90 protein-coding genes, 7 tRNA genes, 6 rRNA genes and 1 pseudogene (2 of these 104 cut by a window edge) are annotated in these 115,343 nt (G+C 60.7%); 51 read left to right on the top strand and 53 right to left on the bottom strand.

The annotated features are described in order from the left end of the window. From LPB04_RS02505 to LPB04_RS02540, 8 genes are all read right to left on the bottom strand, one after another. Positions 1–293: the beginning of an alpha/beta hydrolase family protein gene (locus tag LPB04_RS02505; protein WP_193687232.1), read on the bottom strand. The gene continues 1,627 nt to the left of window position 1, outside the view; only the first 293 of its 1,920 coding nucleotides appear in the window; the start codon lies at positions 291–293; its stop codon lies beyond the left edge, outside the window. A gap of 249 nt (positions 294–542) precedes the next feature. After that, a 5S ribosomal RNA gene (gene rrf, locus LPB04_RS02510) occupies positions 543–655 on the bottom strand. Positions 656–778: 123 nt separating this feature from the next. Next, positions 779–3,653: ribosomal RNA gene (locus LPB04_RS02515) — 23S ribosomal RNA — on the bottom strand. A gap of 212 nt (positions 3,654–3,865) precedes the next feature. Beyond that, positions 3,866–3,941: transfer RNA gene (locus tag LPB04_RS02520), tRNA-Ala, on the bottom strand. A 9-nt stretch (positions 3,942–3,950) separates the two neighbouring features. Next, a tRNA-Ile gene (locus LPB04_RS02525) sits at positions 3,951–4,027 on the bottom strand. Positions 4,028–4,113: 86 nt separating this feature from the next. After that, positions 4,114–5,648 (bottom strand): 16S ribosomal RNA (locus LPB04_RS02530). The 16S, 23S and 5S rRNA genes sit together here with 2 tRNA genes alongside, the layout of an rRNA operon. Before the next feature lie 398 nt (positions 5,649–6,046). Next, positions 6,047–7,078, bottom strand: a complete 1,032-nt coding sequence (gene rtcA, locus LPB04_RS02535) for an RNA 3'-terminal phosphate cyclase (RefSeq protein WP_193687233.1) — start codon at positions 7,076–7,078, stop codon at positions 6,047–6,049. A 38-nt stretch (positions 7,079–7,116) separates the two neighbouring features. Beyond that, positions 7,117–8,352, bottom strand: a complete 1,236-nt coding sequence (locus tag LPB04_RS02540) for an RtcB family protein (RefSeq protein ID WP_227496594.1) — start codon at positions 8,350–8,352, stop codon at positions 7,117–7,119. Positions 8,353–8,575: 223 nt separating this feature from the next. Here LPB04_RS02540 and rtcR point away from each other — a divergent pair, with 223 nt between their 5' ends. Then, positions 8,576–10,183, top strand: coding sequence for an RNA repair transcriptional activator RtcR (gene rtcR, locus LPB04_RS02545; RefSeq protein ID WP_193687234.1), 1,608 nt, complete (start codon positions 8,576–8,578; stop codon positions 10,181–10,183). Between the two features lie 305 nt (positions 10,184–10,488). Here the strand turns inward: rtcR and rrf (LPB04_RS02550) are convergent. From rrf (LPB04_RS02550) to LPB04_RS02580, 7 genes are all read right to left on the bottom strand, one after another. Next, positions 10,489–10,601 (bottom strand): 5S ribosomal RNA (rrf, locus tag LPB04_RS02550). 123 nt (positions 10,602–10,724) lie between these two features. Then, positions 10,725–13,616, bottom strand: a 23S ribosomal RNA gene (locus LPB04_RS02555). 222 nt (positions 13,617–13,838) lie between these two features. Then, positions 13,839–13,914, bottom strand: a tRNA-Ala gene (locus LPB04_RS02560). A gap of 21 nt (positions 13,915–13,935) precedes the next feature. Continuing rightward, positions 13,936–14,012: transfer RNA gene (locus LPB04_RS02565), tRNA-Ile, on the bottom strand. Between the two features lie 76 nt (positions 14,013–14,088). Then, positions 14,089–15,623, bottom strand: a 16S ribosomal RNA gene (locus LPB04_RS02570). Positions 15,624–16,043: 420 nt separating this feature from the next. Beyond that, complete coding sequence (locus LPB04_RS02575; RefSeq protein WP_193687235.1) at positions 16,044–17,606, bottom strand: phospholipase D family protein; 1,563 nt, start codon at positions 17,604–17,606, stop codon at positions 16,044–16,046. Positions 17,607–17,609: 3 nt separating this feature from the next. Further along, positions 17,610–18,386, bottom strand: a complete 777-nt coding sequence (locus LPB04_RS02580) for an enoyl-CoA hydratase (RefSeq protein WP_193687236.1) — start codon at positions 18,384–18,386, stop codon at positions 17,610–17,612. 73 nt (positions 18,387–18,459) lie between these two features. On the opposite strand from LPB04_RS02580, the gene LPB04_RS02585 reads away from it, so the two are divergent. Beyond that, positions 18,460–19,758: an MFS transporter gene (locus tag LPB04_RS02585; protein ID WP_227496595.1), complete on the top strand. Its 1,299-nt coding sequence runs from the start codon at positions 18,460–18,462 to the stop codon at positions 19,756–19,758. 16 nt (positions 19,759–19,774) lie between these two features. On the opposite strand, the gene mltA is transcribed toward LPB04_RS02585, so the two are convergent. Continuing rightward, positions 19,775–21,022, bottom strand: a complete 1,248-nt coding sequence (gene mltA / locus LPB04_RS02590; RefSeq protein WP_193687237.1) for a murein transglycosylase A — start codon at positions 21,020–21,022, stop codon at positions 19,775–19,777. An 11-nt stretch (positions 21,023–21,033) separates the two neighbouring features. On the opposite strand from mltA, the gene LPB04_RS02595 reads away from it, so the two are divergent. Next, positions 21,034–21,171: a hypothetical protein gene (locus LPB04_RS02595; protein WP_193687238.1), complete on the top strand. Its 138-nt coding sequence runs from the start codon at positions 21,034–21,036 to the stop codon at positions 21,169–21,171. An 11-nt stretch (positions 21,172–21,182) separates the two neighbouring features. On the opposite strand, the gene apaG is transcribed toward LPB04_RS02595, so the two are convergent. Then, positions 21,183–21,557 (bottom strand): Co2+/Mg2+ efflux protein ApaG, encoded by a 375-nt coding sequence (apaG, locus tag LPB04_RS02600; protein WP_193687239.1) that lies wholly within the window; start codon positions 21,555–21,557, stop codon positions 21,183–21,185. Between the two features lie 161 nt (positions 21,558–21,718). Here apaG and rpe point away from each other — a divergent pair, with 161 nt between their 5' ends. From rpe to LPB04_RS02620, 4 genes are all read left to right on the top strand, one after another. Beyond that, positions 21,719–22,390 (top strand): ribulose-phosphate 3-epimerase, encoded by a 672-nt coding sequence (gene rpe / locus LPB04_RS02605; RefSeq protein WP_192051504.1) that lies wholly within the window; start codon positions 21,719–21,721, stop codon positions 22,388–22,390. Positions 22,391–22,392: 2 nt separating this feature from the next. Further along, the gene (locus LPB04_RS02610; RefSeq protein ID WP_193687240.1) at positions 22,393–23,091 is read left to right on the top strand and encodes a phosphoglycolate phosphatase; all 699 of its coding nucleotides are present in this window, start codon (positions 22,393–22,395) and stop codon (positions 23,089–23,091) included. Between the two features lie 196 nt (positions 23,092–23,287). After that, entirely contained in the window at positions 23,288–24,784 is a 1,497-nt protein-coding gene (gene trpE / locus LPB04_RS02615) for an anthranilate synthase component I (RefSeq protein ID WP_193687241.1), read from the top strand. Between the two features lie 173 nt (positions 24,785–24,957). Beyond that, a complete protein-coding gene (locus LPB04_RS02620) occupies positions 24,958–26,220 on the top strand; it encodes a tyrosine-type recombinase/integrase (protein WP_193687242.1) in 1,263 nt (420 codons plus the stop codon). Between the two features lie 619 nt (positions 26,221–26,839). Here the strand turns inward: LPB04_RS02620 and LPB04_RS02625 are convergent. Beyond that, entirely contained in the window at positions 26,840–27,610 is a 771-nt protein-coding gene (locus LPB04_RS02625; protein WP_193687243.1) for a hypothetical protein, read from the bottom strand. Between the two features lie 235 nt (positions 27,611–27,845). Here LPB04_RS02625 and LPB04_RS02630 point away from each other — a divergent pair, with 235 nt between their 5' ends. The 12 genes from LPB04_RS02630 to LPB04_RS02685 all read left to right on the top strand — a co-directional run bounded on the left by LPB04_RS02630 (position 27,846) and on the right by LPB04_RS02685 (position 47,901). Further along, positions 27,846–28,505: a hypothetical protein gene (locus LPB04_RS02630; RefSeq protein ID WP_193687244.1), complete on the top strand. Its 660-nt coding sequence runs from the start codon at positions 27,846–27,848 to the stop codon at positions 28,503–28,505. 323 nt (positions 28,506–28,828) lie between these two features. Next, a complete protein-coding gene (locus tag LPB04_RS02635) occupies positions 28,829–29,305 on the top strand; it encodes a hypothetical protein (RefSeq protein ID WP_193687245.1) in 477 nt (158 codons plus the stop codon). A gap of 565 nt (positions 29,306–29,870) precedes the next feature. Next, positions 29,871–30,890, top strand: coding sequence for a J domain-containing protein (locus LPB04_RS02640; RefSeq protein WP_193687246.1), 1,020 nt, complete (start codon positions 29,871–29,873; stop codon positions 30,888–30,890). A gap of 974 nt (positions 30,891–31,864) precedes the next feature. Then, positions 31,865–32,155, top strand: coding sequence for a hypothetical protein (locus LPB04_RS02645; RefSeq protein WP_193687247.1), 291 nt, complete (start codon positions 31,865–31,867; stop codon positions 32,153–32,155). A 42-nt stretch (positions 32,156–32,197) separates the two neighbouring features. Beyond that, the gene (locus LPB04_RS02650; protein ID WP_193687248.1) at positions 32,198–33,091 is read left to right on the top strand and encodes a replication initiation factor domain-containing protein; all 894 of its coding nucleotides are present in this window, start codon (positions 32,198–32,200) and stop codon (positions 33,089–33,091) included. 294 nt (positions 33,092–33,385) lie between these two features. Continuing rightward, on the top strand, positions 33,386–33,544 hold the full coding sequence (locus LPB04_RS02655; protein ID WP_193687249.1) for a hypothetical protein: 159 nt from the start codon (positions 33,386–33,388) through the stop codon (positions 33,542–33,544). Positions 33,545–33,782: 238 nt separating this feature from the next. Then, a complete protein-coding gene (locus LPB04_RS02660; RefSeq protein WP_193687250.1) occupies positions 33,783–34,037 on the top strand; it encodes a hypothetical protein in 255 nt (84 codons plus the stop codon). Between the two features lie 198 nt (positions 34,038–34,235). After that, positions 34,236–35,147: an ADP-ribosylglycohydrolase family protein gene (locus tag LPB04_RS02665; RefSeq protein ID WP_193687251.1), complete on the top strand. Its 912-nt coding sequence runs from the start codon at positions 34,236–34,238 to the stop codon at positions 35,145–35,147. Positions 35,148–35,226: 79 nt separating this feature from the next. Further along, on the top strand, positions 35,227–35,616 hold the full coding sequence (locus LPB04_RS02670) for a hypothetical protein (protein ID WP_193687252.1): 390 nt from the start codon (positions 35,227–35,229) through the stop codon (positions 35,614–35,616). Between the two features lie 2,109 nt (positions 35,617–37,725). Beyond that, complete coding sequence (locus LPB04_RS02675; RefSeq protein ID WP_193687253.1) at positions 37,726–39,924, top strand: hypothetical protein; 2,199 nt, start codon at positions 37,726–37,728, stop codon at positions 39,922–39,924. A 61-nt stretch (positions 39,925–39,985) separates the two neighbouring features. After that, positions 39,986–46,225, top strand: a complete 6,240-nt coding sequence (locus tag LPB04_RS02680; RefSeq protein ID WP_193687254.1) for a DEAD/DEAH box helicase — start codon at positions 39,986–39,988, stop codon at positions 46,223–46,225. Next, complete coding sequence (locus LPB04_RS02685) at positions 46,225–47,901, top strand: nuclease-related domain-containing DEAD/DEAH box helicase (protein WP_193687255.1); 1,677 nt, start codon at positions 46,225–46,227, stop codon at positions 47,899–47,901. The genes LPB04_RS02680 and LPB04_RS02685 overlap by 1 nt, the downstream gene beginning before the upstream one ends. An 815-nt stretch (positions 47,902–48,716) precedes the next feature. Here the strand turns inward: LPB04_RS02685 and LPB04_RS02690 are convergent. The 4 genes from LPB04_RS02690 to LPB04_RS02705 all read right to left on the bottom strand — a co-directional run bounded on the left by LPB04_RS02690 (position 48,717) and on the right by LPB04_RS02705 (position 53,746). Further along, positions 48,717–49,301: a hypothetical protein gene (locus LPB04_RS02690; RefSeq protein WP_193687256.1), complete on the bottom strand. Its 585-nt coding sequence runs from the start codon at positions 49,299–49,301 to the stop codon at positions 48,717–48,719. A 59-nt stretch (positions 49,302–49,360) separates the two neighbouring features. Next, entirely contained in the window at positions 49,361–50,545 is a 1,185-nt protein-coding gene (locus tag LPB04_RS02695) for an MvaI/BcnI family restriction endonuclease (protein ID WP_193687257.1), read from the bottom strand. A gap of 490 nt (positions 50,546–51,035) precedes the next feature. Next, the gene (locus tag LPB04_RS02700) at positions 51,036–52,715 is read right to left on the bottom strand and encodes a DNA cytosine methyltransferase (protein WP_193687258.1); all 1,680 of its coding nucleotides are present in this window, start codon (positions 52,713–52,715) and stop codon (positions 51,036–51,038) included. Positions 52,716–53,305: 590 nt separating this feature from the next. Then, positions 53,306–53,746, bottom strand: coding sequence for a very short patch repair endonuclease (locus LPB04_RS02705; protein WP_193687259.1), 441 nt, complete (start codon positions 53,744–53,746; stop codon positions 53,306–53,308). A 455-nt stretch (positions 53,747–54,201) separates the two neighbouring features. Here LPB04_RS02705 and LPB04_RS02710 point away from each other — a divergent pair, with 455 nt between their 5' ends. From LPB04_RS02710 to LPB04_RS02730, 5 genes are all read left to right on the top strand, one after another. Beyond that, entirely contained in the window at positions 54,202–54,768 is a 567-nt protein-coding gene (locus LPB04_RS02710) for an anthranilate synthase component II (protein WP_193687260.1), read from the top strand. A 79-nt stretch (positions 54,769–54,847) separates the two neighbouring features. Next, positions 54,848–55,885, top strand: coding sequence for an anthranilate phosphoribosyltransferase (trpD, locus tag LPB04_RS02715; protein WP_193687261.1), 1,038 nt, complete (start codon positions 54,848–54,850; stop codon positions 55,883–55,885). A 14-nt stretch (positions 55,886–55,899) separates the two neighbouring features. Further along, positions 55,900–56,535 (top strand): LysE family translocator, encoded by a 636-nt coding sequence (locus LPB04_RS02720; RefSeq protein WP_193687262.1) that lies wholly within the window; start codon positions 55,900–55,902, stop codon positions 56,533–56,535. A 12-nt stretch (positions 56,536–56,547) separates the two neighbouring features. Continuing rightward, a complete protein-coding gene (trpC, locus tag LPB04_RS02725; RefSeq protein ID WP_193687263.1) occupies positions 56,548–57,348 on the top strand; it encodes an indole-3-glycerol phosphate synthase TrpC in 801 nt (266 codons plus the stop codon). A gap of 2 nt (positions 57,349–57,350) precedes the next feature. Next, positions 57,351–57,842, top strand: a complete 492-nt coding sequence (locus LPB04_RS02730; protein ID WP_193687264.1) for an energy transducer TonB — start codon at positions 57,351–57,353, stop codon at positions 57,840–57,842. A 144-nt stretch (positions 57,843–57,986) separates the two neighbouring features. Here LPB04_RS02730 and LPB04_RS02735 read toward each other — a convergent pair whose 3' ends face one another. The 6 genes from LPB04_RS02735 to LPB04_RS02760 form a co-directional block, all read right to left on the bottom strand. Then, positions 57,987–59,309 (bottom strand): amidohydrolase, encoded by a 1,323-nt coding sequence (locus LPB04_RS02735; RefSeq protein WP_193687265.1) that lies wholly within the window; start codon positions 59,307–59,309, stop codon positions 57,987–57,989. Positions 59,310–59,316: 7 nt separating this feature from the next. Next, entirely contained in the window at positions 59,317–61,137 is a 1,821-nt protein-coding gene (locus LPB04_RS02740; RefSeq protein ID WP_193687266.1) for a M61 family metallopeptidase, read from the bottom strand. Between the two features lie 74 nt (positions 61,138–61,211). Further along, complete coding sequence (locus LPB04_RS02745) at positions 61,212–61,784, bottom strand: nucleotidyltransferase family protein (RefSeq protein ID WP_193687267.1); 573 nt, start codon at positions 61,782–61,784, stop codon at positions 61,212–61,214. A gap of 12 nt (positions 61,785–61,796) precedes the next feature. After that, on the bottom strand, positions 61,797–62,255 hold the full coding sequence (locus LPB04_RS02750) for a (2Fe-2S)-binding protein (protein ID WP_193687268.1): 459 nt from the start codon (positions 62,253–62,255) through the stop codon (positions 61,797–61,799). Next, positions 62,256–62,975, bottom strand: a complete 720-nt coding sequence (locus tag LPB04_RS02755) for a DsbC family protein (RefSeq protein WP_193687269.1) — start codon at positions 62,973–62,975, stop codon at positions 62,256–62,258. Positions 62,976–62,997: 22 nt separating this feature from the next. After that, complete coding sequence (locus LPB04_RS02760) at positions 62,998–64,218, bottom strand: FAD-dependent monooxygenase (protein ID WP_193687270.1); 1,221 nt, start codon at positions 64,216–64,218, stop codon at positions 62,998–63,000. A 133-nt stretch (positions 64,219–64,351) separates the two neighbouring features. Here LPB04_RS02760 and LPB04_RS02765 point away from each other — a divergent pair. Together LPB04_RS02765 and LPB04_RS02770 are read left to right on the top strand one after the other, a co-directional pair. Next, positions 64,352–64,427 (top strand) — tRNA-Phe (locus LPB04_RS02765). A gap of 119 nt (positions 64,428–64,546) precedes the next feature. Beyond that, positions 64,547–65,428 (top strand): alpha/beta fold hydrolase, encoded by an 882-nt coding sequence (locus LPB04_RS02770; RefSeq protein WP_193687271.1) that lies wholly within the window; start codon positions 64,547–64,549, stop codon positions 65,426–65,428. 40 nt (positions 65,429–65,468) lie between these two features. Here the strand turns inward: LPB04_RS02770 and LPB04_RS02775 are convergent, their stop codons facing one another. After that, positions 65,469–65,870, bottom strand: coding sequence for an FxsA family protein (locus LPB04_RS02775; RefSeq protein WP_193687272.1), 402 nt, complete (start codon positions 65,868–65,870; stop codon positions 65,469–65,471). A 403-nt stretch (positions 65,871–66,273) separates the two neighbouring features. Between LPB04_RS02775 and LPB04_RS02780 the strand changes: the two genes are divergently transcribed. Further along, a complete protein-coding gene (locus LPB04_RS02780) occupies positions 66,274–67,077 on the top strand; it encodes a PEP-CTERM sorting domain-containing protein (protein WP_193687273.1) in 804 nt (267 codons plus the stop codon). Between the two features lie 44 nt (positions 67,078–67,121). On the opposite strand, the gene LPB04_RS02785 is transcribed toward LPB04_RS02780, so the two are convergent. From LPB04_RS02785 to LPB04_RS02805, 5 genes are all read right to left on the bottom strand, one after another. Further along, a complete protein-coding gene (locus LPB04_RS02785; RefSeq protein WP_193687274.1) occupies positions 67,122–67,991 on the bottom strand; it encodes a hypothetical protein in 870 nt (289 codons plus the stop codon). A 22-nt stretch (positions 67,992–68,013) separates the two neighbouring features. Next, entirely contained in the window at positions 68,014–68,601 is a 588-nt protein-coding gene (locus LPB04_RS02790) for a TerD family protein (RefSeq protein ID WP_193687275.1), read from the bottom strand. Positions 68,602–68,659: 58 nt separating this feature from the next. Continuing rightward, positions 68,660–69,802, bottom strand: coding sequence for a toxic anion resistance protein (locus LPB04_RS02795; RefSeq protein ID WP_193687276.1), 1,143 nt, complete (start codon positions 69,800–69,802; stop codon positions 68,660–68,662). Between the two features lie 159 nt (positions 69,803–69,961). Next, positions 69,962–70,537, bottom strand: coding sequence for a cytochrome C (locus LPB04_RS02800; RefSeq protein WP_193687277.1), 576 nt, complete (start codon positions 70,535–70,537; stop codon positions 69,962–69,964). A gap of 149 nt (positions 70,538–70,686) precedes the next feature. Then, on the bottom strand, positions 70,687–70,896 hold the full coding sequence (locus LPB04_RS02805) for a hypervirulence associated TUDOR domain-containing protein (protein WP_193687278.1): 210 nt from the start codon (positions 70,894–70,896) through the stop codon (positions 70,687–70,689). 153 nt (positions 70,897–71,049) lie between these two features. Here LPB04_RS02805 and LPB04_RS02810 point away from each other — a divergent pair, with 153 nt between their 5' ends. Then, positions 71,050–71,493 (top strand): nuclear transport factor 2 family protein, encoded by a 444-nt coding sequence (locus LPB04_RS02810; RefSeq protein WP_193687279.1) that lies wholly within the window; start codon positions 71,050–71,052, stop codon positions 71,491–71,493. 82 nt (positions 71,494–71,575) lie between these two features. Here the strand turns inward: LPB04_RS02810 and LPB04_RS02815 are convergent, their stop codons facing one another. After that, positions 71,576–72,112, bottom strand: a complete 537-nt coding sequence (locus LPB04_RS02815) for a DUF2058 domain-containing protein (RefSeq protein WP_193687280.1) — start codon at positions 72,110–72,112, stop codon at positions 71,576–71,578. 82 nt (positions 72,113–72,194) lie between these two features. After that, positions 72,195–73,157 carry a MerR family transcriptional regulator gene (locus LPB04_RS02820; protein WP_193687281.1) on the bottom strand — a complete coding sequence of 321 codons (963 nt, stop codon included), beginning with the start codon at positions 73,155–73,157 and terminating at the stop codon, positions 72,195–72,197. Between the two features lie 133 nt (positions 73,158–73,290). Here LPB04_RS02820 and LPB04_RS02825 point away from each other — a divergent pair, with 133 nt between their 5' ends. From LPB04_RS02825 to LPB04_RS02845, 5 genes are all read left to right on the top strand, one after another. After that, positions 73,291–73,746: a fasciclin domain-containing protein gene (locus LPB04_RS02825; RefSeq protein WP_193687282.1), complete on the top strand. Its 456-nt coding sequence runs from the start codon at positions 73,291–73,293 to the stop codon at positions 73,744–73,746. A gap of 167 nt (positions 73,747–73,913) precedes the next feature. Next, on the top strand, positions 73,914–74,795 hold the full coding sequence (gene uvsE / locus LPB04_RS02830; RefSeq protein ID WP_193687283.1) for a UV DNA damage repair endonuclease UvsE: 882 nt from the start codon (positions 73,914–73,916) through the stop codon (positions 74,793–74,795). A gap of 276 nt (positions 74,796–75,071) precedes the next feature. Then, the gene (locus tag LPB04_RS02835; RefSeq protein ID WP_193687284.1) at positions 75,072–75,710 is read left to right on the top strand and encodes a choice-of-anchor J family PEP-CTERM protein; all 639 of its coding nucleotides are present in this window, start codon (positions 75,072–75,074) and stop codon (positions 75,708–75,710) included. A gap of 65 nt (positions 75,711–75,775) precedes the next feature. Further along, positions 75,776–76,201, top strand: coding sequence for a post-PEP-CTERM-1 domain-containing protein (locus LPB04_RS02840; protein ID WP_193687285.1), 426 nt, complete (start codon positions 75,776–75,778; stop codon positions 76,199–76,201). Between the two features lie 2 nt (positions 76,202–76,203). Next, entirely contained in the window at positions 76,204–77,688 is a 1,485-nt protein-coding gene (locus LPB04_RS02845) for a PA domain-containing protein (protein ID WP_193687286.1), read from the top strand. Between the two features lie 82 nt (positions 77,689–77,770). On the opposite strand, the gene LPB04_RS02850 is transcribed toward LPB04_RS02845, so the two are convergent. Next, positions 77,771–78,634 carry a class I SAM-dependent methyltransferase gene (locus LPB04_RS02850; RefSeq protein ID WP_193687287.1) on the bottom strand — a complete coding sequence of 288 codons (864 nt, stop codon included), beginning with the start codon at positions 78,632–78,634 and terminating at the stop codon, positions 77,771–77,773. A 125-nt stretch (positions 78,635–78,759) separates the two neighbouring features. Between LPB04_RS02850 and LPB04_RS02855 the strand changes: the two genes are divergently transcribed. The 5 genes and pseudogenes from LPB04_RS02855 to LPB04_RS02875 all read left to right on the top strand — a co-directional run bounded on the left by LPB04_RS02855 (position 78,760) and on the right by LPB04_RS02875 (position 81,615). Beyond that, complete coding sequence (locus tag LPB04_RS02855; RefSeq protein ID WP_193687288.1) at positions 78,760–79,755, top strand: AraC family transcriptional regulator; 996 nt, start codon at positions 78,760–78,762, stop codon at positions 79,753–79,755. Positions 79,756–79,817: 62 nt separating this feature from the next. After that, positions 79,818–79,893, top strand: a tRNA-Phe gene (locus LPB04_RS02860). Between the two features lie 188 nt (positions 79,894–80,081). Further along, on the top strand, positions 80,082–80,957 hold the full coding sequence (locus LPB04_RS02865) for an alpha/beta fold hydrolase (RefSeq protein WP_193687289.1): 876 nt from the start codon (positions 80,082–80,084) through the stop codon (positions 80,955–80,957). A gap of 90 nt (positions 80,958–81,047) precedes the next feature. Beyond that, a pseudogene (gene msrA / locus LPB04_RS02870) lies at positions 81,048–81,548 on the top strand (peptide-methionine (S)-S-oxide reductase MsrA); the annotation flags it as partial. Continuing rightward, positions 81,523–81,615 (top strand) — tRNA-Phe (locus LPB04_RS02875). The pseudogene msrA and the gene LPB04_RS02875, both read left to right, overlap by 26 nt. Positions 81,616–81,633: 18 nt before the next feature. Here LPB04_RS02875 and LPB04_RS02880 read toward each other — a convergent pair. Then, positions 81,634–82,488 carry a helix-turn-helix domain-containing protein gene (locus LPB04_RS02880; RefSeq protein WP_193687290.1) on the bottom strand — a complete coding sequence of 285 codons (855 nt, stop codon included), beginning with the start codon at positions 82,486–82,488 and terminating at the stop codon, positions 81,634–81,636. A gap of 231 nt (positions 82,489–82,719) precedes the next feature. On the opposite strand from LPB04_RS02880, the gene LPB04_RS02885 reads away from it, so the two are divergent. The 4 genes from LPB04_RS02885 to LPB04_RS02900 all read left to right on the top strand — a co-directional run bounded on the left by LPB04_RS02885 (position 82,720) and on the right by LPB04_RS02900 (position 86,646). Beyond that, positions 82,720–83,592 (top strand): fumarylacetoacetate hydrolase family protein, encoded by an 873-nt coding sequence (locus LPB04_RS02885; protein ID WP_193687291.1) that lies wholly within the window; start codon positions 82,720–82,722, stop codon positions 83,590–83,592. Between the two features lie 13 nt (positions 83,593–83,605). Then, positions 83,606–84,391, top strand: coding sequence for an alpha/beta fold hydrolase (locus tag LPB04_RS02890; RefSeq protein ID WP_193687292.1), 786 nt, complete (start codon positions 83,606–83,608; stop codon positions 84,389–84,391). Between the two features lie 29 nt (positions 84,392–84,420). Next, entirely contained in the window at positions 84,421–85,755 is a 1,335-nt protein-coding gene (locus LPB04_RS02895) for a metal-dependent hydrolase family protein (protein WP_193687293.1), read from the top strand. A 120-nt stretch (positions 85,756–85,875) separates the two neighbouring features. After that, a complete protein-coding gene (locus tag LPB04_RS02900; protein ID WP_193687294.1) occupies positions 85,876–86,646 on the top strand; it encodes a hypothetical protein in 771 nt (256 codons plus the stop codon). Positions 86,647–86,687: 41 nt separating this feature from the next. Here the strand turns inward: LPB04_RS02900 and LPB04_RS02905 are convergent, their stop codons facing one another. Both LPB04_RS02905 and LPB04_RS02910 read right to left on the bottom strand, forming a co-directional pair. Then, positions 86,688–87,521: an aldo/keto reductase gene (locus LPB04_RS02905; RefSeq protein WP_193687295.1), complete on the bottom strand. Its 834-nt coding sequence runs from the start codon at positions 87,519–87,521 to the stop codon at positions 86,688–86,690. A gap of 11 nt (positions 87,522–87,532) precedes the next feature. Then, a complete protein-coding gene (locus LPB04_RS02910; RefSeq protein WP_193687296.1) occupies positions 87,533–88,693 on the bottom strand; it encodes a low temperature requirement protein A in 1,161 nt (386 codons plus the stop codon). 281 nt (positions 88,694–88,974) lie between these two features. Between LPB04_RS02910 and LPB04_RS02915 the strand changes: the two genes are divergently transcribed. Next, positions 88,975–91,431, top strand: coding sequence for a sensor domain-containing protein (locus tag LPB04_RS02915; protein WP_193687297.1), 2,457 nt, complete (start codon positions 88,975–88,977; stop codon positions 91,429–91,431). A gap of 66 nt (positions 91,432–91,497) precedes the next feature. On the opposite strand, the gene LPB04_RS02920 is transcribed toward LPB04_RS02915, so the two are convergent. Both LPB04_RS02920 and LPB04_RS02925 read right to left on the bottom strand, forming a co-directional pair. Further along, entirely contained in the window at positions 91,498–91,845 is a 348-nt protein-coding gene (locus LPB04_RS02920) for a DUF5335 domain-containing protein (RefSeq protein ID WP_193687298.1), read from the bottom strand. Between the two features lie 161 nt (positions 91,846–92,006). Continuing rightward, on the bottom strand, positions 92,007–92,927 hold the full coding sequence (locus tag LPB04_RS02925) for an LLM class oxidoreductase (RefSeq protein WP_229515005.1): 921 nt from the start codon (positions 92,925–92,927) through the stop codon (positions 92,007–92,009). Between the two features lie 231 nt (positions 92,928–93,158). Here LPB04_RS02925 and acuI point away from each other — a divergent pair, with 231 nt between their 5' ends. Continuing rightward, the gene (gene acuI, locus LPB04_RS02930; RefSeq protein ID WP_193687299.1) at positions 93,159–94,148 is read left to right on the top strand and encodes an acrylyl-CoA reductase (NADPH); all 990 of its coding nucleotides are present in this window, start codon (positions 93,159–93,161) and stop codon (positions 94,146–94,148) included. Positions 94,149–94,216: 68 nt separating this feature from the next. On the opposite strand, the gene LPB04_RS02935 is transcribed toward acuI, so the two are convergent. The 3 genes from LPB04_RS02935 to LPB04_RS02945 are packed head-to-tail and all read right to left on the bottom strand — an operon-like array spanning position 94,217 to position 95,722. Continuing rightward, complete coding sequence (locus LPB04_RS02935) at positions 94,217–94,663, bottom strand: PRC-barrel domain-containing protein (RefSeq protein WP_227496596.1); 447 nt, start codon at positions 94,661–94,663, stop codon at positions 94,217–94,219. Positions 94,664–94,676: 13 nt separating this feature from the next. Beyond that, positions 94,677–95,252: a DsbA family protein gene (locus tag LPB04_RS02940; RefSeq protein ID WP_193687300.1), complete on the bottom strand. Its 576-nt coding sequence runs from the start codon at positions 95,250–95,252 to the stop codon at positions 94,677–94,679. Next, positions 95,249–95,722 carry a redoxin domain-containing protein gene (locus tag LPB04_RS02945; RefSeq protein ID WP_193687301.1) on the bottom strand — a complete coding sequence of 158 codons (474 nt, stop codon included), beginning with the start codon at positions 95,720–95,722 and terminating at the stop codon, positions 95,249–95,251. Before LPB04_RS02945 ends, LPB04_RS02940 begins: the two co-directional genes overlap by 4 nt. Before the next feature lie 281 nt (positions 95,723–96,003). On the opposite strand from LPB04_RS02945, the gene LPB04_RS02950 reads away from it, so the two are divergent. After that, entirely contained in the window at positions 96,004–97,152 is a 1,149-nt protein-coding gene (locus LPB04_RS02950) for a glutathione-independent formaldehyde dehydrogenase (RefSeq protein ID WP_193687302.1), read from the top strand. 126 nt (positions 97,153–97,278) lie between these two features. On the opposite strand, the gene lhpI is transcribed toward LPB04_RS02950, so the two are convergent. Together lhpI and LPB04_RS02960 are read right to left on the bottom strand one after the other, a co-directional pair. Continuing rightward, positions 97,279–98,202: a bifunctional Delta(1)-pyrroline-2-carboxylate/Delta(1)-piperideine-2-carboxylate reductase gene (gene lhpI / locus LPB04_RS02955; protein ID WP_193687303.1), complete on the bottom strand. Its 924-nt coding sequence runs from the start codon at positions 98,200–98,202 to the stop codon at positions 97,279–97,281. Between the two features lie 69 nt (positions 98,203–98,271). Continuing rightward, positions 98,272–101,202: a bifunctional diguanylate cyclase/phosphodiesterase gene (locus LPB04_RS02960; protein ID WP_193687304.1), complete on the bottom strand. Its 2,931-nt coding sequence runs from the start codon at positions 101,200–101,202 to the stop codon at positions 98,272–98,274. 277 nt (positions 101,203–101,479) lie between these two features. Here LPB04_RS02960 and LPB04_RS02965 point away from each other — a divergent pair, with 277 nt between their 5' ends. Both LPB04_RS02965 and LPB04_RS02970 read left to right on the top strand, forming a co-directional pair. Then, on the top strand, positions 101,480–103,771 hold the full coding sequence (locus tag LPB04_RS02965; protein ID WP_227496597.1) for a putative bifunctional diguanylate cyclase/phosphodiesterase: 2,292 nt from the start codon (positions 101,480–101,482) through the stop codon (positions 103,769–103,771). A 63-nt stretch (positions 103,772–103,834) separates the two neighbouring features. After that, entirely contained in the window at positions 103,835–104,206 is a 372-nt protein-coding gene (locus LPB04_RS02970; protein WP_193687305.1) for a VOC family protein, read from the top strand. 119 nt (positions 104,207–104,325) lie between these two features. On the opposite strand, the gene LPB04_RS02975 is transcribed toward LPB04_RS02970, so the two are convergent. Further along, positions 104,326–105,477 (bottom strand): branched-chain amino acid ABC transporter substrate-binding protein, encoded by a 1,152-nt coding sequence (locus LPB04_RS02975; RefSeq protein WP_193687306.1) that lies wholly within the window; start codon positions 105,475–105,477, stop codon positions 104,326–104,328. Positions 105,478–105,768: 291 nt separating this feature from the next. Here LPB04_RS02975 and LPB04_RS02980 point away from each other — a divergent pair, with 291 nt between their 5' ends. Then, positions 105,769–106,746, top strand: coding sequence for a S41 family peptidase (locus LPB04_RS02980; protein WP_193687307.1), 978 nt, complete (start codon positions 105,769–105,771; stop codon positions 106,744–106,746). A 102-nt stretch (positions 106,747–106,848) separates the two neighbouring features. Here the strand turns inward: LPB04_RS02980 and LPB04_RS02985 are convergent, their stop codons facing one another. Together LPB04_RS02985 and LPB04_RS02990 are read right to left on the bottom strand one after the other, a co-directional pair. Then, positions 106,849–107,247 carry a VOC family protein gene (locus LPB04_RS02985; protein ID WP_193687308.1) on the bottom strand — a complete coding sequence of 133 codons (399 nt, stop codon included), beginning with the start codon at positions 107,245–107,247 and terminating at the stop codon, positions 106,849–106,851. A 138-nt stretch (positions 107,248–107,385) separates the two neighbouring features. Continuing rightward, entirely contained in the window at positions 107,386–108,477 is a 1,092-nt protein-coding gene (locus tag LPB04_RS02990) for an alkene reductase (protein WP_193687309.1), read from the bottom strand. A gap of 166 nt (positions 108,478–108,643) precedes the next feature. Here LPB04_RS02990 and LPB04_RS02995 point away from each other — a divergent pair, with 166 nt between their 5' ends. The 3 genes from LPB04_RS02995 (at position 108,644) to LPB04_RS03005 (ending at position 111,065) form a co-directional block, all read left to right on the top strand. After that, complete coding sequence (locus LPB04_RS02995; protein ID WP_193687310.1) at positions 108,644–109,615, top strand: LysR family transcriptional regulator; 972 nt, start codon at positions 108,644–108,646, stop codon at positions 109,613–109,615. 171 nt (positions 109,616–109,786) lie between these two features. Then, the gene (locus tag LPB04_RS03000; protein WP_193687311.1) at positions 109,787–110,191 is read left to right on the top strand and encodes a hypothetical protein; all 405 of its coding nucleotides are present in this window, start codon (positions 109,787–109,789) and stop codon (positions 110,189–110,191) included. Positions 110,192–110,213: 22 nt separating this feature from the next. Continuing rightward, positions 110,214–111,065: a CAP domain-containing protein gene (locus LPB04_RS03005; protein WP_193687312.1), complete on the top strand. Its 852-nt coding sequence runs from the start codon at positions 110,214–110,216 to the stop codon at positions 111,063–111,065. Positions 111,066–111,072: 7 nt separating this feature from the next. Here the strand turns inward: LPB04_RS03005 and LPB04_RS03010 are convergent, their stop codons facing one another. The 3 genes from LPB04_RS03010 to LPB04_RS03020 all read right to left on the bottom strand — a co-directional run. After that, on the bottom strand, positions 111,073–112,167 hold the full coding sequence (locus LPB04_RS03010; RefSeq protein ID WP_193687313.1) for an alpha/beta hydrolase family protein: 1,095 nt from the start codon (positions 112,165–112,167) through the stop codon (positions 111,073–111,075). Positions 112,168–112,306: 139 nt separating this feature from the next. After that, a complete protein-coding gene (locus LPB04_RS03015) occupies positions 112,307–114,391 on the bottom strand; it encodes a M13 family metallopeptidase (protein WP_193687314.1) in 2,085 nt (694 codons plus the stop codon). Positions 114,392–114,588: 197 nt separating this feature from the next. Then, positions 114,589–115,343, bottom strand: the 3' portion of a protein-coding gene (locus LPB04_RS03020; protein ID WP_193687315.1) for an outer membrane protein assembly factor BamB family protein. The gene runs 1,183 nt beyond the window's last position; 755 of the gene's 1,938 nt are visible here — the last part of the coding sequence; its start codon lies beyond the right edge, outside the window — the gene reads right to left on this strand; its stop codon occupies positions 114,589–114,591.

Raw genomic sequence — 115,343 nt, forward strand, 5'->3', positions numbered from 1 at the left:
TCGTTGTCCGCCCAGGTGAGGTCGCGCGGCGCCTTGTTATAGCTCCAATAGCCCTTTGAAAAGCGCTTGCCTTGAATAAGCTTTTTTACTGCCAGGGTATCGGTGTCGATCAGGATCAGGCCGTGGTTGAGACCGTTGAAGATAATCGCGGCGATATGCCGACCGTCGGGCGACAGGCTTGCCCTGAGCATTCCGGCCGGATCGGTCAGCTCCTCCGGCGTGAGCACTTGCGACGATGCAGTTGTCGAGAAAAAAGCCGCGCAAAGAAAAGCGATTGTGGTCAGAAGGTTCATGTTCTAGTCCAAAACAGTTTCTGAACTATAACAATTTTTACTTATCAATAACCAACCACTAAATGAAGTTTTTTGAAAGCATCGGGTCGAGCGCGTAATTGCGTTGGCGAAGCGAAGCCGCGCGCAGATCGACGTTTTATATCCGGCCAAATATGGAAGAGAGACGAAGAAGGAACTGGCGCCCGGCTGAAACACGCAGACGAAAAAAAACCCGCTCAGATCACTGAGCGGGTTTTTTCTTTATAACTAGCCTGACGATAACCTACTTTCACACTGGTTGCAGCACTATCATCGGCGCAAAGTCGTTTCACGGTCCTGTTCGGGATGGGAAGGGGTGGGACCGACTTGCTATGGTCATCAGGCATGACTTGTACGAGGCGCAGTTCTCATGAACTGCGACCCGGAATCTGGAGGAAGTAAAGTTGGGGTAGTGTGATCAACAAACAGCACACTGTATTCGATTGAACTATACCTGCTAAGGTTATAGGGACAAGCCGTACGGGCAATTAGTACTGGTTAGCTTAATGCATTACTGCACTTCCACACCCAGCCTATCAACGTCCTGGTCTCGAACGACCCTTCAAGGAGCTCAAGGCTCCGGGAAATCTCATCTCAAGGCAAGTTTCCCGCTTAGATGCTTTCAGCGGTTATCTCTTCCGAACTTAGCTACCCGGCAATGCCACTGGCGTGACAACCGGTACACCAGAGGTTCGTCCACTCCGGTCCTCTCGTACTAGGAGCAGCCCCCTTCAAATTTCCAACGCCCACGGCAGATAGGGACCAAACTGTCTCACGACGTTTTAAACCCAGCTCACGTACCACTTTAAATGGCGAACAGCCATACCCTTGGGACCGGCTACAGCCCCAGGATGTGATGAGCCGACATCGAGGTGCCAAACTCCCCCGTCGATATGAACTCTTGGGAGGAATCAGCCTGTTATCCCCAGAGTACCTTTTATCCGTTGAGCGATGGCCCTTCCATACAGAACCACCGGATCACTATGTCCTACTTTCGTACCTGCTCGACTTGTCGGTCTCGCAGTTAAGCACGCTTATGCCATTGCACTATTAGCACGATGTCCGACCGTACCTAGCGTACCTTCGAACTCCTCCGTTACACTTTAGGAGGAGACCGCCCCAGTCAAACTGCCTACCATGCACTGTCCCCGATCCGGATAACGGACCAAGGTTAGAACCTCAAACAAACCAGGGTGGTATTTCAAGGATGGCTCCACGAGAACTGGCGTCCCCGCTTCAAAGCCTCCCACCTATCCTACACAGATTGGTTCAAAGTCCAATGCAAAGCTACAGTAAAGGTTCATGGGGTCTTTCCGTCTAGCCGCGGGTAGATTGCATCATCACAAACATTTCAACTTCGCTGAGTCTCGGGAGGAGACAGTGTGGCCATCGTTACGCCATTCGTGCAGGTCGGAACTTACCCGACAAGGAATTTCGCTACCTTAGGACCGTTATAGTTACGGCCGCCGTTTACTGGGACTTCAATCAAGAGCTTGCACCCCATCATTTAATCTTCCAGCACCGGGCAGGCGTCACACCCTATACGTCCACTTTCGTGTTTGCAGAGTGCTGTGTTTTTATTAAACAGTCGCAGCCACCAGTTTATTGCAACCCTTTCGCCCTTCCACAGTAAAGTGGTCAAGCTACCGGGGCGTACCTTTTCCCGAAGTTACGGTACCAATTTGCCGAGTTCCTTCTCCCGAGTTCTCTCAAGCGCCTTAGAATACTCATCTCGCCCACCTGTGTCGGTTTGCGGTACGGTCTCGTATGACTGAAGCTTAGAGGCTTTTCTTGGAACCACTTCCGATTGCTTCGCAGCATAAAGCCGCTCGTCCCACCCCCTTGAATTCCGCGCCCGGATTTGCCTAAGCGCCTTCTATGAGGCAGAAACTGACTATTCCAACAGTCAGACAACCTTCCGCGATCCGTCCCCCCATCGCATCATACGACGGTGCAGGAATATTAACCTGCTTCCCATCAGCTACGCATCTCTGCCTCGCCTTAGGGGCCGACTCACCCTGCTCCGATGAACGTTGAACAGGAAACCTTGGGCTTACGGCGTGGAGGCTTTTCACCCCCATTATCGCTACTCATGTCAGCATTCGCACTTCTGATACCTCCAGCATCCTTCACAAGACACCTTCGCAGGCTTACAGAACGCTCTCCTACCATATGCTTACGCATATCCGCAGCTTCGGTGACTGGCTTAGCCCCGTTACATCTTCCGCGCAGGACGACTCGATCAGTGAGCTATTACGCTTTCTTTAAATGGTGGCTGCTTCTAAGCCAACATCCTGACTGTTTTAGCCTTCCCACTTCGTTTTCCACTTAGCCAATCTTTGGGACCTTAGCTGGCGGTCTGGGTTGTTTCCCTCTTGACGCCGGACGTTAGCACCCGACGTCTGTCTCCCAAGCTCGCACTCATCGGTATTCGGAGTTTGCAATGGTTTGGTAAGTCGCAATGACCCCCTAGCCATAACAGTGCTCTACCCCCGATGGTGATACTTGAGGCACTACCTAAATAGTTTTCGGAGAGAACCAGCTATTTCCAAGTTTGTTTAGCCTTTCACCCCTACCCACAGCTCATCCCCTAATTTTTCAACATTAGTGGGTTCGGACCTCCAGGGCGTGTTACCGCACCTTCATCCTGGCCATGGGTAGATCACTTGGTTTCGGGTCTACACCCAGCGACTGTCGCCCTGTTCGGACTCGATTTCTCTACGGCTCCCCTATTCGGTTAACCTCGCCACTGAATGTAAGTCGCTGACCCATTATACAAAAGGTACGCCGTCACGGAACAAGTCCGCTCCGACTGTTTGTATGCACACGGTTTCAGGATCTATTTCACTCCCCTCCCGGGGTTCTTTTCGCCTTTCCCTCACGGTACTGGTTCACTATCGGTCGATTACGAGTATTTAGCCTTGGAGGATGGTCCCCCCATGTTCAGACAGGATTTCTCGTGTCCCGCCCTACTTGTCGTACGCTTAGTACCACCGTCTGAATTTCGTGTAAGGGGCTATCACCCTCTATGGCCGGAGTTTCCAATCCGTTCCACTATCCAGTCGACTATCACGTACAGGCTCTTCCCATTTCGCTCGCCACTACTTTGGGAATCTCGGTTGATTTCTTTTCCTGCAGCTACTTAGATGTTTCAGTTCGCCGCGTTCGCTTTGCATGCCTATGTATTCAGCATGCAATGACCTGTAAAGGCCGGGTTTCCCCATTCGGAAATCTGCGGATCAAAGTGTGTTTGCTCACTCCCCGCAGCTTATCGCAAGCTACTACGTCCTTCATCGCCTGTAATCGCCAAGGCATCCACCATGTGCACTTATTCGCTTGTCCCTATAACGTTAGCCCCTGGTTACTCACCAGGGAGCGTTACAGTTCAAGGAGTACAGCTTGTTGCATGTTTGTTGATTCTTACTACTACCCTAAGTGTGCACTCTTACGTGCACGCTTAAAAAAACTTTACTTCTTCCAGATTGTTAAAGAACAGAACAACAGTGATCTCGAAAAGATCAAACCTAAAACTTGGCGTCTTACGTTTGAGCTTTTGGTGGAGGATGACGGGATCGAACCGACGACCCCCTGCTTGCAAAGCAGGTGCTCTCCCAGCTGAGCTAATCCCCCGATAAAACGTGGTAGGGCTGGTTGGACTCGAACCAACGACCCCCGCGTTATCAACACGGTGCTCTAACCAGCTGAGCTACAGCCCCGAAACTGTGTTCTTTGTTCAACAGTCGATAAGCGTGGACGCTTGATGATGAGTTCAGTTTTGAGGCTGACTCCGGTGCTACTCTAGAAAGGAGGTGATCCAGCCGCACCTTCCGATACGGCTACCTTGTTACGACTTCACCCCAGTCACGAATCCTACCGTGGTAAGCGCCCTCCTTGCGGTTAAGCTACCTACTTCTGGTAAAACCCGCTCCCATGGTGTGACGGGCGGTGTGTACAAGACCCGGGAACGTATTCACCGCGACATGCTGATCCGCGATTACTAGCGATTCCAACTTCACGCAGTCGAGTTGCAGACTGCGATCCGGACTACGATACACTTTCTGGGATTAGCTCCCCCTCGCGGGTTGGCGGCCCTCTGTATGTACCATTGTATGACGTGTGAAGCCCTACCCATAAGGGCCATGAGGACTTGACGTCATCCCCACCTTCCTCCGGTTTGTCACCGGCAGTCTCATTAGAGTGCTCAACTGAATGTAGCAACTAATGACAAGGGTTGCGCTCGTTGCGGGACTTAACCCAACATCTCACGACACGAGCTGACGACAGCCATGCAGCACCTGTGTTCAGGTTCCCTTTCGGGCACACTCAGATCTCTCCAAGCTTCCTGACATGTCAAGGGTAGGTAAGGTTTTTCGCGTTGCATCGAATTAATCCACATCATCCACCGCTTGTGCGGGTCCCCGTCAATTCCTTTGAGTTTTAATCTTGCGACCGTACTCCCCAGGCGGTCTACTTCACGCGTTAGCTGCGTTACCAAGTTAATTAAAACCCGACAACTAGTAGACATCGTTTAGGGCGTGGACTACCAGGGTATCTAATCCTGTTTGCTCCCCACGCTTTCGTGCATGAGCGTCAATCTTGACCCAGGGGGCTGCCTTCGCCATCGGTGTTCCTCCACATCTCTACGCATTTCACTGCTACACGTGGAATTCTACCCCCCTCTGCCAGATTCAAGCCTTGCAGTCTCCATCGCAATTCCCAGGTTGAGCCCGGGGCTTTCACGACAGACTTACAAAACCGCCTGCGCACGCTTTACGCCCAGTAATTCCGATTAACGCTTGCACCCTACGTATTACCGCGGCTGCTGGCACGTAGTTAGCCGGTGCTTATTCTTCAGGTACCGTCATTAGCAGAGGATATTAGCCCCTACCGTTTCTTCCCTGACAAAAGAGCTTTACAACCCGAAGGCCTTCTTCACTCACGCGGCATTGCTGGATCAGGCTTGCGCCCATTGTCCAAAATTCCCCACTGCTGCCTCCCGTAGGAGTCTGGACCGTGTCTCAGTTCCAGTGTGGCTGGTCGTCCTCTCAGACCAGCTACTGATCGTGGCCTTGGTGAGCCTTTACCTCACCAACTAGCTAATCAGATATCGGCCGCTCCAGGAGCATGAGGTCTTGCGATCCCCCACTTTCATCCTTAGATCGTATGCGGTATTAGCGTAACTTTCGCTACGTTATCCCCCACTCTTGGGTACGTTCCGATATATTACTCACCCGTTCGCCACTCGCCGCCAGGGTTGCCCCCGCGCTGCCGTTCGACTTGCATGTGTAAAGCATGCCGCCAGCGTTCAATCTGAGCCAGGATCAAACTCTTCAGTTCAATCTCTGTTTGTTGACACTTTCGTGTCACCCTGATTTCTCAGGGGTCGCTCACTCAAAATACTGACCGTCATCTCATTGCTGAGACAACGTATTTCTTTTTTGTGAACATTTGATAATTTAAGTAATCAAGAACCGAAGCTCTTGGCACCTTCATCAAACGCCCACACTTATCGACTGTTAATTGTTAAAGAACTTGTTCGGTACTGCTTGCTACTTGTCGACAAATCGTTTTGTTTGTCAGCAGCAGAGAAGCGAGAGTATGCAGTGTTTCGTTTGCGTCGTCAACTTCTTTTTTTCCACCTCGTTGCCGCTTGCAAAGAAATTACGCATCTAACACCTTGATTACGTTAACGTTTTGCAGACAGCGCCGAAGCGGACGCGAATTATAGCGAACCACTAGCGTGGCTGGCAAGCGCTTTTCACCACACAGATATTGCGCCCTTCTGCGCGCTCGAAATAGATACTTACCGGCAAAAATTTCGCAATGAGCTCGGCATTCGTTTCCGCATGCGATGAAACCGTTGAGGCAGTAAAACGCCCACCTCCGGCAATTGCCATTGGCAGCATGAGCTGATCCGCCAGGTGCTCGCCTGCCGCGGCATCGGACGCCATGTATGCCTGCGCCTGCATGGTCGCCTCCTGGGCTACCGCTTCCGCCCGGACTGCCTTGGCGCCGAAACCGGCGCACACTTCCGTCACATGTTCGTACTCGAGCGTGATCAGGACTGCATTACCAGGCCCCTGCTCGGCAGGAAGCCGGTGCAAATGCAGTTGCTCGCTGCCCCATTGCATTGCGTGGCCAATGCAACTCAGTTCGCGCATGCCGACGCTCTGGGGAAGTCCGGCCACGAAGGCGTCGGCACGTGCGGCGACATAACTGCCGCGCTCCATCAGGGACAGCTGCCGCAGCTGGGCGCATGGGCGAACGATGGCGACGACTTCCCCACCGCCGGCCGGGTAAAAGCCGTAGCGCCTCAGCGCGATGTCGACCTCCGCGCCCATGCGCGCCAGCAGCGGCAGATACGCACGCTCCAGGAACTGCACCGGGGGCGCCATCGCGTTATGGGTGCCGCCGGTAATGCGGACGGACGAAGGCTGCTGCGCATGGAGCAGTGCCAGCACGACCGTCTGCAATACCAGCGTACAACTGCCGGCACTGCCGATCGCGAAATGGTAGTCGCCGCCCTGGATCGGACCGGGCGTAAAACTCAGCTCGGACGAGCCCAGCTCCGCGCCCGTCACGCGTGCGCCGCTGACCTGGGCGGCCGCCTGCACCGCCACCAGGTGCTGCCGCATCATGCCGGGCCTGGTGCGGTTGGCCCGGATCGCGCGGATCCGGAACGGCGTCCCGGTGATCATGGACAGCGCGAGCGCGCTGCGCAAAATCTGGCCGCCGCCTTCGCCGGCCGCGCCGTCGAGCTCAATCATGGTTGCCCCTTTTTTAATTGTTCTGCCCTGCGGAAGGCTTATCCCTTGACGCACACCACCTGCTTGAGCGTGTGAACGACTTCGACCAGATCGCGCTGGGCGTGCATCACGGCGTCGATGTCCTTGTAGGCCATCGGGATCTCGTCGATCACGTTGGCGTCCTTGCGGCACTCCACGCCCTCGGTCGCCCGCACCTGGTCGGCCAGCGTGAAGCGGCGCTTGGCCTCGGTGCGGCTCATCGTCCGTCCCGCGCCATGGCTGCAGCTGTTGAAACTGTCCGGATTGCCCTTGCCGCGCACGATAAAACTTTTCGCACCCATCGAGCCCGGAATGATCCCCAGCTCGCCGGCGCGTGCCGATACCGCCCCCTTGCGCGTTACCAGCACATCCTTGCCGAAGTGGTGCTCCTTCTGGACGTAGTTGTGATGGCAGTTCACCGCTTCCACGTGGGTCTGGAACGGCTTCGTGATCACCATGCGGACCGCTGTGATCAGGTTCTGCATCATGACTTCGCGGTTCATCCGCGCGAATTTCTGTGCCCAGCTGACCGCCTCGACATAATCGTCGTAATGCTCGGTTCCCTCGGACAGGTAGGCCAGATCGTTGTCCGGCAGGTTGACGAAGTGACGCCGCATATCCTTCTTCGCCAGCTCGATGAAATAGGTGCCGATTGCATTGCCGACGCCGCGCGAACCCGAGTGCAGCATGAACCACACGAAGCCGGCTTCATCCAGGCAGACCTCGACGAAGTGGTTGCCGCTGCCCAGCGTGCCGAGATGACGGTAATTGTTCGTATTCTTCAGCGACGGCGTTTTCAGGCAGATTGCATCGAATTCGCCTTTCAGCTGCGCCCATGCGGCATCGACCGGCGCCGGCGGCGTTTGCCAGGAACCCTCGTCGCGCCCCCGGTGCCCGCGGATCTTCGGCGACATCCCATGCGGAATCGCACGCTCGATCGCACTGCGCAGCTTCGACAGGCTCTCGGGCAGATCGTTGGCCGTGAGCGTGGTTTTCGCCGCCATCATGCCGCAGCCGATATCGACGCCGACTGCGGCGGGAATCACCGCGCCGAGCGTGGGCACGACGGTACCGATGGTCGAGCCTTTACCGAGGTGGACGTCGGGCATGACGGCAATGTGCTTGTACACGAAGGGCATCTTCGCCGTATTCGACAGCTGCTGCCTGGCCGCCTCTTCGACAGGCACACCTTGCGTCCACATCTTGACCTGGCTGCCGCCGGGAATATCCATGACATCGAAAGTAGTGGTGTTCATCGTTTTCGTTTTTCTCAACATAGTTGTGCCGTTCGACTTCGTCGTCGCTCGTTCTGCACCTTCTGCATTGCAAGCGCCGTGCCAGGCAGTCGCCCCGACCGGTTTCTGTCGCCAAGTGCTTGATCCAGCGTGTATTTGTCCCGCCTGCCTGTTCGGGCCGATCGCTGGACCATACGACAGCTTTCCTGATAAATTATCCTGAGAGATAATCTTTTATACGAATATGAAAAAGAAGAAAACCGTCGTCATCGGCTTCGTCGGCACAAAGCTCGACAACTACCGGGGCCGGTCGCGCTGGGACAAGTGGCGGCCGAGCATCGCGCTGACCCAGCACCAGGACCTCGGCATCGCCCGCTTCGAGTTGCTGTACAGCGGCCCTTTTGAAAGCCTGGTGGAACAGGTTGCGGCGGATATCGGTTCGGTGTCGCCCGATACGCAGGTGGTTCCCCATGCGCTCGCGCTGCGCGACGCCTGGGATTTCGAAGAGGTCTACGGCGCGTTGTTCGATTTCGCGAAGCGCTACCCCTTCGACCCGGACAATGAGGATTACTGGATCCATATCACGACCGGGACCCACGTCGTCCAGATCTGCATGTTCCTGATGACCGAAGCGCGGTTTTTCCCCGGCCGCCTGGTGCAAACTTCGCCGCCACGCTCGCCCGGGTCGGGCACGACCGGCAGCTACGCGCTGATCGACCTCGACCTGTCGCGCTACGACCAGATCGCCCAGCGTTTTTCGCGCGAGCAGATGGAGGGCGTCGCCTTCCTGAAATCGGGCATCGCGACCCGCAATGCGGACTTCAACACGATGATCGACGAAATCGAGCGCGTCGCGATCCGCTCACGCTCGCCGATGCTGCTGATGGGTCCCACCGGCGCGGGGAAATCCTTCCTTGCGCGGCGGGTCTACGAGCTGAAAAAAGCGCGCCACCAGGTGCAAGGCCGCTTCGTCGAACTCAATTGCGCGACGCTGCACGGCGACGGCGCGGCGTCGACGCTGTTCGGCCACATCAAGGGCGCCTTCACCGGCGCCGCCTCGGACCGCCCAGGTTTGCTCAGGAGCGCGCACAAGGGCCTGCTCTTCCTGGACGAAATCGGAGAACTCGGTCCGGACGAACAGGCGATGCTGCTGAAGGCGATCGAAGACAAACGCTTCCTGCCAGTCGGCAGCGACAACGAGGTGCAAAGCGATTTCCAGCTCATCGCCGGCACCAACCGCGACCTTTCGGCGGACGTGGTGGCCGGACGTTTTCGCGAAGACCTGTACGCGCGCATCAATCTCTGGACCTATGCCCTGCCCAGCCTGCGCGACCGTGCCGAGGATATCGAACCGAATCTCGATTACCTGCTCGCCCAGTTCGGCGAGGAACAGGGGCACATGGTCCGCTTCAACCGCGAAGCACGCGTGCGCTACATGCGCTTCGCACGTTCGCCGGAAGCGCTGTGGACGGGGAACTTCCGCGATCTGTGGGCGTCGGTGACGCGCATGGCCACGCTGGCACAGTCGGGCCGCATCAACGAAGCGATCGTGGGCGACGAAGTGGCGCGCCTGCAGCGCCTGTGGCGTCCTTATGCCGGACGCGGCAGTCCGGAGACCGCCGGGCTGGAAGCACTGATGGGCCACGAGGCGGCAAGCAGGCTGGATCTGTTCGACGCGGTGCAGCTCGAGGCGGTGGTCAAGGTGTGCCGGCAGTCGAAGAGTCTGTCCGATGCCGGGCGCACCTTGTTTGGCGTGTCGCGCGAGGCCAAAAATAAGCCCAACGATGCGGACCGGCTCAAAAAATACCTGGCGCGCTTTAAGCTGGACTGGGAACAAGTGTCCGCGATTTGACAGTCGGCGCAGCTCAAGCGTGCGGGGCGAGTGCCGCTTTGGGGGCCAGGCTTGGCGTCTCCCGCGGAACTGCCGCGTGTTCCGGCTGTCGTATGGTAGTCAGCCGTACGCGGCTGGCACGAACATCCGAACTGGGCGGCACTCGTTCACCCGAGGTTTCGTTAATCGGGAGGAACGAGAAGGTGGCGAGTGCGCGCCCAGCCCGACAGGGCCGTGACCGCACATGGTGATCGTACATTCACGCTGAATGAACAGGCGAAAAAAAACCCGCTCAGATCACTGAGCGGGTTTTCTTTTTATAACTAGCCTGACGATAACCTACTTTCACACTGGTTGCAGCACTATCATCGGCGCAAAGTCGTTTCACGGTCCTGTTCGGGATGGGAAGGGGTGGGACCGACTTGCTATGGTCATCAGGCATGACTTGTACGAGGCGCAGTTCTCATGAACTGCGACCCGGAATCTGGAGGAAGTAAAGTTGGGTAGTGTGTATCAACAAACAGCACACTGTATTCGATTGAACTATACCTGCTAAGGTTATAGGGACAAGCCGTACGGGCAATTAGTACTGGTTAGCTTAATGCATTACTGCACTTCCACACCCAGCCTATCAACGTCCTGGTCTCGAACGACCCTTCAAGGAGCTCAAGGCTCCGGGAAATCTCATCTCAAGGCAAGTTTCCCGCTTAGATGCTTTCAGCGGTTATCTCTTCCGAACTTAGCTACCCGGCAATGCCACTGGCGTGACAACCGGTACACCAGAGGTTCGTCCACTCCGGTCCTCTCGTACTAGGAGCAGCCCCCTTCAAATTTCCAACGCCCACGGCAGATAGGGACCAAACTGTCTCACGACGTTTTAAACCCAGCTCACGTACCACTTTAAATGGCGAACAGCCATACCCTTGGGACCGGCTACAGCCCCAGGATGTGATGAGCCGACATCGAGGTGCCAAACTCCCCCGTCGATATGAACTCTTGGGAGGAATCAGCCTGTTATCCCCAGAGTACCTTTTATCCGTTGAGCGATGGCCCTTCCATACAGAACCACCGGATCACTATGTCCTACTTTCGTACCTGCTCGACTTGTCGGTCTCGCAGTTAAGCACGCTTATGCCATTGCACTATTAGCACGATGTCCGACCGTACCTAGCGTACCTTCGAACTCCTCCGTTACACTTTAGGAGGAGACCGCCCCAGTCAAACTGCCTACCATGCACTGTCCCCGATCCGGATAACGGACCAAGGTTAGAACCTCAAACAAACCAGGGTGGTATTTCAAGGATGGCTCCACGAGAACTGGCGTCCCCGCTTCAAAGCCTCCCACCTATCCTACACAGATTGGTTCAAAGTCCAATGCAAAGCTACAGTAAAGGTTCATGGGGTCTTTCCGTCTAGCCGCGGGTAGATTGCATCATCACAAACATTTCAACTTCGCTGAGTCTCGGGAGGAGACAGTGTGGCCATCGTTACGCCATTCGTGCAGGTCGGAACTTACCCGACAAGGAATTTCGCTACCTTAGGACCGTTATAGTTACGGCCGCCGTTTACTGGGACTTCAATCAAGAGCTTGCACCCCATCATTTAATCTTCCAGCACCGGGCAGGCGTCACACCCTATACGTCCACTTTCGTGTTTGCAGAGTGCTGTGTTTTTATTAAACAGTCGCAGCCACCAGTTTATTGCAACCCTTTCACCCTTCCACAGTAAAGTGGTCAAGCTACCGGGGCGTACCTTTTCCCGAAGTTACGGTACCAATTTGCCGAGTTCCTTCTCCCGAGTTCTCTCAAGCGCCTTAGAATACTCATCTCGCCCACCTGTGTCGGTTTGCGGTACGGTCTCGTATGACTGAAGCTTAGAGGCTTTTCTTGGAACCACTTCCGATTGCTTCGCAGCACAAGGCCGCTCGTCCCACCCCCTTGAATTCCGCGCCCGGATTTGCCTAAGCGCCTTCTATGAGGCAGAAACTGACTATTCCAACAGTCAGACAACCTTCCGCGATCCGTCCCCCCATCGCATCATACGACGGTGCAGGAATATTAACCTGCTTCCCATCAGCTACGCATCTCTGCCTCGCCTTAGGGGCCGACTCACCCTGCTCCGATGAACGTTGAACAGGAAACCTTGGGCTTACGGCGTGGAGGCTTTTCACCCCCATTATCGCTACTCATGTCAGCATTCGCACTTCTGATACCTCCAGCATCCTTCACAAGACACCTTCACAGGCTTACAGAACGCTCTCCTACCATATCGATCAAAGTATAAATACTTCGAAAAATATCCGCAGCTTCGGTGACTGGCTTAGCCCCGTTACATCTTCCGCGCAGGACGACTCGATCAGTGAGCTATTACGCTTTCTTTAAATGGTGGCTGCTTCTAAGCCAACATCCTGACTGTTTTAGCCTTCCCACTTCGTTTTCCACTTAGCCAATCTTTGGGACCTTAGCTGGCGGTCTGGGTTGTTTCCCTCTTGACGCCGGACGTTAGCACCCGACGTCTGTCTCCCAAGCTCGCACTCATCGGTATTCGGAGTTTGCAATGGTTTGGTAAGTCGCAATGACCCCCTAGCCATAACAGTGCTCTACCCCCGATGGTGATACTTGAGGCACTACCTAAATAGTTTTCGGAGAGAACCAGCTATTTCCAAGTTTGTTTAGCCTTTCACCCCTACCCACAGCTCATCCCCTAATTTTTCAACATTAGTGGGTTCGGACCTCCAGGGCGTGTTACCGCACCTTCATCCTGGCCATGGGTAGATCACTTGGTTTCGGGTCTACACCCAGCGACTGTCGCCCTGTTCGGACTCGATTTCTCTACGGCTCCCCTATCCGGTTAACCTCGCCACTGAATGTAAGTCGCTGACCCATTATACAAAAGGTACGCCGTCACGGAACAAGTCCGCTCCGACTGTTTGTATGCACACGGTTTCAGGATCTATTTCACTCCCCTCCCGGGGTTCTTTTCGCCTTTCCCTCACGGTACTGGTTCACTATCGGTCGATTACGAGTATTTAGCCTTGGAGGATGGTCCCCCCATGTTCAGACAGGATTTCTCGTGTCCCGCCCTACTTGTCGTACGCTTAGTACCACCGGTCTGATTTCGTGTACGGGGCTATCACCCGCTATGGCGCCTATTTCCAGAAGCTTCCACTATCAGTCCGACTATCACGTACAGGCTCTTCCCATTTCGCTCGCCACTACTTTGGGAATCTCGGTTGATTTCTTTTCCTGCAGCTACTTAGATGTTTCAGTTCGCCGCGTTCGCTTTGCATACCTATGTATTCAGCATGCAATGACCTAAAAGGCCGGGTTTCCCCATTCGGAAATCTGCGGATCAAAGTGTGTTTGCTCACTCCCCGCAGCTTATCGCAAGCTACTACGTCCTTCATCGCCTGTAATCGCCAAGGCATCCACCATGTGCACTTATTCGCTTGTCCCTATAACGTTAGCCCCTGGTTACTCACCAGGGAGCGCTATAGTTCAAGGAGTACAGCTTGTTGCATGTTTGTTGATTCTTACTACTACCCTAAGTGTGCACTTTTACATGCACGCTTAAAAAAACTTTACTTCTTCCAGATTGTTAAAGAACAGAACAACAGTGATCTCGAAAAGATCAAACCTAAATCGCACCAGGAACTGGATGACTTACGTTTGAACTTTGGTGGAGGATGACGGGATCGAACCGACGACCCCCTGCTTGCAAAGCAGGTGCTCTCCCAGCTGAGCTAATCCCCCTTATTGGGTTTGCCAATAACTTGGTAGGGCTGGTTGGACTCGAACCAACGACCCCCGCGTTATCAACACGGTGCTCTAACCAGCTGAGCTACAGCCCCGAAACTGTGTTCTTTGTTCAACAGTCGATAAGTGTGAGCGTTTGGTGACTGGGTTCAAGACCCGGCGCTACTCTAGAAAGGAGGTGATCCAGCCGCACCTTCCGATACGGCTACCTTGTTACGACTTCACCCCAGTCACGAATCCTACCGTGGTAAGCGCCCTCCTTGCGGTTAAGCTACCTACTTCTGGTAAAACCCGCTCCCATGGTGTGACGGGCGGTGTGTACAAGACCCGGGAACGTATTCACCGCGACATGCTGATCCGCGATTACTAGCGATTCCAACTTCACGCAGTCGAGTTGCAGACTGCGATCCGGACTACGATACACTTTCTGGGATTAGCTCCCCCTCGCGGGTTGGCGGCCCTCTGTATGTACCATTGTATGACGTGTGAAGCCCTACCCATAAGGGCCATGAGGACTTGACGTCATCCCCACCTTCCTCCGGTTTGTCACCGGCAGTCTCATTAGAGTGCTCAACTGAATGTAGCAACTAATGACAAGGGTTGCGCTCGTTGCGGGACTTAACCCAACATCTCACGACACGAGCTGACGACAGCCATGCAGCACCTGTGTTCAGGTTCCCTTTCGGGCACTCCTAGATCTCTCCAGGATTCCTGACATGTCAAGGGTAGGTAAGGTTTTTCGCGTTGCATCGAATTAATCCACATCATCCACCGCTTGTGCGGGTCCCCGTCAATTCCTTTGAGTTTTAATCTTGCGACCGTACTCCCCAGGCGGTCTACTTCACGCGTTAGCTGCGTTACCAAGTTAATTAAAACCCGACAACTAGTAGACATCGTTTAGGGCGTGGACTACCAGGGTATCTAATCCTGTTTGCTCCCCACGCTTTCGTGCATGAGCGTCAATCTTGACCCAGGGGGCTGCCTTCGCCATCGGTGTTCCTCCACATCTCTACGCATTTCACTGCTACACGTGGAATTCTACCCCCCTCTGCCAGATTCAAGCCTTGCAGTCTCCATCGCAATTCCCAGGTTGAGCCCGGGGCTTTCACGACAGACTTACAAAACCGCCTGCGCACGCTTTACGCCCAGTAATTCCGATTAACGCTTGCACCCTACGTATTACCGCGGCTGCTGGCACGTAGTTAGCCGGTGCTTATTCTTCAGGTACCGTCATTAGCAAAGGATATTAGCCCCTACCGTTTCTTCCCTGACAAAAGAGCTTTACAACCCGAAGGCCTTCTTCACTCACGCGGCATTGCTGGATCAGGCTTGCGCCCATTGTCCAAAATTCCCCACTGCTGCCTCCCGTAGGAGTCTGGACCGTGTCTCAGTTCCAGTGTGGCTGGTCGTCCTCTCAGACCAGCTACTGATCGTGGCCTTGGTGAGCCTTTACCTCACCAACTAGCTAATCAGATATCGGCCGCTCCAGGAGCATGAGGTCTTGCGATCCCCCACTTTCATCCTTAGATCGTATGCGGTATTAGCGTAACTTTCGCTACGTTATCCCCCACTCTTGGGTACGTTCCGATATATTACTCACCCGTTCGCCACTCGCCGCCAGGGTTGCCCCCGCGCTGCCGTTCGACTTGCATGTGTAAAGCATGCCGCCAGCGTTCAATCTGAGCCAGGATCAAACTCTTCAGTTCAATCTCTGTTTGTTGACACTTTCGTGTCACCCTGATTTCTCAGGGGTCGCTCACTCAAAATACTGACCGTCATCTCATTGCTGAGACAACGTATTTCTTTTTTGTGAACATTTGATAATTTAAGTAATCAAGAACCGAAGCTCTTGGCACCTTCATCAAACGCCCACACTTATCGACTGTTAATTGTTAAAGAACTTGTTCGGTGTTGCCTTGCTGTGTTCTGCGAATCGTTTTGTTCGTCAGCAGCAGAGGAAGAAGAGTATGAAGCAATTTCTGTTTCTCGTCAACTTCTTTTTTGCTACACCGCAGTACTTCGCGGCACCTGTTGTCAACACAACTACTTGATTTCGTTGTCGTTTTCAGCAGGAGGCGAATTATAGCGAAGCGACACCGAAGTGCGCAAGGCCCGTTCGTGACTTTCTACAACAGCCAGTCGATGGGCAGGAGCGAGAGGATGCGGACAGCCATTTGTCGCCAGATGCTGATGCCAGGTTCGCGGGTATGCCGGACCGCTTTTCCCTCGGAGCGCTCAATCCAGACCAGCTCGCCCTCCCCGTCGAGACGCACCTCGTATGCCCGCTCCGGCATCCGCTGTTCCAGTGCCCCGTGTAATCGTTGAGCCATGGCCGGGTTGTCGATTACAAAGCCCATTTCGGTGTTCAGGTCGATCGAACGCCGGTCCATATTGAAAGAACCGACGAACACGCTGCGGCCATCGACGCTGAATGTTTTCGCATGCAGGCTCGATGTGGAACTGCCGAGCGGTCCGCGACGGACGTCCGGCCGGTCGGCATCCCCGCTGCGGCGCAGTTCGAAGAGCTGGACACCCGCACGCAGCAGCTCGTGGCGCCGTTTGGCATAGCCGGCGTGCACTGCCGCCACGTCGGTCGCCTCCAGGGAATTGGTCAGCACACGCACCGTCACCCCGCGCCGGGCGATCGCGGCCAGGGCCGTGGCGCCTTCGCTCCCTGGTACGAAATACGGAGAGACGAGATCGAGTCGGCGCTCCGGCTGCCCCCACAGGCGCTGGAGCTGGACGACGACCCGGTCGTCCGGATCGGCCGTTCCCATGACTTTGGCCGGATCATCGCTGACGAGGCGGACAAGGCTCCATTCCAGTGGCAAGCTGCGCTGCATGAGTTGCTCGACAAATGGCGAGACCCGGATCGCCTCGAGATAGCGTTGCGCCTCGTTCCGGCCGCGTAACAGCTTCGCGCGATCGGCCAGTGCTAGCGCAGCCTGGGGGGCGATCGTGCCGGACTGGACGAGCATCGAAAAGGGATAAGCCGAGGCATTGTTCCAGTAACGGTCGAAGTCCTGCGACACGTCCCGGACGATCGGGCCGACGGCGAGCACATCGAGGTCCACGAACAGCATGTCGCCCGCCGCACCGAAGTACTCGTTGCCGATATTGCGTCCCCCAACGATTGTCGCCTGATTGTCGATCGTGAAGGACTTGTTGTGCATGCGCCGGTTCAGGCGGCCGAAATCGAGCATGTAGCCCAGGCCGCGCCAGGCGCGCATGCGAAAGGGGTTAAACAGGCGCACCTCGATATTCGGGTCCGCATCCAGGAGGGCCAGGACCGGATCGAGTCCGTCGGTATTGTTATCGTCCAGAAGCAGGCGGACCCGCACTCCCCGCGCGGCTGCCTCGCGCAGTGCATCGAACATCAGCACGCCGGTGAGATCGTTATGCCAGAGATAGTATTGAACATCGAGACTGCGCTCCGCACTGCGCGCCAGCAGCACACGGGCGGCAAAGGCGTCGCGGCCATCGGGCAAGGCGATGACGCCGGAGTGCCCCGGATGGGCGGCAGCGAGGGGGCCGATTGCCTGGCCCAGCTTGGTCGCGCCGGTGTCGAATGGCGCCACCGTCGTGATGCGGGCGCCCGGGGGCGGAAGCGGCAGCGAACGACAGCCAACTGCCGCCGCGGCGACGATCGCGAGCGCCGCGGCCCCTTTCAACAAGGCCGGCGCCCGCATCGCTTACATCCCCTCGAAATTTGCCTTGCGCTTGGCGAGGAAGGCCGACATCCCCTCCTTCTGCGCCGGCGTACCGAAAGCCGCATGGAAGAAGCGGCGCTCGTAGCGCACGCCTTCGGTCAGCGTCGTCTCGAAGGCGCGATTGACCGAATCCTTGATCGCCATCGCCACCGATACCGGCATCTCGGCAATGGTATTGGCCACCGCCAGCGCTTCTTCCATCAGCTTATCCGCCGGGAAGATGCGCGACACCAGCCCGGTACGCTCGGCCTCGGCCGCGTCGATCATGCGCGAGGTCAGCAGCATGTCCATCGCCTTCGCCTTGCCGATGGTGCGCGGCAAACGCTGGGTACCGCCCGCACCCGGGGTCACGCCGACCTTGATTTCCGGCTGGCCGAATTTCGCGCTGTCGGCGGCGATCAGGAAGTCGCACATCATCGCCAGTTCGCAGCCGCCGCCCAGGGCGTAGCCGGCGACGACGCCGATCACCGGTTTGCGCACGTTCAGGATGTGTTCCCAGTTGCGGCCAATATAGTTACCTGGATAGGTATCGGCATACGTGTAATTGGCCATGGCCGCGATGTCGGCACCCGCCGCGAACACTTTTTCACTGCCGGTCAGGACGATGACATTCACCGACGGGTCGGCGTCGAACTTGTACAGAGCGTCGCCCAGCTCGTTCATCATGTTGTCGTTCAGCGCATTCATCGCCTTCGGGCGGTTCAGGCGAATCACGGCGACTTTGCCGTGGTTTTCGATCAGCAGGTCAGCGTATTCCATGGGACACCTCTATATAAGGGATTGATCAGTGCCGCGATTGTAGCGCCTCCACGGCCGGGAAAGGCAGGTATCATTGCGATTTAAGCAAGCCTGGAACGAGCCGATCATCGCAACGATACGCCATACCCTCTCCCGTCTCGGCGCGGACGGCCTGCTGCAGAGCGCCGACTTCCGCCGCCTCTGGCTGAGCAGTGCGCTGACCCAGTTCGGCTCCCAGATCACCCTGCTCGCCCTGCCGATCTGCGCGGTGCTCATGCTGCATGCGACGCCGAGCCAGATGGGCACCCTGGCGGCGCTCGAATCGCTGCCCTTCCTGCTGTTCGGATTGCCGTCCGGCGTCCTGCTCGACCGCCGCCGGCGTCTGCCGATCATGATGTGCAGCGACGTGATGGTCGCGACCGCGCTGGCGAGCGTGCCGCTGGCCTGGTGGCTCGATGCGCTGACGATCGGTTGGCTGTATGCGGTCGGCTTCGTGCTCGGCACCGGGCTGACCGTCGGCGGCAGTGCCGAGCAGGTCTTCCTCACCTTCGTCGTCGGGCGCGAGCGCCTGGTCGACGCCCACGCCCGCTTCGCCGGCACCGAATCGGCCGCGCGCCTGATCGGACCCGGCATGGCGGGCGCACTGGTGCAACTGCTGGGCGCGCCGATCGCCATCCTGTGCAATGTCGCCGGTTTTGTCATTTCGCTGGCCAACCTGCGCCGCATCGGGGCGCGCGAACCGGAGCCTGCACCATCGACTGCCCATCCCCTGCACGACATCCGGGAAGGCCTGGCCTTCGTGTGGCGCCATCCGGTTTTGCGTACCCTCGCCTGCACGGCGGGCGCCTGGCATTTCCTGTTCTATGGCTATCTGGCCCTGCACGTGCTGTTCGCCACCCGCGTACTGGGCATGGCGCCGGGTGTGATGGGGACGGCGCAGATGCTCGGCGGCGCCGGCATCCTGGCCGGCTCGATCCTCGTGAAACCCTTGTCGGCACGGTTCGGCACCGGGCGCGCAATCCTCGCCGGTTTATGTGTGTGCGCGCTGGGCTTCGTGCTGATGCCGGCGATTCCCACCGCCCTGCTGGGCAGCGCGGCAGCGACCGCCTTCGCCTACGGCAGCGTCGTGTTCCTGCTCGACTGCGGCGCGACCCTGTTCTTCGTACCCTACATCGCACTGCGCCAGCGCGTGACGCCGGATGCGGTACTCGGCCGGATGGTGGCGACCATGCGCTCGCTGACCGTGGCCAGCGCTCCACTGGGCGCGCTGGCGGCCGGGGCACTGGCCGAGCGTTTCAGCGTGCGTACCGGCCTGGCCTGCGTGGCTGCGGGTGCGCTCGTGCTGACGGTGGCGGCGCTGGCCGGCACCAGGCTACGCGATGTGAACGACTGAGGTGAACGACTGATCCTTACTTCGGCAACAGCACCCACACATTCCCGCGCTGCTTCATCCGCCCCGCATATTCGGCCGCATTGCCACCGAAGCCGAAGAAGAAATCGGCCCGCACCGCCCCGCGGATGGCGCCGCCGGTATCCTGCGCCATCATCAGGCGCTGGATCGGTGCGCCATCCACAGGATGCGTGGTGGAGAGGAACAGCGGCGCGCCCAGCGGCACCTGGCCCGGGTCGACCGCCACCGAACGCTCCGGCGTCAGCGGCACGCCGAGCGCGCCTTTCGGGCCGACGCTCGGGTCGGGCAGGCGCTCCTCGCGGAAGAAGATATAGCTCGGATTGACGTTCAGGAGTTCCTGGCGCCGCGCCGGGTGAGAAGCAATCCACTCTTTGATGCTCTGCGCCGAGACGCCGTCGGCCGGCAATTCTCCCTGTTCCACCAGCCAGCGCCCGATCACTTTATAGGGATGGCCGTTCTGGTCGGCGAAGGCGATGCGCACCGTTTCTCCGGTGTCGTCGAGGCGGACCCGGCCCGAACCTTGCACCTCGAGGAAGAAGGCCTCGACCGGGTCGTCGACCCAGACCAGTTCCTTGCCGTTCAAGGGCGCGCGCTCGATCTCGGCACGGGTGCTGTACGGGATCACGGTTTTACCCACCAGGCGGCCGCGCAGGCGCATGTTCTTCAGGCTCGGATAAGCGGACGCCAGGTCGACCGTGATCAGGTCGTCCGGCACACGGTACAGCGGGGTCTGGAAGGCGCCGCCGCGCTTGCGCGCGCCGCGCAGCATCGGCTCGTAATAGCCGGTGATCAGGCCGGTGTCGGCGCCGTCGGGCATGCGCATCTGGTTCGGCACGAAATACGTCTCGAAATAGCGGCGGATGGCGGCGTTATCGCGCGCATCGACGCCAGGCGCCGCCGTGCATGGCGCGCTCCACTGCGGCTTCTTCGCCAGCACGCGGCAGGAGGCGATGAACGCCGGCCAGGCCTGGCGCAGGTCGTCGCCCTGCCAGCCGGGCAGCGATTCGAAGGAGACCGGGGTCATCGGCGGCACGGGCGGCGGGGTCGGGGCCGGGACCGGAATCGCGACCGGGCCGACCGGCGGCGGCATCACGATGTCGGGCTGCTTCGATGGCGGCGGTGGGACCGGTTGCTGTTTCACCGGCGGCGGCGCAGTCGGCGGCGTGCCGCAGGCGGCCAAAAGAAGGGCGACGAGGGCGAGCGAAGTGGATAAACTGCGTGGTACTCTGCGGCGTATCGATTGCATAAGGACAGTCTATGTGGATCTTGATGTTGGAAGCGGGCGTGGCGTTCTTCCTGCTCGTGTTGATCGTCTGGTGGACGATGTTCCACGGCCGCCCCGAAACCCGCAAGCGGCCGCTACGCCAGGAGGACGAGCCGCCGCGCGCGCCGTAGAGCCTGGGCGCTTAATGCAGCATGCTCGGCAGCGTCAGCACGAATTCCGGAATCCTGACTTCGAAGCGGTGGCCGTCCTCGGCCACGCAGAAGTACTCGCCGTGCATCGAGCCCTGCGGCGTGCCCAAGGGCGTGCCGCTCGAGTATTCGAACTCTTCGCCCGGTTTCAGCAGCGGCTGGTGCCCGACCACGCCCAGACCCGACACTTCCTGGACCCGGTTGTTGGCATCGGTGATGACCCAGTGGCGCGAGATCAGCTGGGCCGGTACCTCGCCCGTATTGCGGATCGTGATCGTGTAGGAAAACAGATATTCGTCCTGATCCGGCTTGCTTTGCTCGGCCAGGTACTTGGTACGAACGGTAACGGTGAAATCGTAGGTAGCCACGGCTTCCTTCTTTCTTATTGGTGGAGACGCGGGTGCGCAAAAGCCCATGATACCCCGCCAGGCAAAACGGGGCAGCGCAGGTGGGTATAACAGCGCGGAATCGGCTCGGCGTAAAATAGCGGCTTCAACCAACCGCACTGCCACGCAGTGCCACCTTACTTATGACCACCTACCGCATCGCTCCCAGCATCCTGTCCGCCGATTTCGCCCGCCTGGGCGAGGAAGTCCGCAATGTCGTCGAGGCAGGCGCCGACATCATCCACTTCGACGTGATGGACAACCATTACGTGCCGAATCTCACCATCGGCCCGCTGGTCTGCCAGGCGATCCGCCCGCACGTGCAGGTGCCGATCGACGTCCACCTGATGGTGAAGCCGGTCGACCGCATCATCCCCGACTTCGCGAAAGCCGGCGCCAACATCATCACCTTCCACCCGGAAGCGTCCGAGCACATCGACCGCACGCTGCAGCTGATCCGCGACCACGGCTGCAAGGCCGGCCTGGTGTTCAACCCGGGCACGCCGATGCACTACCTCGAGCACGTGATGGACAAGATCGACATGATCCTGATCATGTCGGTCAACCCGGGCTTCGGCGGCCAGTCCTTCATCCCGGAAGCGCTGAAGAAGATCGCGATCGCGCGCCGCCTGATCGACGAATCGGGCCGCGACATCATGCTGGAAGTCGATGGCGGCATCAAGGCCGAGAACATCGCCGCGGCCGCCGCCGCCGGTGCCGACACGTTTGTTGCCGGCTCGGCCATCTTCGGCAAGCCCGACTACAAGGCCGTGATCGACGCCATGCGCGCCGAACTGGCAACAGTCGGGAAGTAAGCGTGCGTCCGGGCGCCGCGGCCATCCGGGCCGCCATCATCGATCTCGACGGCACGATGCTCGACACCGTGCCCGACTTTGAACTGGCCCTGAACGGCATGCGCGCCGAATTCAAGCTCGCGCCGATCGGGCAGGACATCATCAAGCCCATGGTCGGCAAGGGTTCCGAGAAGCTGATCCGCGACGTGCTGGCGCTCGACTACGATGCCGCCCGCATCGATGCTGTTTTTGACGAGGCGATGGCGTCTTACCAGCGCCATTACCTCGCGATCAACGGCGAGAGAAGCGTGCTCTACGAGGGCGTGCTCGAGGGCCTGGCGGCGCTGCGCGATCTCGGCCTGCGCCTGGCCTGCGTGACCAACAAGCCGATCGCGTTCGCCACGCCGCTGCTGGCGCAAAAGGGGCTCGCGCCCTTTTTCGAGCTGGTCTACGGCGGCGACTCGCTGCCGCGCAAAAAGCCCGATCCCCTGCCCCTGCTGCAGGTGTGCGCTGACTTCGACCTGGCGCCGTCAGCCGTGGTCGCGATCGGCGACTCCTCGAACGATGCCGAAGCGGCGCGCGCGGCACGTTGCTATGTGCTCACAGTGCCATATGGTTATAACCACGGAAGGCCTGTGCAAGACATCGATTCCGATGGTATAGTTAATTCGCTACTGGATGCCGCCGAGCTCGTTCGTGCGCACAACAGCACCGAAAACTAACTCATCTATACATGTTCTCCATTAAAAAACTCACCGTCAACCAGACCGGCGCCCTTGAGGCCTGGGTCTGGCGACGCTGGCAATCCTGGGCTAACTGAACCCGTCTTGATTGCTGCCGGCTGCACGTACGCCGGCAGGTTTTTTACCACCACCGCCGCCCATCCTCCCCTTCAAACGTGGCGGCCCGGAGAAGAACATGACCGAACTCGAATTCAAATCGCTGGCCAACCAGGGCTATAACCGCATTCCGCTGATCGCCGAAGCCTTCGCCGATCTGGAAACGCCGCTGACCCTGTACCTGAAACTGGCGCAGTCGCAGAACACCGGCAAGAACACCTTCCTGCTCGAATCGGTCGTCGGCGGCGAGCGCTTCGGCCGCTATTCCTTCATCGGCCTGCCGGCCAAGACCCTGTTGCGCAGCAGCGGCAATCTCACCGAGATCGTCACCAACGGCAGCGTCGTCGAAACCCACGAGGGCAACCCGCTCGACTTCATCGAAACCTATCAGTCGCGTTTCAAGGTCGCGCTGCGTCCGGGCATGCCGCGTTTCTGCGGCGGCCTGGCCGGCTACTTCGGCTACGACACGGTGCGCCACATCGAGCGCAAGCTGGCCGGCAAGGCCCCGGCCGACCCGCTCGGCCTGCCCGACATCCAGCTGATGGTGACCGAAGAGCTGGCCGTGATCGACAACCTGTCCGGCAAGCTGTATTTGATCGTCTACGCCGATACGGCGCAGGCGGAAGCCTTTGCCAAGGCGCGCCAGCGCCTGAAAGACCTGCGCGTGATGCTGCGCCGGAGCGTCGAGGCGCCCGTCACGACCGCTTCGGTGCGGACCGAAGCGGTGCGTGAATTCAGCAAGGAAGATTACTTGAAAGCGGTGGCGACGGCGCACGAATACGTGATGGCCGGCGACCTGATGCAGGTTCAAATTGGCCAGCGCATCCGCAAGCCGTATGTCGATTCGCCCTTGTCCCTGTACCGCTCGCTGCGTTCGCTGAACCCGAGCCCGTACATGTATTACTACAATTTCGGCGACATGCAGATTGTCGGCGCCTCGCCCGAGATTTTGGTGCGCAATGAAACCTCGGCCGCCGGCGAGCGCAAGGTCACGCTGCGCCCGATCGCCGGCACCCGTCCGCGCGGCGCGACGCCGGAACGCGATGCCGAACTGGCGGCCGAGCTGCTGGCCGACCCGAAGGAAATCGCCGAACACGTGATGCTGATCGACCTGGCGCGCAACGACATCGGCCGCATCGCCGACACCGGTACCGTGAAAGTCACGGACCGGATGGTCATCGAAAAATACTCGCACGTGCAGCACATCGTCTCGAACGTCGAAGGCGCCTTGAAGGAAGGCATGTCGAACCTGGACGTGCTGCGCGCGACCTTCCCCGCCGGTACGCTGACGGGCGCGCCGAAGGTGCGGGCGATGGAGATCATCGACGAACTCGAGCCGACCAAGCGCGGCATCTACGGCGGCGCGTGCGGTTATCTCTCCTTCGGCGGCGAGATGGACGTGGCGATCGCGATCCGCACCGGCGTGATCAAGGACGGCAATCTGTACGTGCAGGCCGCGGCCGGCATCGTCGCCGACTCGATCCCCGAAATGGAGTGGCAGGAAACCGAAGCGAAGGCGCGCGCCGTGCTGCGCGCGGCCGAACAAGTGCAAGACGGACTGGATGGGGAGATCTGACATGCTGCTCATGATCGATGAGCATCATCCCCATCCAAAGCAATCCACTACGGCCCATTCTCCTTTTTGATTCAATAGCTTAGCGCCAAAACATACCCTAGCATAGCCACCACTATCCATTGATTTGGTGGTAAATTGGTGGTAACTCTGGTTACCACTGATGGGGTGATGAAATGCCTAAGCAGCTGACTCATTCCGAAATTCTTGCGGCCAAACCTAAGGCCAAGCCATACAAACTCGCAGATACTGACCGCCTCTATGTCCTGATTGCCGTAACTGGTAAAAAGTACTGGAAGTGGAACTATCGTCTTGACGGCAAGGATTGCACCTACTCAATCGGCACCTTCCCCGACATCAAGCCGGCTGAAGCCCGCGAGCTCCGTACCGCGGCAGCAAAGCTAGTCGCCCAAGGCATACATCCTGCTGCCCACGAAGCGGACAAGATCGAGCAAGCCAAGGCTGAGAAGGCAACGACCTTCTGGGCTGTCACACAAGAATGGATCGAGACGAAGAGGACAGAGGTTCAGCCTTATTCCTTCAAACAAATCCAGTCGGGCATGCAACGTTATATTAGAGATACGCCGGTTGGCGCAAAGCCTATCAAAGCTATTTCGACGTCTGACATGTACAAGCTGATCCGTGGCATCGCCAACCGAACAGAACGTACAGGGCTCGAGCGAAAATCGACTGGTGCACACACGGTGGCGACGAACATCCGAGGTTGGTGCAACGCTGTTTTCCGATTCGCCATCCACTCCGGACGTGCTGACCGCAATCCCGTGACAGACTTTAAAGCCGGTGACGTCATCAAAAAACCCAAGGTCAAGAATAACTTAGCACTGACCGAGGCTCAACTTACCGAACTCGTAGCAGCGGTGCACAGCTTCACAGGCCAGCGCAAGACCGCGATAGCTATAGAGCTGCTCCTGCTTACGTTTGTCCGCACGGGCGAGCTACGCTGCGCCACTTGGGACGAATTCGATCTCGAAAAAGCACTTTGGACTGTGCCGAGCGAGCGGATGAAGATCAAGGACGTCGGCGACCATCTTGTACCGCTTGCACCGAGAGCCGTCCGACTTCTGCAAAAGCTGAAGACCATTACTGACACCTCAAGCAAAGCGCCTCGTTGGCTGTTCCCCAATGATCGCCGCGATACCGAGCCTATGTCTGCAACAACTATCAACCGAGCTTTAGAACGGATGAAGTTCAACGGCAAAGGAACTATCGGCTTCTCGGCCCATGGCTTTCGTGGAACCGCGTCTACGCTCTTGCATGAACAGGGCTACGCGCCGGAGATCATTGAGCTGCAGCTGGCTCATCAAGAACGCAACACAGTCAAAGCAGCCTATAACAAAGCTCAGCACATTCCTGAGCGCAAAAAAATGATGAGCGATTGGGCGAACTACATCGAAAGTTTGAGGAAGCAGGCGAGCTAATAGCGTGTGTTAAAGCAATCCTGAGTCATCCAAGTAACCAACGCAATCAATTGCACTGCAATGCCTGACTCCCCATTTCCCCCTCGCTGATCCTCAGAGACGAATAGAACCGATCAGCATGGTGGCGGCATCGGCGAGTGGTCCGGTGCATACAACAACCTCGGCGCGACCGGCCACAGGTTTCGGTGCCGAATAGGACGGTGCTTCAGTAGGTGGGGACAGTCACCCGGCGGCACCGTGAAAGGCAACATGACGTCCTGCCGACGGCTGACAGAAGCTAGCCATCTCAAGCTAATAGCGTCGCAGCAATGTTCTCGCCATCGTCCCATCAATCACGATTCATTTGAACATGTAAGGTTTCGAGGCAAGGATGCTGATTGTCGCTTATGCGAATTCCTGCTGGAATACAGCTGCAAGCATTTTTTGCCCGGGTGGCTGCGGGTCTTCTGTGGCGTCCGCTTCCGGCCAAGAGCGGACAGTCGACAGCCACCCAAGGGAGGGCAATTGTAGAATGGTCGCTACGCGCTTCATGAACAACTGCAAGCACATAGAGCGCTTGAGGCAGGGCATGGCATTGGACGTAGCGAACCCGGATCTGAAAATAGAGCCTGTAAGAAAACTATCTTGACGCAACGTTTAGCCCTTCGGCTGGACCGTCCTGTTTTGACCATATCGACACCGAACCCGCGTCTTCGGCAGTTGGGTTCAGGTTAGTCGCGACCACCGAATAACTATACTCACCGATGTCAACCCAAAAACGCATACGAGAATATCCAGGGAAATATTCGACCCCCAACTCATCGCGCGACACAAAATCTCCTACGTCACCGTAGCGCAGGTTAGGGAAGTCTATTTCTCGACTACTCGACTGCGCAGCCTGAAGAATCATTTGCTTGATGTCCTTGTCGTCTGTCGCTCTTGCATGGCTGACGGGATTTCCCATCGGTGCCGATATACCCAAGCCCGAAGCCAGTGAGGCAATGTCGTCAACACTTAGTACGCTTAGATCCCGGCCGGGAGCTGCCTTGATAAATACCGTGTTTCGCGTCCCGTCCCGAGGTGTGTATACAAACCGAACCGAAAACTCCCGACCGCCATGAATCATTGGATGCTGAAGTACCGACCAATAGAACGTAGTGCCTCCGTCAGTGTTCACGATCTGGCGCGGCTCAACGGCGAAGCGGTTGAAAACCTTTTCGATTGCCGCACGATTAATGTGGTAGCGCTCCTCGCTGACCTCATTTCGCATCGCCATCACTGCAGCACCCAAAAGCGAACTCATTGCTCGGTTGTCGAACCAGTTCTTTACAAAGAAAAAAACGATGAGCGAACAACCCCACGTTGGTATCGCGAGCAGCACCGCTGCTAGCAATGAAACAAGGTAGAACATAGTAGCTTTCACCAGAAAGGAGGGAGGTTTTATTCTAACAACAATTCTTGACTGCTCACAGCGTTTATAATTAAGCAGGCCGGCAAGGGCAACGGCAAGACACTGTCTCCGGGGAGGGTCGCTGTGGCAAACAAGCCGACTGTGTCTATTTTTGTAACTTGCTTGCAAATTGATTAGCTGTCAATATTTGTGCTGAACACTTGATTTTTCAATCTCCGACCGCCACTCGCCCGCCGTGAACAAATACTTAATCGTCCTTGCACTCTCTTTTACCTGCGCGCTCCATGCCGGAGCTGTCGAGGAGCAGGGCGCCGTATGGAAACGCACAGCTAAGTTTCGCTCGTTGAGCTCGGCAGAACAGTCAACTCTAATCAAACTGTACAACGTAAAAATCGAGGAAGTTGCCGACGACTACCGCGCCAAGCTACCAGCGCCCATGAGCATTGAACGCGACCGAGCCGTGACTGGCATTTCACGTTGTGTAGTCGACTCGGGGTTGCTCCAACAAATGCAGAAGGACCCGGAAAGCGCAGCAGCGGAAGCAGCCGCGAAACGCTACCTCGATAGCTGCGGAGCAGCCCAGGGGGATCGCTTTATTGCTGCGGAGTGGCGAGGCGCACGCAAGGTCAGCGCGCTGGCGTACCTGCTCGACTATAAGGAGCTACTGGGCACAACGGTTGCCGTTAAGGGATCGCTGCTGCACCGTGGCCAGTTGACGCTGTTGCATCCGCCCGGCAGGCCAGACGCCTATATCGTCGTAGATATCGACGAGCTCTCGCGAGACGAGCGCGAGCGCATTTTGCTAGATTGCGCAAGCGGATGTCAGATGGAAGTCTATGGCAAGGTAGGTAACATCGTCGGGCAAAAAGGACTGGCTGCAATTAGAATCCGTTAGCGTGTGCTGCTGCCAGCTTGGCATCCTTACTTTTTTTCAAACTAAGTACCCCTAACAAAACCCTTTCCGTGCTGGGATGTCAACGACCTCGTGCACTGAACCATTCCGAACCTCTGCAACCGGCCAGGAGCGGACCTTTCGCCCCATGGTTAGAAACCAGCAGATACGCCTACACTTCAAACAGAAAGTCTTACCAACTCTTCAACTTAAAGGTCCTTCTAATGCAAAAAATACTTTTGGAACCTGAGTCACGCTAGCAGATTTTGGCAGACCTCTCGGAACATAGAAAAACGTGGGATGCCTTGGGGATCGATGAAAAATTCATGACAGACCTCATCGCGCAGAAAGGTGATACGCATTTTATTGTTGGGTTGGCGGTCGTTGTCGAGGGCGCCGCAGCTATCGTGTTGCAGAAGAACCTAAATGCCAACGAAGACTTCGTGGAGTGGGTCATGAAGAAGACTAAACACAGCGAACGGCTTCACCTTCTGAAAATTCTAAAAAAGATTGATTCGACTTCCTACGACATGCTCTTGAAGTTGGCGGAGATACGGAACGCATTCGCGCACCAGCCAGCAAACCTGAAGAAGTCGCTCGAACAGTTTTATACTGATCAAAAGCCTCAATGGAAGTACGAGCTGCAAAATGCTCTAGCACAGCAGCTGGTCACGGATAAGTCATTTCTCAAAAACCTCAAGTCAGGAGATATTGATGACGCTTGCTTGCTTGCTAAATTCAGAGACACACTGCTCAGTGGCCTGATGGTGCCCCTCTATGAGCTTGTGAGTGGCCTAAGCTAGTGTGGCAATGTTGGGCTAATTTATGGCCGCCCCTCCTTTAGCGCTATAAAAGCAAAATCCTTCCATGTTCAGCCAATCGGAACGTCTGTAATCGGCCAAAAGCGGACTTAGTCTACTTTATTGAAACCCTATGAATAAGAAAATATCGGTAGAAGTTGTGAAACACGAGACCATTTTTGTTAGACGGGTGCACCTTGATCGGCAAGGATGAGATTGCCAGCGCACTCGGATCGGCTCTGGGAAATGATTCAAACTTTATTCTTGTGATCCGGTTCACGCCGTTCAAGAACTACAGAGGCATAGGGACAATCATGTATGCTAGCCAACGCGCTGGCATGCCGGCATGCCGGACGACAACTTACGCTGGGTGACGGACGACGGACAACGGCGACGTTGTGAAGTTCGACGAGTCGACGTCGCCTTATCGCTGGAACGCGCTGATGCTCTGGTTTGCCATGCCATATCGACAAAATTATTGCCAAGTCAAAATATCAGCTAAAATTGATGTTCCAAATGTTATTACGCACAGACGTGTCGTCCGACACGCGGGCTTTAAGTTTAACCGATGAAAAATTACTATTCAGTGCTCGGTGTGTTACCAACGGCCGAACTTGCCGTTATACGTGCGGCGTACCGCGCACTATGCCAGATATACCACCCAGATAAATACAGTGGTAACAAAGATTATGCTGAGGCCCTGACGAAAGAACTTAACGAGGCTTGGTCGGTGCTTTCGGATGCTGAGAAGCGCCGGCAGTATGACAAGGCTATCGGGAGCCAGCAGCAGTTTGCCGACACATCCGGCTCAGAGCGTGTTGAACAGCCCTTCCGGGAAACCCTCATCCAGAGCTTTCCTGAACTGCAGACTATTGCAGAATATTACTTCGATATTTGGGACTTGATCGAACGCCTGCAGAAGGTTTCCCGGCAGTTGGCAACCGGGTTCGTCGCAACTCTCCTGCAAACAAAAGCATATAAAGGACGGGCAGAGCTTGCGAAGCAGCTGGAGCAACGCTTTTTCATTTCGTATTTCGGAAAAGACAAAAGAATTCAGGAGTTCGCAAGAGGCCTGATCGCTGCGGGAAATAGAGAGGCAGCGCTGGAGCTTAATAAGGCAGTAACGATTTTTGGCTCTGGTATCGAAGCGGATTTGATCATAAACAAAATATCGGTGAAGTATGACCTTGGCGGGAATGATCCTCAGCCGGGCTTCGCGACAAGCGCGCAGAAGGACCGAAATAGAAACCCCGAGCGCTCCGCACGCCAAAACGAAACGCAGCACGACGCGAGCTCCTCTGACCAGAGCATCATCTCGCATTCCATAAAAAGGCTGGAAAAAATGCGCTCTGCGGCTTATCTACCCTCGCCCAACGATTGGCTGAGTGCAACTAAAACGCTGAGGTCCGCTCTCGAAATATCATTAACATTCAAAAGCTCCCGGAAGAGCATGTTCTCCTCTGAGGAGATAGCGGTTTTTCATCTTGGAAAAAAAACCTGGGACGTGCCCTTGAAGTCACAGGAATTGAGGGTATGGGTTACCCAAGAACTGATTCCGATGGCGGAAAGAAAACTGCAACGTGAATGAAGCTGATTGGCCACCGAAAACCCTGAGTCTCCGATAACTCAGCTGGAAACTGGACGGTATGCTTTTCAAAATGCTGAGGCGCACGATTGGTGCAATAGCGAATACTAGGGCAAAGAGCTTACGCCGTGTACGCGCCTGGTAAGCATGCGTACTCATCGCGGTACAATGCACGGGACGCCATCCTTATGGATCTGCATCACCCTTTACTCGGAAAACAAAAGGTTTACCGTGACCAGCATTGGTTATCGGACTGCGACGCTCGACCAACCTAGGGACGCGTTGCGGCTTGCACAATTGATCTGACGAACCTGAGCACGATTACTCGCCAGCTTGCACTCGTATCGAGCCTAGACGCGCCTAACCCGCCTTTTTGTAGCCAAGGTTAAAGTTACTCATCGCCCGTAAGATTAGGGCTGCCCATCCACTATAAGGTCTGCTATGGGCGAGTGTTATTGGGATGAGCTCGGCTGTGGCGCTTCTATGATGCGGAAGAGTCGTTATCGCAGATTAGCTAGGCAGGCTTAACGAACTAATCCAGAGTCATCCAACTCAACCTTGCAATCAATTGCGCATAACAAAGCCTGGCTTACCGTTTGAAGATTTGACAGTACTACCGATCGAGGTAAATTAGTTTCACTGACATCATTTACGGCTTCGCCGAATCTAAAAATTAAATCTCGTTCAGGAAAACATTTTAGAAGTCTAAGAGATGGATGGTAGTCGCAATAACGTTACACAGATTTGACAAACTTAAGGATTGCATGAATACCACTTGACCTTTGGTCAGGGCGGGATAACAATAGCTATTCTTCACCTCGTTCGCAAGGAGTGCGCGAGTACAGATTCAAGATCTGGCTCAACGAGGTAGCGCGCAATACGCTACTCAGCACTCCGACGCAACAGTTCCTAATAGAGCTTCGTCGGATAATTTAACCTGCCGGACTAGTCACGTCGGCGCAGTTAGGAATCTAACGATGACCCTCACAATCAAATCTCGCAATCTTCTTTCCCTGTCGTTTCAGAACAGTGCAGGGGCTCCCGCTCGTCCAACAAAGAATGGCCATAGCAAAGCACTTCCAGTAGGAAGCATCGATCTTCAACAACCTGGTCGACTAAGAGCTGGTCATCTGATGACACTCTTCAGCGTCGGCCACTCCACGTTATATAACCACATCCGGGCGGGCCTGATTCCTCAACCTGATGGAGCAGACGGTGCGCGGCCATACTGGAAAACGGAAACCGTTCGCTTAGCACTTCAAAAGTAAGCGGTGTACTAGTAAGCAGGTTCAAAGCTCAGTAAGGAGTACATGAGCATGTCGCTATGGAAAACGCTACTGATCGATCGCATTCATATGAATATATCGATCACGACAGACTATCTGTATAAATGTGCGTGCGGGCAACTATGGGGTATGCATGACATACAAAAAGATCTGCTCCCGCAGGGAAGAATCACCGTAAGCAAGGGCAAATACTCGACTCGCATCGGATTTTATCCGGACAAAAAGAGGAAGATTGCCGATATCGAGGTAGGACAAGCACATAAGAATCGTTACTTGAAGCTAAGTCTATACCCGCCAAAATTCGTTGGCGATGAGTTTTCCAGGTTTAAGGAAATCTTGGACAGTCTGCTCCCAGACTTTAGCTACGCTAAATTCTTCTTCGAGTCTCATGTTTCCTATATCGAGATTGCATGCGATTCGCTTACGCATCTGGCCCACACCTTCATTCCTTTTCGACAAAAGACAAATCATTCTCGCATTTTTTGCGACAAACACGGCGTGAAAGGAGCCACCTATTTAGGGAGTCGAGCTAGCAATTTGCTTTTTTGCATTTATAACAAGACAAAACATCTGATAGAAACCAAAAAGTTACCGGCTCATAAACTTCACACTCGTATAGAAGCAAGATCGCGGAAACTGAAACTAGCACCTGCTGAGTTGTTACTCAAAATGCCGAATCCATTCCATCGCCTTTGGATCGCAGACATTAACAAGGCCAGCACTCTCTCTGAAGATCCTGAGTGGCTACTTTTCTTGGGTGCATGCGCGACTATAGGATCCGCAGCAGCTTTGGCAAACTTGAAAAAAAAAGATAGGAAGGTTTTTATGGATAGACTGTTCGCTGCTCGCGCAACTTGGTGGACACCAGCGTTCCGCTGGACTGGTCTAGCAGCCGCACTAGAACAGATCGCTCCTTAATCCATCAACGCGACGGTTGCAATCAATTGCAGATAACATCGACTAACATGTGCACCGCGGCCATGCGCTGTCCTCATTAACGGTTCCGATCTCTACAAGAGCAGACATGTGCTTTTCCTCAATAAATCATCCCGATCTATCCACATATCGCTTGCAATCAATTGCAAATAACAGAAAGTAACACTGCCATAACAATGCGGAGCTGTCTAAGTCGGCAACACAACACTAGACGGACTTTCTGCACTGAGCGTACACTCTCACGTACTGCGCTCATCTTTTCCCCTTGAGTTCGAAATGGAACAGAAACCGAAATTAAATTTACTGAAACCTGACAAGGCTTCGAAAATTCTTTCGCTCAAGACACTGTTCACTAAGCTAACCGGGCGAGAGCCAACGGAAGAGGAACTGGCGGAAGCCAAGCGAATGTTGAAAAGCAAGAATCCACGCAATTGATTGCACGGAATGGAACCCAGTTCCTGCCCTTCGAACTGGTGAATTTACCCCGGTGGATCTTGAGAATCGTCCGTTTGACCAGGGGTGGAGAAGGAAAAATGAATACGACTCCAATGACCAGACGCCGAAAGCGCCTCCGTTACCCACTACGGAAAATCCGCAAGACTGAACAACTCAGACCGCGACTGTGATAGTCGACTAAGCTTCGAGGTTTGCCAACGTCCATAAGGAGGACAATATGAGTAATAAAGAAACGTATAGCCAAGCACTGGAGCGTATCTATAGCGAAGACCATCAGCGGGTAGGCAACAAGGACTTCCTACTTCAGATGGTACAAGACGGAAACTTCTCAGGGGTGAAGTACGAAGATAAACCTCAGTACTGGCAAGCCTCGGGTGTCAGCAAGGATGAGTTCGATGCTGCCCAAGCCCGTGGTGCGGAAAAGAAGCGTGCCCGAGCGAGCTATCAAACGCTGACCGGCGGCAAGCCGTGACCAAACCACAAAGAACAAGTCACCGAGAGAATGCCACGACTATCGGCAGTAGCAGATGTAGTCAGACGATCTAACGCACCGCTACAGTGTAGATCCGTTTCGAGCAGGTAGGATACAGGTCTTGGGAACGCAGGGTAATGCTCCTCGATCACTGATCTCGAGCATGAGCAGGCAATCCATCAGTTACAAGGAGACGACATGAATACGCTTGACCGCTTTCGTGGATGTCTAATCGGCCTGGCTTGTGGCGACGCTATCGGCACGACCGTTGAGTTTCGCCCACGCGGCAGTTTTAATCCGGTGACCGACATGGTCGGAGGTGGACCGTTTGCTTTGCAACCTGGACAGTGGACCGATGACACCTCAATGGCGCTGTGCTTAGCCACCAGCCTACTCGAGTGCAACGCATTCGATGCCACCGACCAGATGCAACGCTACTGTTGGTGGATGGACGAGGGTTACCTGAGCAGTACTGGGGACTGCTTTGACATCGGCATGACGGTCGTTGCGGCGCTGCGTAGGTTTCGACGCACTGGAGAACCGTTCAGCGGCAGCACTGACCCACGCTCGGCGGGCAATGGCTGTTTAATGCGTCTGGCTCCAATCCCGATGTTTTACTTCGGCGACCGCGAGATAGCGATTGCGCAATCGGGTAATAGTGCCAGAACGACGCACGGTGCCCTGGAATGTGTGGATGCCTGCCGGTTGTTCGGCGCCATGCTCTGGCTGGCGCTATCGGGTGCCACCAAAGAGATAATCCTCTTTGGCCACGGCATAAACGATATGCAGCCGGAACGGCTGACATCGATAGCACGCGGAGATTACCGTGACCGAGATGTATCCACGATCCGCGGTAATGGGTACGTAGTTGACAGCCTAGAAGCCGCGCTCTCGTGCTTCGCCCGTACCGATAATTTCGAACAGGCGATCCTCCTTGCTACCAACTTGGGCGAAGATGCTGATACGACTGCCGCAATCTGCGGTCAGTTAGCAGGTGCGTTTTATGGCGTGAATGGGATTCCTACCCGGTGGAGGTCGCTTGTGACTATGGCGGACGTAATCGAGGGTTTGACAGACAAACTATTTGAACGGGCATCAAACGACAGTTGATGTGAGGAAATTAAATTATTTTTAACATATAACTTTTCGTCGATTTTCGACTTCTTTATGCTGAGGAGCGGGAAACCTTATGACATATTGCAGCACTTATATTGGTGATTTGCACGATCCGAAATTTGATATTAACAATTTTGAAATCGGAAATCTTCCTCGGAATCTCTGCCCGTCATTCCCTCCGGTAGGAGAGCATTATAATCGTCCGTTTCACGATTGGGTCGGACTCCGGGAGGTGCCAATCAAAGAAACTGACTATACCGCCTATGTTGCTACGTTGTCCAAGAGTCAGATTGAGGATTATATAAGATTTGCTTATGATTCTGACCCTAGCTACAACGACCCGAAAGCTATGCTGACGTGGGAAGGCAAGGCATATCTGGTTGAAAAGCTCAACGAAATAAAAGACTTTGTTGCAACACTAGACCCGTGCAAGGAATATGCACTCGTAGCTGAGTGCGATTAAAGTTAGAAAATTAACGCAGGGCGCGAAGCACGTCTTATCACTAAACGCGCCCAAAGACGAGCCAACGTAGAAATTAACAGCACAACATGCCTCGCCTAACGAAAACATAGCGTCTGTATCCCCAAGCCATGCTGCAGCGCGGAGGTCGCTGATCGGTAGATTTTCAGCGTCATCGGAGTTTTCTTCGTCCATAGCACGGCTCCTCATCTTAGACGTAGTAATGAGACGCCCCTGTGCTTTCGTACACTTTACACGGTTACGAACTTGTCGTTATCAAGCGTTTGCTCGCCATCCCATCGGTAAGCGACAAGAGGCTTATCGGTTTTGCTGTAAGAATCCACACACGCCACCTTAGTAGAGCGGGACGATCCGGCAAGCTATAGTGTCCAATGAAGACGGGTTTAGAGTCGTCATAGTCAATAGCGCTATTCGCGGGAAGCAGTGAATCTAGTATGCCAATGCATGCCGACTCCTCAAGCAGCGTTATTTTTCAGTATGTCGTTGCATCACTGTCCCACCAGCGCATACGGACATTAAGTTCGTCAGCACGGAAAATCCGGCGCAATCAATTGCGCGGCTTGCTTTATCAGCTTAATGTCGAGCTTTACTTGCAAGCTATCCACCTAATCTTTCACCAAGCTATGGATTCAGGGCCTCATTTGCAATAGTTCCGGTTGCGGCAATCTAACTCCAGATCAATATTTTCGGAGGCGTTCGCTAGTATTTCAGGATCTAAGCTAACCGCTGAATGGAGGAAATTTAATCTACTTTAAAACAGGACAAATGTCCTACAGTAGACGCCCCAACCCGCCAGCTATCTTTAGCACTGTCGGCTATGTGTACATGGAACGGCAAAACCGAACTGGAGCGGCATTGCGTTGGAGACCGGAGATTTTGGCCACCTTGCTAGTCAATGAAGGCCATCTCTTAACTGCGGCGCGAAGCCGGATATTGATGCCTGTTTTGTGTACCAGAGCAACCCGCACCGGCAGCCAAGTGCCGCTAGATCACGGACTAGTCTAGTTAATTAAGGGGCTAATTCAAGGACATCTTTCCGTCACCAACTCACCAAGCAAATCCATGACCGGATAAATAACGGCCTATAAACCGATTTCTTAGCAAATCTATCGAAATATCACGTCTTGCTAGACTTGCCGAATTTACAAAAAAAATGTTGACCGGATAAATTTCAGCGGGTAAATTTTAGTATCTTTAAGACATTTTCATTTAAACAGTTCGTCGACCTTTGGCGAACGCAAGAGTGAGCGACCGATGCCTCCGTTAGATGTCCGTGGAAACGCCCCTCCCCCTGACCCTTTCAGCCTTTGGAATGCCAGACTGCTCGAAACTTTCTTTTCAAAAGCCTGCCAAGGTGACGAGGTGTGGCTTCAGATTGACAGCGACGAACTAGACCTCATCGGGCCAGATCTCGGGGGTGACGAAGGTTTCCTAAAGGCCGTCCAGATAGGTCCCGCATGGCCGACTTTTGTTAAGTATGGAAGGTTTGCCCGAGGAGACGCTTTTGACCTCGTGCTTCGCGTACAAGGGCTTGTGAAACAAAGGCTTTACCCAGCTAGCAAGCCGGCAGGTTATGTCGACCCAAGCCTCCTGAGTCCGGTATATCGTGCATGTAAGGCTCCAACCTACCTTCCTTTCCTAGCTGCACTTGTGCGGTCTTCCGCGCTTTCGTCCCACGACGGTTTTTACAAGCATCTGCGCCGGGCATTGCGCTTGCCGGACAGTTGGAACAGCTCGCATCTTGCACAGATCGAGTGCGCGTGGGACGACCTCAAATCGTGGACAGTGGAAACTAAGGGGCAGTTCGGCCGGTTCGTGCCTCGAAGGCTGGGCGGATACGCACATATCGGCGTCCCGCGCGCGCAATGCATCATGTCCAGGCGCGATTGCGAGGAAAGCGGTCGTTTATTCGTGATGGCAGGACTGAGACCCGGGCAAGAATGGTCCACCAAAGTAGCGAAGGATGTTATCTCTTGTGCCCCTGGCGTATTGTCGGCTAGTTTCAAGGACGCGCTTGGCTACCCAGAGCTGCTCGAACCAATCGAAGATAGCTTGCGATCCCTGTTCGAAGAGTGGGACGAGAGTGGCCCGATGCATTCCAACCAAGGCGGATGCAATGTCTCGAACGATGCCTCCGCATCCGAGGAGGTCGAGCTCGCGCTAGGTTGGCACGATGCGGACCAGCAATGGCAAGTTCACTGGCGCGTCCCCCCCTTCCGCGAGGGGACCGAAGTCGTCCTCGAAAGGGACGGGGCCAGCTGGAAGGTTCCCGTATGGGGGACCGAGCGGTGCAGTACCGTTCTTGATACCACTTCCGGCAACGTCGCAGCGGCCCGGACCGCACTCGAGGAGTCAGCAACGCGGAACGTGCACTTCAAGGCACGGCTTGAAGAGGATGGAACTGCGCCGGCCAGCCTAGGCATGTTCGCACTCCCAAAGGCCGAACTGCGTGTCCTTGCGTGGGGCACGGACTACGCCAGCCAGCACGAAGAACTCCAAGAACAGCCGCTGCCGCGGCATGGTTGTGCGTACTTGCTGGCGGCACCGCGGGTCGCACGCCAGCTCCTGTGGTGGCTTGAACATGAACATGTCAAGCACCAAATGGTCGACTCCGCGGGCCTTCCGCCGGACTGGGTGCTCGCATGCCTGACGGACTGCGGTTTGCTCACCGAGGCGCAAGTTGGCAAGCTGCCGGGAAGCGTCGCTACGAATGGTATCCATCGCTTGCTCGCCATCGTCGGGGGCCGCTCCATTAGCAGGGCAAGCAAGCGGCAATATCTTTCCTATGATCTCCCTTCCATCGAGCTCGACGCCCCCCCCGGCACGACCTTGCAAACCGATCAAGCACTTACTGCCGAGGAGATTAGCTCGTCAGTCCCTGGCCGGAAGACCGGCGTGCGGCGATTCAGGTTGTTGCTACGTGATACGGCGCAGAAGTTATTCCGTATCACTGCAGTCCTCGGCAACCGGGAGCTAGGCAGTGCCACCTTGCGGATTGCCCCGGACAGCGGCGAGCAAATCACTCTGGGCAGGGATTTCAGCCTAGACCCACAAGGGCGCCCCCAGCCAGCCTTGTCCGGCCTTCGGGGAACCCTTGCCGACGCTTCTCCCCAAGCCGCACCTGTCCAGACCGACCCGCGCCTCCTCACCGTCGATTCGCTGGGCCATCCGTCCAGTGCGCTAACCATTTCCAAGCACGTTTCCAGTCCAGCGGCCCTCTTCCTGGACAGCCTGGCACGGCAAGGTTCGATGGCGTATGGGACGGCAAAGGACCAACTCGCAAGACTGCTTGCCCGGAACGACGAAGAAGTCCGGGCGGACAAAGTGTTGCTGGACCTCCGCTGCCGTGGGCACGTGGAAATTGAGACTAGTACAAAAGGGCATTTCACTCGAGTCCATGCCGTTCCGCCAACTTTGTACCGGCTGCCCCTAGTCGCTGGAGGCCAGCCAGTCTGCGGGATCCTTGGCACGCTGCTTCAGCAACAGTGGCGGACCCTCTTCGAACAGGCCGGGGCCGATGTCATCCATTGCGATCCCCCAACGGCTGGTTTGTTGCCAGCGTTGAGGATATTAGTCCGCGACGAAGCCTCCGCCGCCCGTATCGCCATGGCTGCCGGCATGGCAAGCCTTCCACCCCAGTCGGTACAAATTGCGTCGTGGGCCGCGACATGCGAAGACGTAATCATCCAAATCGAGAACGGTGCCGTGGAAAGCATCGGGGCACTGGAACACCATCCACAGCGGCTCCATGCAGGAAGCGGTTGCTTCAAGGATGCAAGCTCCCTGGCCCCCCAGTCTGGTTGCGACTTGTTCCGGATGGACGACCGGGACATCATTGGCGGACGCGTATACGTCCTAGCGACGCGGAAGGAAAACATTACGCGCTATGGCTTCGTGCGCGACTCCCGCTGGGGAGTATGGATTGCCCTGCGTGCTTTCGCGCGCTTCATGGAAAAAAATTACTCTATCGACGACGCGTGCCCGTGGCCCATTCCCTATTCCGATAAAGACCGTACATTGTTCGTTCCCGCGCGCATCAGCCTCCCAGTAGTCCTCGAGCGCGCGCTAGTCCTGTGTAGTGGCCAAGCCCCGGATATCGCCGAGGCGGATGGACACAGTGTGGCTGGAAAGCTCGTGATAGCAAGGCGATCGGATGGAAAGTGGTTGGTAGCTACTAGCCACGTCTACTCCGACATGGCGAACGGCCGGTGGCTCTTGTACAGGTCTGTCCCGAGGGACGTCGCGGTAATAGTGGCAGGCAAGCTCGGGGCCGCCTTGGCCATTTCGTAGTTGACATCTTGGGGGACAGACTTTCCGGCCCAGTTGGCTCCCCCACATTAGCGAGTAAAGCGTGAAAGATCCCATAGCGTCATTCGAGCACATTCAAGCCAGCATTAAGAGGTACATAACGTCGGCTTTCGGCACCAACTCTCCTACGTTCGAGCGCGACCGGAAGGCACTCCTCGACAAGGATGCGGTCTTGTTCCAGGAGCCTTTCGTGGAACCAATCCCTTCCTACGAGTCCGGCAAGACGCTGGCGGCGCTAGCCGGAGCGGACCTGCCGGGCATGACAACGGAAGCCAAGGAAGCATTCTGCTCTATTGCTAGCGCGGGGCTCTTCAAGGACGGCCATCCCCTATACGTGCACCAGCAACGCATGTTGCAGCAAGCCCTCGAGGGAAAGCATTGCGTCGTGGTTACCGGAACCGGTTCAGGTAAGACCGAGGCATTCCTGCTGCCAGTGCTAGCCAACCTAGCCAAGGAAGCGTTAGCGCCCAAGACAAGGTGGAGCAAGGCCAACCCGACCAGTGCTACCTGGACGAAGGCAAAGCCGCCAGCATGGGACGAGACCCATCGCAGGGTACGCGGTGAGGTCCGGCCGGCAGCCATTCGCACCTTGATCCTCTACCCGATGAACGCCTTGGTCGAGGACCAGCTATCCCGGCTGCGCACTGCCTTGGATACGGACGAGGCCCACCACGCACAGGACAGCGTCTTGGGCGGGAATCGCATCCGCTTTGGCCGCTACAACGGGTCGACGCCTGTTTCGGGCCATCCATTCAAGGCCGATGGATCACCGAACAAGAAGGTCCGCGAGCGGCTAGCGACGGCGCTCAGCGATGGAATCGGCGAATCAACAAGGATGAACGAGCGGATTCAATTGCTTCGCGAAGCGGCCAAAACGGCCGAGCTCTCGGGTGATAAAGACAATGTGAGGAAGGCCAGGAAGGAACTAGACGACGCGCTCGAGCAGGCGAGCTTCATCCCCCGCGTCGAACCCGCCGCCGGGGAGGTCTTCCACCGCTGGGAAATGCAGGCTGCGCCCCCGGACCTGTTGATCACGAACGTCAGCATGCTCTCGATCATGCTGATGCGCCATGCCCATCCTGGCATCATTCAAGACCGTGCCGACTCGCAGATGCTAGACATCACGCGGGAATGGCTTGCAGAGGATTCGTCACGTGTCTTCCAGCTCGTCATCGACGAGCTCCACCTCTACCGTGGTGCCTCCGGCACCGAGGTCGGCTACCTCGTCCGGTTGTTGCTAAACCGGCTCGGCCTGCAGCCCGACAGTGCCCAGCTCCAGATTCTTGCGTCGAGTGCGTCGCTCGACGGCGAAAAAGATAGCACATACGAGTTCCTTGGGGGATTCTTCGGACTCACGCTCGGGCAGGCACGAGAACGCTTCTATGTCGAGGCCGGCACCCTGCTCCACCACGCCGCGACCGCGTCGCCAGCGATGGACGACAAGCTCACAGAAGCCTGCCTACACCTTGGGCAAGGGCTTGCCGAAGCAAGCATGGTCCCGGGCCCATGCGCCGTGGCCGCCCTGCTGGAATCACGCCCCGCCATCGGTGACACGGTCGTGGCCGGCTTCCGTTCCGACCGCTTGCGAGCGACCGCCCTGTCCGAGCTTGCGAAGCGCTGGTTCCCTCAGCTAAAGTCCCGCGCCGAAGCGCACCTGGCTACCAGGGGCCTGTTCTATGCGATGGGCTCGATGCAGTCGCGGAACGCCGGTTTGCCGCGGCTCCGCTTCCACTGGATGGCAAAAAACGTCGATGGACTCTGGGCCACGCCGGTACTGGACCCATCGGACAACCGGCGTCGGGTCGGCCCCCTGTCCCCCGAGCCGGCGCTTTCTGCCAACGGCCATCGCCTGCTCGAGGTCCTCTATTGCGAGTGTTGCGGGACTCAACTGCTGTGCGGAAACAAGATTGTCCTCAACACGTCCCAGCTGGACCAGCCTCAAGGTGGTATGCCAGGGCGACCCTCGGGGCCGCCTTCATACGAGCTGACTGCGTTGCCAACTCAGATAGACGGGCTACCCGAGTCGAGCACGGGAACCCGTACGGACGCCCGGCAATACAAGGATCTGGGTGTTATCTGGCTGGTCCCGCGGGACTGGAAGATAAGCGACCCGCGGGAATATAGTTGGGAGCAGGGTACCGAGGAGCGTAGCGACAATGGCAAGCCAGTAGGAAGGCGTAAATCCGAATGGAAGCGGGCCGGCATCAATCGCCGCACCGGGATCGTCAGCCTCGGCAGCCGCGCTGAGTCCAGCGACGAGGAAGCTTGCCTCTGGTTTGCATTGGGTGATGGCGACGATGAGCACGCGTTCCCGGCGATGCCGCAAAAGTGCCCTGCCTGCTTGATCGACTACTCCGAGAGGATCGGGCGGAGTTCCCCCGTTCGTTCCTTCGTGACCGGCCTTGGGGTGATGTCCCACCTGCTAGCGAAACACCTGATGGGGATACTACCCGAGGGGAAATCGCGACGCCTCGTCGCTTTCTCGGACAGCCGCGAAGCCGCGGCCAGTCTGGCCGTCGGTGTCGAGGACCAGCAATGGAGCCACTTGTTACGTGTGTTCCTCTACAGGGAACTACGGGACGGCGCGTCGCGCGATACTGGCACTGCCAAGCAACGCGTACTGGCTGCGCTCGAGGCCGGCGACACCGCCGCTGCCCTTGAGGTCCTCCGCGATCGCAAGCAGCATCTGGACCCTCGATCGTACGAGGAGGTGCGGCGCTTCCATGTCGATGCCTCGTCTGCAATAGAATACCCCGAGCTGGGTTCCGTCGAGGTCGAGCAGGCAATCGAGAAAGTCCGCGGGCACCAACCGGGGTTCGTCCGGGTCGACGACATACTACGGGTTCCCGATCCCCGCGCCGGCGCAGGATTACCCCCCTTGTGGCGGGACCTCGTCGGCGCTGGGGTGAACCCGGGGGGAGCGTCCGTGGAGCAACGCACGGTCCGGCCGGGAAAGGACCGGCGCGATTGGACAGCCGTTCTGGAACGCGGCAGCGGCGTGGTAGAGCCACGCGTCACCGACGTATCGGAAGCCAACCTGCAGGACATAGCGGTGCTTGGCCAAAGCCTACGAAAGGTAGCCTGGCGTGCGCTGTCGGGCCGGCTCCTATACGACCTCGAAGCCCAGGGCCTGGGGTACCTTTGCATTGAGCCCACTACGAGCACGGCACCGATCCCTAGGATGGGAAAAGCCTTCCGCGAAGCCTGCGATTCCATCATCCGCATCCTTGCGGAGGAACGGCAAACCGATCCTTCGCAGCGCCCTTACCCAGTCGACGCCTGGGCCGACGACCAACCTAACAGCTCATCCCGGAACATTGCAAAGAAGCGCGTACTTCGCTACCTCGAGGCCGTGGGCAGGAAAAACGCCGTGGACGCCGAGGTACTACGGGGCGGAGTCCGCGATGCATTGAAGGCAGCAGGGCACCAATCCGGCGGCGAATGGGGACTGGTTCGGATGGAGCACTTGTGGGTCCGGGTCGTCGGCGATAGTGCGAGCCCGTGGATTTGCCCAAACTGCAACCAAACCCATTGGCATGCATCGGCGGGGATATGCACTCGCTGCTACAAAACGCTTCCCAGCGGTCCTGACCTGTCCAGGCAAGCCCATACGATCACTGAGAGACACTACTATGCCCGCGAGGCCGACGACCCACGCGCGACATTCCGCATCCACGCGGAGGAGCTCACTGGCCAGACGATTGACCAAGCACAAAGGCAACGGCACTTCCGCGACATCTTCTTCGAGGACGACGAGATCCACGATATCGTAACGCGGAAGGCATATCCGAACGTAGATGCGATCGACCTGTTGTCGGTTACAACGACAATGGAGGTGGGCGTCGACATCGGTTCCCTGCAGTCGATCATGCAGGCCAACATGCCTCCCGAGCGGTTCAATTACCAGCAGCGGGCCGGCCGCGCAGGGCGGAAAGGACAGCCATTTTCGGCGGCGTTGACATTCTGCCGCGGACAGTCGCACGACCGGATCCACTTCGAGCACCCTGAAGAGATGACAGGGGGCATTCCCCCACAGCCCACCGTGGCCGTAGGGGATGAACAAAGGATCCTGGCGGAACGGCTGCTAGCGAAGGAAATCCTACGAAGGGCATTCCGGGATGCAGGACTGAGCTGGGCGGATACCAATGGCAAGCACGACGTTCATGGTGAATTCGGGATGGTCGACGACACGACACCGCGCCTAGCAATCTTGCAAGATTGGTTGTCTGCCCGCCGGCTCGAAGTCGAGGAAGTGGCAAGTGCGATCGCGGCCGGCACCCGGATCGATCTGGGTGCACTCGTAGCTGCAGCGAACGAGCTTCCACAACGTATCAAGGAGGCGATATCGAGCCAAGTCTTCGTCGAACCGACCCTTGCCTTCCGCCTTGCCGAGGCGGGTGTCTTGCCGATGTATGGCATGCCAACCACGGTTCGCAACTTGTATTTCTCATTCCCCGACACGAACGAGCCAAGATCGCTGGACCGTCCATTCGATCAGGCAGTCTCCGAATTCGTGCCAGGATCGAGCCGTACTTGGGACAAGCGTCAAATCTTGCCAAAAGGCCTCTGTGGCGAACCCCAATACAATCCGGGGTCGAAGCGATGGGAGGCAGCTGGCCCCGCAGTAGGAGCGGCCTATGCCCAGCTGTTCTGCCCCGACTGCAGACAACTGCAGGTACAAGTTGTCCAGTCTGGCTCGCTGGAGCCAACGCAAGCGACCGAATGGTGGAAGGCGGACTACTTAAAGAAACCTGCGCTTGTCGGCTGCCCATGTTGTGGCTCTGCGAATGCGCAGCCATTCATGGCCGTTGCGCCCCGCGCCTTTGTTTCCGACCTCGACACGAACAAGGGTGCCGGGCGGTGGGAAGATGCTCGTAAACGCCCCGGATTCCCGGTAGTGATGTCACCTGAACTCGGGGGCGCTGCTACCTACGTCAATAAGTTAAACGGCACGGTCGCACTGGGCAGGCAGGTCAGGGTCTTCAGGACGAATACGAACGGCAACAGGTTGTTCGGGTTCTCTAACGCAGACTGGATCGGACCTAAGGCGACGGGATACCCGCTAGCGGGCGCGCTCTGGTATGACGACCAAGACACCCCGCAACGGCGCGTAGCTCTTACCTCCCCGAAGACGACCGATGTCCTCGGGATAAGGATGACAGACGGCATGGGTATCGGCTTCTTCGACGATAGCCGCGCCCTTGCACGGCGCCGTGCAGCCTGGTATTCCGCTGCGACCATCCTGCAAAGGGCCATTGCACTCGAACTCGACATTGACTCGCTCGACATCGAGATTGCTTCGGTGCACAGGTTTGCAAGTAACCTCGATCTAGGAGCGGAGCTCTATCTTGCCGATGCCCATCCAAACGGGGCTGGGCTGGTCGATTGGGCACATGACAACTGGGAAGACTTGCTGGAGGGGTGCGTCCTCGGCAGGGGACCCGCGTCAAGGATGGGGGCGAGCTTGCGCAAAGCATGGGAGCGCTGTGCCTCGGAGCCTTGGCGAGGACCGGAAACGCTACTCCGGGGCTACCGCAACCGTCCATTGCATGGCCTCCTCGACTGGCAACTTGGCATTGAGATGCTTGCAACCATGTTCAGCAAGGAGTACCGGCCAGGGCTGGATACGGCAATTTCCGGGCGCGACGGGCATCCTGTCGCCATGCCCCGGTGGCTGGAACTTGCGGAAGGCGTCGCCCGGCGGTACCGCGAAGCGTTCCCTACAGCCAGCGCCCCGCTTCCCGCCATGGCACCACTTCCTGGCTGGAGAGAACCGGGAAGCGCCAACATCGTTTCCCTCGTCGTCCACCCCCTATGCGATGAGCAACCCGGGGGAAAGAACCTGCTCGCTTCCTGCAAGGAATGGGCTGCGGCAAACGGGATCGAGTGGATCCGTCTGATCGACTCCTTTAACCTGTCGCGGCGGATGGCATGGGTTCGCGCGAACCTTGGTGAATTCCGCACCATCGATACCTCAGGCATGCCACTAGCACCGTTCGGGGCCGGTCACGCTAGTCCGCCCCCGGCCGCGCCAGGTGAGACGTTCGAGCACGCGGGCCGGAGGTACGAGCACGTTGGTGCAACACCCTTCACGCATGCTAGTCCCGGCGATTGGCTGGCGAGGGCCAAGGATGGGAAGTTTCACCAAATCATCGTGCGCCGGGCGCCGGGTGCGGCGGCACCCATGGTTTTCGTTGCAGGGGGTAAGAGGCTCCTAGAGGCAGATGCAGCCGGGCTGGAGGTTTTTGCACGATACATGAACCCGAACGAAGGAAGCAGGTGATGGCGCGCATACTTGGTCCACTCCCGGCAGACGCGTCCGAGCGGAAGCTTTTGCGACAATTGCAAAAGCAGCTTCCGCAGCCATGGGTTGTACTTTCGAACGTGACTTGGGCGACCAAAGACGAGTCAGGCATCGTCTCGGACGGGCAATCCGACTTCGTAGTGCTAGTTCCGGGCTCGGGCATGGTCATTGTCGAGGTAAAGGGTTCTAGGGAAATTTGGATCGATCAAGACGGGATGTGGTACCGCCGTGGCCACGATGGCGAAGCAATACTGGTATCACCTTCCCCCCCAGAACAGGCCATGAAGAACATGTACAAGCTCGCAAGGATCGTCGAGCAAAAGGGCCTCTGGCCAAAGTTCCCCGGACGCTATTCATGGGTCGTTGCCTATCCCAACGGCATCGCAAGTAACATGCCGTCCATGTTTGATTCGTCGACAATGGTTACTAGCCTCAACCTCCACCAACTTGAGGCGCGCATCCGGCATGCGCTCACGCAGCGGGGCTCTGACGGGAAATCCGAGTCATTTACGATAGGCGTTGCGGAGAAGGTCGCGGCAATCCTAACGAGCCAGCCCTTCGCGGTGACTAAGGCCGATACCGCAGCCAACGTTCAGGATGACTTGGAGCTGATCGAGACGCTAACGCGGCAGCAATTCTCGGCCCTTAGGGGAATATTCGAATTCCCGCATGTCGCGGTAACGGGGCCGGCGGGATCAGGCAAGACGCTGCTGGCTATTTGGCGGCTGCAGGCATTGGTCGAAGCCGGGAAGAAGGCGCTGTATGTCTGCTTCAACAAGAAGCTTGCTGAGTCGCTCCGGAACCGGAACCCCGACCTTGCTTCAAACATCACAAGCGTTGACAAGTTCTTCATGGAGTTCTGCCAGCATCCGGCCATCTCGGGTGAGCCAAGCCATTTCTTTAAAGAGGCACTACCCGAACAAGCGTTCGGGCAAGCGGCAATGTGCGACGACGACGACAAGTACGACGCAATCATCGTAGACGAAGGACAGGATTTCGGCGACCTTCGGCTGTATGCGCTGCTCGAGCTCCTCCGGCCGGGCGACTCGGGGTGGGTAATCTTTACGGACCGCCGTCAGGATTTGTTCAAGGTCGGTGGAGGAGACGCCTTCGGTGCCGATGTCATCTTCAAGCTATACCACAACTGCCGAAATACCGTCCGGGTGAACAGCGCGACCAATGCGTTTATCGGTCTTGACGAGATAGCCTCGATGCCGGGAATGCCAGCGGGCGAGGTACCTGAGATCACGGCATGCGCCGACAATAGGTCGATGGCCAGCAAGGCATGGGAGCTGGCGCACCGATGGAGCACAGACCGGGGAGTCGTGATCCTCTCCCCGTATTCGCTCAAGAACTCATGCATGGCTGACTATCCCAAAGGGCATGGGATGTCCTTGACAGAGGACCTATCGAGCATGGGCCTGCCAGGTCAGGTTTGCTTCTCGACAATCCGCAGCTTCAAGGGTATCGAGGCGCCAGCCGTGATCCTCGTTGACGCGGGAATTCCTGTGAACGGCCCTGGCAGCACCTTCTACATGGAAGACTTGTATGTCGCTTGCACGCGCCCGACCGCACGCCTAGCAATTCTCTCCAAGACCAACGAAGCAAGTGAGTGGTTCAAGGACCGGATCGTCCGGAATGGCAAAGCTTGTTAGACGGTTGCAGCGCGGTAAGATGAAGTGCTAGTAGGGAGAGAATGCAGTTGCTGCCACGTGGTGCCACACAACGTCGCGGACCTTCCTAGCTTTGGCGAAACCATTACGCAATCAATTGCGCACGTACCCTACAGCGGATTTACACGTCGTACTCTGCGGCGTAGTTACATAACCAACCTACACGTGCGACAAGGCCAAGGCTGCGAGTAGGTCCGCGAACGTTCTAACGATATGCCCTGCCGGCCGGGGAGCCTACAGCTCTCAGGCCAATGTTTCGCTTGTGGTCGGCACGACAGTTCGTGATGCCGGATACGTAGGTCGTCAGGGAATCCGCGGCCTTTAGCCTTCGTCGAGCACACCGGTCGGGTCTAGCATGGGATGCCGGGAACTCGCCAACGTGCCGCGAGATTGATCGGATTTCACTTACTTCCGGATAATGGCGTAAGACGCGCTCGACCTGTGTACGCCAGCCTTCTGGCAAATTGTTGCTTCTCTGCATTTCTAACATCAGTTACCGTACCCACACTAGGGCCCGAGTCCTCCCTTTTGGCATTGCCAATGCGCTGTACTCCTTTTGTTCGCAATTTGTCATATGCTACTTCCGGCAGACCGGGATTGACAAGGAATTGTCCTTGCAGCACCCCTCCGGTCCTTCTCACACTCTAGCCGCTTACCCTTGCCGCTCTCAGGTATGAGACATGGAAACGCTTCACTGGGGCGAGGAGGAAAGCCAAGGCAAGCGGCGAGCTGCCATGGATGCAAAGACGGTGGAAGTGGGAGATACGGACTAGCCAGAAATGGCTCCAGCTCTTGTCTTAGCCGGGCGCCCCTGCCGTGCGTTGCGGTGATAACCAGCGTGCAGCCACGTGCTTTAACGGCTCAAGTTGGTTGATCCGCACATTTATACAGCTGGTCCAAAAGCGCGTCCCGTTTGCCGGGTCGACCTCGCCAGCGCGCCAAACCTTCCCGTTGCTCTCGAGGTTCGCAAGAGTTATAGCACCCAGAACGTGCGCATATTTATAACGACGAATGTCGAGCGATTTGCCAAAGGTCTTGTCGCGTTGCAGCGATACGAACAAATAATAATCCGGCAACTGGTGCTGGTGGTTATATTCGGGGACGGAACAATCGTAAGCGGGGCGTGGAGGGACGGTACGATCCTTGGTCTTGACGTCGATCGTGATCCCGCACGGCAGCCGATAATCATGCGTAGTTAAGTATGTTTCGTTTTTGAACAGTATGTCGTTCCGGCACATCCAATGTTCTGCCGCGACTTCTCCCAAGCATCCAAGTTGGTTTGCCGCGCGCCCCCTACGCGAGTTCGCATAAACAGGGTTTCTGATCGCACGCGCGTCTGCCTCTGTCCACATCTCTTCGTTGCACTCTATAGTGAAAAACATGTGTTCCCTCATCCACGATAAGCGGTCATAAAATAGTTTAAATTGTACTATCAGCAGGCTTAGAGATTATATTTCTTCCAGATTGGGAATAGCATAGGTAGGTCCCCCGGCCAGATCTTGAAGAGGTACCCATGGTCCCTGATACGCGAACCGCTCAGTGACATAGTCAGGTCCAGCGTGACCGTGCCATTCGCGATTGCCGGGCTAAGGTTGGCTGCGAGGGGTTTGATTGTGTGGACAATTGAGTGATAATGAAAACATTCGACACCGTCAACCAGTCCCGCGTCCGCCTTCACCCAGAAACTTTCAGGGTGTTTCTGCTGTAGTCTCGCGCGCAGCTCCGCAAGTTGCCAAGAAAAAACGTTGCTGGAAGTAATACTGCCATGGTGAAGCAGCTTCAGTTGGCCCGCATCCGCGTCAATATGGAGCATTAAACCTTGTGAGTTGGGTTTAATGGCGTCTACCGTGCAATACAGTTGTCGGCGACCTTCCGCGGGATAACCATATTCCATTAACACTTCACGCGCAGGCTTGCTGTCGGGATGATTCCACTGTGGAACCTGCGAGAACAAGTTAACCCTGTTTTTTGCTACCGCCCGTTTCCTGTTATGCCTGCTGGCCTTAATCTCGATACCATGATAGTCAGGCGTTTTTTTACTATTTGAAGCGATTCCGAGGAGGTATTCCAATGTCGCCCCGACGCCTGTGTCCCCGCTGCGGACCGTTCTAACGGGACCTTGACTCGAGATGGCTTTGATTTTCCCGAGGAGCTCTATCGCCGTGGAAGAAAGGAAGTTATTTGCTGCGGCAACGACGCTTCCCAAAGGAGTGCTAGGATCCCCGAGCGACCCGAGCAAAATAGGATCGCTAACATTTACGATATAAAGGCGATTACTAACGTGCACTAAAGCCAGAACATCATCCGCACGTGCGTAGGCTTTTAAATTATAGAAACAAGTGCGCGGGTCACCCTTTTTGGTGACGGGACGGTAGAGCGATATGGTGGTGGGAACGAAACCATTTTCTGTAACATACTCAGCAGCGAGCGTCCGTTTCTCGCCTTGCGGCTGTGAAGCGAAATCGTGAATTCCCTCGGCTGCAAGGAAGTCGCGGAACGGCTCGGTAGCATCGATGATGCTCTTCGTTAGTGCCGTTGCAGTCGGGGAGACCAGCGCTGTAGGAATGCCGTGCTCGCCAAATAGGCGGAGAACATTCTTCGAAAAGTTGGGCGGGACAAACTGCATAGCGATTCTCGATGGAAATAATCGCCATCATAACCGCAATTGCCCTTAATCAATATGATTATTTCAACTTTTTCACCGTTTCCGGCGTCATCCCGGAAGTCAAAGCAAGACATATCCGTGTCTCATAATTACCGGTAACTCAGCCGTCACTTCGAAGGCAACAGGCCCACTCCGTCCTATGCTGAGCGTGCGTACTGAGAAACCGAAGCTGCCTCGTTTCCTGAGCAAGTCCACCGGGGTTACAGAAAGACTCGTGATGTCTCTAGGATGTAAGCTCTAAAACATCAGCCATACCGGCTTGAGCTCTTGCAAGAGTCGCTAGTCAAGCTGGACAAGCCGTCTCCGACAGCGGCACGAGTTGTTTACACAAAGGAATCGGTGAACGTTCGCATACACCCGCGATGAGGTAAGCCGCAGCGCACCACAAGTATCCAGAAGTAATGGCCGCAGCGAAGCGGGGCGAAACACGGTTTGCCCCCGCTAGCTAAGCCTATGCAGCCTCTGCTACCTGAGCGTCCAGCGCGCACACATCCTTGACATGCTGCACCTCGGCCTTCCCAAGCCGGCCTAGCAAGTCGGCAAAGACGCGGCCGATAGCCCGGCCGAGCAACGGTGGGACGGCATTGCCGACTTGGGTATACTGTGGAACTTCAAACTTGCGCATTTGCCCCCCAGTCGTGACTTTCGAGCGGAAAGCGAAATTATCAGGGAAGGATTGTATACGAGCCATTTCCCGCACGGTGAGCGTACGCAGTTCTTCGTAATGGCATGCATCGTCCGGGATCGACAATGCTGCAGGTGCTGGAGACGTAGGATCAAGTGCCTTTTGTGTTTGCTTCTTTGTGTCGTGCCGGGCGAGATATGCAACCAATGCATCCTTGTCGTGAGTGTTGAAGCGAACTTCCTCCCCATCTTCCCCGACGAACGGGTGGGCGCATAAGTCCTGTGCGCATTCGTCCGAGATGGTACTTGCAACCTGTGCCAATACTGCTTGCACCTCTTTTTGCGTACGCCGCTTCCCGATCTGTTGAAGGATCTGGTAAATCCTGAACCGCCGTTGGACGCGATCGCGGTTGTACCTATAGTCATGGTTTTCCATAGGGCGCTCGGCAATATGGGGTGCTAGAGATGCTTCGAGTTCCATCCAGTAGCCGGACTTGGAGTCAGGTTCATTTTTCAGGTCACCGATAGCCTCCGTGACGGTATAAGGCTTTTTCTTCCCTGCTACCTTTTCGCCGGCGTGCGCGACCAACGGCGCAAGGAAGCTGTTGCAAAACAACGGCAGGTGGCGTTCGTTGGCAACGTCGAAACACGTTAGGCACTCTGGCGAATATTGTAAGGACGGGTTACTTTTGGCTAACTTAAAAAACTCCCCGGACGACGCAAGCAAGTCATGCTCTTGCTCGGACTTCACCGACGCAAGCACCTGTTTGTAGACATCCTTCTGCCGGAAAAGCATCATTAGGAACCGGGGGCGATTCTGGGCGACGCCCGCATACTTAGCGTTGACATGCAGGCATAAAGGCACATAACCTTGCTCGACGAAGGCCTTGGCAACCTCGAACCATGCGTGCTTCTTCTCGCCGTCAACGGAAAACGGGCGCAAGATACCAGTTACGTTCTCGAGCAACGCCATTCTAGGATTTACCAACCCGACGAACTTCGCGAATTCCATCGGCAGCACATTCCTCGAATTGCTGTACTCGCGCATGCCAGCCATGCTGAAGCTTTGGCATGGCGGCCCCCCTGAGACAAGGTCGACCTCGCCTGCCCCGAATCCCGACTTCAACGCTGACACGATTTCCGGTTTGTTTTCAAGGAAACGGTTGAGTTCGACGATGCTCCCAACCACGAGGCTCCCCTTCAAGCTTTCTGGCCCTGAGATATCCGACCAACCAAGCTCATCCATCTTTGGATAAGCCCGAGGGTCTTCGCGCAGGCGCTGCGCAAGTTGCGTACGCTCGTATCGGCTGCGCAACCACTTCGCATTAGGTTGGCTAGGACTGAATGACTGAGCGTCCTTTCCAGACAAGTCCTTGCCAAAAAAGTTGTATGCAAAGGTTTCGCTTGCCATTGGTGACAACTCGTTCGCCATGAGTAGCTCGAACCCGGCGGATTCCAAACCAAGCGAGAGCCCCCCGCAACCTGCAAACAACTCAATGTGATTCATTTTTTCTCCTAAATACTCGCATTAGCAACCCAGCACACTGTATAGCCATACAGCCTTTGCAGCAAGTGGCAGCTGGGCTGGGTGACACCGGTCCTACGGCATCGATTGACAGGCAAGTAGGACATTGTAGGGTAACTCCCACTGGAAGGCCAGGAGTTTATTGCCGGGCGGCGCTCCTGTCTTCGGGCAACGCGACACGCTTTGACCGAGACGTGCGTGCCACTAGAAGCGTGGACGATTGGATGCCACAACTACGGACACCTAGCATAGGGCTTGGGCACTTAAGACCATGCCGCGTAACCAGTGGGGCGCAGAACGGCACGTGGAGTGCTTGCGTTCATGCGGGTATGATGGATGTGGCCTTTGAGCAACAAGCCCATCGACCACTTGGTGTTCTGAGCACGGCTACACCAGCCCCTCAGCAGTTCGCGCTTATCTAGATAGCACGGTGCGGTTGGGCAGTATGATTCCTTGCTGACACAACTATTGCCTGAAATCTCCCTAAACGGGCTTGTAGGCAATCTAGTTCTGTGACCATTTCTTGCAAGCAGGGCGCTCTTACGTTGAAAACTCCTTATCCGTGGATCTCCTTAGTATTTAGGCGATGGCCATCCACGGGTGACAATACGCCCTGCAACACTCGCCGCAGTAGCCCCTATCGCCAACCGATTGCGCAAACCGCATTCCCAAACCACGATTACTTTCCAACCGGCGGCGCGTAGCGCGCGAATATTACGGGCGTCACGCTTGCGGTTGGTCTCCACCTTGTTTTTCCAGAAAGCCGAATTGGATTTTGGAATGTGTCCGGTTGGGCATTTGTGACCGTGCCAGAAACAGCCGTTCACGAAAACGACGACGCGGCGCCGTGTGAAAACGATGTCGGGCTTGCCCGGCAGCCCTCTGAAATGGATACGATAGCGGAGTCCCTTTGCATGTAGGGCGCGTCGCAGGGCCAGCTCGGGCCCGGTGTTCCGTGAGCGTATCAAAGACATGCGGTGGCTGCGCTCGGCCGCAGTCAAGGTGTCGACCATTCGTTATCCTATAAGCCATCCAAGGTTCAAGCATAGCGAACGGTAGCGCAAGGGCGCGCCAGCTTGCATAGGCAGCAGCAGCAACAGCGACAATCGACTTTTGCTTATTGGATGTCACGCCCCCTTCCACGCGTTGTTCAACAGGCTCTCGCAATCAATTGCACAGCCACAAACAATTCCATGCATCTGAAGAGCTTCACTTCCCTTTCGAGGACGCCTTTGCTTCGTCGTCGACCATCGATATTGGTGTAAGATTGTCGTATGTCCCTATCCTCTACATTTTGCTGGTCGACCGTCCCTTACTGGCGTTGGCGCCACGTCATCTAAGCACACTCTATAGCCCAGTTAATTCTGCGGGTAGCAAACCAAAATGGTGGCAAAACGGTGGTAAATTCCCACCCGACGACCGGCCATATCTGAAATCTGCATTTAAAATCAAGAGGTTAGATCAAGTCATGCTGCTAATGATCGACAACTACGATTCCTTCACCTACAACATCGTCCAGTATTTCGGCGAGCTGGGTGAAGAAGTGCGCACCGTGCGCAACGACGAAGTCACGATCGGCGAGATCGCGGCCATGAAGCCGGACCGCATCTGCATCTCGCCCGGCCCGAAAGCGCCGGTTGACGCGGGCGTCTCGGTCGACGTCATCAAGGAATTCCAGGGCAAGCTGCCGATCCTCGGCGTCTGCCTCGGACACCAGGCGATCGGCGAAGCCTTCGGCGGCAAGATCGTGCGCGCCAAGCAGGTCATGCACGGCAAGACCTCGATGATCGCGCACACCGGCGTCGGCGTGTTCCATGGCATACCGAGTCCCTTCACCGTGATCCGCTACCACTCGCTGGCGATCGAGCGCGCTTCTTTACCTGCCTGCCTCGAGGTGACCGCCTGGACCGACGACGGCGAAATCATGGGCGTGCGCCACAAGGAATTCGACATCCAGGGCGTGCAGTTCCACCCCGAGTCGATCCTGTCGGAATACGGCCACGCGCTGTTCAAGAACTTCCTCGAGGGCCGCTGAGCCCTGCCGCGCCTAAGCAGCGCGCCCCCGGCGCTACGCTCAGGTCCGGTTCTTAACTTCTACTGTTACTGGAACGTCCATGCCGATCACCCCACAAGAGGCGCTGCTGCGCTGTATCGAACACCGCGAGATCTTCCACGACGAGATGCTGCACCTGTTCCGCCAGATCATGTCGGGCGAGATGTCGCCGACCATGGTTGCGGCACTGACCATGGGCCTGCGCGTCAAAAAGGAAACCATCGGAGAGATCACGGCCGCCGCGCAAGTCATGCGCGAATTCTCGACCAAGGTGCCGATGGCCGACACGACCCACCTGCTCGACATCGTCGGCACCGGCGGCGACGGCGCGAATACCTTCAATATCTCCAGCGCGTCGATGTTCGTGGCGGCTGCCGCCGGTGCGCGCGTGGCCAAGCATGGCGGGCGCAGCGTCTCGTCTTCCTCGGGCAGCGCCGACCTGATCGAAGCGCTCGGCGCCCAGATCGATTTAAAGCCGGAACAGATCGCGCAATCGATCGCGCAGACCGGCATCGGCTTCATGTTCGCGCCGAACCACCATGCGGCGATGAAGCACGTGGCGCCGGTGCGCCGCGAGCTGGGCGTGCGCAGCATCTTCAATATCCTTGGACCGCTGACCAATCCGGCCGGCGCGCCGAACATCCTGATGGGCGTGTTCCACCCCGACCTGGTCGGCATCCAGGTGCGCGTATTGCAGCGCCTCGGCGCCCAGCATGCGATGGTGGTCTGGGGCCGCGACAACATGGACGAAGTCTCGCTCGGCGCCGGCACCCTCGTCGGCGAACTGGTGAACGGAGAGATTCGCGAATACGAAATCCATCCGGAAGATTACGGCCTGTCGATGATCGCCAGCCGCAACCTGAAAGTGGCGAATACCGAAGAATCGAAAGTGCGCGTGATGGAAGCGCTGCGCGGCGAGCCCGGACCGGCCACCGATATCGTGGCACTGAATGCCGGCACGGCCTTGTATGCAGCCGGGGTATCCGCATCGATCGAGGACGGTTTGGCGAAAGCGCGTGCGACAATTGCATCCGGCGCGGCCTTGGCCAAGCTCGAACAATTCGTTAACGTCACGCGCCAGCTGGGCGCTCAAACATAAGAAAAGGCACGCATATGTTGGGGATTCACGATCTGCCGCTGTTTATCATTTCCGGACTTCTCCTCAACATCATGCCCGGGCCCGATTCGCTCCTGATCATGACGCGCAGCGCCACCCAAGGCTGGCGCGCGGGCTGCGCGGCGGCGCTGGGCATCGGGACCGGCACCCTGGTCCACATCTTCGCCGCGGCGCTCGGCCTGTCGGCGGTGCTGGCGACTTCCGCCACCGCGTTCACGGTCGTGAAGCTGGTCGGCGCGGCCTATGTCCTCTACATGGCGGTCGGTCTGCTGCGCAGCCGAAAGCAGGAAGGGGCTGCCGCGCCGCTTGCGCTGCCGGCCCTCCCCTATCGAAAAATCTTCGCCCAGGGTTTTCTGACCAATGTGCTGAACCCGAAGGTCGCGATCTTCTTCCTCGCCTTCGTACCGCAATTCATTACCGCCGATGCGCCGAACAAGGCACTCGCCTTCATCGTCCTCGGCTGCATTTTTAATTTCAACGGCATGCTCTGGTGCGGCGCGCTGGCGCTCACGACCGCGAAGGCGAGCGCACGCATCAAGCTCAGCCCGGCCGTCTCGCTCTGGCTCAACCGCGTCACCGGCGGCCTGTTCGTCTGGCTCGGCGTCAAGCTCGCCCTGTCCAAGTCACACTGAAAGTTTTCACGTATGTCCGATATCCTCAATAAAATCCTCGCGGTCAAAGCCGATGAAGTGGCGGCCGCCAAAAAATACCGCGATCTGGCCAGCCTGCGCCGCGAAGTGGAAGGCGACAGCGAGCTGCGTTCCGGCATCCGCGGCTTCGAAGCGAGCCTGCGCAAGAACATCGCCGCCGGCCGCGCCGGCGTGATCGCCGAAATCAAGAAAGCCTCGCCCTCGAAAGGCGTGCTGCGTCCGGACTTCCGTCCTGCGGACATCGCGGAGAGCTATGCCAATGCTGGGGCTGCTTGCTTGTCGGTGCTGACCGACGTACAGTTCTTCCAGGGCTCGGTTGATTATCTGCGCCAGGCGCGCGCGGCCGTCGAGCTGCCCGTGATCCGCAAGGATTTTATTGTAGACATGTACCAAGTGTACGAAGCGCGCGCGATGGGGGCCGATGCGATCCTCCTGATCGTCTCCGCGCTCGATCACGGCCTGATGGCGGAATTGGAAGCCTGTGCCCAGGAACTTGGCATGGATGTGCTGGTCGAAGTACATGACGGCGATGAGTTGACCGCGGCGCTGAAATTAAAAACGCCGCTGGTCGGCATCAACAACCGCAACCTGCGCACCTTCGAGGTCTCGCTCGACACGACCATCGGCCTGCTGCCGCGTATCGGCAGCGAGCGGCTGGTGGTGACCGAGTCGGGCATCATGGTGCCGGGCGATGTAGAGCGCATGCGCGCGGCGAACGTGCACGCGTTCCTGGTGGGCGAAGCCTTCATGCGTGCTTCCGACCCTGGCGCCGAACTTCGACGGTTATTCGACTGATTATGTTCACTTCCATCCGCACCCGGGCCGCTCTCCTCCTTCTACTGGCAGCCCTGGGCGGATGCAGCACGGTCCAGCCCGTCGCTTCCACTGCCAGGCGCATCGTCGCCGCCATCCTCCCCACGCCCAAGACCGAGGCGCCCGTACCGCCGCCCTCGCATACGCTCGACGCCTACAAGGCCGAGGTGGCGCATCACGTCATGCGCGCCAACAGCGGCCAGACCTTCAGCGGCCGCCTGCCGCCGATGCTGCCGGCGATCGTCGTCGTCAACATCACGGTGGGGGAAGACGGGGAGTTGCAGGATGTCGTCGTGCAGCGTTCGCGCGACCCGAGCGCCTCGGAAGTGGCGCTGGCATCGATGCGGCGCAGCGGGCGCTTGCCGCCGCCGTCCAGGCTGCTGACCGCGAACATGCGGGCGCTGACGTATTCGGAGACCTTCTTGTTCGACGACCAGTATCGGTTTCAGTTGCGGTCCCTGGCCGGGCCGCAATGAATCGATATGGCCGGCGTAACGTAGGGTGGGCATTCATGCCCACGCGGACGTGCGCACGGTGTTGGTTCGTGAACGCGGCGATAACGCGTTCACACCCGACGCGTTATCGCGGATTTTCCGGATACGTTTTCGATGCGCGAACCCTTACCGCCCCATCACATTCAACACCGCCATGCTCATCGCCTGCGCCGCCGTCTTGATCGACGGCTCCGGCACCGGCGCATAAAACGGCGAGTGATTGAACGCAATCGGCTTGCCGCCTTCACGTGACGCCTCTTCCACCGTCTTCGGGTCGTACACGCCGGTGAAGAAGAACATCGAGGGCACGCCCTGGTTCACGTACTGCGAAAAATCCTCGCTCGCCGTCATGGCCGGCATGCGCTGGGCCTTGGCGTCGCCAAAGGCGTCCTTGAACACGGCTTCGGTCCTGGTCACCAGCGCTTCGCTGTTGACGATCGCCGCGCCGCCGCTGATCAGCTGCACGTCGGGCGCCGGGGCGCCGGCCATCGCGGCCGAGGCGTTGGCGACGCGGCGCACGCCCTCTAACAGCTTGGCGCGCACCGCCGGGCTGTAGGAGCGGATCGTGCCGCGCACCTGCACGCTGTCGGGAATGATGTTGCCGACCGTGCCGCCCTGGATCGCGCCGATCGTCACCACGCCGAATTCCTTCGGGTCCTTCTCGCGGCTCACCACCGTCTGCACATCGACCACGAAACGCGCCGCAATCGTGATCGGATCGAGCGATTTATCCGGCGCCGAGCCATGGCCGCCGCGGCCCTTGAAGACGATCTCGATCGCATCGGAATTCGAGGACACGGCGCCGGCGTTGTAACCCACCGTGCCGTAGGCCAGCGGCCAGGAGTGCAGCGCGAACGCGTAGTCCGGTTTCGGGAAGCGCTTAAACAGGCCATCGTCCAGCATCGCCTTGGCGCCCGATACGGTTTCCTCGGCCGGCTGGCCGATGAAGACCAGGGTGCCCTTCCACTGCGATTTCAGCTCCACCAGCGTACGTGCGGCGCCGAGCCAGCTGGCCATGTGGATGTCGTGGCCGCAGCTGTGGGTGACGAAGCTCTCGCCGCCGTTGCTCTGCGCCTTCGCGCGGCTGGCATAAGGCAGGCCGGTCTTCTCTTCCATCGGCAGGCCATCGAGCTCGGTGCGCACCAGCACCGTCGGCCCGGCCCCGTTTTTATACACCGCGACGATGCCGGTCTTGCCGACTTTTTCGGTCACCTCGAAGCCGAGCTTGCGCATCTCGGCGGCCAGCTTGCCCGCCGTGCGCACTTCCTGGAAGGCGATCTCCGGATGGGCATGCAGGTCCTTGTAGACGGTGTCCAGCCACGGGTACATGCTGTCGACGCGCGTTCTGACGTCGGTCTTCAACGGTGCGGGAAGCTGGGCCAGCGCGGGAAGTGCAGCGAGGGCCAGGACTGCGGCGGCGATGGGCTTTATCAAGGTGAACCTCTCCATGGAAGGATCAGAATGCGCTTGGGCGCGGAAGAGCAACCGACTTCTTGCCCGCGACGGCCGGCGACAGGGTAATCCCCGGCACGCGCTCGCCCTGAAGGGTGACGTCAAAACTCATCAGCTCGTCGCGGCGGAAGGCGTGCACGGCGAGCTTGTCGCCCACGCGGTAGCGCGACAGCAGCGCGTCGACATTCGACGGATTGCCGTTCACGCGCAAGCCGTCGATCGCAATGAGGACGTCCAGCGCCGACAGGCCGGCCTGGTGCGCCGCCCCGCCCTCGTGCACCTGGGTCAGCTTGGCGCCGAGGGCATCGCGGCCGATGCCCGCGTCGAGTGAGGGCTTGCCGCTCTTGCGCTCGTCGAGCAGCTTGATGCCGAAGGGCGCGAACAGTTTCACCAGCGGCAGGTCGTCCGTGCCGCGCACGAATTTGTCGAACAGGTTGCGCAGTTTCAGGCCGCTGACCTCATCGAACAGCGCCTCGACTTCGCTCTCCGTCACGCCGCGCCCGACGCCCGCATAGAAATCGCGGCCAAAGCGTTCCCACAGCGCGCGCATGACGTCGTCCAGCGTTTTCGCGCCGGCCGTTTTGGCGCGGATGGTCAGGTCGAACGCGAGCGCGATCAGCGATCCCTTGCTGTAATAACTGATGATCGCGTTCGGCGAATTCTCGTCCTGGCGGTAGTACTTGCTCCAGGCGTCGAAACTCGAATCGGCCACACTTTGCTTGGTGCGCCCGCTGCCGCGCAGCACACTGCCGATGGTTTTCCCGAGCAGCTTCAGATAGGTCGCTTCCTTGATGATCCCGGCGCGTACCAGCATCAGGTCGTCGTAGTAACTGGTGAATCCCTCGAAGAGCCACAGCAGCGGCGTGTAGTTCTCGACCTGCAGGTCGTAGGGCGCGAACACGGCCGGCTTGATGCGCTTGACGTTCCAGGTGTGGAAGTACTCGTGGCTGCACAGGCCGAGGAATTTCAGGTAGCCCTCGTTCGGCTCGCCCGTCTGCGGCGATGCGGTGCTCGGCAAATCGGCGCGGGCGCAGATCAGGGCGGTCGAGGCGCGGTGTTCGAGGCCCCCGTAACCGTCGCCGACGGCCATCGTCATGAAGACATAGCGGTCGACCGGCGCCTTTTTCGTGCCTGGCTCGAACAGGGCGATCTGCGCTTCGCAAATCGCCTTCAGGTCGGCCTGCAGGCGGCCCATGTCCAGGTTCGGCACGCGGCCGGTGATGACGATGTCGTGCGGGATGCCGTGCGCCTTGAAGGTGCTGAGGGCAAAGTCGCCCATCTCGACCGGATGGTCGATCAGTTCGTCGTAGTTGGCGGCGACATAGGTCCCGAAGCCGTAGCGCTTCGCGCCGAGTTCCTTCATCGCAGTGGCGACGCGCCAGGTCTTCGTGGCCGGGTCGCCCGGGCGCTGGATGTCGACTTCGTGTGCGCCCTCTTCCTGGCCGATGACGCGCAGGAAGACGCTGGTGCCGTTGAAGAAGCCGTGGGTCTGGTCGAGGTGGGCGGCGCGCACCGACAGGTCCCAGGCATAGACTTCGTAGTGCAGCGTCAGCGGACCATCGCTCGGTGCCGCCTGCCAGGCATGCTTGTCGAGCTTCGTGAGCGGCACCGTTGCACCATTCGATTCGGCGCGGATGCGCACGATGTTGCGCGCGAACTCGCGGATCATGTAGCTGCCCGGGATCCAGGCCGGCAGCGCGAATGTCTGCCCTTCGGGGCTGGGCGCCGGCACGGTGACGGTGACGTTGAACAGGTGGCCCGCCAGGTCTTTCGGGACGATGGTGTAGTGGATGGCGCTCTGTTTTTTCTGGGCTGTTTTTTTCATGATCACGTAAGGACGGGCTGATTTCCGCTAGTGTAACGGATTCGCCACCGCTTACAACGCGGAGGCAAACGCCTTCATGCCAGGTCGCCCGGGGTGTCGATGTCGCGCAGGATGCCCGGATCGTCCACCGCCACTTCCACCACGGGCGCGGATTTCAGCAAGGCGCGCGCGCCATGCTCGCCCTCCAGCGCCAGGAGGGCCGGCAAGTGACGCGCGCCGAAGGCGACCGGATTGCCACGCCGCCCTTCGAACACGGGTGCGGCGATGTCCGCGCCCTCCTCCAGCGCGGCGAGCAGGGCGCGCAGCGTCGCCGGCGCCACATACGGCATGTCGCCCAGCGCCACCAGCCAGGCGTCGGCCTGCGGCAGCGAATGCGCGATCGCGGTGACCAGCGAGGCGGCCATGCCGCTGTCGGCCTCTTCGCAGAGCACGACCTCGCAGCCAGGCGCACGCAAGGCCGCGGCCACGCCGCCGTCCTGCGGCGGCACGACGGCGATCACACGCGATAAAACAGAAAGTAGATTGCGGGCGCTGGCGACGACCATCGGCTCGCCGCCGGCGAGCGGCTGCAGCAGCTTGTTGCGCAGGCCTTCAGGATCGAAGCGGCGTCCACGTCCAGCCGCCAGCAGGATGCCGACGGGATTCATGCGGAAGCGCCCTTATGCCAGCGTGGTAGCCGCATCCTTGATCGCGGCGCGGATGCGCTGGTAGGTGCCGCAGCGGCAGATATTGCCGCTCATGGCGTTGTCGATGTCGGCATCGGTCGGCGCCTGATTGGTCCGCAGCAGCGCGGTGGCGCTCATCACCTGGCCGCTCTGGCAGTAGCCGCACTGCGGCACGTCGTGGCGGATCCAGGCCGCCTGCACGGCCTTGCCGACGGCATCGGCACTCATCGCCTCGATGGTCGTGAGCTTGTGGCCCACGGCGCTGGCGACCGGCGTGATGCAGGAGCGGATCGGCGCGCCGTCCAGGTGCACGGTGCAGGCGCCGCACAGGGCGGCGCCGCAGCCGAACTTGGTGCCGGTCAGGTTCAGGTTGTCGCGCAGCGCCCACAGGATGGGCGTGGACGGGTCGGCATCGACCTGCGTGTCGCGCCCGTTGACGTTCAGCTGGACCATTTATTTGATCGAGTTCAGCTTCGCTTCCAGCGCCGGCAGGTCGACCGCGCCCGGGATGCGGGTGCCGTCGGTGAAGAAGATCGCCGGGGTGCCCTGGATATTGAGCTTGTGGCCCAGTTCGACGATTTTCTCGTTCGGGGTCTCGCAGCTGGAAGGCGCCGCCGGCGGCAGCTTGCCGTTGACCATCCAGTCGTCCCAGGCCTTGACCCGGTTCGGCGCGCACCAGATGTTCTTCGACTTCACGAACGAATCCTCGGACAGGATGTTGTACATGAAGGTGTAGATGGTGACGTTGTCGAGTTCCTTGAGCGTGGTCTGGCGCAGGCGCTTGCAGTAGCCGCAGTTCGGGTCTTCGAACACGGCGATCGTGCGCTTGCCGTCGCCCTTCACCTGCTTCAGCGCGGAGGCGAAGGGCAGGTCGGAGAACTTGATCTTGGTGAGGTCGTCGACCCTGGCCTTGGTCAGGTTCTTCGAGCTTTTCGCCTCGTACACCTGGCCGATGAACAGGAATTCGCCCTTCTTGTCCGCGTACAGGATGTCGGAACCGATGCGCAGTTCGTACAGGCCGCTGTAGGGCGTTTCCGTGATCGAGTCGATCTTGGCGCCGCCCAGGCGCGGCTCGATGTTCTTGCGGATGTTCGCTTCCGTCGTATTCTCGGCACCCACGCACGACGCCATCAGGCCCGTCGCCGCCAGCACGGCGATCTTGGTTTTCAACATCACTATCTTGTTCCTTAAGGTTTTACTGTCCGATGGCGTGCGCCATCAGGCGACGCTTTATGAAGGGCAACTTGTCGAGCAAGTTTAATCCCAAATTGCGTGCAATGCGCAAGGGTTCCAGGTTGGCGCCGAATAAACGCTCCAGTCCGTCGGTCGCCAGTTGCATGAGCAACACATCTTCCTTGCGCGCCCGCGCATAACGCGCCAGCACGCGCTCGTCGCCGATCGCCCGGTGTTCCTCGCGCTCGCCGATCACGCGCAGCAGGTCGACAATGTCGCCGAAGCCCAGGTTCATGCCATGTCCGGCCAGCGGATGCACCGCATGCGCAGCGTCGCCGATCAGGGCGACGTGCGGTGCCGTCAGGGCATGGGGACGCACCAGCGCCAGCGGCACCGCCTTGAACGATTCCGGCTGCAGCGGGCGCAAAGCACCGAGCGGCGCGTCCGCATATTCGCACAGGCGCACGGCCAGTTCGCCCATCGACTCGTCCATCAGGGTGGCGGCCAGGGTTTCCGGCGCCGACCAGACGAGCGAGACCCGGTTGCCCGGCAGCGGCAGCAGCGCGATGATGCCGTCGCTGCAGGTAAACCACTGGTGGGCGACGCCGTGATGCGGCTTTTCGCAGGAAAAATTGGTGACGATCGCCTTCTGGTGATAAGAGCGGTAGTCGATGCCGATGTCGCACTGCCCGCGCACCCAGGAATCGCGGCCGTCGGCGCCGATTACCAGTTTCGCATCGATGCGGCGCCCGTCTTCCAGCTCCACGGCTGCTCCCTCGGGACCGCAGCTCAGGCGCGTGCCGCAGCCTTTGACGATCTCGACCTTGTGCGCGAATTTCAGGGCGGCGTCGAGCGCGCTATTCAAATTGCTGTCCTCGACGATCCAGGCCAGCGCGCCGGTATGGGCGCCAAAGGCGTCGAATCCCAGGCTGCCGCCGTTCTTGCCGTCGCCGTTGACCGCCATCGCATCGACCGGCGCCACGCGGCCCGCATCGAGCGCATCCCACACTTTTAATGAGGCCAGCAGGTCGCGCGCCGTGTGGTTCAGCGCATAGACGCGCACGTCCCACGGGCGTTCGCCGCCGGTGACGGCTTCGTTCTGCGCGTTGGCGGCCGGAACCAGCAGCGTGACGCTGTGCCCGGCCTGGGCGAAGCCGAGTGCCGCCGTCTTGGCGATGGCGCCATTGCCGACGATGCAGACGTCGCTTCGGATGGAAACGGAGGAGGAAGTTGGGGTCGTCATGCCTGGCATTATAGCGGCATGCGCAGTGCGCACCTCAGGTGCAACCGGCGAGGCCGGCCGGCGCCCCCGCCGAAGAAAGTTGCAACGGGGACTTGCAGAGCCGCGAGCGGCTGGCTATAATCATGCCTCTCTTGGCCTGGTAGCTCAGTTGGTAGAGCAGAGGATTGAAAATCCTTGTGTCGGTGGTTCGATTCCGCCCCGGGCCACCAAGAATTCAGCATTGGCAACGATGCAAACAAAAACGCCACCTTCGGGTGGCGTTTTTGTTTTGTGCCTTGGCTTACTCACCAGCTTGCTATGATTGGCCAGGTGACTGGACGGGGCAAACATGACAAACACGATTCATTGGCGATGGCCTCTTTATGCCCTGCTTGGCGCGGGTGCCGCGCTGGCGCTGCACCGCACCCGTAGCCGACATCATCGCCAGCGCCAGATGCAGCATGGCCAGATCCGCGAATTGCAAAGCCTTCGATGGGAGGTCAACGGCCAACACATGCATGCCCGCGTTGCCACCGGCGCTGCCCGCCTGGGGACGCTACCGGCAGTCATGATCCACGGCCTGGGCGTGTCCGGCGCCTATTTCATTCCAGCGGCACAACGGCTGGCCACGGAATTCGACGTCTACGTACCCGACCTTCCAGGACATGGCCTGAGCGACACACCTGAAGTCCAGCCTGACATCCCCGGACTCGCGCAAGCATTGATCGACTGGATGGATTGCACCGGCATCGCAAAGGCCTGCCTGGTTGCGCACTCCATGGGCTGCCAGGTTGCCGTCGAGGCCGCACTTCGCCATCCCGGACGGATCGGCCGGCTGGTCCTGATCGCTCCGGTACCCGATCCGGCAGCACGCAGCACATTGCAGCAAGTTGGCCGCTTCGCCATGGGCGGAATCTTTGAACGCCCATCGCTGGTCCCGCAGGTGATCAAGGATTATCTGCGCATGGGTAGCCGGTTCGTCCCGGAGTTCCATGACATGCTGGCTTATCCCATCGAAGCGAAGCTGCCGGACATCGCGTCACCAGTCATGCTGATACGCGGCGAACACGACGCCATCGCTCCCCAATCCTGGCTCAACGAAGCCGCCAGGCTGCTTCGCGCAGCGCCCCCAGTCGTGATTCCGCGCTGGGGCCATGCCGTTCATTACAGCGGAGCAGACCAGGTCGCGGCGGCAATCCGTCCTTTTCTTGGCGGCTTGCCATCTGCCTAGCAATTCACCCAGCCGCAACGTCCACTCGTCGATTCGACCCTCAGTTTTTCTTTTCCCTGAATTCAACATCAATCACCTTGCCCTCATCGGTTCGTGATGGAGGATTCCGGCCCGCAGCAAATTTGAAGATGGACGATTTCAGGCGACCGAACATGGCCCGCCTCAGCCAGGGGTAGGAAAGCAGAAAAGCGGTAGCGAAACCGATCACCAGGGCGGACAGGTATTCGGCTTGCGACAGAAAGCTCAGCAAGCACAGTGCGAGCAGGCTCACGATGACTGGTCGACGGGCAGGTTTGGGTAATAGACCGACAGTGCGCAACTTCCCTTTGCTAAACCAGGGGATTCTTGCAAACAAAACGCCAAGCAGCAGTCCCGCCATGGCGCGACTAGTGCCGAGATGATCGGCCAACACCCCGACGACAAGAAAACCGGTGTAGGTCATGGTGCCGGCCAAGGCTGCCAGCGCCAATAGGACGGCTGTGAGCGCCAGCCTTGGCATACGCCATGCCGCTGTGACTAAGTAAGCTAGGATTTGTGTACTCCTGCGGGTGGGATCTGAAGGCGATTGCAAAGTTTAACAGCACGCTCCTGTGTCGGGCTTTTCAATTAAACCGGTGAAGCGCTGTACTACTCACGTCCGGGTAGCGTTGCTATTTCCGCATCGGCACGCTCGTATCCTGTTCGAAACGGGTGCAAGGCGCGAGCTGTCGACAGACTTGACGCTCAGCCGTTTTCCGCGTCGCTGCCCTCTTTAATAATCAAGCATTTATCCAACTGGCATGAAGGTTGCTCCCATTTTCATACCGAAGATTACTTCGGCTGTCGAAAACTACGAGGGAGCAATCATGACCACACAACGTCGTCCTGCACTTCTGTTTCGCGCCATTCCCGCCCTGACCTTGCTGGTGGCCGCAACCGCGGCCAACGCGGCCCCCATCTACTGGACCAACTGGACCGGGACCGACACCGACCCTGGTACCGGTTTCAGCGCCCAAGGCACCATCACGACCTCGACCACGACCGTCGGCGTCACCTATACCAATGCGGCGGGCGTCGGCTTCTACCAGCCAAGCGGCGGCAACGATTACTGGATTCCACGTACTCCTGTCGGGAACTCGCCATACACCAGCGCCCAGGTCGACAATCCGCCGACCGGCACCGACATCATCGCCCTCCAGTTCGCAGGCCCCCAGACGCTGACCTTCACGCAGTCGATCGTCAATCCGGTCTTCGCTTTTGTCAGCCTGAACGGCAATGGCTATGCCTTCCTGAACCAGGATTTCGACATCCTCAGTTTCGGCGGCGGCCTCGGCGCTCCCGCTCCCGGTGACAACAGCTGCGGCTACTGGGGCTGCGGCAGCGTGACCAAGCAGGTGGTCGACCTCGGCGGCGGCAACACCGAATACCGGCTGATCGGCAGCGGCGAGCCGCACGGCACCATCCGCTTCACCGGTGCATTCGACACGCTGACCTGGCGCAGCCTGACCAATGAGTATTGGAACGGCTTCACTGTCGGTGTGCAAGGCACGGTTGGGGAAGAGAATCCGCCGCCGCCCACCGACGTGCCGGTGCCGGCCACCTGGCTGCTGCTGGTCGCCGGCGGCGCGGGATTAATGGCATCCAGGCGCGGCCGCAAGACGCCGCAGTAAAGCAGAGACGCCACCTCGGGTGGCGTTTTTTTTGTTTATGCCCGCTATCCCTGCTTTCCGCCCTGCGCCTGCGCCATCTCGAGCGCGGGCAAGGTCACCGTCAGGAACGACGACACCTGCCCGATCAGGTCGGCGGCCTGCCGGCGTACCTGCTCCATCTGCAGCATCGACAGCTCCGCCTGGCGAACCGCCTGCTGAATCAGCGTCCGGCGCTGCACGAGCGCATCCAGCGTCGCCTCGGGCGCGCCGCTGGCAAGCGTCGACACCACCGCCAGCACCAGGCCGTGCAAGCCCAGGTTGCGCGCCGACTCGTCCAGCTTGCGCATGGCAAGTTCGCTGTCGGCCATGAGCTGCAGGAGTTGCGCGCGACTTGCCGTCAGAGCCGGCTTGAACTCGGCAGGCGAGGCCGGGCGGCGAAACAGTTTATCGAACATGCCCGCTGGCGCCCTGCTGCTCTCCAGCGCCGCCTCCAGCAACGCGGGCACGCCCATTTCCGCAAACTTCAGGACCAGTTCGGTGATCGGCTGGAGCAGCGCGGCCTGCTCCATCAAGGGCTCCTCTCCCCACTGCGTCACCAGCGCCAGCTTCACCGGCAGGATGCGGCGGAACAATGCGGCCAGGCGCCCCTCCGACTGCGCGAACAGTGCAGGATGGTCGGCCCTGGCGATCTCGAGGGCGTCGCGCACGGCCGGATGGTCCTCGCTCTCAAATAAGGCTTTGGCCGGGGTTTTCGCGGTGAGGCTGGACCTTGCCGGCGCCGGCGGCAGGTCGTCGAACGACAAGGCCTTGGGAGGGCCGGCGGAGGCCGGCGGCGCGGCAGCGTCTTGCGTGTCGCCGAAGTCGAACGCCCGCGGCACGGCCGGATCGGGGGCAGGCTCGGGCTCGCCGCCGAAATCGAATGCCTTGGGCGTCATCGGTCGCGCGGCATGGCCGGTCTCAGACGGTGCCGCCCAGCTTGCGGATAAACGTCGCCAGGTTCAGTTTAAAACCGGCGCCGACGGCCTGGAAGCGCCATTCGCCATCCCTGCGGTACAGCGAGCCGAACTGCAGTGCGGTCTTGTCCGAGTAGTCTTCGTCCAGGTCGTATTCCGCGATCACCTCATTCGTCTCGTCGTTGTACACCCTGACATAGGCATCGGTGACTCGGCCGAAGGTCTGCTTGCGCGCTTCGGCCTCGTGGATGGTCACCACGATCGGCATCTCCACGACCTCGGCGTCGACCCTGGCCAGGTCGACGGTGATGACTTCGTCGTCGCCATCCTTGTCGCCGGTGCGATTATCTCCGGAGTGCACGACCGCGCCATCGGGCGACGTCGTGTGGTTGTAATAGACGAAGTGGGCGTTGCTGATCATGACCGGATCGTCGCTCGCGTTTTTCCTGCACAGGAACACCGACGAGTCGAGGTCGAATGCCTGGCCTTCGGCCGCGTTGACCTTCCAGCCGAGGCCGATACGAACACGCTTCAGGCCCGGAGCGGCTTTTTCGAGGTTGATGCGATGGCCGGTTTCGAGGGTCGTCGCCATGGACTGTCCTTTATGGTGAAAATGGTATTTTCGCTGGAATGCGTACCTGGAGCAATGCTCAAGCCGATGGTGCCCCGGTGCTCGAAAAGCGGGCAATCAGCTCGCGCTCCAGCTCCTGCAGTTTCGGCAGCTCGTCCTTGCGGCGTTGCTGGCCTTCCTGCGAGATTTGCTCGAGCTTGTCGAACGCGGTCACCAGTTGCGCCTGGACGTGCTGGGCGGTCTCCAGGCTGACCAGGGAACGCTGCTTGGCGCGGGCCACCGTCTCCGTATTTTCCAGCAGCATGTCGGCCTGGGCGCGGAAAGCCGCGTCGGTGGCGTCGTAGGCGGCATTCGCGACCGCGGCGCTCTGCTTGGCTTCCAGTTGCAGCAGGTAGAGCGAGAACACGTTGCGCCAGGCCGGAATCGACACGTTGACGATATCGGTAAACGTGTCCGTCAGCGCTCTAGCATTGTCCTGCGACAGGCGGATCTGCGGCACCATCTGCGTGGCCATCAGCATGGCGCGCTTCAGGTCGTCGATGCGTTTTTCGAGACGCTCGAGACGGCGCTTGAGCTCGGTCGCCTGCTGCGCCTCGAAGGCGTTGGCCGGCGCGGCCTGCTGCGCGACCGCCTGCCGCAGCTTGTCGGCCCAGGCTTCGCCCTTTTTGACGTCGGCATCCAGGCCCTGGTAGTACATCTCCAGGCCCTTGTACATCTCGTCGAAGTCCTGGATGCGATTCCGGTGCACGTTCGCATGCCGCGTCATCTCGCCGACCAGGGTGTCCATGCGCGATTCGACCACCTGGTACTGCGACAGCATCTTTTCCTTGACCGAGCCGAACATGTTCGTGACGCGCGACAGCAGGCCGCCCGAACGCAGCTTGGCCGGGTCCAGGCCCTTGGAGGTGGCGATCAGTTCGTTCAGCTGCGTGCCGAACACATCCGCATCCGAAGCACGCACGGTGCCCAGCAGCTTGGCCGATACCTTGGCCACGCCCGCGCCGGTGGAGCCGCCCAGGGACTCGATGGCCTTGTCATCGATGCCGGAAATATCGACGCGCGGCAATGGGGCGACGCTGGCCTCCGGACGCGCGGCAGGCAGCAGGTCCGACGTGCCGGCAGGAGTCGACAAGGGCGGAAAGGCGGGCGCCGGCGCGGCAGGGACGGTTGGCGCCGTGGATGCTGCGTTCGCTTCTTCGTCGGAGGAGAACAGCGGTTTCATAAGGTTCCTTCAGGTGGAAGTGACAACATGATTAGCTTACCACCGGACAATCCTGCTGGGCGAGTATCAGCGCAGCGCCGGGAATAGCGACGCAAAAACGCCAACCTTTGCAGGTTGGCGTTCTTGTTGTTGCCGTGTGCTTCCCTGTATTCGGTTCGATCAGGGCCCTGGATGGGTATTGTCGGGCAAGGAAGGGATCGCACGCAGGTATTCATACACGGCGATCAGCTCCAGCTCGGTCTTTTTGCCAAAGACCGGCCAGGGCATGACCTGAACGATGGTGCCGGGCGGATCCTTGGGATTGTGCCCGGTGCGCATCATCTGGATGAACTCGCTTCGCGTCAGCCCCGCAGGCTTGCCTGCATTGTCCGGCGTGATGTTGGCCGACGTGATCTCGGGCCCGAACTGTCGGCCGCCGGACAAGTATTCTTCGGCATTGAGCCGTTCTGGTTCGCCTTTGAACGGGTCGCCCCCGGGCGAATAGGTCGGATGACTGTGGCAGTCGACACATCCGCTCGTGTTGACGACGTAGCTGCCCAGGCCGACCAGCTGGCGATTCTTGCCCGCCAGATTCAACACGACGCCGGCTGGGACGATGGCATAGCCACGCTTCACAGGATTCTCGCTGTCGAGGAAATCCCTCAAACCACCGGCTGCCGCGACGGACACTGCTGCCGATGCGACCAGCGCCGCTGCGAGCCATGCGCGACGGCCAGTTCTCCACGATGTATTCATGCTCCCTCCCTCCGCCAAACTGGACACGCGCCCGGCAAGCGCGATCGCACGGGCGCTCATTTAGACTAGTCTCAGTCTAGTCGCGGCGCGCCGCATCGCCGGTGCGTTGGGCGGAGGTTTGAGATTTATCAATCAGGCCAGCGAACTGTTCACACCTTGCTCAGCGCGTCCGGCTTGTGGGCCGCCTCAGCCCCGGTCTTGTCGCTGACGACCAGGTACTCGGGATTGTCTTGTGAGGCGGCGACGTGGTGCCCCTTGATCTCCGTGGGCTCAGTCAATTTCTTCTTGATGGTGCCGGTCACCGTTCCCTGCGAGGAATGCCATTGCACCTTGTCGCCGACCTTGAATGTATTCGTCATGCTTGCTCCCTGGAAGTGAAAAAAAGAAGTGCGTGCCGGGCGCCCGGCCCGGCTTGACTTCCGCGCGGCGCGCACTAGGCTCAATGTATGGCCGTCCGCGACATGAGCGGGCGCGATTGTCGCTGGACGGCCGATTCTTGATAGGAGGCTGTCATGGACGCGCAAGAAAACAAACGGCTGATCATGGAAGGCTACCAGATGTTCCAGAACGGCGACATCCCGCGACTGCTCGAGCGGTATCACGACGACGCGGTCTGGATCGAACCCGAGTCGGAGTACATCCCCTTCTCCGGCCGCCACAACGGCAAGGCGGAAATTGCCCGCTTTTTCAAATCACTCGACGATGCCGCGCAGGCCATCCGTTTCGTTCCGCAGGAATTCATCGCGGAAGGCGACAAGGTCATCGTTACCGGCGAAGCGACCTGGCTCGTCCGGCAAACCGGACGCAGCTACGATAGTCCCTGGGTGCACGTGTTCACGCTGCGCGACGGCAAGGTCGCACGCTTCCAGGATTATCACGACACCGCGGCAAGCCAACGGGCCTACCAGCCGGACCAGCCGGGACAGGCAGCAACGGGAATGCCGATGCACCATTGAGTGCGCTACAGGGACTCTGTAGCAAAACGCCACCCTTGCGGTGGCGTTTGTTTTATTTACCTACCGGGCGCAGTCGCGCCTGTCACCACATCAAATCGTCGGGAATCTTGAAGTCCGCATACGGATCGTCTTCCTCGAGCGCAGCCTCGTTCTTCTTGACCCGCACCAGCAGCGAAGCATCGCGCTCGGCGATCTTGTCGGCAATGACGCGTGGCACCAGCTCGGTGTTGTCGCCCAGGCGCACGATGACGAGGCGTCCGGCCATCAGGTGTTCCTGCACCGTATGCGAGACATAAATGCGCTCGATTTTTGTGCCGTGCGTAAAATTGTAGGCGACATCGCCATTGCCCTTGCCCTGGCGGTTCTTCTGCACCATTTGCACGATCTGCGCCATGATCGCCTTCTGCTGGGCGGCAGCGTCGCGCTGGGCGTTCAGTTCGCGCGCCCGTTCGGCGTTCTTGCGCTGCAGTTCGGCAGCGGCCAGCTTCGCCTCGTCGACACTCTCGGTGCCGGTGCGGCGTTCGATCTTTTGCTGCTTGCTCTTTTCCTGCTGAACTTGTTTTGCCTTGTTCTTGTTGACCAGCCCGGCCTTCAAGAATTGATCCTGCAACGATGCCATTGTGGGCGCTCCCTATAAATATTCCCGCCAGCATAGCAAGGAGCGCCGCCAGCTACCAGTGCCGGCCGCCTTCGGGGGTGTTTCAGTTGCGTGCCGGCGGCAGCGGCAGGCCATCGGCCAGTGCCAGCGCCGTCAAGGCTTCCTCCAGCACCACCCTCGCCTGCCCGGCCGCGCGCTCGAGCATGGAGTGCAGGCGCGCATCCTCCGGATTGCGGTTGGCGCAATTGGCGCTGTAGCGTTCGAAACTGCCGACCATCAGCAATATATCGGTGATGTGGCGCGGGCATTCGCAGCTGAGGCGGTTGCCGGCGGCCGAGATGGTGGCCAGCGCTTCCTCGTCGAAACGGGGCGGCGCGACGGTGGGACCTGGCGCCTCCGGGCTCGGCAGGCGCTGTCCGGCCAGGGCCGAGCGGCACAGCAGCGCCAGCTCGCCCAGCTCGGCCGGCATGCGTGCGACCAGGTAACCCTGGGCCCGCAAGGCGCGGATCGTGGCGCTGGCGCAAAAACGGTACAGCACGACGGTCGCCGCGACACCTGCCGCTTCGCGCGCGGCGGCCAGCAGCGGCATGGCGCTGTCGTCGAGCTCGGACACTTCGGCCACGAGCACCTGCCCGCCGTTGTGTGCACGCAGACCCGCCACCTGTTCGAGGCGGGCGCAGCTGGCGCGCACGTCCAGTCCCAGCGGCTGGCGCTCGGCCGCCACCCGCCGCGCCAGGCTCGGGCCGACCAGCAAGACTGGTACCGGGCCGCTGGCCACGCGCGCATCGGCGGCGCCGGCGGCCAGCATCGCCTGCAGCTGTTCGCGCGCCAGGCCGGCCAGCACGCCGATCGCATGGCCCTGGTCAACCAGCTGTTTTAGAAGACTAAGGCGTGCCACCTGCTCGGCCGAGTACAGGCGCTGGCCGTGCGCCGAGCGCTCGGCGTCCGACAGGCTGTAGCGGCGCTCCCAGATGCGCAGCGTCTCCACCGGCAGCCCGGCCAGCCGGGCGGCGGCGCCACTGCGGTACAAAATGCGATCAGGCTCACTTCTCTGCAGCATATTCATGGCTTTGTCTCACTGTTGTCCCTGTTATTTTGAATTATATAGCGTCAATGCTTGGACACGGGGCGCAAATTGGCATAATTTACATATGTGCAGTCCAGCCTGGACTGCGACCGTCAACGACAGGAGCCCCCCCATGAAGAAGATCTTGCTTGCACTTCCACTCGCCTTTGCAATCGGTTCTACCCAGGCCGCGGACATCGTCGACACCGCCAAGGCGGCCGGCAACTTCAATACATTGATCACCGCCGTGCAGGCCGCGGGCCTGGTCGACACGCTCAAGGGCCCAGGTCCGTTTACCGTGTTCGCCCCGACCGACGCGGCGTTCGCCAAAATTCCAAAAGCCAAGCTCGACGCACTGCTGAAAGACAAAGCGGCCTTGGCCAAGGTTCTCACCTACCACGTTGTCCCAGGCGCGGTGATGGCAGCCGACGTCAAGCCAGGCATGGTCAGGACCGTCGAAGGCAGCTCGCTCAAGGTCAGCGCCCCTGCCGGCAAGGTCATGGTCGATAAGGCCAACGTCGTCAAAACCGACATCGCAGCCGACAACGGCGTCATCCACGTGATCGATTCGGTAATCATGCCGAACTAAGCGTTTGCAGCACGGCCGTCAGCGCCACCACCTGCCAGCCGCGGGTGGTGGCGCTACGCATTGATTCCTATCTTATTTCACGGCTGGTAAATCCCCGCTTTCAACTGAATTTGGGCATCAAAGACTTCAGCCTATACTTTTTATTTTCCTTCTTACGCGAGGATCACATGCCGCATCTGGGCCTGGTCTGCATTACCGTCTCAAAAGAGGTCCGCTACCGTACCGTCACGCGCACGCGCCTGCACGCCCAATCAGCCGATACCCAGAACAAGATCCTGGAAGACATCTACCGCGACAACCTGCAGACCCTCGACACTGCCCTGCGCTATTGCACGCAGAATGGCATTTCGCTGTATCGCCTGCCTTCGTCGATCTTTCCATTTGCCGACACGCCCGAAGGCCTCGACCTCCTGCGCACCCTGGCCCCGAGCCTGGCGCGCTCGGGCAAGCGCGCGCTCGAGGCCGGCATCCGGCTGGTGATGCATCCGGACCAGTTCGTGGTGCTTAGTTCCGACTCGCCCGACGTCGTCGCCAACAGCATCAGGATATTGCAGATGCACGCCGACATCATGGATCTGCTCGAGCAGCCGCGTTCGTCCTGGGCGCTGCTGGAAATCCACGGCGGCAAAGCAAACCGGGCCGACGCACTGATCAGGTGCATTGCGACGCTGCCCGACGCGATCCGCTGCCGGCTCGGCCTGGAGAACGACGAATACGCCTACAGTGCCGAGGAGATCCACGCCATTTGCATGGCAAGCGGCGTGCCGATGGTGTTCGATGCCCACCACCACATCGTCCACGAGGACCTGCCCAGTTACGACGATCCGAGCGTCGAGGAGATGCTGCGCAAGGCGCGCGCGACCTGGGCCGACCCTGCGCAGCAGCTGGTCCACATCTCCAACGGACGCAGCGGCTTCAACGACCGCCAGCACGCCGATTTGATCGATACGATGCCGGCCTGCTATGCCCAGGCACCCTGGATCGAGATCGAGGCGAAGTCGAAAGAAGAGGCCATCGACGGACTACGCCCCTGGCTGCAATCCATCTGAAAAACTGCCTGTATTGACTAAAAGTTGTTTTAAACGCACAAATACGGTGCAAGTTGTAAGCGTCTGTGTGTTTTTTGTCGGAAATTCTTACATTTTCTCACTAAATTTTTCGCCAACGAAATTTTCCTCTGAGTAATCAAAGACATAGTCTGCTGGCACGCAATATGCATCAGCTGCCGAGTCGGCGAGGTACATTGCCGCGAACTACAAGGCGCTGTATGGCGTTCACGAAATGCCAGCACAGCACCAATGTCTAAAACTTTGGAGGCGCATCAGATGATGAAGAAAGCACTTGTTGCATTGGCATTTTCGGGCATGGCGTTGTCGGCCCAGGCCGGTGCATTGTTGGCAGAAGGTTTTGAAGATGTAGGTGGTCTCGCCGCTAAAGGCTGGGTCCTGAAGAATGGCGGCACCCCGCCCGGCTTGACTTCCGGCTGGGCCCAGGGCAGCTCGAACATCTTCCCTGCCCTGAGCGGCCCGGCAAACAGCTATGCATCCGCCAATTATCTGAACGCCGCTGCTGGCGGGGATCTCAATACCTGGCTGATCACCTCCGAGTTTTCGACCGGCATCAACGGCGCCACCGTCTCCTTCTGGCTGCGCGCTGACGCGTATCCTGGCACCAGCGACCAGATCGCCTTCGGCTTCGGCAATGCCAATGGCGAACTGAACTCCTTCGTCCTCGGCGCGCCAGTCACCGTCGGTACCGACGGCTGGGCCCGCTATGAAGTGATGACGGCCGGCGGCCAGGGCAACGCCCGCTTCGCGCTGCAATACACCGGCGCCGCCGACTTTGCCAACTACGTCGGCGTCGACAGCCTGCTGGTCAGCGAAGTCCCTGAACCGTCGACCATGCTCAGCCTGTTCGCCGGCGCAATGGGCCTGGCACTGGTGCGCCGCCGCAAGCGCGGCTGATCGCCACACGGATTTCGCAAGCCGAAGCGCAAGGCGCTTCGCAACCTCAATACCAGGAGATTCTCATGTCCCAGAAACATCAGTCCGGCCAGCGCCTGCTGTGCGCCGCCGGCATCACCCTGGCCCTGCTGGGCCTCGTCAGCCAAGCCTCCGCCCAGGAAGCGGTCCAGTCGAGCGATGCGCTGACCGTCGTGCGCGATGCAGGCACCGGCCAGCTGCGCAATGCCACCGCCGAAGAGCACGCCGCAATGCAGGCGCAGGGGGCACAAGCGAACGCCCGCGTGCGCACCCTGCGCGCTTCGCCGCAAGCCTTCCAGCAGAAATTCCACGCCAGCGGTGCCCGCGGCGTGCGCCTGACCGACGAGTTCACCAACTCCGTACGTGCGGAACGCCAGCCGGACGGCAGCATTGCGACTTACGAGTCGAGCAATGCAGACCAGTCCTCGGCTGTCGCCGGCCACGTCCACACCAACAAGGTTGAAACGGAGTAAACATGCGCACCCCTCAATTTTCGCGTTCCGCCGCGCGCTCGCTGATTGCAGCCGCCTGCGCCCTGACCTGCCTGGCCTCGGAAGCGGCCACCATCAAGATCCAGAGCCGCGACCCTGCCGGCTACGGCTTCAATGACCCGACCCCGGTCGCGCCAGTCGGCGGCAACATGGGCACCACGCTCGGCCAGCAGCGCTTCAACGTCTACCGTTATGTCGCCGACATCTGGGAAAAGAACCTCGAAAGCAACGTCGAGATCGTCGTCTCGGCCGGCTGGGAAAACCTGACCTGCACCTCGACCTCGGCCACCCTGGGCAGTGCCTCGGCATGGAACTTGTGGCACGACTTCCCGGGCGGCGCACCAGGCACCTGGTATCCGCAAGCGCTGGCCAACAAGCTGGCCAAGACCAACCTGAGCGCAGGCCAGCCTGACGACGGCACCGGCTACGGCAACGTCGACATTAAGACCCAGTTCAACGCCCGCCTCGGCCAGACCGGCTGCCTCGACGGTGCGCCGTTCTACCTGGGCCTGGACGGCAAGGCCGGCACCGCCGTCAACTTCGCTGCCACCCTGCTGCACGAACTGGGCCATGGCCTGGGCTTCTCGGTGATGAGCGTCAGCACCTCGAGCGGCAACCGCATCAACGCCGAGTACACCGCGTACACCCCGGACGGCCTGCCGAGCATCTGGGAACGCTTCATGTACGACAACACGGCCAAGAAGAGCTGGCTGGACATGACCTCGGCCGAACGCAAGGCCTCGGCAATCAATCCGCTGCAACTGGCCTGGACCGGTCCGAACGCCGTCGCCGGCGCCGCCATCCTGAAGCCGCTGCCGGTCGTGAAATCGTCGAGCCCGGCAGGTGCCGTGCCGACCGCGCCGTACAGCCCATCGGCCTTTGGCCCGGCCGTGCCGAGCACCGGCAACCTGGGTGTGCTGGCGACGATCGCCGCCCAAACTGGCGAACTGGGCCCTGGCTGCTCGCCGTTCAACGCCGCCAACGCTGCCGCCGCCAAAGGCAAGGTGCCGATCATCAGCCGCGGTGGCTGCACCTTCGCCGAAAAAGTGAAGAACGCGCAGAACGCCGGTGCGGTTGCCGTCATCCTGGCGAACAACGCCGCCGGCACCTTCACCCCGGGCGGCGCGGACGCAACCGTGACGATCCCGTCGGTCGGCATCACCCAGGCCGATGGCGAAACGCTGAAGGCAGCCGTTGCCGCCGCCGTGAAATACGGCTCGCGCAGCACCCCTGGCTCGGTGACCGCCTCGCTGGCGATCGACCCGAACCGCAAGGCCGGCGCCGACCTGGCAGGCCGTCCGCTGCTGTACACGCCGAACCCGCTGATCGGCGGCTCGTCGGTCTCGCACTGGGACGTCTCGGCTTCGCCGAACCTGCTGATGGAACCAAACATCAGCGCCGACCTGACCCTCACCGTGACGCCGCCGCTGGACCTGACGCTGCCACTGCTGAAGGACATCGGCTGGTAATCGACAGCAGACAGTAAGCTGCACATGAACCGGGCGGGTGGCGCAAGCTGCCCGCCCGGTTTTTCTTTCGACGTTTCCCCGGTCAGGCGCTGCGCTTGACGATCACCGCATCCAGGTATTCCGAGGGCACCACCAGCGAGGCGCCATCGGCCGTATTGAACCACCCGAGCAGTTCCAGGATGTCGTGTTCCAGCAAGGCCTGGCCATGGCCGTCGAGCGCCGCGAATGCCTTGTTCACCGGCCCATAAAAATCGCGGAACACCTGCAGCCAATGGCTGGCCGACGTATAGCGGAAAGCAAAATTGCGGCGCGCCGTGCGGATGTCGGCGGCGGCGTCTCCGAAGAGTTCGCCAAGATAAGCCTCCGTGCCCCACAACAGCGGCGACATCAGGCCCGCCGGCGGCGGCACTGCCTTGCCGATCACCTTGAACAGCTGGCCGACGAAACTGTCGGGCGTCCAGCTCGACAGGGCGATCCGGCCGCCCGCGCGCACCACGCGCAGCAGTTCGCCGGCACAGCGCGCATGGTCGGGCGCGAACATCACGCCGAAGGTCGACACAGCCACGTCGAAGCTGCCGTCCTGGAAGGGTAAATTCTCGGCATCGGCCACCCGGAATTCGACGTCGAGGCCCTCGGCGGCGGCGCGCGCCCTGCCCTTCTCGAGCAGGGCCGGCACGTAGTCGGTCGAGGTGACGCGGGCCAGGCGGTGCGCCGCCGCCAGCGTCGCATTGCCGTTGCCGGCCGCCACATCGATGACGGTCTCGCCGGCGCGGATGTCGGCCATCTCGGCCAGGGTCTCGCCGACGATCTGCAGGGTCACGCCGATGATGGCGAAGTCGCCGCTGGCCCAGGCGGCCTGCTGGCGCGACTTGATGGCGGCGTAGTCCGGCTGCGCGGCAGACCGAGCCGTTGCGGCGCCCGGGGCCGATTGCGTTGTCTTGTCCATGGTGTCATCCTTCCTTCTCCAAATCGCGAGATCGAAAATTTCAGTATGGTGTGCGGGGCCGGGGCCTGCTTGACCGGGCGTCGGCACGTTTTGCCCGCGCATCCTGACCGGCCGTCCTGACCACGATGGAAACCGACACCCTCTCCGATGTGCTGCGCTCGGTACGCCTGCGCGGCGCCGTCTTCTACCAGATCAGCTTTCCCGCGGTCTGGGCGGTCGAGGCGCCGCCGATGCGCGAACTCGGCCGGCTACTGTTCCCGGACGCCGAGCACGTGATGGAGTATCACGTGCTCGCCAAGGGCGCCGGCTGGGCCTGCGTGGCCGGCCTCGCGCCGGTGCGGCTGCGTCCCGGCGACGTCGTCATCCTGCCGCACGGCGACGGCCACGTGCTCTCGAACGACCCCGACCTGCAGCCGACGCGTATCGATCGCGACTGGATCGCCGCCACGCGCGACGCGCCCAAGCCGATCCCGATCGTGTTTCACTCGCAATACGAATTTTCCTGGGGCGAACACGCGACGCCGGGCGACACCGAACTGGTCTGCGGCTTTCTTTCCTGCGACCGTCACCCCTTCAATCCCCTGCTCGACGCCCTGCCGCGCCTGCTGCACCTGCCGGCATCGAACAGCGCCGCCGCCCACGCCGAACTCGCTCAACTGGCGCTGCGCGCCGACCGCGGCCAGCCGGGCGCGGCGGCCCTGCTCGAGCGCGCCAGCGAAACCATGTTCATCGACGCCCTGCGGCGCTACCTGGAGTGCCTGCCCGCCGGCAGCACCGGCTGGCTGGCCGGCCTGCGCGACCCTCAGATCGGGCGCGCACTGGCGCTGATCCACCGCGCCCCGGCCCGTCCCTGGACCATCGACGACCTGGCGCGCGCTTCAAATCTGTCGCGCTCGGTCTTCTGCGCGCGCTTCCTGCGCCTGCTCGGCCTGCCGCCGATGCAATACCTGGCGCGCTGGCGCATGGAAGCGGCTGCCGGCCTGCTGCGCGGCAGCCGGGCACCGGTGGCGTCGGTGGCGCTGGAGGTCGGCTACGAATCGGAAGCGGCCTTTGCCCGCGCCTTCAAACGCGAGACGGGAACCTCGCCGGCACGCTGGCGGCGCATGCAGCTGGCGGGTTGAGGGAGGGTGCGCGCGCAAAAATTATGGACGAGCCGGCACTTCATGCTAAAATTCGCCGCCTTGGCCTGGTAGCTCAGTTGGTAGAGCAGAGGATTGAAAATCCTTGTGTCGGTGGTTCGATTCCGCCCCGGGCCACCAAGAATTCAGTAGTACAGAAAAACGCCAACCCATGCAGGTTGGCGTTTTTGTTTGTGGATTCCACCGTCCTTGTGTCCGTCCCTCTCCGGACCGTCATCCCCCGCAAGAATGTCTAACGAACGCCGTCGTTGTGCCCGCTGCGGTAGGCTGGCGGCATACGCACGCCCGTGCGATGGGGAGAATCGATCATGCATTACATTCGTCGCGGCACCGGCAAGCCTTTGCTGTTGATTCATGGCCTCGGCGGCCATTGGCAGAGCTGGAACCCAATTCTGGCCGATCTCGCGACAAGGCGCGAAGTCATCGCGGTGGACCTGCCCGGCTTTGGCCAGACGCCGCGGCTGGCCGGCGAAACCTCGATCCGCACCCTGGCAAATGAGACCGCGGCCTTCCTCCATGCCCATGGCTTGAGCGGCATCGATGCAGTGGGTAGCTCGATGGGGGCGCGACTGGTGCTGGAGCTGGCGCGACGCGGTGGAATCGTCGGCGGCGTGGTAGCGCTCAATCCTGGCGGTTTCTGGCAGGGATGGGAGCGTCACGCGTTCTTCAGCTCGATCTACCTGTCGATCCGGTTGCTGCGGCTGCTGCGCCCGGTATTGCCGGCAGTCTGCGCCAACCCACTGGGTCGCGCTTTGTTGCTGGCACAATTTTCTGCGCGGCCGACCAAGCTGGCGCCGGACACCGTGAGCGACGAATTGTGCAGCTATGTGGCCTCGCCGGCTTTTGATGAACTGCTGGCCCAGCTCGCCTACGGTGAGGAGCAACAAGGGGCTCCGCGTAACAGCATCGTGCATCCGCTCGTCATTGGCTGGGGACGGCGTGACCGGGTCTGCTTTCCGCGTCAAGCCAGACGCGCGCTGGCCTTGTTCCCGGATGCTCAGCTCCACTGGTTCGATCGCTGTGGCCATTTTCCGCACTGGGATGCTCCGGCGGAAACCTCACGGCTGATCCTGAGCGCACTTGCCGGCGCGCGCGCCGATGCTGCAGTCGGGCGCTCGCACGCGGGCCATGGAGACCATCCAGAACAATCCTCCAGCCTGCATCTGCCGCAATTCACCGGCTGATGACCGGCATGCGACAGGCGCGGCGACAAACGGGCCAACGTGGGAAGATATGCGCTTCACGCCTACCACTCATTCAAGCAAAGGGAATCAATGACAGCTCACACTGAAACCGCCATCCTGGCCGGCGGCTGCTTCTGGGGCATGGAGCAATTGCTGCGGCGCATACCGGGCGTGCTTTCGACGCGCGTCGGCTACACCGGCGGCGACGTGCCCAACGCCACCTACCGCAACCATGGCACCCATGCGGAAGCACTGGAACTGGTGTTCGATCCGGGCCAGATCAGCTATCGCCAGATCCTCGAATTTTTCTTCCAGATCCATGATCCGACCACGGCGAACCGTCAGGGTAATGATCGGGGGATGAGCTATCGCTCCGGCATCTATTATCTCGACGATGCACAAAAGCGCATGGCCGAGCAGACCATCGCCGACGTCGACGCCTCCGGCCTCTGGCCCGGCAAGGCCGTCACCGAGATCGTCGCGGCGGGACCTTTCTGGGAGGCCGAGCCGGAACACCAGGATTATCTGGAACGCAATCCGAACGGATATACCTGCCATTTCATCCGGCCGGGCTGGAAGCTGCCCGTCCGCCAGGGAGCAGCGTCAGCAGAGGATTGAAAATCCTTGTGTCGGTGGTTCGATTCCGCCCCGGCCACCAGTAATTCAGTAGAGTCGTTCAAACTGCCAGCCCCGTCACTGTCGCCGGCATCGCCCCCACCGCAGCGCGCCGGAAGGTCGAGGGCGACACGCCGGTGTGCTCCTTGAAGAAACGGGAAAAATTGCTGGGCGCGGAGAATCCGAGGTCGAGTGCGACCGTGGTCAGGGATGCGCCCTGGCCGATCAGCCGGCGCATCGCCTCTTCGACCCGGACGGCGCTCCAGAACACCTGCGGACTCGTATTGAGCTGATCACGGAACAGCGTAAAGAAGTGCGCGCGCGACAGGCCGACCTGGTGCGCGATCTCGTCGAGTGCGATCTTGTCGCTGACATGCTCGCGCATCAGCGTGATCGCGCTGCGCAGGCGATGGTCGAGCAAGGGCGGCAGCAGGCGCCTGGGATCGGCCACGCGTCCGCGCGTGGTGGCGTCGATGGTGGCGCTGATCAGCTGCTCGACCAGGCCATTCAAGCCATCCTCGGGTTCGCGCGCCGACAGGATCAGGTCCAGCACCTGCCAGCAGGCCTGGCGCAAGCCGGCATCGATCGGAATGCGCGATGACGGGAAGACAAAGGGACGACCGGTCGCCCGCCGCAGTTCGTTCAGCCACTTCCGCGAAATCATGAACACCAGGAACACTGCCGGTCCCGTTCCATCCAGCCGCGTCATGTCGTGCGACTGATACGCATTCGTCGCGAGGCCCACATTTTCGTCGTAGCGGACCACCTCGGTGCCGACATTGGCCTGGGCCCGCGCGCCGCCGAGCCAGAACACGATCTGCGATTCGGAATGTGCGTGCGCCACCAGGTCGGTACACGTCTCCAGCACGATCGCCTGTCCAAACGTCCCTTCGTAGAACGCGTACGACTCTGCCATCTTGTCTCCCTTGCCGGCATTACCGGTCATATTTATGCCCAAATTGTAATCCTGGCAGCGGGGCATATCAGACGTTCGAAAAAAAGATATCAGACGCATTGATAAGGGGTTGGACCCGGCGATAAGCCCAGCCATGGGTTGATAAGCGCGCCTGCCCGTTTGTTCCTAGACTCCGTCCACGGTCAGCGGTCCGAGCTTCAATCGGTCCCGACCGAATACCTGGAGGAATACATGCAAATCGCAACATATCAACTCGATGGACGCCGCTTCGTCGGGCTTGTTTCCGATGACCGCGAGCAGGTCACGCCGTTCGAACTTCCCGAAAACGCGGCGGCCGAAGGCGCCCTGGTGATCATCAAACTGCTGGCCGACGGCGGCGCGCTCCCCGCACCCACCGGGCAAGGGGTGCCGCTCGCATCGGTCCAGCTGCTGGCGCCGATCCCGGTACCTCGCCGCAACGTCTGGTGCGTGGGCCGCAACTACCACGCCCACGCAAAGGAATTGCAAACCTCGGTATTCAAGGACAACGACGCCAATCCGGAAGCCTGGCCGATCGTCTTTACCAAGGTGCCCGAATGCGTCGTCGGCCCCTTCGACAACATCATGCTGCCGGGGGCCGCGATCTCGGAGCAAATCGATTACGAGGCCGAACTGGCGGTCGTCATCGGCAAAGGCGGCAAGAACATCACCCGCGCCGACGCCATGGGGCATGTGTTCGGCTACACGGTGGTCAACGACGTCACCGCGCGCGACGTCCAGATGCGCCACCAGCAGTGGGACATGGGCAAGTCGTTCGACACCTTCTGCCCGATGGGTCCGTGGATCGTGACCGCCGACCAGCTCGATGGCACCCGGACCCGCGTGCGCTGCTGGGTCAACGGCGAGCTGCGCCAGGATGGTCCGACCGACAACCTGATCTTCGACATCCCGACCCTGATCGAGACGATTTCGCGCGGCATCACCTTGTACCCGGGGGACATCATCGCCACCGGCACCCCGGCGGGCGTCGGGCTGGGCATGAAGCCGCCGCGCTTCCTGGCTGCGGGCGACGTGGTACGGGTCGAGATCGACGGCATCGGCGCCATCGAAAACCAATTCATTTAAAAGGAAACCTCACATGACTACCGAAATTGTTGCAGGACTGACCGTTGAAGTCGAAGGCGAAGGCGCCGCCATCGTGTGCGTCCACGGCCTGGGCGGCTCGAGCAATACCTGGACCCCGGTGATGGGGGCGCTGCAAGGCCACCGCATCGTTCGCATCGACCTGCCGGGCAGCGGCCGCTCCCCAAGCGGCAGCGGCGAACTCAACATCGCCAGCATGGCCGACGCGGTCCAGGCCGTGTGCCGCGAGCTCGACATTACCAGGGCGACCTTCCTCGGCCACTCGATGGGCACCATCGTCTGCCAGCACATCGCGACGAACAATCCGGCGCTGGTCACCGGCCTGGCGCTGTTCGGCCCGCTCGTGTGCCCGCCCGACGCGGGACGCGCCGGCATCCTGGCGCGCGCCGACAAGGCCGCCACCGGCGGCGCGGCCGCGATGCAGGAAATCGCCGACGCCATCGTCGGCGCAGCGACCTCGAAGGAAACCAAGGCCCAGCAGCCGGCCGTGCTGGCGCTGGTGCGCGAGAGCGTGATGCGCCAGAGCCCCGAAGGCTACGGGCAAAGCTGCAGGGCGCTGGCGACGGCGCAGGCGGCAGCGATCGACGACATTTCAGTGCCGACCTTGCTGGTCACGGGAGACCAGGACGGTGTTGCGCCTGCGGCGAACGTGGCGGCCATGGCGGAACGTATCAAGGGCAGCGAGATGGTGGTGCTGGAAGGCTGCGGCCACTGGACCACCTTCGAGCGTCCGCAGGAGTGCATGCAACAGCTGACGAAGTTCCTGAGTTCTTCAAAATAACCAGGCCTTGGGGGCCAGAGGAGACATACATGAAGAAGATTGCAATCACCAATGTCACGATTTTCGATGGCAGTGGCGACGACGTATTCAAAGGTGAAGTCCTCGTAGAAGGCAACCGGATCGTCGAAGTAGCGCATTTCCCGAACAAGGTGTCGGGCACCGCGGACCAGCTGATCGACGGCGGCGGCAAGTTCCTGATGCCGGGAATGACCGAAGCCCACACCCACTTTTCGTGGAACGACCAGCCGACGCTGTCGGCCATCCAGTTCATGCCACCGGAAGAACACATCCTGTGGTGCGTCGACGTGGCCAGGCGCTATCTCGACATGGGCTGGACCTCGGCCATCGGCGCCGCCGCCGCCAAGCCGCGTCTCGATATCGTCCTGCGCAATGCCATCGCGGCAGGCCAGTGCGTCGGCCCGCGCTACCTGGCCGGCAGCCAGGAGATCGCCACCCTGGGCGGTCTCGGCGACAACACCCTGCCCCACCTGCCCTTCCAGGAACTGAGTTTCGGCCACATCGTGAGCGGCCCCGAGGAAGTGCGCAAGGCCGCGCGCATGTTCATCAAATACGGCGTGGACCACCTCAAGATCAACCTGTCGGGCGAATATATTGCCGGCCTGTCGGCAGAGCTGTCGCCATTCTCGGACGAAGAAATCGCCATGCTGACGAGCGAGGCGAAGCGCAACAACAAGCGCGTGGCGGCGCACGCGCGCTCCGACGAGTCGGTACGCCAGTGCATCCGCCACGGCATCGACATCATCTTCCACGCCAGTTTCGCGAACGAGGAAACGCTGGACATGCTGGAGGCGAACAAGGAGCGGCACTTCGTGGCGCCCGCCATCGGCTGGCTGGTGCGCACCAGCTTCAACGCGTCGGAATATGGCATCACGCCCGAGATCGCCCGGCAAATGGGCTACCCGCAGGAACTGGAAGCAGCGGCGGCCTCGCTGCGCCAGATGCACAAGCGCGGCATCCGCATCCTGCCGGGCGGCGACTACGGCTTTGCGTGGATGCCGCACGGGACCAATGCCAACGACCTCCAGTATTTCGTGGACTACATCGGCATGACCCCGACCGAAGCGCTGGTCTCGGCGACCCGCCTGGGCGGCGAGATCATGATGCGGCCGCATGAACTGGGCCAGGTGCGTCCCGGTTTCCTTGCCGACCTGGTGCTGGTCGACGGCGACCCGCTGCAGGACCTGGGCATCCTGACCGAGCCGGCCAGGATCGCGCTGGTGATGCAGGACGGTGTGATCCGCAAAGGCTTGCAGGACGCCAGCCCGCGCACAGCGGCCATTCACGTCCCGGCGAGCGAAAACCCGCTGCTCGACAAGGGCGTGCAGGAAGCCGTACCGGCCTGACCCCAGCCTGCTTTCGGCGCCCGCAGCGGTCCTGCTGCGGGCGTCTGCCTACCCGAATGAATACCGACAGCGCCCCTGCCGCGGCAGCGCGGCAGGCTGCTGGCCGACAATGGAGATGGAATGAATCTGAATAAACGTGTGATGCGCACTGCGCTGGCGCTTGCCGCACTGGCCGCAACCGGCACCGTGCTGGCGGCCGAATTCCAGGTGGCGAACCTGAACGCCCTGTACACGACCCGGTCCAGGGCCGATCCCGTGCTCGGCACCGGGACCGACGATGAGAAACTGAAGACTTACCAGTTCGAATATTTCGCAGGCTTCAAGTACGGCGACGTGTACGTCGATGCCGAGCTGTTTAGTGGCGAGAACGTCGGCGGCGCCGGCGCCGGCTCCTTCGGCGGCAACAGCCCCAACCAGAGCCTGCTGGTCTTCAATCCACGCCTGAGCCTGGGGAAGATCAGCGGCCGCAACCTGGCCTTCGGCCCGATTGCCGACGTGTCGCTGATCGCGCGCTACGAGCGCGCCAGTTACGCCGACTTCCGTTCCTGGAACCACGGCATCTCCTTCAACTTCACTGTGCCGGGCTTCGCTTACTTCGAGTCGGGCATCCTGCGCCGCAATACCAATTTCTACAAGGGCGAGACGCTGTGGCGCTCGGTCCTGATGTCGAAGCCGTTCGCGGGCGAGCGGCTTCGTTTCAACCTGCTGGCGCTGATCAATGGAACGGGAGCGAATGGCACGGAAGTATTCCTGCGCCCGGAACTGCTGTGGGCGATCGACGCCAAAGGCAGCTTCCAGGCCGGCCTGCGCTACGAAATCCATCGCTACAAGATCGAGGGGCAGGACTATTCGCGCAACTCGCCCACCCTGATGGTGAAGTGGACGATGTAAGGATCGGCTGGTCGTCCGGCAACAACGCCGCATGAACCGCGTCAGATCATTTCCAGCGGCATCTTTCGCTTGGGTGGCGGGAAGGCACGGTCCAGCGCCGCCATGTCCTGCGGCGACAGCGCAATATCGAGCGCGGCGCGCAACTGCCTGACGTGCTCCGGGGTGCCGGCCTTCGGCAGCGCGATCACCTGATCGCTGCGCAGCACCCAGCGCAAGGCGATCTGCGCAGGGGTGGCGGAATGGGCTGCCGCCAGGCGCAGCAGCTCGGGTTCGCCGAGCAGGCGGCCCTGCTCGAGCGGGGAGTACGCCATGAGAGGGAGCTTGCGCTGCCCACACCAGGGCATCAGGTCGAACTCGATGCCGCGCCGCGTCAGGTTATACAGCACCTGGTTGGCCGCCACCGCATCGCCTCCAGCCAGGGCGGCCAGTTCCTCCATGTCCGCCGTGTCGAAATTGCTGACGCCCCAGGAACGGATCTTACCCGCGCGCAGCAGTCGATCGAAGCCCTCCAGCGTCTCTTCCAGGGGGACCCCGCCGCGCCAGTGCAGCAAGTACAGGTCGACGACATCGGTGCCCAGCCGGCGCAGGCTGTCCTCGCACGCGGCGACCGTTCCACGCCGCGTCGCGTGATGGGGAAGCACCTTGGTGACGATGAAGGCCTCGCTCCTGCGGCCGGCAAGCGCCTCGCCGACCAGTTCCTCGGCGGCGCCGTCGCCGTACATTTCGGCGGTGTCGATGACGGTCATTCCGTTGTCGATGGCGTAGCGTATCGCATCGCGTTCGTCCTGCCGGTTTGCCGGACGTTCGCCCATGTGCCAGGTGCCCAGGCCGAGCACCGGCACCTGCTCTCCGGAGGGAAATCGCGTATTGCGCATGATGGCTCCTGTCATGGCTGCTGTCCTGTGATGGCGCGCTTGCGCGGATGTTCGTGACGCTGCGGGGGGATGTTCAGGTATCTGAGACTGAGGAAAGCATAACAAACCACCGCAGCGGTCAGGCCAAGCAGGATATGGCCTGTTTCGGGCAACAGCAGGGAAAGCCCGGTCAACACGAAGACGACCAGGGTATTGACGACCAGTTGGTGCCGCAGCTCGGGACGCTCCATGAAATAGGCGTACTGTTTGCCGATGAAAAAGCAGACCGCGCCGATGACCGACAGTACCCGGAAATCGGATACGGCCATGTCGTCCAGGATCGCGTGCCGGATCAGGCTGGCCAGGATCGACAGGCCGATGAAGACGAACAAGTGCGAGTAGAGGACCGAATGGCCGGTACTGAGCTTCTGTTCGGACAGCAGGTGAAAACTGTCGAAGTAAACCCACCAGATGCTCGATATCGTCACGAAGCCGGTGGCGGCGGTCAGCAGCTTCTCCGGCGTCCATCTGATGTCGGCCAGTCCCGTGGACAGGCTGGTGATGGACTCTCCCAGGATGATGATCGTGAGCAGGCCCACACGCTCGATCAGGTGCTCGGTATGCGCTGGAATGGCCTCGAGACGGCGCCGCAAGAAAAAGATGAACGCCCCCAGGTCGAACAGTATTCCCAGGTAAAACACGACATATCTCTCCGGCGCCGGGAACAGGACCGAAGCGAGGCTGATGGTGGCGCCGGCTACGATCACCCAGCCGACTGCCGTTGTGAGTGCGACGCTTTCCTTGTGCCGGTATTTCGACACGAAATACATCATGGCCACGATGTATTTCGAACCGGCGTAACAGGCGACGATCGCCTCGAAGCCGGCCGTGAATCGCTCGTCGATCAGGCCCGAGATGATGATCAACAGGAACATGATGAACAGGGTCGCCAGCCGATGCTTGCGGTCATCCGCATCGAACCGGTTGGCATACATCGTGTGGCTGGCCCACAGCCACCACAGGGGTATGAAAACCAGGACGAATTTCCAGAACTGGAGCGGGTCGAGGTGCCCCTCGTGCGTGTGGCTCAGGATATGCGTTACGTCATCGATCGTTACCACAAAAATCAGATCGAAGAAACACTCGAGCCAGGTGGCATGGCGATTGGGATCGAAATATTTTGTGTTGTGCATATTGGCTGAGTGTCGACTGTGCACCGGAACGCGTTCGGCCCATCCATGCTCTTGCGCGCTCTTGCGCGCCGCATGAGACGAGTCGATACTAGCAAAAAGCCGGCAGCCGAGCGCCGCACGATTGGCGGCAGTCGCGCGGCGCGCGCGGCCGAAACCGAGGAACTTAGCTACCCTACTCCCATCTTACAAGTTGCTGCTCTGACGCCATGCCTGACCGCCTTCGAGCGACGACAGCGCGACAATACGAAAGGCCGACCGGCCGCAGATGGCGGAGCGACAGCATGAAGACGGACAATGGATCAGCAAGCGGTGAACAGCCCGGCGCGGAGTTGCAGGCGATGTCGCGCCAGCTCCTGGGCACGCTGGAGGCCATGTCCGACGCGTTCTACACGCTGGACAAGGGATGGCGGTTCACCTACCTGAACGAAGCAGCCGAGCGGCTGCTGCGGCGGTCGCGCCACGAGTTGCTCGGCAAGGTGTTGTGGGAAGCCTACCCGGACCTGGTGGGTACGCATTTCGGGGCGCAGTACGAGTTTGCGATGGCGCGCCGGCAGCCGGTCGCATTCGAGGAATACTACGCCCCGCTGCAGGCATGGAAGGACGTGCGCATCTTCCCGACGGAAGAAGGCCTGGCCACCTATACCACCGAAATCACCGAGCGCAAGCGGCTGCAGGAGATGGAGCGCGAGGCCGCCGAGCGGTTCAGGATGGTGGCGCGTGTGACCAGCGACATCATCTGGGACTGGGATGTCCCCAAGGGCCGCCTCTGGTGGAGCGAGGGCGTGCAATCCATGTTCGGCTACGACGCGGACGCCTTCAATGACGGCATCGACGACTGGACCTCCCGGATCGCGCCGGAGGATCGTGAGCGCGTCGTCAGCGGCTTGTATGCGGCAATGAATGGTGGGCGCGAAACCTGGGGCGCGGAATACCGCTTCCTGCGCGGGGACGGCGCTTACGTCAGCGTACGGAACCAGGGCGTGTTCAGGCGCAACGCCGAAGGTGCAACGCTCAACGTGATCGGTTCGATGCTCGACATCAGCGCGGAGAAGCAGGCCGAAGCCGAGCGCCGCGAAGCCGAAGCACGCAACCGGCTGCTGGCGTCGCTGCTGGACAATGCCCACGATGCGATCTCGGTTTCAAGTATCGATTTGCGCATCACCTACTGGAACCAGGGCGCCGAACGCCTGTTCGGCTGGACCGCCGCCGAGGTCATCGGCAAGACCAAGGGCGAACTCATGATGCTGGGCGAGGACGACCTGGAACGGGCGTATCACCAGGTCGTGCACAAGGGCGACTGGCGCGGCGAAATCGGCAAGCGGCGCAAGGACGGGCGCCGGGTGACGGTCGAATCGCACCTGACCCTCGTGCGCGGCGACGATGTCCAGCCGCCCCTGGTGCTGGAAATCGAAACCGACATCACGCAGCGCAAGCACGACGAGCATGCGATCCTCAGCCTCGCCTTTTTCGATCCCCTGACGCGCTTGCCGAACCGGCGCCTGCTGCTGGACCGGCTGCGGCACGCGGTCGCGGCAACCAGGCGCGACGGCCATGGCGGCGCCCTGCTCTTCATCGACCTGGATAACTTCAAGACCCTCAACGATACGCTCGGGCACGACAAGGGCGACCTGCTGCTGCAGCAGGTCGCGCGGCGCCTCGAAGCGCGGGTGCCGCGCGGCAGCGACACCGTGGCGCGGCACGGCGGGGACGAATTCGTCATCGTGCTGGAGTACCTGAGCGCGGACCAGGAAGAGGCGGCAGCCCAGGCCGAACACGTCGCAGAAAAATTGCTCGGCGCATTCAATGAGCCGTTCCAGCTGGACGGGCACCAGCACTATGCGACGCCCAGCATCGGCGTGGCCCTGTTCGACCAGGACATCAAGGACATCGACGAACTGCTCAAGCGCGCAGACCTGGCGATGTACCAGGCCAAGGCGGCCGGCCGCAACACGATCCGCTTCTTCGACCTGCACATGCAGACGGTGATCAATGCGCGTGTCGCGCTGGAGGCCGATCTGCGCCGCAGCCTGCAAACCCACGGATTCGCCCTGCATTACCAGCGCCAGACCGACAGCAGCGGCTACACCATGGGCGCCGAGGCGCTGCTGCGCTGGCAGCGCCCGGGGAGCCAGCCAGTGTCGCCATCCGTGTTCATTCCGCTCGCCGAAGAGACCGGGCTGATCGTGCAGCTGGGCGAGTGGGTCCTGGAAGCGGCATGCCGCCAGCTGGTGGCCTGGGCCAGCCGCCCGGAAACCGCGCACCTGACGATGGCGATCAATGTGAGCGCGCGCCAGTTCCGCCAGCCGGCCTTCGTGGACCTGGTACTGCGGGTCATCGAGCGTACCGGCGCAGACCCGCGGCGGATCAAGCTCGAGCTGACCGAGAGCCTGCTGGTCGCGAACGTCGAGAATACGATCGACACCATGCACGCGCTCAAGGAGAAAGGGATCGGGTTCGCGCTCGACGATTTCGGCACAGGGTATTCCTCGCTCGCCTACCTGAAGCGCCTGCCGCTCGACCAGCTGAAAATCGACCAGTCTTTCGTGCGCGACGTGCTCACCGATCCGAACGACGCCGCGATCGCGCGCACGATCCTCGGGCTGGGCCGCACCCTGGGACTGGACGTGATCGCGGAAGGCGTCGAAACGGCGGACCAGCGCAACTTTCTTGCCATGCACGGATGCAGTGCGTTCCAGGGTTACCTGTTCGGACGGCCGGTGGCGGCGGAGCAGTTCTGATCCGTTCGAAGCCGTGACCGGGCAACGCCGACGGGTCGCCGGCGAACCATCGTCCGCTTCCCGCGCTCACGCCGTGCCGGAGAAGGGCAGCATCAGCGGCTCGCGCAGCCGGATAATCTGGCGCACTTCGTCGTCCTGGATCACTTCCATGCTGGCCAGTCCGGTGGCGCCGTGATCGAGCCAGACTTCGCGCGGCTTGGGGATCAGGTGATCGAGGCCCTCGACGAGAATTTCGATGAGATCGTCCTTGGGGTCGTAGCTAATGCCCAGCAATTGAATCCACTCCTGCTCGATCTGGTCGCCGATATCGAGCCCGATCACCTCGATCTCGACCTGCTTCCCGACCAGCAGCGATTTCGACATCTGGTCGAAAGTTTTCTGCCATGCCGCTTTATCCAGTTTTGCTGTAGCCATGATGTTTGCCTCTGCCTCTCACTGATCCGCACCGGTACCGCCGGCACAAGGAAACTCCCACCTTGGTCCGGTACCCGGTCGTTAGTTTGCGTTAATCAAGGTGCTTAATCCTGTGTGGTGCGCATCGGGGGATCGGCATGCAGCCGGCCATGATGCTTCGTTCAAGGCTGGGATGCCGCCAGCTGCGGCAGGATCTCCTGGCCGATTTCTTCGAGCACGTCGCCGGCCTTGCGCGCGCCGTACTTGAAGTTCAGGATGACGTGATTGACCCCAATCGAGCGTACCGCCTCGAGAAAGCGCAGGATAAAGTGCCGGCCGCCGCGAAAGCCCAGGTGGATCGGCGTGGGCGCAGCGTCGGGATCGTCGCTCAGGTCGACATAGAACGATTGCACGAAGGGCTTGAAGACGCCGGGTGCCGCAATTCCCACCGCGGCGCGCCAGTGCGCCGCCACCTCGGCCTGGCGCTGGAGTCCGCGCGGGTAGGTGATCCACCCGTCCGCATGTTTCGCGATCCAGTCCAGCGGCTGCCCGCTGTGACCGGTAACGAGCATCGGCACGGGAGTCATCGGCTTGGGGATGAGATCGGCGGTCCCGGCCAGCGTGCCGTGGGACGACTGGAGTGTCGGGAACTGCTCGGCAAGGACCGTGCGCACGACGCGCAGGTTGTCGCGGAACAGGGCGGAACGCTGTTCGAAATCGACGCCGAAGGCCGGGAACTCGACCGGCCGGTCGCCGGAGGCAATGCCGAGGACCAGGCGGTTGCCCGAAAGCCGGTCCACCGATGCCACGCCCTTGGCGGTATGCAAGGGGTGGCGCAGGGTCAGGACCAGGGCGCCGGTGGCCAGCGCGATCTCGCTGGTCTGCGCCGCGATCCAGCCGAGATAGACCCACGGATCGTAGACCTGGCCCACGTCGCCGAAGCTGGGGTCGCGCAGCGGCACGTCGCGGCACCACAGCGCGGCGTATCCGAGTTCTTCGGCGCGCCGGGCCAGGCCTTCCTGGCCGAGCATCGTCGGCTGGTCGCCGGAGAACGCCTCGATCGGGAAGAACACGCCGAGCGTCAGCCGATCCGGCGCAAACATGCGTTGAAAGCCCCTGGAATCGCCTGGCCTGGCCGTCCGGTTCGGTGTCAGCATGTCTGCCATGATCTCACCCCGCAGGTTGAATCGGTCTAAGATATCGTCGTTCCGCGGCGAGTGCAAGCGCGCCCTGAACCGAACGGCGTCCCGATTGCCGTGGTGGAAGTAGTGTCGTATCTTGTAGATCCAGGGCTCATCAGCCGCCCCTTTATTTCACGCACCCGGGAGACCAGCATGTTCACTGCAATCGTGCTCAACAAGAACGATGACGGCAGCACCGCTGCCCAGCTTGCCCAGCTCGACGACGCGCAGTTGCCAGCCGATGGCGATGTGACCGTGCGCGTCGACTATTCGACAATCAACTACAAGGACGGCCTGGCCATCACCGGCAAGGCGCCTGTCGTGCGCAGCTGGCCGATGGTGCCCGGCATCGATGGCGCGGGCGAGGTCATTGCGTCGTCGCATCCGGACTGGAAGGAAGGCGACGCATTCATCCTGAACGGCTGGGGTGTCGGCGAAGCGCACTGGGGCTGCCTGGCGCAGCGTGCGAAACTGAAAGGCGGGTGGCTGATCCCACGGCCGCCGGGCATGTCGGCCAGGACCGCGATGGCAATCGGAACGGCGGGCTACACCGCGATGTTGTGCGTGACGGCCCTGCAGGAGCAAGGCGTCGACAGGAACAGCGGCGAGATCCTGGTGACCGGCGCATCGGGCGGCGTCGGCAGCATTGCGATTGCGCTCCTCGCCAGCCAGGGCTACCGCGTGGTCGCGTCCACCGGCAAGCTGGCCGAGGCCGATTACCTCAAGACCCTCGGCGCGGTCGAGGTCATCGATCGCGCCGCACTGTCCGCTCCCGGCAAACCGCTGCAGAAGGAACGCTGGGCCGGGGTCGTCGATTCCGTCGGCTCGCACACGCTGGCCAATGCGGTCGCACAGACCCGTTACGGCGGCACCGTCACGGCATGCGGACTGGCCCAGGGGATGGATTTCCCGGCGTCGGTTGCGCCATTCATCCTGCGCAGCGTCAGGCTGATCGGCATCGACAGTGTGATGGCGCCCCTGCCGAAACGCGTGGCAGCATGGGAGCGGCTGGCGAACGAACTGGACGCGAACAAACTGGCGACGATTACGCAGGAAATCGGATTGGCGCAGGCAATTGCCCTTGCCCCGGACCTGCTCGCCGGGAAGCTACGTGGCCGGCTGGTGGTGAACGTCAATGCCTGAGTAAAGCACCTGGGCTGCGGGGTCCGGCGCCGCTCACGTCTGGCTCGACTTTCTCCCGCAGGGCAGCCTTACCTCTTCTGGTATTCGAACGGCGGCATGGCCTTCAGCGCATCCTTCGTCGCCCCAGGCAAGGTCAGCTGTTTATTCTGGAGCTTCAACTGCTCCGTCGGGATGGCAACGTCCCGTTTGCCGATGCCCAGGAAGCCACCGACGCCGATAATCGCGAACGTGGCTGCGGGCGTGTTGCCCGCCTTGCCTGGAGAAATGATCAGGTCGTCGATCTTGCCGATCTTATCGTTCTTGTCGTTGACCACTGTCTTGCCGAACAGGTCGTGCTTGGCACTCCACCCGACGACAATCGCTTCCATCTCGACCACGGTAACCCCCAGGGGCGCCCGGCCAGCCACTGGCGCGGCGGGGGCCTGCGCGGTCGACTGCGCCGGTGCCTGTGCCGATGCAAGGCCCCCCCAGAGGGGAAGAGCCGACATCGTCAAGACTGCGATGAACCGTTTCATGACGCCTCCTTTATCAGTGCGCCCGCGGCCGTGGGGCGTGCTGCCCCCTCGACGGGTGTGGAGCACGCACCTGCGCGGCAAAACGCAGTGCGTCGATCAGCGATTCGTCGTCGAAGCCGCCTTCATACGGTTCGCCGTTGATGAAAAAGCTGGGCGTGCCCGCCGCGCCGCTGCGCACGGCGCCCATGAAGTCCTCTTTCACCTTGGACAGGAAGCGGTGGGACACCACATCGTCGGTGAAACGCTGCATGTCGAGCCCGAGGCGTTGCCCGAGCCGCGTCAGCAGCGCTGGACTGAGCAGGTCCTGGTTCTCGTAGATCAAGTCGTGCATGGGCCAGAACTTGCCTTGCGCGTCCGCCGCCTCGGCCGCCTCGGCCGCCGCTTGCGCCATCGGGTGGACCTGGGTCAGCGGCATGTGGCGGAACACGAAACGCATGTCCTCACCCATCGTCGCCAACACGTTCTTCAAATAAAAATGCGCCGCCCTGCAGTGCGGGCACTGGAAATCGCCATACTCGACCAGTGTCACCGGCGCATCCGCCGGTCCCAGCACGTGGTCGGTTTCATCGATCTGCTTTGTCAGACTCATGATCTGCTCCCATCCATTTCTTCCAGCACCTTGAGGATACCGTCGGCGCCCGGATTGATGCCGATCGGCGAAACATACGCCCAGCGAATCACGCCTTCCTCATCGATGACGAACAAGGCCCGTTCGCTGACACCTTCCCTGGTCCGATAGACGCTGTAGTCGCGTGCGACCGCGCCCTTGGGCTCGAAGTCGGACAGCAGCGCAAGTTTGTAGCCGCGGTGCTCGCGAAAGGCGGCATGGGACCAGGCGCCGTCCACTGAAATGCCGATGCAGATCGCCCTGTGTTTGGCGAACTCATCGCGCAGCTCGTTGTAGAGTGCCAGCTGGTCGCCGCAGACCGGGCTCCAGTCAGCCGGATAGAACGCGAGAATCACTCGCTGGCCACGAAACTCCGAGAGCTTGATCCGCTGGTCGGGCGTGGAATTGAGTTCGAACTCCGGGGCGCGTGCGCCCGCCTTCAATGCTTCCATGCCAGCTCCCTGTGCGCTTGAAAAAAACCTGTAACCCGTAGGACGGAACGTGGGGGGCTAAGTTCCACGTTGTTTCATTCTAGTCCGCGGGCGCCGGAATAACAGGTGCCAGGCACGCGCGCGGAAAATCAGCAATCGCCGCTTGCTATTGGCAGGCCCGCGTCTAAGCTGGATAAATTGTCCCGCGGGTACCGCCTGCGGATTTTGCCGACGTGCCGCCGGGCCTGGCCTTGCGCCGTTTGCGGAGCAAGCTGTTTCAGGCGGACTCAAAGGAGCAGACTATGAAAGCTGTCGTCTATCGAGGTCCCCAGCAGGTCGCAGTCGAAAACGTGCCGGATCCGAAAATCGAACGTCCCACGGACGCCATCGTCAAAATTACCAGTACCAACATCTGCGGCTCCGACCTCCACATGTACGAAGGCCGGACCGATTTCGAACAGGGCCGTGTCTTCGGCCACGAAAACCTCGGTGTGGTCCAGGAAGTGGGACCGGCGGTCGAGCGGCTCAAGCCCGGCGACTGGGTGTGCCTGCCCTTCAACATCAGTTGTGGCCACTGCAAGAACTGCGAGCGCGGCCTGACCGCCTACTGCCTGCGCGCGAATGAACCGGGCATGGCCGGCGGCGCCTTCGGCTTTGCCGACATGGGGCCATGGCAGGGTGGCCAGGCCGAATACCTGCGGGTGCCCTGGGCCGACTTCATGGCCCTGAAGCTGCCGCCGGACGCTGCGGAGAGGCAAGTCGACTACGTGATGTGCGCCGACATCTTCCCGACCGGCTGGCACGCGACCGAACTGGCCGGCATGAAGCCCGGCGATGCGGTGGTCATCTACGGTTCCGGGCCGGTGGGCCTGATGGCCGCGCACTCGGCGATGATCAAGGGAGCCTGCAGCGTGATGGTGGTCGACTGCCATCCCGACCGGCTCAAGCTGGCCAAGTCGATCGGCGCGATCCCGATCGATTATTCGAAGGAAGACCCGGTGCAGCGCGTCATGGACCTGACCCACGGAAAGGGTGCGGACGCCGGTTGCGAATGCGTCGGCTACCAGTGCCACGATCCCTCGCCGCACCGCCACGAGCGCCCCAACCTGACGATGAACAACCTGGTTGCGTCAGTCAAGTTCACGGGCGGGATCGGGGTGGTCGGCGTGTTCATTCCACAGGACCCGAATGCATCGGACGAACTCGAGAAAAAGGGACAGATCGCGTTCGACTGGGGCATGTGCTGGTTCAAGGGACAGCGCATCGCCACCGGCCAGTGCAACGTCAAGGCCTACAACCGGCAGTTGCGCGACCTCATCCACGCCGGCCGGGCCAAGCCGTCGTTCATCGTGTCCCACGAGCTGAAACTGGAGCAGGCGCCTGACGCCTACCAGCACTTCGACGTGCGCGACCACGGGTGGACCAAGGTGGTCCTGCACCCCGGATCCTAGCAGAGCAGATGGAACATCCTGGTGCCGGCGAATCGATTCCCGGCGACCAGGAACAGCGTCAGACGAAACGCCGACCCATGCCGGTTGGCGTTTCGTTGCGGGACCGGCAGATCGGCATCCGACGCCCTATCCTTCATACACCAGGATCGCGGCGGCCAGGTCTTCGAGCGCTGTGCCGACCGACTTGAAGACGGTCCGCACGCCCCCATCCTCCCTGCCCGCCTGCCCGCGGCAAATCGATTCCAGTGTCCCCGCGACATCTTCCGCGGCAAATACGCCACGTGACATGGGCCCCAGCAAATCTCCCGATTTCTGCAAGGCCTCCACGGTGTCGACATACAGGCGGCTGCCCGTAAAGCAGGCGTCGTCCGCTTCGCGCATCGCCGGCGTGAAGCCGCCGATCAGGTCGAGATGGCTGCCGGGCGCGAGCCACTCGCCGCGGATGATGGGTTCCGTCGCCAGCGTCGCGCAGGACACGATGTCGGCCATGCGGACCGCCTGCGCAAGGTCGGTGCCGGCCCGCACGCTGCATCCTTCCAGACTCAGCTCACCGGCCAGGCGGCGTGCCGCTTCCGGGTTGCGGCTCCAGACCGTGACCTCCTCGATCGGCAGCACGGCCTGGTAGGCCTCTGGAAGCAGGCTGGCGACGCGGCCGGAACCGGCAACGACCAGGCGCCGTGCGTCGGGCCGCGCCAGGTGGCGCGCCGCCAGCGCGGAAGCGGCCGCGGTGCGGCGCGAGGTGATTTCATTGCCGTCCATTTGCGCCAGGGGCTCGCCGGTCGCGGCGCTGTACAGGATATAGGTGGAATACAGGCCCGGCCGGCCGCGCGCGGCATTGCCGGGGAAGATGTTGACGGTCTTGATGCCCATGTAATCGCCATGCCAGGCCGGCATGATGAGCACGGTCCCCTCCGCCCCCTTGCCGTCGCCGACCGCATGCACGTGCCGGGGCGGCACCTGGCATCCGCTCACGAACATGCGTGCGATCGCGTCGATCAGGGCGTCAAACGGCAGTGCCTGCCGGGTGGCGGCACGATCGATCTTTTTCATTGGGCAGTCGCCTTGTGTGAGTTCGCCTGGCGGCGAGGGTAGCACGACCGCTGGTGAACAATACAGGGTTCAGGCCGACAAGCGTATCTCCAGCCGCTCGATCACCTGCTGCACATCCTGCGCGGGCACCGGCGGACTGAAGTAGTATCCCTGGCCGATGTGGCAGCCATGCGCCAGCAGCCAGTTCATCTGCTCGCGCGTCTCCACCCCTTCCGCCACGATCGTCATCCTGAGCGCAATCCCCATCGCGACAATCGCCTGGGTCAGTTTTTCCGCGTTCGCGTCCTGCAACATGCTGCGGGTGAACGACTGGTCGATCTTGAGGCATTGCAGCGGCAATTGGCGCAGGTAACTGAGCGAGGAAAAACCGGTGCCGAAATCGTCCAGCGCGGTGGAAATGCCGGTCTCGTTCAGCGCGCGTAACACGCTCTGCGTCTCGTCGAGCTGGCGCATGAAGCAGGACTCGGTCACCTCGATTTCCAGGGCGCTCGCCGGCACCTTGTACTCGTCGAGCAGCTCGGTGAGGTAGGCCACCAGGTTCGGCGACAGGATATCGGCGATCGACAGGTTGATCGCGATCGGCAGGCGGGCCAGGCCCTGGCTGCGCAGACGGGCCAGTTCCGCGATCGCACTGCGCATGACCCAACGGTCGATGCGGATGATCTGGTCGCTGTGTTCGGCAATCGGAATGAAGGCGCTGGGGCTGTTCTGGCCCCGGGTTGGGTGGTTCCAGCGCACCAGTGCCTCGAGGCCGACCACTTTACGGCTGATGAGGTCGACCTTCGGCTGGAACACCAGGGATAGTTGATTGCGTTCGACCGCCTCGTCCAGGTCACGTTCGAGCAGGTAGTATTCGCGCTGGTCGGCCGCCATCGCCAGCTCGAACACGATGCTGCGACAGCGGCCCAGGGATTTGGCCTGGTACAGCGTCAGGTCGGCGTGGCGCAGCAATTCGCTGACTGTGCGGCCGTGGCCGGGCGGAATCGCGATACCCACCGAAATCCCGAGGCGAAATTGTTGTCCCTTGATGTCAAACGGGCCGGAAACGGCCCCGTGCAGGCGCTCGGCAAAGGTGAGCGCCGTGGCCGCGCTCGGGTGCGGGATCTGCAGTAGCAGCATGAATTCATCGCCGCCCAGGCGTGCCAGCAAGTCATTTTCCCGCATCACCGCTTTCAGGCGCAGACTCAGTTGCTGCAGTACCAGATCGCCCGTTTCATGGCCGTAGGTGTCGTTGATCTTTTTAAAATGGTCGAGGTCGAGCAGCATCAGCGCGGTGTTGTATTGGCCGTCGTCCAGGCGCCGCGCTACCTCGTCCTCCATGGCGCGGCGGTTGTACAGCCCGGTCAGATGGTCATGGTGGGCGCGCCAGTGCAGGGTTTCCTGCATCTTGCGGTTCACCTGCAGTTTGTTGACCTCGCTGAGGATGCGCAGCAGGTTTTGCAGCGCCTCCCCATCCGCCTGCAGCCACGGATCGGAATGTCCCTTCACCGACTGCTGCCAGACGGCGAAGGAGCGGCGCGGCTCGAGGCGGATGCGGCCATTCGGAAGGGCCACGACGTCCTTGACCGGCTCGCCGCCCCAGCGCACCTGCTGCACCACTTCTTCGCGCGTCAGGAAGCAAAAGATGATGTCCTCGTCATGGCGTTGCGCCAGCAGCAGGCCGGCTGCGTCCGGCAAATACAGCAGCGAGCGTTTCCTGGAAGTCAGCAGGTCGTCCCAGATGAAGACCTGGGGGCGCGGGTCTTGCAGATCGAGACGCGCGCCGACCTCGTCGAGGATCTGGTGCGTGGCGCCCTGGCGCCTGGCCGGTCCGCCGATAAAGGCAAGCGTACCGATCTGCACGCCCAGGCTGCTGGCATCAAATGCCGGCAACAGCTCGGGCAGCCAGAGTTCGAGCTCGTTGGTGATGTCGCCATCCTGGAGCAGGGCCTGATGGAACTGGTTCAGCAAGTGGTCCAGCGTCAGGCGGTGGCGCACCGTTTCCAGGTGGGACAAGGCCTCGATGCGCATGTTGGCGATTTCCGCCAGCAGTTCGGCGATCTGGCGCATGTTTTCGCGGATCTGGTACGGGGGCGTGCGCGGCTGGTGATGGTGGCAGGCGATCAGCCCCCACAGCTTGCCGTCGCAGACGATGGACAAGGTCATCGTGGCGCGCACGCCCATGTTGCGCAGATACACGAGGTGTACATCGGACAGGCCGCGCAGGATGCAGTGGCTCTGGTCGAGTAACTCGCCGGTCGGCAGGCGCGGCGGAACCAGCCCATCCATCGGCGCTTCGACATCGGCCAGCAGCCGCAATTTATTGGTGAGATACAGGGTGCGCGCCTGGCTGGGAATGTCGGAGGCGGGAAAGCGCAAGCCCAGGTATTTTTGCTGGTACTCCTTCGACGTGTGCTCGGCCACGACTTCACCGCAGCCATCGGGCATGAACCGGTAAATCATCACCCGGTCGAAGGCGCTGACTTCCTGGATCACTTTGACGCAGGCGCGAAAGAAGGCGTCGAGTCCCTCGGCGCGGCGCAGACGGGCGATCACTTCGCCAAAGCCGGCGAAGATCTGGTTTTGCCGGCGCTGCTCGTCGCCGTTACCGTTCGCCGGCAGCCATTCGAGCACCGCGAACTGCCCCCAGCGGTGACCGAGGCATTCCCAGTGCAGGGCCGCAGGCTGCTCCGGCAGATCTGCCTGTTCGAACCGGGGGCGCCAGGGCAAGGCGACGAGATGCGCGGCGGACAGGGCGTCGATGTCGAGCGCGTCGCTGCCGTCCACGGCCGCGACGCAATCGGACAGCGGCCGCGAGATCAGCGCAGCGGCATCCTGCAAGCCTGGCCAATGCTTCACGATCCCCGTGGAGACCTGGACAATGCAGCGACTCGCCAGGTCCACCACCATCACGAACCCGTAGGACTGGACAGTGCCCAGCAGATGGATCGCCTCCAGGGCACAGGTATTCTCCAGTTCCGCCGGAATGGTGTGGTCATGCGCACCCGGGCTCATGCTCATCAACTCCTGTCATGGAATGTCGACCGCCCAAGACGACCATTCTCCCCCCTTTTTCCAAACACGCCAAGACCATCGTCCCTGCCGCAGCCGATTGAATTTCAGACCTGCGGCGGGCCGATTGGTTCCGGCAGCGGAGGCGCCAGGCTGGCGATGCCGATACGCAACAGGAGGACGGCGATACCACGACAAGCCGGATCCATTACGATATAGTAGTGCATTGCAGCAACAAGTTGTATTAATAGACAACATTTCGCTGCGGCGATTCAAAAGGCATTGCGTGGCGCCCCTTATCGATATTGCGCATTGGCGCACCCACATTTTTTCCCGCTTGCTGACGATCGTGCTGGTGCTCGGCATCGGCACGGCGATTCCCAGCATCGCGCTCGCCGCCGGACAGGGCCTGTGGTCGCTGGTGGCGGTCGACCTCGTCGCCATCGGCTGGCTGTTCGCGCTCTGGCGCCTGCACAGCTGGGCCTACCGGACGCGGGTATTCCACTTCATCGCGATCGTGTTCCTCGTTTCCGTGGGGATGATCGTCAACGTCGGCCAGGTGGCCCAGCCCTACCTGATCGCGCCGCCTGTGTTCGCCGCAGTCCTGCTCGGACGGCGTTCGGCGCTGGCGGCCCTCGGCGCCAGCACCCTGCTGGTCCTGGTGCTGAGCATCCGGGGCTATCTGCACGCCGGCGGCGCCACGCCGGATGCATCCGTCCTGCCCGCATGGACGATTGCCCTCAATTTCCTGTTCGTCGGCGCGCTGATCACGGTGTCCTGCAGTACCCTGCTGCAAAAACTGGTGGCCTCGCTCGGTCACCTGCACGGGGTCGCGCGTTCGCTGGAGGAAGGTAAGGACACCCTGTCCAGCCTGAACGCCGAGTTGCGCCTGACGGCCGCCGCAGTCGCCCAGCTCAATGACATGGTGCTGATCGTGCGCACCAACGGCACGCCCGAGGTGCCCTGGCCCATCACGTTCGCCAACGATGCGTTCGTGCGCAGCACCGGTTATACGCGCGAGGCCGTGCTCGAGCGCAGCATGCTGATGCTCGGCGGCGCCGACACCGACCTGGCCGCCGTGGAGCGGCTGAGCGAGGCCATGCGCAGCGGCGCGCGGGCCCGTGCCGAGCTGACGACGTATACGAAGGCCGGCCTGCCTTTCTGGACCGAAATCGAAATCACCCCGTTCCTGGACGAAGCCGGCACGCATACGCACTGTGTCGTGGTCGGGCGCGACATCGGCGAGCGCAAGAAGGCGGCCACCGCGATCCACCGCCTCGCCTATTACGACGTGCTGACGGAACTGCCGAACCGGCGCTTCCTGCTCGAGCGCCTCGACGCCCTGCTGCTTGAAGCCCAGTCCGGCCAGGGCTGGGGCGCCGTCGTCTTCATCGACCTCGATCATTTTAAATACGTCAACGATGCGCGCGGACACGCGACCGGCGACGCGCTGCTGCGCAGTGTTGCGGCCCGCCTGACGGCACTGATGCGCGAGCACGACACGGTGGCCCGCATCGGCGGCGACGAATTCGTCGTCCTGCTGCCGCGCATCGGCCATGACCACGACAGCGCGCGCAGCGCCGCCCTCGCCCACGCCGAGCGGCTGCGCGATGCGCTATCCGATGCGGTCGAGGTCGGCGGCAACCGCTACAACGCCTCGGCCAGCCTGGGCGTGAGCCTGCTGCCGCATCCGGGCCAGCGCGCCGACGACCTGCTGCGCGAGGCCGACACCGCCATGTACCACGCCAAGGCGCGCGGCCGCAACCGCGTGGCCCTGTTCGAAGCGGCCATGCGCGCCGAATCCGAACAGCGCCTGACGCTCGAGCGCGACCTGGCCGGCGCCATCGAGCGCGGCGAACTCCTGATGCACCTGCAGCTGCAATGCGACGCGGACGGCAAGCCGGGCGGCGCGGAAATGCTGATGCGCTGGCAACGCGCCGACGGCCGCTTCGTGCCGCCGGACGTATTCATCCCGATCGCCGAAGCGAGCGGCCTGATCGTGCCGCTGGGGCATTGGGCCCTGCAGCAAGCCTGCCAGGCCTGGCTGCGCCTGAACGCCGCCGGCCACCCGCTGCCGCTGTCGGTGAATGTCAGTCCGATGCAGTTCGGCCAGGCCGACTTCGTGGCCCAGGTGCGCGCCGTGCTGGCCGAGACCGGGGTGCCGGCCGATCAACTCATTCTGGAACTGACCGAGGGCCTGCTGATCAAGGACCGCGACGCCACGATCGCCCGCATGCACGCGCTGGCCGCGATCGGCATCCGTTTTTCGATCGACGATTTCGGCACCGGTTATTCGAACCTGGGCTACCTGAAGCGCATGCCGCTGTATGAACTCAAAATCGACAAGAGTTTTGTGCGCGACACGCCGGATGGCGGCGATGGCGACGCCATCGTGCGCTCGATCCTGGCGATGGCCGGCCACCTGCGCCTGCGCGTGGTGGCCGAGGGCGTCGAGACGCGGGAACAGGCCGCTTTCCTGGCCGCCAACGGCTGCCCCGTCATGCAGGGTTATCTGTTCGCGCGGCCGCAGCCTCTGGCGCAGGTGCTCGCCAGCCTGGAAGCTGCGCTGGCGGCCTGAGTGTCCGCTCCAGGCGGATGCGATAATGCGGGACGACTTATGTCCACCACCGCGGAGACTCCCATGCCCCATATCGCCGGACTCGACCACGTCCAGATCGCCATTCCTCCCGGCGCCGACGCCGCCGCCCGCGCCTTCTACGGCGGCGTACTCGGTCTTTCCGAAATACCGAAACCCGCGCCCCTGAACGCCTCCGGCGGCATGTGGTTCGTCACGGGCGCGACGCAACTGCACATCGGCAGCCAGGCCGATTTCGTGCCCGCGAAAAAGGCGCATCCGGCCTTCATCGTCGAGGATTTCGAAGGCTATTGCGCGCTGCTGCGCAGGCAGGAGGTGGCCGTGCGCGAAGAAGCGCAGGTAGCGGGACGGCGCCGTGCCGGCATCGAGGATCCCTTCGGCAACCGGATCGAACTGATCGCGGCGGCGCAGGCTTGAGTTGAGGGCGGCTCATGCCGCCTCGACCGCCCGTGCCTCGCGCACCATCCGGCAGATGGTCAGGATATTCACCGCCGCGATCACCAGCTCGAGCGCCGTGCCGCCGATCGAATTGCAGGTTAGCGCAGCACCTGCAATTTCGTCTTTTTCCCCTGGCGATAGGTGTACAAGGTCAGCGCGGCATTTTTCAGATCGCCCTTCGGGTCGAAGGCGATGCTGCCGGTCACGCCTTCGTACTGGACGCTTGCCAGCGCCGGCAGGAATATGGCCGGATCGCTCGAATTCGCGCTCTGCATCGCTTTCGCAAACACCATCACCGCATCGTAGGCATAGGGCGCATAGGTCTCCACCGGGAGCTTGTAGCGTTGCTGGTAGCGCTGTGTGAACGCATTCAGGCCGGCTTCCTGCGGGCCCGTGACGCCGCCCGCAACCACGCAATAGACCTTGTCGTCGACCAGCGCGTCGCCCGCCAGCAGCGGCATCTTTTCCGAGCAGACGCCGTCGCCCGACACCAGTTTCGCGCGCAGGCCGAGCGCCTTCATTTGTTTCAGCATCGGGCCGGCCACGGCATCCATGCCGCCATAGAAGATCACGTCCGGATCGCGCGCGCGGATCTGGGTCAGGATGGCGTTGAAATCGGTCGCCTTGTCGTTGGTGAACTGGCGGCTGACCACGCTGGCGCCGCCGCCGCCTGCCTTCACGCCCTTGACGAATTCGTCGGCCAGGCCCTGGCCGAAGGCGGTGCGGTCGTCGATCACCGCGATCTTCTTTGCCTTCAGGGTATTCATCGAATAGGTCGCCAGCGTGCGCCCGACCAGGTTGTCGTTGGCGACGACGCGGAAGGCGGTCTTGAAACCCTGGTGGGTGTAGAGCGGCGTGGTGGCCGCCGGAGAAATCTGCGGGATGCCGGCATTCGCATAGATCTTCGAGGCCGGCACCGTGGTGCCCGAATTCAGGTGGCCGACCACGGCCGCGACTTTTGCATCGACCAGCTTTTGCGCGACGGCCGCGCCGGTCTTCGGGTCAGCCGCGTCGTCTTCGGGCTGCAGCACCCACTGCACCTTGCGCCCGCCGAGCACGATGCCCTTGGCGTTGAGCTCGTCGATCGCCATGCGGGCGCCGTTTTCGATGTCCTTGCCCTGGTGGGCGCCGGTGCCGGACAGTGGAGACGCCGTGCCGATTTTCACTTGCAGGGGCTGGGTGGCAGGTTGGGCGTGGGACGGTGCCGCGGCAAGCGCGAGCACGGAAGCAAGGATGGCAGGGCTACGCATGGAGATTTTTTTTCGTGGAAGGTGCGCTCGATTGTACTGCCGAGCCGGCCGGCGCCCGATTCGTTAATCCGCAGCAAACCCACTTTCGACCCGTCTATTCCACCATTCGTCACTCGGCGCAACTTCTCTGGCTGCTCATCCGCTACGCTCAGGCATCTCATCTTCACTCCGGAGGCAGACATGGCAGTCAGGAACTATGCAATCGCAGCGCTCATCACAGGCAGTTTGTTGTCGCATCAAGCCCTCGCGGCACCGGATGCGCCATTGAGCAATGTGGCACGCCAGGAGGTCGTGCAGACACTTGCGACCAAACTGAAAGCGAATTACGTCCTCCCCGACGTGGCGCAACGGGTTGCCGCCACCATCGTCAAGAAGAATGCCGATGGCGGCTATGCCATGGCAACGAGCGCACAGGCATTCAGTGCCGCGCTGTCGCAGGATTTGCGCGAACTGAGCAAGGACAAGCATTTCCGGGCCGTGCATGACGAGCGTTTCCGTGAGCGCAGCGGTGAGAATGAGGTACCTGACCGCGCGGAAATGGAAGCGCAGCGCGACCGTACGGCCCAGCTGGGTTATGGCATCGAGAAAGTGGAACGCCTGGCGGGCAATGTCGGCTATATCGAGCTGCGCGGTTTCGGGCCGACCGAATTCGTCGGCCCCGCCTACACCGCCGCCCTGAGCTTATTGTCGGGAACGGATGCGCTCATCCTGGACCTGCGCCGCAACGGCGGCGGACGTCCGGCCAGCGTCGCTTACCTGATGAGCCATTTCTTCCCGCTGGGCGACGAGCGCCATCTGAACGACATTTATGACAGGCCGACCAATACCACCCAGCAATATTGGACCAGCACGGCAATCACGCAGCGCTACGACAAACCCGTGTACGTGCTGACCTCGGCCCGCACCTTTTCCGGCGGCGAGGAATGCGCCTACGATTTTCAAACCCAGAAACGGGCAACGCTTGTCGGCGAAACCACGGGCGGCGGCGCCAATCCGGTCAGTCCTTTCGCTGTCGGACATGGCATCGTGGTCGCCATCCCAAGGGGGCAGGCGATCAATCCGATCACCAGGACCAGCTGGGAGCACGTCGGTGTGAAACCGGACATCGCGGTGCCGGCAGCCCAGGCCCAGCAAACGGCGCACGCCGCCATCCTGCGCCAGCTGCTTGCCTCCAACAAGGACGAGGGCTTGCGCGCCAGCCTGCAGCGGGCGCTGGCCATGGTGGAAAAGGGAGAGAGCGAAGCGCCGGTGTACACGCTCAGGCAATGAATAACGATGCATGAACAAATTCGCCAACCCGCGGGCTGGCGTTGTCGATCCACCGTGCAGGTCATCCGGTGCCGGCGCCGGGCTACGGCACGGCCAGCCGCATCACCCCTTGGGCGCCATCCAGACCAGGTTCCACAAATGGCCGTCGAGGTCCTCGAAGCCCTGGTCATACATGAAGCCGTTATCCTCGGGCGGATGGGGAATGCGGGCGCCGGCGGCGGTGGCCTTGGCGATCAGGCTGTCGACCTCTTCCCGGCTCTCGCAGCTCAGGCAGATGACGACCTCGTTGGCTTCCCGGGCCTGGACCACCGGCTTGTTGATCAGGGACTTGAAAAACGTTTCGGTCGTCAGCATCGCGTAGATGCTGCCTTCGAGGACGACCACGCAGGCCGCCTGCTCATTGCTGAAGTCGGGATTGAAACCGAAGCCCAGTGCGGCAAAGAAGGCTTTGGATTTTTCCAGGTCCTTGACCGGGAGATTGAATATCACGTTCTTGTTCATGCGTTCCTCGTCTGTTAAAGGTGGAATGGATCAGTCCTGCATCCTGACGACGAACGATGATGCATGAAATCGACACGTTGCTGCAAAAAAAAACGCCAACCCTCGGGTTGGCGTTTTTCATTACTGCAGCTCAGGCAATCAGGCCGCCTGGTCCAGCGTCGGATAATCGATATACCCGGCCTCGCCCGGCGCATAGAAGGTCTGCGGGTTAGGCGTATTGAACGGCGCATTCAACTTGAGGCGCTGCACCAGGTCCGGATTGGCGATATAGGCGCGGCCGAAGGCGACTGCATCGGCGCGGCCCGATTCGACCGCATCGATCGCCATCTGGCGGTCGTAACCGTTGTTGGCGATATACGTGCCTTTGAAGGTCTTGCGCGCCCATTCGAAATCAAAACCGGGAATATCGCGCGGGCCGCCGGTGGCGCCTTCGACGAAGTGAATAAACGCGATATTGCGCTTGTTCAGTTCCTCGACCAGATGGCCGAACACGGCTTGCGGGTTGCTGTCGGCCAGGTCGTTGGCCGGCGTCACCGGAGACAGGCGGATGCCGACGCGGCCGGCGCCGATTTCGGCGACCACGGCGTCCACGACTTCCAGCGCGAAGCGGACGCGGTTCTCGATCGAGCCGCCGTATTCGTCGGTTCGCTTGTTGGCGCCGTCGCGCAGGAACTGGTCGATCAGGTAGCCGTTGGCACCGTGCAGTTCGATGCCGTCGAAACCGGCGCGGATCGCATTCGCGGCGCCGCGGCGGTATTCGGCAACGATTTCCTTGATCTCATCCAGGGCCAGGGCGCGCGGCTCCGGTGCCTCGACCTTGCCGGCGTGGGTGTAAGCGACCACTTTCGGCGCCACGGCCGAGGGAGCGATCGGCTGCGCGCCGCCGGTGAGATGTGGGTGGGTCACGCGGCCCACGTGCCAGATCTGGGCCACGATCTTCGAGCCGGCTTCGTGCACGGCCTGGGTGATCGGCTTCCAGCCTTCGACCTGGGCGTCCGAGTAAATGCCGGGCGTGGCCATGTAGCCTTTACCGACCGGCGAGACCTGCGTGCCTTCGCTGATGATCAGGCCGGCGTTGCTGCGCTGGCGGTAGTACTCGACGTTCATCGGGCTGCCCGGCACGTCGCCGGCGGCTTCGTCGGCGCGGCTGCGGGTCAGCGGGGCCATCACGACACGGTTGGCAACCTCGATGTCGCCAATGCGGGCGGGCTCAAAAAGTTTGTGGCTCATGTTCGGTCCTTGTTCGTAGATTGGAATGATCGGGCCGCCGGTCGCTGCGCTGTCAGGGAGCGGACGCCGGCAGCCACTACAGTCACCAGTATGCGTATTCCTGGAGACTGTGGGTAGGCCGCACGAATGATATGATTTATTCCAACCAGGAATAGATGGAGCAGAGATGGACCGCTTGAGGCTGATGGAAACCTTCGTCCGGGTCGTCGAGACCGGCAACTTCTCGGCTGTCGCGCGCGAGGAGCGCGCCACGCAATCGAGCATCAGCAAGCAGATCCAGGCGCTGGAGACCCTGCTCGGCGCGAAACTGCTGGTGCGCTCGACGCGCAGCCATGCGCTCACCGAAGCGGGCAAGCGCTATTACGAGCGCTGCCGCCAGGTGCTCGACACGCTGGAAGAAGCGCGGGTCGAGATCCAGCGCACCGAGAACGACATCGCCGGCGTACTGCGCGTGGCCGCCCCGGCCTCGTTCGGGCGCCTGCACATCGTGCCGCGCCTGCCCGCCTTTTTCGAGCGCTATCCGCAACTCAAGATCGACCTGCAACTGGACGACGGCTTCGTCGACCTGGTCGTGGGCGGAATCGACGTCGCCTTCCGCGTCGGCGAACTGAAGGACAGCCGCCTGATCGCGCGCCGCATCGGCACCGCGCACCGCGCCGCGCTGGCCTCCCCCGCTTACCTGGCGCGCCACGGCGAGCCGCAGCATCCGCACGAGCTGCGCGATCATCAATGCATCGTCTACACGGGTCTCGCCACGATGAACGAGTGGAACTTCCAGGACGAGGAAGGCGGCCAGCACGCCGTGCGCGTCAATGGCCACCTGCAGTCGAACAGTTCGGAGGCGATCCGCCAGGCCGTGGTCGAGGGCCTGGGCATCTGCTACACGCCGCAGTGGGTGTATGGCGACGACATCCGCGCCGGCCGCGTCAAACCGATCCTGACCCGCTACCGGCTGCCGCCGCTGCCGCTGAACGTCGTGTTCCAGCCGGCGCGCCGGCCCTCGATCAAGATCAGCCACTTCGTTTCCTTCTTCGCCGACGCGTTTTCGCGCGATCCGGACATCTCGCCGATGCTGGCAGCCGACGGCGCTTCGCATGATGCGCTCGGCAAGCTTGGCACGGTCGGCAGCCGGGGCTGAGCTCGACGCACGCAGTCCAGCACCCTGTCCTCCCTGCTTACAGATTGAAACCCTACTTACAGTCAGGCGGCAGATTTTTTCCGGTTTCGCTGAGACACTGTGTCCGTGCGAACAGAGCACTCCGGATTTTCGGAGCAAGCTTGACATAGGTTGATCACAAAGGAGAAAAAAATGAGCATTTATAAACAACACATCATGCGCGTCGCCGCCGTCCTGGCCTTGACTGCCGCCTCCACGTCCGCTTTTGCGCAGAGCGCCGATTATCGCCGTGGTTACGAGGACGGCTATGCCGCTGCCCGCGAGGAGCGTGGCCCCGGCCCCGGCCAGGACAGAGGCGGTCTGCGCATTGAGGAAGCCAATTATGGCGTGCGCGGCATGACCTGCAATGCGCGCCGGTCCGTGCGCGACCAGGTCGAACGCAATAACGGCAGGGTCGTTGCCAATGACCAGCTGTGTGGCGATTCCGCTCCGGGCAAGGTCAAGCGCCTGCAGGTCACCTACCGGTGCGACGACAGCGAAGCGATGCGGGTTGTGGCGCGCCAGGGCGACACCCTGCGCCTCTCCTGCCGCCGCTGACCGCTGCAGCGCCGCCGCGCCGATGCGCCATGCCGGCTTCAGGGTCGTCCTCGCCGCTGCCGCGCTTCTTGCCGGCGGCGCACAGGCGCAGAACGACGCCCGTCTGGTGGCGCTGATCAACGACTGGCGCGCCAGCCCGGGCGAGTGCGGCGGCACCCGTCGCGCACCGGCGCCGGCCTTGACGAGCAATCCGCTGCTCGCGCGGGTGCGTTTCGGCACCGGCTCCTTTCCCGAATACGAGCTCGAACGCGTCGGCTACGACGCGGCCCAGGTCGAGGTCATTTTTACGCGCGGCGCGGTCGATGCCGCCGGCGTGATGGACGCGATCCGCCAGCCCTACTGCCGCGTGCTGGCGAATCCCGCCTACAGCGACATCGGCGTCGTCCGCCAGGGGCAGGAATGGACCATCGTGCTGGCCCGGCCCCTGCTGCCCCTGCACCTGCCCGCGCAGGATGTGGTGGGGCGCGAGATCCTCGATGCCGTGAACGCCGCGCGCGCGGTTGCGCGCAATTGCGGCGAGCGCGCCTTCGCCGCGGCCGCGCCGCTGGCCTGGAACGATGCGCTGGGCGCGGCGGCGCTGGCGCACAGCCGCGACATGGCGGCGCGCCGGCATATGGCGCACGAGGGATCGGACGGCAGCACGGTTGCGGTGCGCGCCACACGCGCCGGCTACAGCTGGCGCCTGATCGGCGAGAACGTCGCGGCCGGCCAGCCTTCGGCAAGCGAAGCGGTCGCCGGCTGGATCGACAGCCCGGGCCACTGCGCCAACCTGATGAATCCGGCGTTTACGGAGATGGGCGCGGGCTACGAAATCAGCCGCGCAAGGATGCCCGGCTTTGTCTACTGGACCCAGGTCTTCGGCGTGCGCCGTTAGTGCGTTCTTATCGAGCCGGCGCGCGCTTCGCCTGCTCCACCGCCCAGGAACCGATCAGCGCCAGCGCACGCGGCGCCATCGTCTCCTCGATATCGGCCGCTTCCGCCAGTGCGCCCGTGCGCGCGCTCTGGAAGAAGTGGTTCAGGCCGGGCAGGCGCTGGACCTGTGCCCGCGGATTGGCTGCCAGCGCCTGCCGCAGGGCCGGAATGTTTTCGTCGGCCGTCACGACCTCGTCCTTCTCCCCGACCAGGGCCAGCACCGGACACGCGACCTGGCGCAGCAGCGGCCGGGGATCGATCCTGAGCAGCGTGCGCATCCAGGGCGTCAGGACCGGCGCCAGTTCGTCTTCCGACCAGGGACGCCCATAGCGGCTGTTTGCGGTGCGATACAGGGTGCGTACGGCCGCCTTGCGCTCGGCGGCGCTGCCCGGCACGCTCGCCTCGGCGAGGACGGCCTGTTGCAGCGCCAGCTCCTGCTGCATGCGATCGGGCGCATCCTGGGCCATGCGGCGCCGTGTGCGCGACAGCAGCAGGTCGCGCGCCGGAAGTCCGCTCCCCGCCATCAGCACCAGGAAGGCGATGCGCGGCGCCTTGGCCGCCACGATACTGCCGACCAGGCCCCCTTCGCTGTGGCCAACCAGCCCGATGCGGTCGGCATCGATATCCGGGCGGCTGCGCAGGAGGGCGAGACCGGCCTGGATGTCGGAGACGAAATCGAAACTGGTCGCACTGGCGAAATCGCCACCCGAGCGGCCGAGGCCCCGCTTGTCGCTGCGCAGCACGGCAAAGCCGCGCCGGGTCAGGTCGTCCGCCAGCACGAGATAGAAATGGTGGCCGAACAGGGAACCGTCGCGGTTCACTTCGCCCGAGCCGGGAATGAGCACGACCGCCGGATGCGGACCCGGCGTGCGCGGCACGGTCAGCGTGCCTTCGAGGCCGATGCCGGCGTTATCGAAGACGACCTGGTGCACCTCGTACGGCAGCGGCGCCGCCGGCGTCTGCGGCCGCCTGGGCGCCATGGAACGAGCAAAGGCGAGCCATGCCAGCGCTGCCAGGATCAGGAGGCAGGCCAGGCGCGGCAGGATGCGGGGGCTCGTGGTCATGCAGGTCGGCGGACGATGAAAACGCCAACTCTAGCATCCGCAGGGGGGCTGAAATTGCGCGGATTGTCACATCCGGCACAGCAAATTGTGTAATTTTTGTATCCGGCGCCGCCGCGCCGGATACCGTTTTACGCACGACTTACCAGAAGATCACGCGCTGCTCCGGCGCCAGGTACATTTTATCTCCCGGTTTCACACCGAAGGCCTCGTAGAAGCCCGGATGGTTGCGCAGGCTGCCGTTGACGCGGAATTCCGACGGCGAGTGCGGGTCCGATTTCACCTGGGAGATCAGGGCGGCGTCGCGCGCCTTGCCGCGCCGCGCCTGGGCCAGCCCCATGAACAGGCGCTGCTCGGCCGTGAAGCCGTCGATCACCGGTGCCGGGCGCCCCGCCAGGTAGATTTTGTAGGCGCGGCTGGCCATGATGGCGCCGGCGTTGTCGGCGATGTTCTCGCCCAGGGTCAGCTCGCCATTCAGGTGATAGCCCGGCAGCGGGCTGTAGCCGCCGTACTGGGCGACCAGCACCTTTCCGCGCGCGGCGAATTGGTCGGCGTCCTCTTTGGTCCACCAGTTGCGCAGGTTGCCGTCGCCGTCGAATTGCGACCCCTGGTCGTCGAAGGCATGGCTGATCTCGTGGCCGATCGAGATGCCGACCGCACCGTAGTTGATCGCCGGTTCGGCCTCCGTGTCGTACAGCGGATACTGCAGGCGCGCGGCCGGGAACACGACTTCGTTCAGCTCCGGGCTGTAGTAGGCGTTGACGGTCTGCGGCGACATGCTCCAGGCGGCGCGGTCGACCGGCTTGCCCAGTTTATTGATGCCGTACTGGTGCGCGAATTCGCGCGCGCGCAGCACGTTGCCGACCAGGTCGTTGCGGACGATGTCCAGCGACGAGTAATCGCGCCACTTGTCCGGATAACCGATCTTCGCCTTCATTTTCGACAGCTTCAATTGCGCCTGCTTCTTGGTATCGTCCGTCATCCAGTCGAGCGTCTGGATGCCTTCGCGGAAGGCGATGATGAAATTCCTGACCATCGCTTCGACCTGCTGCTTGCGCTCGGCCGGGAAGTGCTGCTCGACATAGGCCTGCCCCACCACTTCGCTCAGGTCGCGGTTGACCTGGGCAATCGCGCGCTTCGCCAACGGACGGTTCTCCCTGGTCCCGGCCAGCACGCTGCCGCGGAAGGCGAAGCTCTCGTCGACAAAGGCCTGCGACAGGTAAGGTGCGTAGGCGCTCAGCAGGCGGAATTCGAAATACGAACGCCAGGTGTCGAGCGGGGTGGCGGCGATGATCTTGTCGAGGCCCGCGAAATAGGTCGGCTGGCTGATGATCAGGGAGTCGACTTTACCCGCCGCGCCGACGCCCTTCATCCAGGCACTCCAGTCGAAGTTCGGCGTCAGCGCCTTCAGTTGCGCAAGGCCCATCTTGTTATAGCCCTTGACCGGATCGCGGTTCTCGACGGCGCTCCACTGCACGCGCGCGATCCCCGTTTCCAGCGCCACGATCCGGGCCGCCTGTTCGGCTGCGGCGGCGTCGGCATGGCCGGCCAGCGCCAGCATCTTCTCGACGTGGCTTTGGTATTTGGCGCGGATGTCCTTCAGGCGCGCCTCGTCCTGCAGGTAGTAGTCGCGGTTCGGCATGCCGAGACCGGACTGGCTGACGTCGACGATCATGCGCGTCGAGTCCTTGTTGTCCTGGTGGACATACATGTCGAGCGGCGCGCCGGCGCCGATGCGCGAGAAGTGCGCCGCCAGGGCGGCGATGCCGCGCTTGTCCTTCAGGGCCGCAACGCGCGCCAGTTCCGCCTTCAGGGGCGCCAGGCCCAGTTCGTTGCGGCGCGCCTCGTCGACGTAGCTGGCGTAGTAGTCGCCCATCTTCTGCGCGTTCGAACCCTTGCGCGCGCCCTTGTCGGCAGCGGCGCCCTCGATGATGGTGCGTACCTGGTCCTCGACCTTGTCCTGGGCAATATTAAAAGCGCCCCAGCTGGCGCGGTCGGACGGGATCTCGACGTCCTTCAGCCACTTGCCCTGGCTGTAGCGGAAGAAGTCGTCCTGTGCGCGCACGCCGGTGTCGATGGCGGCGACGTCGACACCGGAGACGGTGGCGACTGGTGCAGCGGCGGCCGCCGCCTTCGGATGGTCGTCGTTGCCGCCGGCGTGGGCCGCAAGGTGAATACCGGTGACGAACAAGCCCGCGATCAGGCTGCTGCACAGGGTACGCTTCATGTTTACTCCGAGTTTCGATGTTGTAATCGGGCGATCCTAATGGAAAAGCCCGGCAGTGCCAAGCAATGGGAAGGGCAATCGCATATGCATGCCGCTTTCGCACAACGCCCGTCAATACAGTCGCTATCGAAAACGCGACTGCGTGCAAGGCGAAAAAAAAACGCCACCCGGAGGTGGCGTCGTCGTGCGCGAGTGGATCAGCGCAGGTTGATGGCGTACAGGTTGCCGGAAGACGAAGCGATATACAGCACGCCACGGTCCGAGAGCGCCAGCTCGCCGCCGAACGGATATATCCACACGACCTGGTGGGTGGTCCGGTCGACCGCGACTGTTCTGGAGGGCCCGCTGATGAACACCAGGTTCGAACTGACGATCATGCGCCCTTTGTCCATGCCGTTCGAGTTCTCGAAAAGCCAACCGGTCTTCCATTCCAACACCCCGGTAGCAGCCGTGCGTGCTTCCAGCGCCATGCCGCCGTCTGCCAGCGAATACAAGGTGCCGTTCGCCAGCGCATGCTGTCCCACGGTACTGCCGCCGGCTGTCCAGGTCCGTGCATGCGACTGCAAGTCGATGCCCACCAGCTGGTAGCCGATCCTGGCGATGGCCAGGTTATCGCCCACGACCAGCGATTTCGGCTGACCGCTGGTTCCGGCAATAACAGGGTCCTGGAGGCGGAATACGGTACTGCCGTTGTCGGTATCGATCGCAACGAGGCTGTCGTACTGGACCGTATAGGCGAAGTGGCCGCTGACTGCCGGCGTCCAGAGGCCGCCGGCAAACTGGATGCCCGTCCTCCACTCGATCAGGCTGGTCGTTGCATTGAACTTTTCCAATCCTGCGGTGTTGCCCATGTAGACGATGTCGCCGATGACCGTCGGTGCCTGGTGCAGCTCGGGTGCCGTATTGATCAGCGTCTTGCCGAGCAACTGGCCGCTGGCCTGGTCGAAGGCCC

It is taken from the genome of Massilia litorea, assembly GCF_015101885.1.
GTDB lineage: Bacteria > Pseudomonadota > Gammaproteobacteria > Burkholderiales > Burkholderiaceae_D > Telluria > Telluria litorea.

Bases quoted from the DNA above. Each gene is read 5' to 3' on its own strand.
- LPB04_RS02710 (WP_193687260.1), top strand. From the start codon at position 54,202: ATGCTGCTAATGATCGACAACTACGATTCCTTCACCTACAACATCGTC.
- LPB04_RS02705 (WP_193687259.1), bottom strand. From the start codon at position 53,746: ATGGTCGACACCTTGACTGCGGCCGAGCGCAGCCACCGCATGTCTTTG.
- LPB04_RS02790 (WP_193687275.1), bottom strand. From the start codon at position 68,601: ATGGCGACGACCCTCGAAACCGGCCATCGCATCAACCTCGAAAAAGCC.
- LPB04_RS02650 (WP_193687248.1), top strand. From the start codon at position 32,198: ATGAGCATGTCGCTATGGAAAACGCTACTGATCGATCGCATTCATATG.
- LPB04_RS02995 (WP_193687310.1), top strand. From the start codon at position 108,644: ATGGACCGCTTGAGGCTGATGGAAACCTTCGTCCGGGTCGTCGAGACC.
- LPB04_RS03005 (WP_193687312.1), top strand. From the start codon at position 110,214: ATGCGCCATGCCGGCTTCAGGGTCGTCCTCGCCGCTGCCGCGCTTCTT.
- LPB04_RS02970 (WP_193687305.1), top strand. From the start codon at position 103,835: ATGCCCCATATCGCCGGACTCGACCACGTCCAGATCGCCATTCCTCCC.
- LPB04_RS02595 (WP_193687238.1), top strand. From the start codon at position 21,034: ATGTGGATCTTGATGTTGGAAGCGGGCGTGGCGTTCTTCCTGCTCGTG.
- LPB04_RS02840 (WP_193687285.1), top strand. From the start codon at position 75,776: ATGTCCCAGAAACATCAGTCCGGCCAGCGCCTGCTGTGCGCCGCCGGC.
- LPB04_RS02730 (WP_193687264.1), top strand. From the start codon at position 57,351: ATGTTCACTTCCATCCGCACCCGGGCCGCTCTCCTCCTTCTACTGGCA.
- LPB04_RS02675 (WP_193687253.1), top strand. From the start codon at position 37,726: ATGCATTCCAACCAAGGCGGATGCAATGTCTCGAACGATGCCTCCGCA.
- rtcA (WP_193687233.1), bottom strand. From the start codon at position 7,078: ATGATTGAGCTCGACGGCGCGGCCGGCGAAGGCGGCGGCCAGATTTTG.
- LPB04_RS02580 (WP_193687236.1), bottom strand. From the start codon at position 18,386: ATGGAATACGCTGACCTGCTGATCGAAAACCACGGCAAAGTCGCCGTG.
- LPB04_RS02900 (WP_193687294.1), top strand. From the start codon at position 85,876: ATGAATCTGAATAAACGTGTGATGCGCACTGCGCTGGCGCTTGCCGCA.
- LPB04_RS02915 (WP_193687297.1), top strand. From the start codon at position 88,975: ATGAAGACGGACAATGGATCAGCAAGCGGTGAACAGCCCGGCGCGGAG.
- uvsE (WP_193687283.1), top strand. From the start codon at position 73,914: ATGCCGCATCTGGGCCTGGTCTGCATTACCGTCTCAAAAGAGGTCCGC.
- LPB04_RS02760 (WP_193687270.1), bottom strand. From the start codon at position 64,218: ATGACGACCCCAACTTCCTCCTCCGTTTCCATCCGAAGCGACGTCTGC.
- LPB04_RS02985 (WP_193687308.1), bottom strand. From the start codon at position 107,247: ATGAACAAGAACGTGATATTCAATCTCCCGGTCAAGGACCTGGAAAAA.
- LPB04_RS02975 (WP_193687306.1), bottom strand. From the start codon at position 105,477: ATGCGTAGCCCTGCCATCCTTGCTTCCGTGCTCGCGCTTGCCGCGGCA.
- LPB04_RS02960 (WP_193687304.1), bottom strand. From the start codon at position 101,202: ATGAGCATGAGCCCGGGTGCGCATGACCACACCATTCCGGCGGAACTG.
- LPB04_RS02810 (WP_193687279.1), top strand. From the start codon at position 71,050: ATGGACGCGCAAGAAAACAAACGGCTGATCATGGAAGGCTACCAGATG.
- LPB04_RS02885 (WP_193687291.1), top strand. From the start codon at position 82,720: ATGCAAATCGCAACATATCAACTCGATGGACGCCGCTTCGTCGGGCTT.
- LPB04_RS02855 (WP_193687288.1), top strand. From the start codon at position 78,760: ATGGAAACCGACACCCTCTCCGATGTGCTGCGCTCGGTACGCCTGCGC.
- LPB04_RS02910 (WP_193687296.1), bottom strand. From the start codon at position 88,693: ATGCACAACACAAAATATTTCGATCCCAATCGCCATGCCACCTGGCTC.
- LPB04_RS02780 (WP_193687273.1), top strand. From the start codon at position 66,274: ATGACCACACAACGTCGTCCTGCACTTCTGTTTCGCGCCATTCCCGCC.
- LPB04_RS02990 (WP_193687309.1), bottom strand. From the start codon at position 108,477: ATGAGCCACAAACTTTTTGAGCCCGCCCGCATTGGCGACATCGAGGTT.
- LPB04_RS02945 (WP_193687301.1), bottom strand. From the start codon at position 95,722: ATGGAAGCATTGAAGGCGGGCGCACGCGCCCCGGAGTTCGAACTCAAT.
- LPB04_RS02775 (WP_193687272.1), bottom strand. From the start codon at position 65,870: ATGACCTACACCGGTTTTCTTGTCGTCGGGGTGTTGGCCGATCATCTC.
- LPB04_RS03015 (WP_193687314.1), bottom strand. From the start codon at position 114,391: ATGAAGCGTACCCTGTGCAGCAGCCTGATCGCGGGCTTGTTCGTCACC.
- trpD (WP_193687261.1), top strand. From the start codon at position 54,848: ATGCCGATCACCCCACAAGAGGCGCTGCTGCGCTGTATCGAACACCGC.
- LPB04_RS02795 (WP_193687276.1), bottom strand. From the start codon at position 69,802: ATGAAACCGCTGTTCTCCTCCGACGAAGAAGCGAACGCAGCATCCACG.
- LPB04_RS02720 (WP_193687262.1), top strand. From the start codon at position 55,900: ATGTTGGGGATTCACGATCTGCCGCTGTTTATCATTTCCGGACTTCTC.
- LPB04_RS02940 (WP_193687300.1), bottom strand. From the start codon at position 95,252: ATGAGTCTGACAAAGCAGATCGATGAAACCGACCACGTGCTGGGACCG.
- LPB04_RS02540 (WP_227496594.1), bottom strand. From the start codon at position 8,352: ATGAACACCACTACTTTCGATGTCATGGATATTCCCGGCGGCAGCCAG.
- LPB04_RS02935 (WP_227496596.1), bottom strand. From the start codon at position 94,663: ATGAAACGGTTCATCGCAGTCTTGACGATGTCGGCTCTTCCCCTCTGG.
- LPB04_RS02685 (WP_193687255.1), top strand. From the start codon at position 46,225: ATGGCGCGCATACTTGGTCCACTCCCGGCAGACGCGTCCGAGCGGAAG.
- LPB04_RS02815 (WP_193687280.1), bottom strand. From the start codon at position 72,112: ATGGCATCGTTGCAGGATCAATTCTTGAAGGCCGGGCTGGTCAACAAG.
- LPB04_RS02695 (WP_193687257.1), bottom strand. From the start codon at position 50,545: ATGCAGTTTGTCCCGCCCAACTTTTCGAAGAATGTTCTCCGCCTATTT.
- LPB04_RS02880 (WP_193687290.1), bottom strand. From the start codon at position 82,488: ATGGCAGAGTCGTACGCGTTCTACGAAGGGACGTTTGGACAGGCGATC.
- LPB04_RS02850 (WP_193687287.1), bottom strand. From the start codon at position 78,634: ATGGACAAGACAACGCAATCGGCCCCGGGCGCCGCAACGGCTCGGTCT.
- LPB04_RS02865 (WP_193687289.1), top strand. From the start codon at position 80,082: ATGCATTACATTCGTCGCGGCACCGGCAAGCCTTTGCTGTTGATTCAT.
- LPB04_RS02890 (WP_193687292.1), top strand. From the start codon at position 83,606: ATGACTACCGAAATTGTTGCAGGACTGACCGTTGAAGTCGAAGGCGAA.
- LPB04_RS02895 (WP_193687293.1), top strand. From the start codon at position 84,421: ATGAAGAAGATTGCAATCACCAATGTCACGATTTTCGATGGCAGTGGC.
- rtcR (WP_193687234.1), top strand. From the start codon at position 8,576: ATGAAAAAGAAGAAAACCGTCGTCATCGGCTTCGTCGGCACAAAGCTC.
- LPB04_RS02820 (WP_193687281.1), bottom strand. From the start codon at position 73,157: ATGAATATGCTGCAGAGAAGTGAGCCTGATCGCATTTTGTACCGCAGT.
- LPB04_RS02925 (WP_229515005.1), bottom strand. From the start codon at position 92,927: ATGTTTGCGCCGGATCGGCTGACGCTCGGCGTGTTCTTCCCGATCGAG.
- trpE (WP_193687241.1), top strand. From the start codon at position 23,288: ATGACCGAACTCGAATTCAAATCGCTGGCCAACCAGGGCTATAACCGC.
- LPB04_RS02835 (WP_193687284.1), top strand. From the start codon at position 75,072: ATGATGAAGAAAGCACTTGTTGCATTGGCATTTTCGGGCATGGCGTTG.
- LPB04_RS02670 (WP_193687252.1), top strand. From the start codon at position 35,227: ATGACATATTGCAGCACTTATATTGGTGATTTGCACGATCCGAAATTT.
- LPB04_RS02640 (WP_193687246.1), top strand. From the start codon at position 29,871: ATGAAAAATTACTATTCAGTGCTCGGTGTGTTACCAACGGCCGAACTT.
- LPB04_RS02920 (WP_193687298.1), bottom strand. From the start codon at position 91,845: ATGGCTACAGCAAAACTGGATAAAGCGGCATGGCAGAAAACTTTCGAC.
- trpC (WP_193687263.1), top strand. From the start codon at position 56,548: ATGTCCGATATCCTCAATAAAATCCTCGCGGTCAAAGCCGATGAAGTG.
- LPB04_RS02785 (WP_193687274.1), bottom strand. From the start codon at position 67,991: ATGACGCCCAAGGCATTCGATTTCGGCGGCGAGCCCGAGCCTGCCCCC.
- LPB04_RS02750 (WP_193687268.1), bottom strand. From the start codon at position 62,255: ATGGTCCAGCTGAACGTCAACGGGCGCGACACGCAGGTCGATGCCGAC.
- LPB04_RS02905 (WP_193687295.1), bottom strand. From the start codon at position 87,521: ATGCGCAATACGCGATTTCCCTCCGGAGAGCAGGTGCCGGTGCTCGGC.
- LPB04_RS02770 (WP_193687271.1), top strand. From the start codon at position 64,547: ATGACAAACACGATTCATTGGCGATGGCCTCTTTATGCCCTGCTTGGC.
- LPB04_RS02735 (WP_193687265.1), bottom strand. From the start codon at position 59,309: ATGGAGAGGTTCACCTTGATAAAGCCCATCGCCGCCGCAGTCCTGGCC.
- LPB04_RS02665 (WP_193687251.1), top strand. From the start codon at position 34,236: ATGAATACGCTTGACCGCTTTCGTGGATGTCTAATCGGCCTGGCTTGT.
- LPB04_RS02745 (WP_193687267.1), bottom strand. From the start codon at position 61,784: ATGAATCCCGTCGGCATCCTGCTGGCGGCTGGACGTGGACGCCGCTTC.
- LPB04_RS02805 (WP_193687278.1), bottom strand. From the start codon at position 70,896: ATGACGAATACATTCAAGGTCGGCGACAAGGTGCAATGGCATTCCTCG.
- LPB04_RS03000 (WP_193687311.1), top strand. From the start codon at position 109,787: ATGAGCATTTATAAACAACACATCATGCGCGTCGCCGCCGTCCTGGCC.
- LPB04_RS02575 (WP_193687235.1), bottom strand. From the start codon at position 17,606: ATGCGGGCGCCGGCCTTGTTGAAAGGGGCCGCGGCGCTCGCGATCGTC.
- LPB04_RS02740 (WP_193687266.1), bottom strand. From the start codon at position 61,137: ATGAAAAAAACAGCCCAGAAAAAACAGAGCGCCATCCACTACACCATC.
- rpe (WP_192051504.1), top strand. From the start codon at position 21,719: ATGACCACCTACCGCATCGCTCCCAGCATCCTGTCCGCCGATTTCGCC.
- LPB04_RS02645 (WP_193687247.1), top strand. From the start codon at position 31,865: ATGACCCTCACAATCAAATCTCGCAATCTTCTTTCCCTGTCGTTTCAG.
- LPB04_RS02690 (WP_193687256.1), bottom strand. From the start codon at position 49,301: ATGTTTTTCACTATAGAGTGCAACGAAGAGATGTGGACAGAGGCAGAC.
- mltA (WP_193687237.1), bottom strand. From the start codon at position 21,022: ATGCAATCGATACGCCGCAGAGTACCACGCAGTTTATCCACTTCGCTC.
- LPB04_RS02660 (WP_193687250.1), top strand. From the start codon at position 33,783: ATGAGTAATAAAGAAACGTATAGCCAAGCACTGGAGCGTATCTATAGC.
- acuI (WP_193687299.1), top strand. From the start codon at position 93,159: ATGTTCACTGCAATCGTGCTCAACAAGAACGATGACGGCAGCACCGCT.
- LPB04_RS02950 (WP_193687302.1), top strand. From the start codon at position 96,004: ATGAAAGCTGTCGTCTATCGAGGTCCCCAGCAGGTCGCAGTCGAAAAC.
- LPB04_RS02825 (WP_193687282.1), top strand. From the start codon at position 73,291: ATGAAGAAGATCTTGCTTGCACTTCCACTCGCCTTTGCAATCGGTTCT.
- LPB04_RS02800 (WP_193687277.1), bottom strand. From the start codon at position 70,537: ATGAATACATCGTGGAGAACTGGCCGTCGCGCATGGCTCGCAGCGGCG.
- LPB04_RS02700 (WP_193687258.1), bottom strand. From the start codon at position 52,715: ATGAATCACATTGAGTTGTTTGCAGGTTGCGGGGGGCTCTCGCTTGGT.
- lhpI (WP_193687303.1), bottom strand. From the start codon at position 98,202: ATGAAAAAGATCGATCGTGCCGCCACCCGGCAGGCACTGCCGTTTGAC.
- LPB04_RS02625 (WP_193687243.1), bottom strand. From the start codon at position 27,610: ATGTTCTACCTTGTTTCATTGCTAGCAGCGGTGCTGCTCGCGATACCA.
- LPB04_RS03010 (WP_193687313.1), bottom strand. From the start codon at position 112,167: ATGACCACGAGCCCCCGCATCCTGCCGCGCCTGGCCTGCCTCCTGATC.
- LPB04_RS02655 (WP_193687249.1), top strand. From the start codon at position 33,386: ATGGAACAGAAACCGAAATTAAATTTACTGAAACCTGACAAGGCTTCG.
- LPB04_RS02635 (WP_193687245.1), top strand. From the start codon at position 28,829: ATGACAGACCTCATCGCGCAGAAAGGTGATACGCATTTTATTGTTGGG.
- LPB04_RS02845 (WP_193687286.1), top strand. From the start codon at position 76,204: ATGCGCACCCCTCAATTTTCGCGTTCCGCCGCGCGCTCGCTGATTGCA.
- LPB04_RS02755 (WP_193687269.1), bottom strand. From the start codon at position 62,975: ATGTTGAAAACCAAGATCGCCGTGCTGGCGGCGACGGGCCTGATGGCG.
- LPB04_RS02620 (WP_193687242.1), top strand. From the start codon at position 24,958: ATGCCTAAGCAGCTGACTCATTCCGAAATTCTTGCGGCCAAACCTAAG.